Origin of the sequence: Candidatus Uabimicrobium helgolandensis (assembly GCF_041508025.1) — a bacterium.
Lineage (GTDB): Bacteria > Planctomycetota > Uabimicrobiia > Uabimicrobiales > Uabimicrobiaceae > Uabimicrobium > Uabimicrobium helgolandensis.
Window position 1 is genome coordinate 802,230 of sequence record NZ_CP165719.1, and the last position, 115,343, is coordinate 917,572.

A 115,343-nucleotide genomic window follows, 5' to 3' on the forward strand; every position below is an offset into this window, starting at 1 on the left:
AGGTGATTGTATGAAAGAAAAAGGCGTTAATTTTTTATACAACTTAGTTAAAGAATTTTCAGTAATGGGTTTTATTCCGGTTATTCTTGGAATACCGAAAGTAATGCGCTTTCTAGAAATTTCTCTTAATTCTTTTGCAGAAAAGCGTCCTGATCTTATTGTACTGATTGATTATCCTGGTTTTAATATGTATTTGTCAACACACGCCTACAAAAGAAAAATACCATGTATTTATTTCATCACACCGCAAATATGGGCATGGGCACCTTGGCGTATCAAAAAAATAAAAAAATTCATGAGTAAAATGCTTGTTATTTTTCCTTTTGAAGTTCCTTTTTATGAAAAAGCAAATGTCCCGGTCAACTATGTTGGACACCCGATACTGGATAAGCTAGAGAAATTTCACCCAGACAAAGACTTTTTGCAAAACCAAAAAATAGACACACAAGAAAAAATTCTCGCTGTACTTCCTGGAAGCCGCCAAAGAGAAATAGAGGGTAATTTAAGTACAATGTTATGGGTTGCGGAAAGTTTAGAAGGGGTTGATCACGTAATTATTGCCTTAGGTTCAAATAAATACATTGATTTGGTTAATGAAATTGCTGCCAAGTACCCTAGTATTCCACTGCGTATTATTATTAAAGATACTCATAACGTTCTTATCAATGCTCATCTTACTTTAGTAACTTCGGGAACAGCCACTTTGGAAACAGCTCTTTTAAAAGGGCCACTGGTTATTTTTTATAGGTTACCAAAACTTCACTACTTTGTATTCAAGCGCCTCCCTTTTATCACATGTGACTTCATAGGCTTACCTAATATTATTAGTGGTAGAGAGATTGTTCCAGAACATGTTTTTCAAGAAGAAAAGGATGTAAAGATACTTGAAAATGCCAAAAACTTATGGGAAGAAGGAGAAATACGCGAACAATCGATAAAAGATATTGAAGAAATGCGAACTAAAATGGGTTCTCCTGGTGCTAGTAAAAGAGCTGCAAAAGAAATTATGGACTTTTTGGCGATGGAATCATAAAACCATTTAAGACTGAATTGTTGTAGTCTTTTATAGATATCCACGAAAAGAAGAATCTGTTTATTTTGAGTCATCGATTGCACTTACATCTTTATAGGTTGCAACAACTCATTTTAGACGCACCCAAATCAACGATATCGAGTCGCGTGCTTAGGCACGCGAAGAGATCTTACTTTATTAACCACTATAACTATATGGAACTCTAATGAGCGAAATAATAGAAGACAAAATTCCTATTGATAAACAAGAATTAATAGAAAATTTAGCAAACTCTCTACCTGCAAACCAACAACAAGATTTTCGATATTTTGCAAAATTATTAAATACATTTTGTAAAGATAAATTTTCTATTAGTTTAGAAAAACTAAAAACTCATTATCGTCCTTTCAACCCAGATACAGAGTCACCTGTATATTTAAATGATACAGAAGAACAGTATTATGCGAAAGACCTTGCGGAAAAATTTCACGTTTTTCTACAACAACAAAACTATCAAAAAATAAATGATCATGATATCTTGGATATTCTTGAACAATATAGACTACGAGGAGTAAAAATAGCTATCCCTCGTAACCAATATCGCGATTTAGTTGTTTATTTTAGAGATGAATCAACCGAGTACCGTAGTTATAGAAAGTGGTATACGTTATGGCTACGCAAATACCATAGTAAAAATTCTTCTTATAAGAAATTAGCTGTTCTCTTTCGCCCATATCATGAGAATTTCACTAGTTCTTTTGCGTTTCGTTTGCGTAAGAAATTAAAAAAAATAGAAAGCCCACGTAGTTTTATTTTGCCACAACCAATTACTTTAAAACTTTTTAAAAACATTAGTGAAGAAAGTTTACCAGTATTATTTCCTGGAATATCCGTAGAGATGGGTATTTTTAGTAGAGTGTGGGTGTCACTACTGAGTTGTGCGGTTGCGGTTAGTCTAGCTCTTATGTTTTTTTATACCTGGACATGCCTCATTATTATTTTTGCGTCGGGATGTTTTATTACGCGCGAATTGTTTGTATTTCTTAGTAAGAGCACCAAGTACAACTCAAAATTACTGGATAACTTTTATCATAATAGTCTCAATAATAACTCCGGTGTGATTAGTCATTTAATTCAACACGCTGAAGAAGATGTATACAAGCAAATACTTCTCATTACTTATGCTTTCTGGGTTAAAGAACGTTGGGCATTTTATCCAATACATACCAATTCTATAAAAAATTACGTTGAGGATTTAGCGCTACAACGTTTTGGGGTCAAAATAGAAGTTGATGTTGAACGTATTGCTTATCAGTTACTTAGCAATTCTGGTGGAGATAAATGGCTCGAGATGCCTAAACTCATAGACGCCATTTATCCGAATAAAGCTTACATCAAAAACGATTGTAGCGAAAACGACGATTATATAAAAATAGATGAAGCAGAAGAACCACTACCACATTCAGGTAAAATTATTGTGTCACCTGGTACTGAAAATGAAGAATACGCTGCTTTTTCGCGAAAAGAATTTCGGTTGTATATTGATAAAGAAAAAAGTAATCATAAAACAACTCAATATTCGCATGCTCCTGGTGCTTCTGTACGTTGGATACCAGAACAACCAATTATCACAAAGCTAGCAAGTGTATGTAAAGAGGGTAGCGATACTCTAAATATATTTTCGGGTGACTTAGACAATATACCTCTTCGAGGTATTGGCAAAATTGGTAACAATGGAGATGTTTGTGAATTTCGCTATGTGCGAATAAAAAACAAGAGTGAGTTATATTTGACAACAGCTCTTCGATATAGACATGCGCCTCACACTAATGCTCCGGTAATGGTAAGACTTGTTCCTCCTAGTTTTAAAACAGAAACTGTTATTAGCGAAGGTACCCGAGAAATAGCTCTACCTGAAAAAATAAGTTTTCCTGAAACCGGCTTTGTGCTTGTGTCCACCTCAGAAAAATCTAAATATATTGAGTATCAACTTCATAAAAACAACTTACTTTTGGAAGAGCCTGTACAAATAGATATTGCTATTGGTACAGAAATACGTCTTGTTCAGCCACAAGCAGTTACCAAGCAAAAATTAAAAAGAGGGAATTATTTGATACCAGTTCCCAATAGCAAATTGTTTCGAATACGCGGTGTTTTGATTATTGGCGCAAATACCAAAAATGAAGAACGAGTTCCTTACCAAAGACCTGTCATCAAACTTGAATTGGAAAAACCTCTACAATTTAGACACTCTAAGGGGGCGATGATTCAAATTGAAAGCCATAAACTAAGATTATTGCGCGATTTTTCAGCAGGAGCCAAGTATATATTGGCGCATGGTTCTATTGAAAGCATAAAAAAAGGACAAGCTATTATTAGCCCGGGGGAAAACAATCGCGAGACTTTTCATTTTGAATTGAGCCAACAATATTTACATTTACTCAAACCATTAAGTGGCGCGCATGAACCAGAAACAACAGTAGAAGAAAATATTTTTGAGAGTACCTTGAAGTACGAGGCGACGCAAGGAAGTTACTTTATTACTTTAGAAGATGCTTCTTCATTTTCTTTATCTGGATCAGCGGAAATCAATTTTACAGGCAAATTTGGCATAAAAGAAAAATGGCCTTTCCGCAGAGAAAAAGGCAGCAATACTCTCATATTAACAAAGAAAATGGATAAGAGTTTTGCTTCGGGAACATCTATCAGTATTATCGGAGTTGAAGCAACAACCACAACTAAAATTCCATATCATCATTCATTTTTAGATATTGATTTCTCTTCTGTTCCTCGTTTTCCACAACAAGGTAAAATTATCATTGAACCAGGAAGTCAATCTAAAGAAGAAATTGAATTTAACCGTTATCCAAATAGATTAAACCTTGCAGATCCACTGCGTCATTCTCATAAAAAAGGTGCCGTAATTGAATTTTGCCGTGCGCCAGAGTTTGTTACCTCAGAACCGATAACATCGCAGAATAAAAAAATTCTAGTTGAAAATGCACATCTATTGCCTGATAGAGGCAAAATAGTTGTCCAAGACGAAGTAGTCAAATACTATAAAACACCTGCTCGCGTGCTTTTGATGCAACCATGTCGTTACTATCATGTTCGAGGAAGTCTTGTTCAGTTGCCTGAGATATCGCAGAATATTAAATTAGCGGAGTATGCAGAAAAAGGGAGCAAGGAAATAAAAGTCGTCAATGCTCAAGAACTACCGAAAAAAGGAACAATAGAAATACATGGTTTTTTTGCACATGCAGTTTGCACTTTCTCGCGAGAAGGTGATACACTTTACTTAAACGAACCACTCACTAAAAGCTTCTCTACGCGAGCAAAACTAAAATTACCTGATTTATACTTGAGAACACATCTTTCGCCAGGAATGGAATATTTGGAAATAAGTGACCCATCTTGCCTACCAGGCTCAGGCATATTTTTAATCACAACTTCTCACACTGGTAGACGTAAAAAACGCAAAGATGAAGTGCTTCACTTCAGATACTGCCCAGAAACATTGTGGCTTGATACGCCATTAAAGAAAAGTTATTCCGCAAATATCACTGTCGAGACGTATGATTACAACATTGGCGAATGCGGCTCGTTGCAAGCTAACAATATGAAAACGGCAACTGAAAAGCTCAAATCATTCTTACATTCAAAATTGTTGGAGTAATTTTGTGAATTACATGCAATTTGAAAGAGAAGTTAAAAAAAAGATAGCTAATTTTTATATTTTTTATGGTAAAGAGAAATTTTTAAAAGAAGAAGGCATTGCTATGGTTAAAGAGAAATTAGCTGATGCTTTTTATACAGAGTACGATGTTGATAATCAATTTAGTGTCCAAGAGCTAATTTCTAATTTGAGTTCGGATGTACTTTTTAATGACACAAATCTCATTATATTAAAAAACGCTGATATAATGACAGCTGAATTGTTAGAGCCGTTAAAAACTTACCACAAAGCACCAAACCCTAACTCGGTGCTGATAATGGAACTGACAAAACTAGATAATCGTTCCAAATTTGCAAAAGCAGTAAAAAATTTAGCAACTTGTGTTGAATGTTCACCTTTGTATGATAGACCAAAGCCTTGGTTGCGGTTACCTCCTTGGGAAAGTGATTTGGCAAAATGGGTATGTTCAAGAGTAAGAAAATACAAAAAGACATTAGCACCAGAAGCAGCATTTTTTCTAACCGAGTATGTTGGAAATGATCTCAAAAGTTTAGACTCACAATTGCAAAAAATTGCTTTATTTTTACAGGACAAGAAAGATATAACTTTAGAGGATATTGAAAAACTTGTTGGTAAAAGTAAAAAAATAAATATATTTGATTTGCTAGATGCTATATCTCATAAAAAACTAGACACCTCTTTAAACTTAATGCGCCAGGTTTTTGCGAATGGTTTACAAGAACAAGATGGTAGTAGCACTCATGATCCAATGCATATTGGTTTGAAAATTTTGCGATTACTTCATTATAGATTTAAACAGATTTGGCAACTTGGAATTAGTGGAGACTCTTCTAGTATTGGAGAGTATGCCAAGCGTCAAGTGTCCGGTTTTACAAAAAACTTTACTAAAAAACAACTTATATCGATTTGGCAATTTCTTCTCGAAACAGAACTACGTATGAAAACTTCTCGGGTAAGCCCCATTGTATCTATCGAACAAGTTATTATTCATATAACCAGTGGTCAATTATAACTATAGGATCGTAGACATGATACTCAAAGATACATATAAAATCGTAAAAAAAATAGGTGAAGGAGCGATGGCAAAGGTTTATCTTGCCCAAGATTTAAAATACAATCGCGCTGTTGCTGTGAAACAAATTAGCCCTCCTCCAGAAATGTTTGATATTCATACAGCAATAAAAAGGTTTGAACGCGAATATCAATTTTTATCTGCCATTAATCATCCAAACATAATACGTGCGTATGATTTTTTTGAGCACGAAACTATTAACTTCATGGTTTTGGAATATGTACAAGGAATTACGCTTGAAGATGTTTTAAATAAATACCCTCGGCCAGATTTAAAAAGACTTGTCAATTTAGCTTTGCATATCGCTTACGGCGTCGAAGTAATCAACTTGGCGGGAATCTTACACCGCGATTTAAAACCTAGTAATATTATGATCAACAAACGCGGAATTAAAATACTCGATCTTGGTATCGGTAAGCATATGAATATTGATGTTACACAACTAAGTGAACATGGGTCTTTTATTGGAACAATAGAATACGCAAGTCCTGATCAATTTAGCGGAGAAGTTAATGCAAATAGTGATGTATTTTCTTTGGGAGTAATTTTATACCAGTTATTCACATGGCAACAACGCTCCCCTTTTTTAGAACATGATATTCCAAGTACTTTAACTAAGATTGTAAGTGAAAATATACCGAACTTAGTCAAAGTAATTCCTCAAAATATTTACCAAGAAAACGTTCCTTTTTTTAATGATTTTTCGCAGCTCATAGATCACGCACTCCAAAAACACACAGATGATCGCATTGCAAGTGCAATGGAGTTTGTTGCTAAGTTAGAAACAATCACCAAAGGCCACATATATCACCAAATTCCGCCACAAGAAGTTTATCAAACCTTATCTGCTCAAGCCAGAGATGAATTAAAGCAAATAGGTGATCGTCACGGACGAACGCTTCCAGAGGAAAGGCCAAAAACTACATCTAGAGCTAAAAGTTCTGTTAGAAAAAGACGTATCGCAAAAAAGAAAAGCAGTAAACTAAAATGGTTTGCGGTAGCGTTGACTTTGGTAGCGGTAATCACTGGTATTTTGTATTCTTTTAGATAAATTTGTAATTATGAATAAAACTATGAAACTTTACGGTACACCACTTTCGCATTTTTCTAGAAAAATACGTATTTTATTGCAGGAATTATCTGTCCCCTTTGAGTTTTGTGATATCGGGAATGTGGGAGAAAATTCTGATATTTTTTGTAATAATCCGCTAATGAAAGTCCCAGTGTTAAAGGACAGTGAGCACACAGTCTTTGACTCTGACAACATTGCTCGTTACATAGTGAATAAATATAACAGTAGAGATCGTTTCGCTGTAAATTGCAAAACACCTAGTTATACAAACGCACTTGTTATTACCTCTGGAGTAATGGAAGCAGAAGTTAAAATTATTTTAGCGCAGCGCGCAGGAATGGAAGATATATATCGCTATTTGGTTTTTCAAAAAGCGCGAAAAACTATTGAGAATGGCTTGAAGTGGCTTAATGGGCAAGAACAATTATTTGATAGCAAAGACTTTACTTATTTAGATATAAGTGTTGTTTGTATGTGGGATCATTTACAACATTATAAATTATTCGATCTAGACTATCCTATGTTGAAAACTCTTTCATTAAATTTAAATCGAATGCAGAGTTTTTCTCGCTCGAAACCGACTTGATATAAAACGATATTCCCAACAACCACCGCGCACTATATCTAATTCAATATCTTCTGGTTTTTCGGCAGCATCAGCGGCTATGTACTCTCCATAAAAATTTAGAATCCATTCGAGTACATTACCTGCCGCATTAGTTATTCCATTACTAAAGATTTGCAACTTGTATTCCAGGTTTTATTTTCTTACAAAGACATCGTTTTGATATACGGTGATAAATTTGTGAATGATTTCTAAAAATTTCTCGGTTTGCCAGATATTTTCGATATTGGATATTTGTAATATCTCGTCTAGCATTTTTTTCTGCTTTTTACCTACTGATAAAGCTTCTTTGTAAGGTAAATGAGAAAAAGTTACCATTGAATAAAGAGGAATGTATTTTCCTGGATATAAATTTTGAATACGCGCTTCTATTCTTTTGCGAAGTAAAAAGCTTGGGTCGCCTACTAAATCACGCATTTCAATAAAATTCTGCAGTGCTAGTGCAGCGATCGCATCACCGTTTTCTTGGCGCGCGTTTGTGTATTTTTGAAGAATAGATTGATTGGGAAATTCATCGAGTAGGTCATTTAAAATACGCACATCTTCAAAGCCTGACACCATTCCTTGCCCGTAGAATGGAACAATTGCATGAGCAGCGTCGCCAATAAGAGCTATTTTTTCTTGGTATTGCCACGGCGAACAAGAGATAGTAACTAATCCAGAAGTTGGATTTGCAAAGAACTCATCTAAAAGGTTGGGAGCTAAAGGTATAATATCAGGAAAAGATTCTTCGAAGAATTTAGATACTTGCTGCGGTGTTTGCAAGTTTTCAAATGATTTTTCTCCGCGAAATGCTAAGAATAATGTACAAGTAAAACTACCATCTGTGTTTGGTAAAGCAATAAGCATGTATTGTTTGCGTGGCCAAATGTGCAAAAAGTTTTTTTCTAATGCCCATTCTCCATCAGTAGTTGGTGGAATAGTTAGTTCCTTGTAACCGTGTTCGATATATTGTTGTTGGTAATTAAAGCGAAGTTTCTTACGCATTGTTTCTCGTACAGCAGAAAAAGCGCCATCGGCTCCGAAAATGATATCTGATGTACAGGATGTTTGCTGCTTTGTTTGTTCGTTTTGAAAAGTTACTGTTGCATTTTCGAGGTCGAGGTCTATGCATTTATGATCGAAATGTATTTTGGAATTTTTTTCTACTTCATCTAATAAAATCTTATTTAGGTGTGCACGAGAAATAGAGTAAATAGCTTCGCCTTCTTTGCCATAAGGCTGAAATGTTAAATCTCCTGATATAGAGTGCATCATACGTCCGTGCATTGCAATCGCCGCTTCTTTAACTTCTTCTTCTAACCCTACACCATTAAGAGCTTTCCACCCGCGAGTAGAACATGCTAAATTGATAGAACGTCCAGCATCAACTTGCTCTTTACGCATATCTCCGCGACGTTCATATAGATCAACTTTTATACCTCGTTTTCCAAGATAAGTTGCCAATAACGAACCAACTAGTCCAGCACCAATAATCGTAACTTTTCTCATGCTTTTTTATCCTTCAATAAAGTTTCTAAAGTTTCGACAAATAACCACACATCAAGAAAATTGTTATATAATGGCACGGGGGCAACGCGAATACTATTTGGTTCACGCCAATCACAGATTACACCGTTTTCTAATAATGCTTTGTGTATTTCTTTACCACCTTTTTTGAGGTGTAGTGATAACTGCGCTCCGCGTTTATTTGTATCTTTTGGAGTAATAACCTCTACTTCGTTGCTTAATTTTTCCTGTAATAAAAATTCGAAGTAGCTTGTTAGCTTCAAGCTCTTGGTACGTAGTTTATCCATTCCTACTTCTGCGAATATTTCGAGTGAAGGAATGAGTGCTGCCATAGAAAGAACAGGCGCATTACTGAGCTGCCACCCTTCTGCCCCAGACATAACTTCAAAATTATCTGGCATAGCAAAGCGCGTAGATTTTTCGTGTCCCCACCATCCGCAAAATCTTGGAAGTGAGCTATCTTCAGCGTAGCGCTCGTGCACAAAACTTCCACCAACACCACCGGGCCCGCCATTTAGGTATTTATAAGTACACCATACTGCAAAATCAACTTGCCACTTGTGGAGTTCTAGTGGAATGTTGCCAATAGCATGAGCTAAATCAAAGCCAACAACGCAATTTTGTTCGTGTCCCCACTTGGTAATTTTTTCCATAGGAAACAATTGTCCAGTGTAGTAATTGACTCCTCCTAACAAAATGAGAGCAATATTTTTTCCTTCGCGTGCGATACATTCTGCGAAAGCTTCATCACTAATTTCGTATTCTCCTTGTGGAGGAGAGATTTCAATAAGGCACTCTTTTGGGTCATAGCCATGAAAGCGAATTTGAGATTCTACAGCATAGCGATCTGACGGAAATGCACTTTTTTCGATAAGAATTTTATTTTTTTGTGGCGTCGGCCTGTAAAAAGAAACCATGAGTAGATGTAAGTTTGTGGTTAGTGAATTCATTGCCACAACTTCAATTGGTTTTCCGCCAACTAAATTTGCCATATTTGTGGTTAAGAATTCATGATAATCCATCCACGGACGTTCACCTGTAAAATGCCCCTCAACAGCAGCTTGCTGCCATTTTTTTATTTCGCATTGTACATACTCTTCAGTTTTTTGTGGTTGTAAACCAAGGGAGTTACCACAAAAGTATAGATACGGTTTTCCATTTGTTTCAGGAAAATAAAACTGACGGCGGTATTTTTGTAATTCGTCGGCGCGGTCAAAATCTTCGGCGCATTTTCTTTCAACTGTATAGCACATAACATCCTGTCCTATTTTTTTTAGGGCGTGTCGATATTTATCTTTCCAACAAATTCGGTAATTTTAAAAAGCCTAAATGTCGACACGTCCTAGATCTTATCATTACATCTCTAGGGACACGTCCTAAAATCATTCTTGCTTTTTACACTGTAATTTTATACCATACACCATAGTAAGTAACCAGTCAAAATTATTTAAATATGCCAGTCCTTTTTATAATGATAAAAGTAAAAACTTATGTTGAAAATAGATATTCATGCCCACATATTACCTGAGTATATGCCGAACGAGGCTAAAAAATTTGACTATGGTAATTTCATTGAGTTGATCCATGAAAACTCGCGTTGTGCAAACATGATGATGGGAGATAAGTTTTTAGGAAAGTAGATGTAAATTGCTGGTCATCAGAAAAACGAATCGCTGAATGCGATGAACGTAAATTACCAAGTTCTTTCTACAATTTATAGGACGTATAGAACACGGCTTTGATGTAAGACCAGATTTATGTGCTGTTAAAAATCAAGTAAATCCAAGAGAATATCTAGGTAAATTTTATGTCGATTCTTTAGTTCACGATGCAAACACTTTAAAATATTTAGTCGATCTTATAGGGGCAGATAAAGTTGCTCAAGGATCAGATCATCCCTTTCCTCTAGGAGAACACGTTCCAGGAAATCTAATCATCAACAGTGATTTTTCCGAAAAAGTGAAAAAACAATTGTTAGCTGGCACTGCCATCGAATTTCTTGGATTGCAAAATATTTCTTTCTAAGGGAAGTGGCCGAAAATAATTTATTATCTTACATTCTTTTTTATCCATCGATATTGTTATTTTTCACTATAGAACTACGGCTATACGTGTTCAAAATGCCTAATTGATGAATAAAATTTCTATGTAAAATTTGGTATATTATTTTCAACTACCTCTCTAAAATCCATAAACGGAGGATCACGTGAAACATATTATCATAGTTTTATGCGCCCTGCTTTGTAGTTGTCAAATGATACAACGTCCTACTAAAGCAAAGATCCGCGCAATTCCGACCGATCCATTACAAAAAAGTATTTATTACATTGAAAACAACGAAGCAGAAAAAGCTTTGCAAGAACTCGAGCCACTGCTTGTTAATAATGAAAACCCTGAAATATATTACTTAACAGCACGATCATATGCTGCAATTGCAGAACTTGATAATGCGATTATTTACTATCAAAAATGCTTGCAACTACAAAGCGATTATCATCCTGCATACAACTTACTTAAAGAAATTCACCGTTATAGACAAATTACTTTACAAAGGCAAATTGATAATTTAAAAGAACAGCAAGTTACTTTTAGTAGCAGTGGCCGCGGTGATATTAATGCTGTTATGCGCGAGTTAAATCAATCATATAATCGCCAAACTCAAATATATCTTGCACAAGGTACAGCTTTTTTATTGTATAACAACCCACCTAGTAATATTGCTGATTTTGCAGAGTTAGAAGCACAGTTGCGCGATGTCCAAGATTTTATACGTGAACGTAAGCAAGGTTATGTTAGTAGTCTTAAAAAACAATCGTTTACTGATCCGTTATATTTAAAAGTTCTCAATATGCGAAGTGATGTAACGAAAAAGCACATTCAAAATCTTGTTACTCAGAGCCGCTTAGAACTAGAACAAAACAATATAGCAAATGCAATTGATCTTCTAAGAGAAGCAAATACTCAAACAAGTAGATTTTATGAAGATAAAGACAGTAATATACAGTCGCTTGTAAAAGATGATCAAATTGAAAGTTTATCCCGAGATATTGCCAAACAGTTAATAAACACTTATAACAAAAGTATTGATGTTTATGTCGCAAATCGCAGTAAATATGAGGCATTGCAACAGTGGCAAGATATTGCTGATCAAAATCGTAAAATTGAAGAAAATATGGAGAATTTAATCCAAACGCAAGTTGTGCAACTTATGCGTTTTGAAAAAGTGTCTCCAGAAAAAGTACAAAGGCATCCATCTTTAATTCCGCTATATCAAAAATTGCTAAAAGCTCTCCCAGACTCAGATAAAAAAGGTGAATATCACTTACAATTGGCAAAATGTTTTGCCGAACAAAAGAATTATGAGATAGCTTTAAAACATGCTGCAATAGCGAAAAAAGATTTAGGTAGTTACCGTGTTGACGATTTAATAGAGAAACTCGTCGAGCAAATCAAGCGATCTGGAAAGTAGTAAAAAATGGCCATTACATTAAAAGCAAAAGATTTGACAACCGAAGAAGTTGTTAAAGTTGCCCGTCATAACGAACCACTAGAAGTTCATTCTGAATGTTGGCAAGAAATAAAAAAATGTCGTGCAATGTTGGAAGAAAAAATCCAAGCCAAAGAAATTATGTACGGCGTAAATACAGGGATAGGTGAGTTTTCTGAAATAGTTCTTGATGATGAACAAATAAAAAAGTTTCAGAAATATCTCATTTACAATCATTCTGCTGGAATAGGTGAACCATTTCCAATTGAATTTGTTCGCGCAGCAATGACGACGCGCATCAATGTTCATGCTCATGGACACTCAGGTTGTCGTCCGCAAATTACTGAAACGCTAATAGCTCTTCTTAACAAGGGAGTCACTCCTGTTGTTTGTGAAAAAGGAAGTGTTGCAGCTTGCGGTGATCTCGCTCCAATGAGTCAAGTGGCGATGCTTTTAATGGGAGAAGGTGAAGCTTTTTATCAAGGGAAAAGACTCCCGGCGCGAGAAGCGATGGAGCACGCAAAAATTCCTATTCCTGGACTAGAAGCGCGCGATGGACTTTCGACAATCAATGGTTCGAATTTTGTAGCAGGAATTAGTTGTATACTCCTACACGATATCGAAAGACTGATGAAACACATCGATATCGCTGCGGCAATGTCGCTTGAAGCACTGATGGCAAATATGAAGCCGTATGATAATCGTTTACATGAGTTGCGTGGTTTTAACGGAGCTGTTACTTGCGCTGAAAATTTACGGCAAGTGATAAAGGGTTCTGATCTTCTAACAGGAAATCATAAAACACGCGTACAAGATGCCTATTCTATGCGCTCAACTCCGCAAGTTGTCGGTGCTGCACGCGATGCCATTCGTTACCTCCACAGCCAAGTATCTATTGAAATTAACGGCGTAGGGGATAACCCCATTTTCTTGCCAGATAGCAATACTGTTTTAACTGGAGCAAATTTTCAAGGAACGCCAATCGCCTTACCTCTAGACATGGTTGCTGTTGCGGTGAACATGGTGTGCATTTTGGCTGAAAGACGTATGAATCGCCTTTTAAATCCAGCACTAAGTACAGGTTTACCTGCCTTCTTGACAAAAGGTGCTGGTATGTTCTCTGGTATGATGTTATCCCAATACACTTCTGATATGCTAATTGTAGAACAAAGAATACTTTCTCATCCTGCAAGTAACCAATCTATTCCCGCTGCTGCAGACCAAGAAGATTTTGTTAGTATGGGAATGAATGGTATTATTAAAATGCGCCAGATACTCGATAATGCTTATGGTATTGTAGGTATTGAAATGATGGCTGCTGCGCAAGCACTTGACTTTAGAGATTTTAAACCGGGAATAGGAACTTCAGCAGCGCACAAAGCTATTCGTGAAGTGGTTGATCATTTAGGTGAAGATAGACCTCTCTATCCAGATCACAACAATATGAAATCATTGGTTCAAAGTAATAAAATTGTGGAAGCAGTAGAGAGTGCAACTGGAAATTTACGCGGCTCTTTCGATGTGTAAGTAAAGTTCAATCGAAAACTTTATTTGTATTAGCAATGATAATGCTCTGGAACAATCAATGTTCTGGAGCATTTTTTTTTACAAACTACGATCTATGCCTATTTAACGTGAGGATGCCGTGAATATTCAAAACAAATACAAACTTATCAAAGAGCTAGGGCGCGGTGGCATGGGCGTTGTCTATCATGTTTTGGATATACAACTAAATAGGGAATGTGCATTAAAAATATTACATAATGCCACTGAAAAATCTTGGCAACGATTTACTACTGAAGCTCGGTCTATTGCAAAACTAAATCATGATAACATTATAAAGATGTATGAAATTGATACTTTTACCGATAACAAGGGCAATAAACAGCCGTATTTTACCATGGAGTATATTCCGGGTATTTCTTTAGAAGAGTGGATCAATAAAGAGCACGGAAATTTAAAGCTGTGTTTAACTATGTTTCATAAAATTTGCAGTGCAATTGCATATGCGCATAACTTTAAAATAATACATCGTGATTTAAAGCCTCATAATATCTTGGTTACAAGTGATAATACGCCAATAGTTTTAGATTTTGGTCTTGCAAAAAATATCGATGATGAAGTCGGAGTAACAAAAACAGGTGAAATCTTTGGAACACCAAAATATTTAGCGCCGGAAATTCCAGAAGGAGTACTTCGCTCAAATCTAGGTTTTTCACGGACGATAAAATAAAAAAAATGATTTTTTCGCCAAAAGCCAAACAGCTTGCTGTAATAACAAAACGCTCTTTATATTTTATTGACCTGCAAAATAAAATCTCTAAACCACAAGTTTTTGAAAATCGTTTTTTTAATGGCAATGTCGGCGCTACTTTTTTCGATAACGATGAGCATTTGTTTTTCTATTTGCGTAACTCAATTTCGCAAATTTATGTTTACAAATTAAGCAATAACAAATGGGAACAACGTTTGCATGCTGACGCTCTTTCTCCAAAAACAGAATCTTATGCGAAACGCAATTCAATTAAGACAATGAATAATAATTGGGTAGTATTTGCACAGAGTAAAAACCTTCTTTTTTCAGATGTGAAAGAAATCACAAATGCAAAAGAAATCACAGATACTTCTACTAGAACTAAGTCTGCGGAACCTGCATTTGTCAGACCAACAGAATACTATGTGACAAGACATCCTAGCCCTATCAAAAAAATAAAAGTTCTAAATCAGTTTTTAATTAGTGATAGCAAAAATATCGTTAAAATCTCTAAAATGTTTTCAGATAAGACCATTTCATTAGCTCAATTTGGGCATTTTCACAGTTTTGAAGGCAATAATGTAAATTTACTTTCCATCAAACAACATAAAAAAAAATATACCTACACACTACGTACAATAGAATTAGATTCTTTCGTTGAAACAAAACTTAGATCAGGAAATAAACAAATAAAAATGTTAGAGAACATTGGCAGTATTTTGAAGAGTTTCGATAACCACTCGCTCAGAGCATTTGCCACTATAAATCTTGACCATCTTTTTTTTATATCTCCTTGGGGAATCGCCATTTGGAAGAAGAAACAAAAAGGTTACAATGATAGGATAGACATAGTTGCACCATTTTTTTCCATTAGAAATCATGCCTTCAGTGAAGATGAAAAATGGTTGGGAGTAATTTTGAAAGATAACGTTTCTAGTCAGTTCTCAAAACTGAGATTATATGCAATAAATGACTCTATTTTGGGAGAAAATTTCAAAGAGATAAATATTATTTCAAACAAAACGCTTTTTGCTCGCGCTATGAACTTTTCATCAAACAGTAAGTATAGTAAGGTTTAACATAAATCAATATCAAATATTATCAAAAAATATCAAATTGTTCTTGTCGAAAAGAAAAACTAAAGTATAATAAAGTAATGAAACTATCAGAATATGCAAAAAAGAATTCAATAACTTATTTAACAGCTTATCGTCATTGGCAAAAAGGCTATATAAAAGGAAAACAACTCCCGTCAGGAACAATAGTTGTTTTCGACGAAAAGGAAAAAAAAGCTAAGGAAGAAAAGCCAAGCGTGATCATTTATGCACGAGTATCATCATCAGAAAATAAAAAAAATCTAGAGTCTCAGTGCAACCGCCTAAGAGATTATGCAAGTGCTAGAGGCTATCAAATAGCAAAAGAAGTCAAAGAAATAGGATCTGGATTAAATGATAAGAGAGCAAAATTAAAGAAAATTTTAGAATCAGATGATTGGGAAATTTTAATAGTAGAGCACAAAGATCGTTTGGCAAGATTTGGATTAAATTACATTGAAATATTATTAGCAAAAGAAAATAAAAAAATAGAAGTAATAAACAAAACAAGTGGTGATAAAGAGGACTTGATGCAAGATTTCGTAAATATAATTACTTCTTTTTGTGCTAGATTATATGGGTTGAGAAGAAACAAGAGGCGAACAGAGAAAATTATAAAAGAGTTAGAAGAAGAAATGAGTAAAACTGAAAAATAAGTGAGTTTAAGCAAAATTATGAAGCTCGTAGAAAAACATAATATAACAAAAAATAATAAAAAATACTCTGAACTGGACGACTTAAGTTTCCGTTCAAAAAATCTATATAATGCTGGATTGTATGTAGTGCGTCAAAATTTTTTCGCAGGAAAAGGTTTTATAGGTTACGAAAATCTTCAAAAAGAGCTACAACAAAGTAAGCAGCCAGACTATTACGCACTACCAACAAAAGTAAGTCAGCAGATATTAAGAGTATTGTGCAAAAACTTCGAATCATTTTTTAGAGGGTTAGAAGGATACAAGATCAATCCAAATAAATTCAAGGCAAAACCAAAATTGCCAAAGTATAAACATAAGAGTAACGGGCGGAATATAGTTTTATACCCAATAGATGCAATAAACAAAAAAGAATTAACAAAGAACAAAATCAAGCTATCAATGTGTAACATAACATTGTCATGTCAACAAAAACACATCAAACAGGTAAGAATAGTTCCTCGATATGGAATGTACAAAATAGAGATTGTTTATGAGAAATCAGTGTATCTACTCAAAGAAAAAGATATCACGTCGGAATTTCTCTTAGAACTACAAAAAGACACACCAATATCATTGTATTTGAGAAAAAAGTGTTCAAAAATATTGCAAGAAAAAATAGAAAACTACAAATGCGATAAACCAGCAAAGTTATTAAAAAAAGCAATAGCAGATAAATTGAATTCTTTGATTAAAACAAAAATTTATAACAAAGATATTTTTGATTCTGTAACACTATCAAAAGTAACAAAACAAATATTAAGTCAAAAGCCAAAAGAAGAAAAGTTACTTGAGTTCAATAGATTATTATTAGAAGATTGTTACAAACAATTAGGAAAACATAAAGTTCTTAATCCTAACCTTGATAAAAACAAAATCGCTGGAATAGACATTGGGTTAAACAACTTAGCGGCTATAACTTCAAATCAAAAAGACTTCACTCCTGTCTTGATTAACGGTAGACCTCTAAAATCGATTAACCAATTTTTTAACAAAAAGCGTTCTTGTTTAATGTCTTATATCGGTAACAAAGGAACTAGTAGAAGAATTGAAAAACTTACATACAAAAGAAATTGCGTTGTTAGCAACTACCTTCATCAATCTAGTCGCTATATCATTAAATTGCTAGTTGAGAAAAGTATTGGAACATTAGTTATTGGCAAAAACGATGATTGGAAGCAACAGATTAACATTGGCAAAAGGAATAATCAAAATTTTGTTTCTATTCCCCATTCTCAGTTTGTTAACCAACTTACCTACAAAGCCCAACTTGCTGGTATTGAAGTTCTTATTCAAGAAGAAAGTTACACTTCTAAATGTTCTTTCTTAGACAGTGAACCGATTAAGAAACATCAAAATTATTTGGGACGCCGTGTTAAACGAGGTCTATTTAGGTCTAAACAAAATATTTTGCTTAATGCTGATATCAACGGGGCAGCAAACATTATTCGAAAAGCAATCCCGAATGCTTTTGCTAACGGGATAGAGGGCATAGTAGTATTCCCCAAAAGGATCACTCCTTTTTAAATGAAAATTCATTAAATGTAATATTTGATAATGTTTTCGTGAACTATGTGTACATTGCTGATAATCATAATATTTGGAAGAGTTTTTTAGCAGAGTTAAAAAATAGAAAACAAATTAAATTAGAAAACTTAGAGTTAATTGCCGAGCTAGATAACCGTATATATGGTTTTGAGGTAAAGCGCGATCTAATTGCTGTGGGACAAGTATTTAATAAAATATCTTTACTCGAAAACAAACAATTATTATATAGCTCAAAAAACGAGAAAGAAGGCGAAATTAAAGTTTTAGCTTGGGCTAACTTACAGAATCTACTAGTTTTCGTTCGCGATAATCAATTGATCACCTTACAAAAGAACGAAGGAAAATGGCAAGAAAAGCCATTACTCAAAAAAAGCTATGAATTTGGAGTTATCACTGATATTCAGTTCCATCCACAAGACAAATATCTTGCTATATTTAATGAAGAAGAGTTCTTTATTTACGATTTTCAAACAAAATATCTTTGTCCTTCTAGTATTGGATTTTTGAATAGTGTTGGAGCTTATTACACAAAGGATTGGTCGAAACTAGTGTGCCCAGCAAATACAGAATTAGTGATTTTTGATATGTCGCGACAAAAGTTTTCTTATTTCCCTGAATACTTTCAAGATGACAAAAGGCCTGGTCAGTATTGGCCTATACAAACGAAAAAAAATTAAAGGCACTTATTAAAAAATAGACAATAACTTGTGCAAGTTACAACTTGTACTAACAAAGCTAATTTCTAACATCCAAGATAAATGTTCAATTATCTTGGTTAAATTCACACTACGCCTACTTGTTTCGTTAATGGAATTTCCAGAAACGGGATCGTATTTTTATTTCAATTAGCAAACAAGTCGTACGGTAAAACTAGTAGTCCATATGATGTAGTGATATTTTCTGATAACTTCTTTTTTGATACAACTTGGGACAAAAAAAGTAGTTATCAGAAAAGGAAATAGGAGTGAAATGTCCGAAATGTGGCTTTTTGTTCCATCAAAAAATAAAGAATCGCTTCTCTTAGTTTTGTTCTGTAAGCAGAAGTTTTCATATAACCTCCGTTGAATTCAACAAGATAAGTTTTTTTATAAATGGTAGGTTCTTACTTAAGAGATTCGTTACATAGTTCACGAAAACATTATCAAATATTACATTTAATGAATTTTCATTTAAAAAGGAGTGATCCTTTTGGGGAATACTACTATGCCCTCTATCCCGTTAGCAAAAGCATTCGGAATTGCTTTTCGAATAATGTTTGCTGCCCCGTTGATATCAGCATTAAGCAAAATATTTTGTTTAGACCTAAATAGACCTCGTTTAACACGGCGTCCTAAATAATTTTGATGTTTCTTGATCGGTTCACTGTCTAAGAAAGAACATTTAGAAGTGTAACTTTCTTCTTGAATAAGATCTAGATGAAAATCACTTGCAGTCCGTCAAATCACCATCTACTTTTTTTAGGGAAAAGCATTTTTGATCGTCGGCAATTGACAGAATAAACTTTTTTCGTTGGGATGATTGTAGGTGTAATTTTTGCGCGAGATGTTCTGCTTTTTTTAAGGCTAAAGGTTGTTTACGCAGTAATATTTTTGATAGAAAACTAGCATCAATTTCCAAAGATTTAGCAAAGGCTCTTAATGAGTAATTACAGTTGTTGTCAATGCGTCTTTGTAGCTCATTTTCCAAATATAGAATATAAAAAGGTTTTTGCTTTCCCATTGTTTTCCTCTGAGGATTTATTTTTCCACGCTTTTTGATAAACATTTTGCAATTTCCACGCTCGCTAATATATATTAAGACACGTTTACATTCAATGTTTATTTGCAACAGATACCGCTACGGAAGGATATATCTATGAAAAAGCTCGTTGTTATTACAGGTGCTAGCTCTGGTATTGGAGCAGCGACAGCAAGACTATTTTCGGAAAAAGGGCACCCTTTACTACTTATTGCACGAAGAATAGAAAAACTAAATGCATTGCAATTGCCACAAACTATTTGTAAACAAGTTGATGTTACTAATCGCGAACAAGTACAACAAGCAATAAATGAAGCACAAGAAAAATATGGATCTACAGATTGCCTAGTTAATAATGCCGGAGTTATGTTGCTTGGTCTTGTAAATAACCAAGACGCAAAAGAATGGCAAAAAATGTTTGATGTGAATGTCGTTGGAGTATTAAACGGAATTCAATCTGTATTGCAAAAAATGATCGATGCAAACAATGGAACGATAGTTAATGTTAGTTCTATCGCTGGCCGAAAAACATTTCCTACTCATGCTGCTTACTGCGGAACTAAATTTGCGGTGCATGCTATATCTGAAAATATTCGCGAGGAAGTAGCAGCTCACAACGTTCGAGTAACAACGATTGCGCCAGGAGCAGTAGAGACAGAACTACTTGGACATACCACATCAAATGAAATAAAAGATGGTTATGAAGATTGGAAAAAATCTATGGGAGGAGCAATTTCGAGTGAAGATGTGGCCAATGCAATTTATTACGCTTATTGCCAGCCGCAAAATGTTTGCATTCGCGAAATAGTATTAGCTGCAACGAAACAACAGCCCTAGAGTAACTTACTTTTAGTTAGGTAAAATATGTGGCACTATTAAAGTGCCACATACTAGAAATTACTAAAACCTACGTATCGTCCATATCGACGAAATGAGTGATCAAACGCGACTCTAATTTAGAAAAATTAACTCCAGAAAAAACAGCCTCAAAAGCCTCTTTCTCACTCTTTTTGTTTTTTAGTTCTGCTAGATATTTAGCAATTAGGTTACGATTCTTTCCATTATCTCCATGAATAAGAAAGTGAATCATTGCCCAAGATTGGTTATAATGCATATTCGCTTTTCCTGCAGCCATAAACTGTTTCGAAGTATGCTTCATTAGTTGCTTATATGGTGTATATCTCGATCGCAACATCGCACGTAGCCTTAGAACATAAAAAGGTTCTACAACACCTATTCGCAGCCTACCCTTTACCACTTTGCTTTTACCAAAGTAAGTTGCCATTCCTTCATTAAACCAAATAGGAGTGTCATCAATGATTAAATCCAAGAACTGGTGAAATCCTTCGTGATATAATGTGTCTATTGTTTCTTTTTTACTATAATCATCAAAAAGAACTAATTCTTTGGTAATAGGAGAAAAATAACCAGCAGCACTTTCCATTGTATCAGAAATAGTGATATAAGAATATTCATTAAATTCTGTTCTTGAGTCAAAAATTAACACACGTGATTTTTTCTTAGCGGTCAAGTTTTTTTCACCAAACAAACGTGAATATTCTTTAAAAGCCAGTTCTAAACGAGCTGCCATTTCATTACAATATTTCTGACTAATATCTGTCATAACGTGGTAATGTATAGTTTTCTTTTCATATTTTCTCACCCAATTTGGGCCATTTAAAGCTATCTTCAACGATTTTACAAGGCGTTTGGCCTCGCCTTTCTGAGGTTTAATACTGCTTACACGTTGGATAATTTCGCGAACTTTTGTGGTATCATTATTACCAATATGCAAGCGCGCTAAAGATTGGTACGCTCGAAAATACTGCGAGTTAATACTTATTGCTTTTTCAAAATCTTTAATTGCTTTAGAAAAATCATTATTTCTTTGATGGAGACTTCCTCTGGTAACATAAGCCTCAGCATAAGTAGGCTTCAAAGAAATGGCTTTATTCGTGTCTATAAATGCCTTATCAAAGTTGCTAATCATTGTATACACATAGCCACGTTCGAGATAACTCAGCGCAAAGTTTCGATCTAAGGCTATAGCTCGATTAAAGCCTTGAATTGCAAGTTCATATTGCTTGTTATTAGCTTGTCTGATAGCAGCATTGATATACTGAAGCATTTTAGAATTAGGATGCGCCATGAGCATTTTTGTTCTTTCAATACTTTGCTGTGAAACGCTACTGCCCATCGCTTGATTACTTATTAACGCTTTTGCACGCATATTCGCTTCAATACTTTTTACCATCTTGCTGTGCCATCTAGATTCTGGTGCGCCAGTAATTTTTATTTTCTTAAATTGAACTCGCGAGTTAAGTGCCCCAAATCCAAGAAGTCCAGAACGAAACTTGCTATGCTTTTTATGTAAGGCTCTCTTACCATTGATATATGCAGACAAATACGAACCAGAAACGCGAATAATAAACTTATACCACTGTCCAGGCGCAATTTTTGGCTTTGTTTTTCGTTGTATTAAACGATCGTTTTTTCCGTCAACAACATGAATAACATTAAAAACAGCAGGAGAATCATCATATTCAGGTATAGAAAAAACAAAACTATAGCCATCTTCTCCTAAATTTTCTTCGTTGTTATAAAGGCGTATCCATATATTTTTTCTAAAACTAGGATGTATTCGCGCTTCAAATTCAATATGGAGATTACCTCTAAGTACAGGAGGAAAATATAGCATTTGATCGGGAACGTCTAGAATACTATCACGAATATCTATAGTTCCACCATTAACATCAGATAAACCTTTTTTCATCATTTGAATATATTTGCGATCACTAAAATCATAAGTGATTTCAACTTTATTACCTGATAGTTGTTTCGCGTTTCCTCTATATGTTTTGTCTAAAAACCCTTTAGAATTTCTTTGCTCTTCAATTTTTTCTACAGCAAGAGCATCTTGCTTCGTCCATTTTCCTTCGTGATAAACATAACCATTTGTTCTGGCCTGTTCTTTTGATATCCATCGCCCATCAAGATAGACCATATCAGAATGTTTTTTTATTTGTTCCTCTGTTAGCCACTCGTTTTTGTATCTTGTATAGCCTAATTTTTCACGCGCTTGCTCATGATTTGGATCGTAAAATATAGTTCTCAATAACTGCTTATCAGTAAAATACGATAGTGAATTTTCTTCACACCGCAGGCTAAGTTCATAATGTTCACGAGCATTTTCCCGTGTGCGCTCAAGTTGCTCAAAATAAGATGCGATAGGTGATATGATTTTTTTTTGGTATTCTACATTGTCTAAAGCAAATTTTCTTTTTTGACCATTGATATCTAGAAAATGATAATATTTCTTTTGTTTCTTTAGATATCCTTCGTAATTTTTCCCTTTTGCAACAATTACGTGCCACTGGCCAATGTCTTGCTCTTCATGCCACACGCCGCCTAGTAGTACGTCACCTTTTTTCCAGCGTGCGGTAATCGATTTATGATAATCTAAAGCTTTCTTTTCAATCCAAATACCATCATAAGCAACAAAACCTTTGTTTTCCATATTTACGATATAGTCTTTTTTTTCGTCGCTGTCTTCTTCTTCGATAGTATCATCAATATCTTCTAAAACGATATCAGCATCGGTGTCGGGATCGGCATCGGCATTATTTTTTATTTCACCACCAGCAACTTCTTTTTTGAGATTCTCGTTACTTTTTTGTTCTTCATATTCAACCTTCTTTGGAAAAGGTTGTCTCTGGTAATTTCTTTTACTATTGTTAACATTACCTTCGTTATGTGGAACATCATAAAATGATCTCTTCGCTAGCGTTTTTTTATCTGATTTTTCTTCGCTTTTGGTCTGTCCTTGCGCAACGTTATTCTTTTCAGTATCATCAACATTTTGCTGGTTATTTGAATTGCGAACAGATTGATTTCTCAATCTAATCACATTACCATTGGAAGAAAAAAGAAAATTGAGGCCAATAGCAACAATGACAGTTACAACAACCGAACCGACGATAATTGCAATGGTATTGTTATCAGATTTTTTAGTATACCCACCTTCAGTAACGCGCCTTTTGGTTTTTATCTCCGCCCGGGATTTTCGCCGTTCTGTTTTTAAAGCATTTCTGGATGCTCGTTTATTAGAGTCTAGTTTTTCTTTTGGTCTTCGAGAAGAAGTTTCTTTTGAGGTACGAGAACTTTTTTTGGGGGCTTCTTTTGAAAGGCGAGAATTTTTTCTAGAAGAAGTTTCTTTTGTATTTTGCCTTCGAGTGCGTAGTTTTTTTCGATCGCGTTTCATGCTAAATCCTTCCTATTTATTGATTTGTGTAAGTGGATTTACAGTTTAGAAGTATCTAAAACAAGACCAATTTTTTTTAGCTTTAGTGGCTCAACAAATTCCATTTGTATTTTGATCGTTAAATCAATAATAACACATATAACGACAAAACATAATCTTAGACAATAATCTATACGCGAATATTCATCTCACCGGCATAAAAATCTTATTTATTTATATAATTTATATGCTTTTTGAAAATTTTTATACTCTAAGTTGGAGGTATCGACATTTCAAAGAATGATTTAGAGATAAAATATAGACTATCATCCCAACTCTGATCTCGAAAAGTTTTAAGTGAGTCGCAAAAAGTTTCTGAGCACGTTTCAAGTCAGCGTAGAATTTGAGTATCAGAGCAAGGAAAGCCTGAGAGGCACATAACTGTATCTATGTAACCGAAGGCTCAACGCCGCTATGATACTCAAAGGCTAGCTGCGTGCTCTTAAAAACTTTTTGCGACTTGCTTAAATCATTTTGATAATTACAGAACTAAAAAAGAGTTATCATGAAAAAGAGAGCGTTGGTTTTGAAGAGTGGACAAATATTAAAATCAAAAATGTTGGCGCGCTCTAACTAAATTTAATTATTACAAACCTAAGAAATTTTGTAAAATAATATTGAACTATTCTTGTAAGTAATTTAAAAATGTGACTTAGACAAATTTACAATTTTTGGGAAAAAAATGGCAAAACAATATAGATCATTAAAATCAGAAGAAATACTAAAAACAGTTGCTCAACTTTACCAAAGAGTTGAGGAACGTTTTCCAAATTCGGGATTAGTAAATGTTACTAATGAAGTGAAGAATATTGCATCAGAAGCAAAAGATTTATCAATAAAAATAAACCGTCCCCATAAATTATATAGAACGCTATCGATAGTACTTATTTGTGGTATCGTAGTTCTTTTTCTATGGATTCTAACACAGTTAGGCGAGGTAAAAAAACTTCCAAGTACATTGGAGTTTTTGAGTTTTTTAGAAGCGGGAATCAGTTCGATAGTGTTTATAGGGGCTGCTATTTTTTTCTTAGGGTCCTTGGAAACTCGCTACAAACGACATCTAATTATTAAGGCCATTCACGAGTTACGATCATTAGCGCATGTTGTTGACATGCATCAACTAACCAAAGATCCAGAGTCGTTGTTGCTACAAAAGAACAAGACTAAATCTTCTCCTGAAAGAAAACTAACACCTTATCAAATTCATCGCTATCTTGATTATTGTACAGAACTACTTTCTATCGTTAGTAAAATCGCTTCACTTTATGTTGATGAATTTACAGATCAGGCTTCGTTAAATGCAGTAGACGGTTTGCAAACATTAACGAATGGACTCTCTCGAAAAATCTGGCAAAAGCTAAATATTTTAACCCAAAGTTTTTTACACCAAAAGCAGTTTACAATCCAAAATCCATCGACAGAAAATCCACCGCAAAATAATAGTACAGACACTGATCATTCGTAAGAGTAAAGAGTTAGCCATTTGTTTGGCTAACTTTACTTATATTATCGCCAAAAGTAGAAAATGCATAGTATCATAAGCAAATACACAGCTGCTACAACATACCACTGCAAATACTCTACGTCTGGTTTTTTTTCTATATTTATAGTCACATTATCATCTACAAACGATTTAAGAGTAACTTGTGTAGTGGGAAATTTAGTATAGAGTTGCTGTTTTGGAGTAGCCCATTTTATAAGATTTTTTATAAAAATAGGAAAGGATGGAAGAAAGTGAATGTTGGAATGATGAAGAGAAAAACCAATATAAACAAATGGAATATTTTGGTATTTACTCTGCCATATAGCAGCACCACTAGGATGCATGAGCAAGTTTTTTTTGTTATGAGTATAAAGATCAATATACTCAGTAGTTAATAGTGAAAAGTCGACATTATGCATTAGTTTTTCATTTAATGCGCCGCGAAAGTTGTTGTTTTCTTTTACTTGAATAGAACGATAAGGTAAAAAATTCCCCTTTGTATTCCATAGCACTAACTTTTTAAAATTAGGGTTTTTTGGTATTTGCCATTTGTCTAAATGTACAAAAGCAATATCAAAAAATTTATTGTCAGTCGTTTGGTTTTGAAAAGAACTGTTTGTAAGATCTATAAAATCTTGGTATACACCTAAAGCAGCTACAAGCTTCGGAACATCTTTATCTGATAATACTAATACTTTACATTTTTTTTGTTCGTGAATGTATTGAAAAATGCGGTTATCTTCTTCGAGAGCTTCAACAATTTCTAAACGAAAGTCCCACTTTCCAGAAGTTACACTTAACTCTACATCAAGACCTTTGTTGGGTATCAACGACACTTTCTTCTGATAATATTTTGTCTGTAGTTCTTCTGAATCAACCTTTCCCCACAATAAGCGTATTTGTTGCTTTTTAGAATAATCGTGGTATATATGCACAATAGCTTTATTGTTATCTATCTTCTTTAAATAAAGGCCTGCATTTTCTTGATAATTGCCGATAGTCTTCACAATTAGATTTTTGTTGTATTTGGTACGTAGATATTTTAAAACGCGTGGCCAATCTTTATTTGCGCCATCTGTAAAAACGATAAAATAACCTTTATTATAGAAGTTTTCAACAAACGATACTGATTTCTGCAAGTTAGACTCTTCAACTTCTAAAAAACCTATCTCTTCTGTGGTTATAACTTTTGGCACTTTGTGAGTTGTAAAAATCACTTTATTTTTTAATGGCATTTTAGATAACAAAGACTGTACTTGTTGTAATCGACTTTGAAACTTTTCTTGCGTTTTCATGCTAACAGAAGTATCAACAAGAACAATATGTTCAGGATTTTTGTTGTTTAGCTCTCCATAATAAGGTTCTGTTAGAGACAGATTTGCAGCAATAAATAACAACAACATTGGCAATATGTATAATAACTCTCGAACACTGAATTTCCACGTTGAGTGTTTAATGACTTCGTTTTCTTGTAACCAGAACTGCAAATGAGGTACGGCAAGATTCTCATATTTTTTTTTGCGCAGTTTTAAAATAATAGGAAGAACGAGAATAGCTGAAAACCATAAGTAGTGAGTATAAAGAAAATTCATCGAATAAATCCTGCTAGTTGTAAAATATTTAATACGAGTGTTAGGTCATAGTTTTTTGTGAGTAGGTAATTAATTTTATGTTGTAAACAATGACTTTTTACTTGCGACAAATGATTATTGAGGTTTTTTTGATAGATTTCTAATCTCTTTTTATCAACGAACAAAGAATGTTGAATTTTATTTTCAACATCTTTTAAACAGACACTCCCATTCATTTGTGGATAGAATTCCTCTTTACTCACTATTTGTACTGCTGTACAAACGCCGCGAAATAAACGCAAAGACCTAAAATATTCTTTGGTATAAAAATCACTAATCACAACTGTATTTATATTTGCAGAGTTAAGTAATCTCAACTGACTAAAACATTCTTCAAACGACACTAAAGTTTCCTTGGAAGAAATATTTTGTAAACGATGAAAAAATTGTAATATGTTATGGTTTGTGGAAAATGATTGTAAAGGTGTGTTTTTTTCATAAGGAAAGCAAAAAAAGCTTACTTTGTCTATTAGAGCTGTTCCTATGTAAGTAAGTGCTGCAACGACGGCTTTTGCAAATGCAAGTTTATTAAAGCTATCCATAGATGCAGAAACATCAAGAGCGATGACTAGATGTTTTGGAGGATCTATTTCATATTCCTTGACAACAATTTCTTGTAGACGTTGGAAAATATTCCAATCTACCCGTCTCAAATCATCGCCAGGGTTATACTTCCTATACTCTTCGAATTCAAACGTTTCTTTTCCTTGCCAATTAATTGGCAATTTTTGTTGTTTTTTGCGTTTTTTTGCTTTCAAACACAAAATATTCAGTTGCTTTGCAAATTCAGGAGAATCTAGCTGATAAGGTTTAGGGTTAACCATCTTGCTACCATAAAAAGAATGCATGTAAAGACAATAATAATCACAATTACAGAAGAACGATCGAGAGACTCTAGCTTTTTATTGATACTTATAGTTTTTGGTACTTCTTTGTGAGCCGGTTTCTTTTTTACTGCGGCAGAAGCCTCTCTAATTCCTTTTTGTAAAACTGATTCGGAAGAACGACGAGGTTCTATTTCTTTGTGAGAGACTGCCTTAGAAATTTTTTTCGGTGGTGAGGAAGCCAACGATGATTTTACGCTAGCAAGGTCTTTTGTCACATCGGGATCATCTTCCTCTGAAAAAACAAAAACAGTGTTCCCTATTTTTATGCGGTCACCAGAAAGTAGTTGCTGCGTTTTTTGTAATTTTTCCCCGTTAACAACTGTACCATTACGACTTTTTAAATCTCTAATATAATAGAGACCTTCTTTTACAAAAACTAAACTATTCTGACGAGAAGATTTTGTATCATTGATAGCAATTGTATTATTAGCAAGACGCCCAATGACTGTTTTTGGTTTGACTTCATAACTTTTATTCTGATCATTTCCAGAAATAATATCTAGTTTTGCCATTATTATCGTCCGTGAAGTGTTGTTGTGGATAAGAGATGAAGTATAGAAAATACAATGGTTTGTGATCCCCTCACATCGGCTTAGCCATGAGGGGATCAAACTGAAGACGAAATTTTATATTTTAGTTCTTCATTAACTGACGTTTCAAGAGCTAATCTTTAATCGAGAACCTATAGCGTGACGTACATAGTATTATTAAGTAACTCACCAAAGTATTTACCCATTGGTATTTTGCTCTTTTAATTTCTAGCTTTGTTGCACCTTAGTTACGCAGCTACAGCTGCACGCCCTCGTCGCGCCGCACTAGAAAATAAAAGCCCTGTATTCAACGGGTAACTACTTTTATCAGGTCACTTAGTTACTAACGTCTTCTTTAGCAACAGAAATACCAAGTATTACATCGACATTTGTTAGAGAATCAACAATAGCCATATCTTCTTCGGAAATAACTCCAAGTATTGTACAGCGTTGTAAACCGCGAAAATATGGATATTTTTTCACAATAGACAAGCGGCTACAAACCTCTCCAAAATTATCACCTATCTGCTCTAGAATAACTAGGCCTCTCTGAACATACGCATCTTGATATTCAGCTTGTACTTTCCCTACTTCGCTAAGGCCATTACTTAAAGAACATCCTCCAGAGATTGTTTCTGGGGAATTTTTATAAAAAGACAAGCCGCTATAGAAATCACTGTTTACAAGTGACAGAAAATTCTTTATTGCTTTCTCATTTTTATCAAATAAGCTAATAGTAAATTTTCCTTTACTAGAAACAACTTCTACTTTTTCTTTGCTATGTGAACTAAAATCTTCAAGGTTTTCGATTGTAGAACTAGCTTGTTCTTTAAGCCAAAGATTATCTTTATCTGCAGCTAACATATCTCTTTCAGCTTCTGCACTTAAAAAATGATTAGGGTAGCGATCTATCACTTTTTGGTACCACTTAGCAGCCTCAGCAAGACTACCTTCTTGGAAAGATACATTTCCTAACCAGTAGTATAAAAATGGAGCAGCAGACGTATTTTTTGATTTTTTGATTTCGTCTTGTAATGCAACCTTATAATGTAGAATAAGTACTGTGCGTCTTAAATCTTCTGGTAATTTACGCACATGAAGATCGTCAATACTTGTAGCATCATTACGAAAAAATTCAGGAATAGATTCTAAACTTCCTAATTTTTGTTGCACTAGTTTGTGTGCGTCAATGCTCAAATCTTCTACTTTTAAATTTGTATCTGAAACTTGTGCATTACTCATTGCAGAAGAAACAGAACCAACTAGCGCCCACGCTCGTTGCGATTTTTGTTTAAGGTTATTTGTGTACCAAAAAGAAATAAGTACAACTGCAATAATTACTCCACCGAGTACCATGTATGTAGAGCGATTTTCGTTAATTTTTTGTGCCCAACTCTGAGTGTTTTCTGGGGCATCCTGGGTCTCTGTTACATCTTTTTTTGCCATAAGACTTTTATTCCGATCTATAAATTTAATTTGTACGAGAGTATGCTACAAATTGCTTTGTAGTCGCAAGGAATAACATACCCAACTTAGGAATATCGCAAAAAACAATAAACTATTTTTTGTCGCATTCCTTAATAGTGCTTCACCCCTTGTTGTTCTTCAAGATCTTTCAACAACTCAAGTAGCTGATCTGAGTTTAGCATTCCTTGTTCTAACATAATAATTCCAAGTAGCTTATGTTCTTCGCCATCTTCATCCATTTTTCTCTGAATGGTCAAAGCTTTCTCAACATCTTCAAGCGTCGCAAAATTTTTGCTGCGTACAATGTCTCCGAATAATACGCGTTTACCTTCTTGTTCATGAACTACTGTGTGTATTTGTTTTGCAATAGTTAACACACTTTCAAGTTGAGAAATTGGTAATATACTTGCGCTATCACTTGGCGAGCTAGATGGATCAGGATGTACTTCTAAAAAGAGTCCATGACAGCCAGCGGCAACTGCAGCGCGAACAAGAGGTAAAATCATATGTCTTTGCCCACTTGTTTGTCCATTTCCTCCGCCAGGTAATTGCACACTGTGAGTACCGTCAAAAACAACGGGACAGCCAAATTCTTTCATTACTGGAAATGTTCTCATATCAACAACTAAGTTATTATAACCAAAACATGCACCTCTTTCTGTCACCATAACTTTATTGCTTGTAGAAGAAACTTTACTCACAGCGTGTTTCATATCCCAGGGAGACATAAACTGTCCTTTTTTTATGTTAACAGCACAACCACTACTAGCTGCTCCTTCCAAAAGGGAGGTTTGCCGACATAAAAATGCTGGTATCTGTAAAATATCTAGCACTTCACTTGCTTGTTTAATTTCTTCTACCTCATGAATATCTGAGAGTACGGGAACTCCAAACTCTTTTTTTACTCTAAGTAGTCTTTTGAGACCTTTTTCTATGCCAACGCCTCGATAAGAATTTGCAGATGTTCTGTTAGCTTTTGTATAAGAAGCTTTAAATATAAACGGAATATCTAAACGTTCGCTAATTTTTTGCACTTGCTCAACTATTTTCAGCTCAACTTCGCAATTTTCTTCTAAAACGCAAGGTCCGGCGATTAGAAATAATTTATCTTTACTAAGATTTATTTTATCAATTTCGAAAAATTTTGACATATCCGAATCTCTTTTACTGTTGTTAGAGCGCGTAACGCCCTATTGCAATTTATTTATTTTAATATGCCCAGACATTTTATATTTAAAAAATTGTTGTAGTATTGCTTGGGCTGTATCTTTTGATACTTTTTTCGCGACAGTTACCGCAGAATGTTTTTGAGTAATAGCAGCAACCTTCTCCACCTTCATTTGTAATAACTTAGAAATGGTCTTATTAGCAAGAGTGACATTACCACGAGGATTAATATTGATAATCACATCATACACTCCTGGTTGAATTACTAAAGACGAAGGTTGCGGTGGACGCTCTTTCTTTTTTTCATTACTCATAAAAAGCTGAGTAAAACTTTCTTCACTTTTCAAAGGTTCTGGTTCGTTTGACATCACAGGCTCAGCTATTTTTTCTAGTTCTGCTGATATTGATTCTATATCATCATCAAGAGCTGATTCAGCAAAATTACCAAAATCAGAATGATCTAACTTTTCAATATTATCTTCTGATATCTTTTCAAATTCTGCCGAAATCCCCTCTATTTCCTCAAGCTCTGCTGATAAACTACCGATATCTTCCATGTCTTCCATGCAAATTCGTTCAAACTCTGCTGAAACACCTTCTATTTCTTCAAACTCTGCTGAAATTCCTTCTATCTCTTCGATGCGCGATGCATGGTGTGGAGATAATTTTTCATTATTGCTTAATTCTTCTAATTCCTCAGCTAAGTCGCCAATTTTTTCCAATTCTTCGGAAAAGCTCCCCATTTCTTCTAATTCTTGTGATACACTTCCAATTTCTTCTATTTCCTCGATTTCTTCTATTGCGGAATCATCATCCATTTGAACGATGCTTTCTAATTCTGCAGACAAGCCTTCAATTTCTTCGAATTCTGCCGAAATAGCGCCTTCGATAGGAGCTGGTGGTTTACTATGAATAGGTTTTTCCTGTGATACACTGTGTGGTAAAAATGTGTTGCTGTTTAGTAAAATAAACGTATCACCACACGACGGACAAGCAGCAATAGGAGGTGTATGAGTTAACTTCCAGTTTGTAGTACTTAATCGTGAGCATTTTTCAGGTGTTATTGTTATTTCAATGCCTATTTTAGTTAGAAAAATAACTGCATTTTGCATACGACTTACATCTCTCACTGACAAGCCTTCAAACAAAACAATTGGGCTTTGATTCACAACCTTTAAAACTTCTTCAAGTTTTATATTAAAAGTACTAGATATAATGTGTGCAACATCCTGAGGTTTATTTTTCAAGCTTTTTCCTACAGATGCAAAAACTATTTTATAATTTGCGAGATCACTCATAAAGATCACTTCCTAAAATTCGGGGATACGCCCTATATACCGACACAATTTGTTAAAAATATCATATCATTTATTAATTGTCAAGCGAACTTTAACCATAACAGTATCAAGCGTTTCCGCTACTTACAATAGATGTGCCATAATAAATTCTTTTAGCTCTAGTCACTATTGTAACCGTAACTTTTGCCATATTTTTCGATTGTAATTAGGATACGCCCTATAGTTATAACCTCGAAAATAATCAGATTTTTATTACAACAAAATTACTTAATTCCTGGTAATACGGGTGGTTCATTCCAATTATCTGACATTGCTTCTAAGTTCGACTTTATTTTGTCTTCACTCACCCATCCCAAACCAGCATTTTTTAGTTGTCGCAATAAATCATCAAAATCTTCCTGTTGCCAAACAGGTTTACCTTTTCTTACAAGAAACAAAGGATTATTCGGATCTTCGGATTCTAAAGGCGTATGAAGGGAAAGAAAAGACTGCAACCACATTCGTACACTATCATCCCACTTACTTTTCGATTTCGCTGTAAGTTCCCAATCAAGATTCCACACAATAACCGATTTTCCCCAACCGCCAGCTAAAGCAAATTGAGCATTTGTTGATAAAGCCACACATCTGAGTTTACTCATGTGACCTTCAAGAACGCACAAACATTTCCCTGTAAGAATGTCCCACATACGTAAAGTTTTATCCCAACTTACGGAAACTAATATTTGACCATCTTGAGACATGGCAATATCTTCAACTCTGTCTTTATGGCCCTTAAAAGTATTTAAGCAATTTCCCGTTGAAATATCCCACAATTTTATTGTGTTATCGTAACTACCAGATATTGCCATGCGTCCATCTGTTGTTACAACGACACTGCGAACACTATCTTCATGGCCTCGTAAAATTTTAATGCATTTTGCTGAGTGAATATCCCACACGCGTATTGTTTTATCATATCCACCAGACACGGCCATACGTCCATCATTAGTAATAGCAACGCATTCAACCCAATGCTCATGGCCTATTAAATCAAATAAAAACTTACCTTCCTTGATATTCCACACCGATAAATTTTTGTAACTGGCAGTTATACCTAAATAACCGTTTGTCATAACAGCAAAATCGCGAACACTATATTTGTGATGTTCTAAGCGATGGCGGCACTCTCCCGTACTCAAATCCCAAATACGCAAAGTTTTGTCATCTCCGCATGAGATTAATATATTCTTACTTTCAACAAAAACTATTTTTTTAACTTTGGTAGAATGTCCTTCTAATTCCATTGAACATTCGTTATTCTTCAAATCCCACATGTGTATTTTGTTGTAATTAGTGGAGAAACATTTACTGCCATCACTACTTATAGCTAACGATTCTATACAATAACGATGCTGTTTGAGATTGTTCTCTTGCCATGCTCCTTTTAAACCACCGCGAATTGTATAATAAGAAAGCTTTTTCCATAAATCTAAACACTCGGGATAACGCTCATAACCTCGTTTTTGTCTAGCAGTGTTGAGTAAGTTCGTTGCGGCTTCCCACTTTTCGTTATCCAAAGCTTTTTTCGCTTCTACTAAAAGTATGGCCACTAAATTTTGATTAGCGCGATTATCGGCATTTTCTTTTGAACGAACAACAGTAAAAGGTGCTTCTTGAACCTCATTTGCTAGTTTCCACACCTGAAGAGATTGGTCGGCACTTGCTGAAATCATAATTTGTGCAAGGTCTGACATTGTAACACTGTATACCTTATCATCGTGTCCTTCAATTGTTCGTAAGCAACGTCCGTTATATACATCCCAAACTTTGAGGGTTCCGTCCCAACTCGATGTCAAGATCCTTTGTGCATTTTTTGTTAAATATACCCCACTAACTTTATCGGTGTGTCCCCTCATTGTGCGCAAACATTCGCCTGTCCAGATATCCCATATTTTGACAGAGTGATCCCATCCTACAGATACAGCCATATCACCGTCGCTAGTGATGGCCACATCCCATACTTGTCCATCATGACCTTTGAGAACTCTTAAACATTCGCCACTGTTAATGTCCCAAACGCGCACAGTTCCATCACTACTACCTGAAATTACAATATCTACTTCTGATGAGAAACCAACACTATTTACGTTATCACTATGTCCTTTTAGTATCTTTTTACACAAACCTGTCGCAGTTTCCCAAACGCGCAAAGTTTGATCCCAACTAGCAGAAATAGCTATTTTTCCATCGTGAGAAATAGCCACATCATTCACATAATGTTCGTGTCCGCGAATTACATTTATACATTCGCGCTTTTCCACATTCCAAATACGTACAGATTTATCCCAACTAGCAGAAACGAGAGTTAAACCATCGGGAGTCAAAGAGACTCCGTTAACATAACCTGTATGACCGCTTAAAACAGATTGACATTCACCTAAACGAACATCCCAAATGCGAATAGTATTATCTGAACCTGATGAAATAGCAATATTGGAATCATCAGAAACACACACACTTCCAACACTGTCTTCATGTCCAATTAAAGTTCGTTGCAATACGTAACTGTCTTTCATTCGATCCATTGTTTGCGAAATAAGATTTTTCGCCACCATATTATTTTCAGCAAGATCTTCAGAAGTGCGTAAACAGGAATATGCTTGCTCCTTGTCTCCCCGTTCTATGTGTACCCATCCTAGTAGATGATATGTTTTCCATTTTTTCTTTTCAACAGGTAAAACAACATTAAGTTTTTGAATAAGTTCTTGGTCAGTTATATTTCCTTGTCGCCACTGGAGAAGACCATAATTGTATACCGCATTTAAATGATAATTGTCTACGACAAGTGCCTTTTCTAATAACTCGTTAGCTATATCAAAACGTTCGATGTCAGTAAAAAAAACAGCGCGATTATTTAGTGCGTCAGCTAAATTTGCTGATGCATCAACGAGTTGCCTTGGATAATCAATTTCGAGGCAAGAATAGTATGTTTTTCGCAATTCCTCAGTAATTTTTTCAAAACTCGGTGGTTCTTCTGAAAAACATTTTTCGAGTAATTGCTTTACTTCATCAGGCATAACAGGTACATGATGAGGAATGTCTTGATCACCATACATTTCTAATACTTTTTTGGCATTATTACCATCATTCCAATAACTCACACCAGCAAACATATGAAGTATGCATAGCCCCCAAGACCAAATGTCGCCGTATTCTCCCTCTTTTGTGGATGAATAAACTTGGGTATAATTATCTAAATTGCACACACTGCGCACACCAAAATCGCTAATTTTTACTGTACCATCGTTAGCAATAATAATGTTATTTGGCTTTACATCTCCGTGAATTACATTTTTTTCATGAGCATAGGAAAATGCCCATGAGGATTGTATACTAACATCCAAAACGCGCTTTAAGCTACTATAACTATCTTCTTTGTAAAGAGAGTCTAGACCAGAATGACCTTCGCGTAGTAAGAAAGACAAATCATTACCGTTAACATACTCCATGAATATTCGCGATATACCTTTTATACTACGTGTGTAATAATAATTTAAAATATTAAGGTGACCGTTTAATTGCCCCCATGAATCAAGTATTTCTTCAAATGTTTCTTTCATATCAAACACAATATCAATATTTTTTACTGCTATATTAATACCTAGTTGTTTGTGATATATTTTGTAAACTTTACCTTTTTCTCCAGTGCCTATTTCTTCTGTGACACTGTATATTCCCATAATGACATCACCAATATTCCAGTCATTTTCTTTTTCTTCAACCCAGTGATCTTCCGTCTCTGTTTCAGCATCAATGATAGCCATAGAAGCTGTTTTTTCTAGTTCTTCATCCATTCCAAAACCACTGTCGAAAGGAAATCGTTGGTGGGTAGGAACAGGAATAGATATTTCACTAGGAGTTAAAATGCTGTCTTCAGGCATCATTATTTCACTGGGAATAAGTTCATCTTGACTATTGATTTGTAAAAAGCTATCTTCTGAATTTAAAGCGGCGTCAGAATCAGCCTCGATAGCTGCCATGTTATGACTACTTTCACTTTCTCTACTAGGTTCTTCGATAATCTCTTCTTCTGCTTGATCTTCTAAACCAATAATACTATCATCTATAATAATTCCCTCTGCTGTGTTACGCAAATCGAGGTTATCGTAATCATAATCATCATAATCTTCCTCTTCTTCCTCTTGTTCCTCTTCATCGAGGAAGTCATCGATAATAATTTCTTCAGCTGTATCGCGAAGATTTACTCCAAGTAAATCTATATCTTCATCTTCGTATTCTTCATCTTCGTATTCTTCATTTTCATTTTCGTGTTCGTGTTCATGTTCATCTTCATCTTCGTGTTCATGTTCTTCCATATTACTGATTTGACGTGCGATTTCTTGTTGTGTATTTTCATTCTGTGGATTGAGTGTCTCTCCTGAGGCAAAATTCATTTCTTCGTCAGATATTTTTTTCGAAGGCATCTTTGTCGTACGAACAGGCTGTTCCATGTTGTTGATTTGACGTGCGATTTCTTCTTGCATGATTTCATTTTGAGGGTCTAACGTTTCCGCAGTTGCGAATTCTAATGCTTTATCTGACATTTCTTTAGGAGGCATCTTTGCTGTATATACAGGGCTTTCCATGTTGTCAATTTGGCGCGATATTTCATCTTGCACTTCTTTATTTTGAGGGTTTAGTGTTTCTGCTGTTGCTCGTTCTAATTCTTTACTAGAAGCTTTTTTCAAAGGCATTTTCGCTGTTTGAACAGGATTTTCCATCTCCTGAATTTGTCGTGCTATTTCTTTTTGCATTACTTCATTTTGCGGATTTAGAGTTTCTGCTGTTGCAAATTCTAATGCTTTGTCGGACATTTTTTTAGGAGCTGTCCTGGATGTGCGTACAGGCTTTCCTGAATCTCTTACTGGAGGCTGAGATCTTGGCTGTTTTTTTCGTTGCTTTGATCGCGCTTTAAGATTTACTTTTCTTACAGGTATTTGCGTGTTTTGCGTATTTTTTGTCGTTAGATTTTGCGCTATTTTATTTGGAAGTATTGGAAAAGTCTGCCCTGCAGGATCAAAACGTCCAACCGTTGGAGATGAATCGACTACATCATAATCCTCTTTCGGTTCCGTCATAGCAACAACATCAAATTGAGTGTGGCAAACTTTACATTGAATTGTTTTACCAAACAACTTTTTATTCACTATGCGATAGCGCTTTTCACATCCGGGACAACGTGCTTTTATTTGCTCTTGGCTATCAAAATTTGTAACTTTGAAATTATGATCACATCTACGGCATGAAAACTTTTTTCCAAGCATATCGTCTGATACTTTGTATAATTTACTGCACTTAGTGCAAATTGTAGAAATCCAAACGTCTTCTTTCTTTTTTGGGGCAACAAAAATATAATCACACGATTGGCAACGAATTTCACTACCGCCCATACGGTCGATGATGCTGTATTTTTTCTTGCATGCAGGGCATGTTACTTTTATCACAGTTTACCTTCTCCTGATTTTCCGCAAAACGACCAAACGACCTAACAAAAGTTTTACCCAATTTTGATACCGCAAATAACGACTTCTGATTTGAGTCAGAAATCTGACAGTCATAAATCTGACAGTCATAAATAAAGTACCAGATGTACGTTTTTAAAGTGACCCTAATCTTGGGCAAGCAAAATATTTTCAAATTCTACAGCGTCTGAATAAAGTACCAGATGTACGTTTTTAAAGTGACCCTAATCTTGGGCAAGCAAAATATTTTCAAATTCTACAGCCTCTGAATAAAGTACCAGATGTACGTTTTTAAAGTGACCCTAATCTTGGGCAAGCAAAATATTTTCAAATTCTACAGCCTCTGAGCTAAATACTTTTATCTTTACACTCTTTCGGGGAACAATATTTTTATGAGTAAAAGAAAATGATTTGTTATTTACTTGCCATTGAATTATTCCATTATTTATGTACATAGAAAACACAAACCACTTATTGATAGGAGCAGAAAAATTGAGTGTCCTTCCTGTTCCATCATCGCGATTCACTATACATTTTATTTTACTACGTCCATCAATCTCTAATTCGTAAGCTCCAAAAGAAACATTTACTTTACTTTCAATATCTTTAAACAAAATAAGTCCACTTACAACTTTCGCATTTTGTAACGGAATAGTAATGTTTCCCCTAGCTTGCAAAAGACCGTTGACTAACTTCGTCTTATTCATTTTCCAGTTTGATATTTGAGATGAAGAATCAAAGTCCAAAAATGTTATATTTTTTGTAGAACTTTTGTATTGCAAGGTACGAGCAAAGATTTTCTCAAGATCGGTATTGTATTTCTGACGTAAGATTTTCGAAATGATAACATTGTTCTTAATAAATAAAAGATTTTTTAAAGCTTTATTTGCTGAATATTTAGGCATTTTTGTTAAGGCTTTTAACTTGCTCACTTCATCAAGGGCTTTACTTTTTAGTTTAATATCTTGCTCTTCTTGATAAAATTCGGCCTCAACATTTACTCCACGCACACTGGCTTCTAGCAAACTATAAAAAAGCAACATATCTTCAACTTCTTTTGCCAAAAAGCTTAAGCTTAGTAAATCTTGTGCTGAAATATTAGGGGCTAAGGACACCTTCTTAATTAGTTTTTGCAGTAAAAAACTTGGTGTATCTTTCCAAAGAATATTTTTATTTCCGTTAAGGACGATAAACTTACTAGAAATTGTTTGTAGTGTATATGATTGTCCTTTATATAAAACCCGCACGTTAGCAGGAGGACTTTTATACTTGGAGATCAAAATATTTTTTGCTTTTGCTAAATGTGTAAGTATTTTTTTCATTTTTTTCAAAATACTTATGTCTACTATAGAAACTGTCTTCTGAGTACTATTACACAATGCAATTGATTTATTAAAATTAAAGTATTTTCGTTCAGTAATGATTTTATTATTGATACGACTAACTTGATTTTCAAGTTCACTATCTGATTTTTGTTTGAGAAAATTTTTGTAGTTTTGGTGCTTTTGACCTACTTCACTTATATCATTATTAAATTTATCAATGATTTTTTGAATATCGTCATGTATTACTTCAATGCCTTCGCTAAACTGACTATTCGTTTTTTTCATTTTTTTCATTACGGCGGTATACTCTTTATCTATAGCAGAAGGATTAAAATCCATAGCTACAGCATTTTTATATTTCTTTAGTAAAGAATCACGGATAACGTTTGTTGCTTTATAAACGTTGTTCGCGTTCTCAACAACCTCTTCACGTAAACCAGCTAATTTTTGTTGTATGTCTATGGCGACTTCATTTTCAACACTATTTACCAATACTTTAGGTATACGATTGATTCGTCCAATACACGCGGCAAATTTGTTTTCTTCTTGTAAAGAATTGATTTCATCGCGAAGAGTGTCTACCTCTTTATAGAGATGTTGCTTCCAATTATATTTTAATTCATTCAGGTGAGAATATACGTTATCAACATAAAAACTTTGCTCTTTGTAACGAGAAGTAAAGTCCAAAAGTTTTTCTTTCATTTGTGGCCAAGAATTAGGATCTTTACCAACTTTATCATACTCTGCTTTTATTATTTTATAAGCATTGATTGCTATTTCTTCCCGTTGATTTTTTTGAACGTAATCATATACAAAATACCCAATAGCAAGGGAAACAATAAGAATGACAATTACGTTGCGCATGCCAGACGGACGTTTTTGGCGGCGACTTGCTAGTCTTTTCTTACGCAAACGCCCTTCTAGCTCTTTACTATCAATAATTTTTTGTTGTTCGCGATCAGCAGCAGCTATAGCTTCTTGCTTTTTTGCATGACTAATCATTTCCGTTGGTTGCTCAAAAATTTCTTCTTCTATTTCTGTCAGAGCAACATTGCGATGTACTCGCTCAGGATTTTGTAAATGCCACAATATTTCTTTATAACTCTGATAACGATTTGTTGGTAGCGGCGCTAATAACTTCGAAAGTATAGCTATAATATCATCACTTATTTCAGGATTTATCTTTTTTAATTCAGAAAAATCGGCACTATTCCCATGCTTGATAATTTCATATGGTGATACACCAAAGAAAAGAGAGTTTTGTGAAAGCAAATTATAAAATACTAGTCCTAAAGCATACATGTCTGTACGAAAATCAAACTTTTTTTGCGGTCCGACATGTTCAGGTGCAATAAAAAAAGCTGCCTCTTGGTGCTGATCTACAAGATACAAGCAATTTTCTAGTACTTTTCTTTGTAAACCAATATTAAGAAGTATAGGTTTATTATTTTTCTTAGATATAACAATATTTGAAGGGCACACATTATAGTGAGTGATTCCTTGCTCACTTGCATATCGCAATATTTTAACAAGTCGCGCAACAATTTTTACCGATTCATCAACCGAAATAGCTTTTTTCTTACTAAGTATCTTGCGTAAACTATCACCTTCAATATATTCCCAAACGATAAAACTAGTGTCTTTATAAAACTCAAGACCTTTGCAAACAGGAGTATTTGGGATATCAGACTTCATATAAATTTCAAGTACTTCGGAAATAGTAGTCATATATTCTTTGTCATTTAGAATATCTTTTTCTAAAACAACAACAATATAATGCTCTCCGTCTTTAGAAGCTTTGTAAGTTTTTCCATAAATATTACTTCCCAGTAGACGTTTAATTTCATAACCAGGAATATCAACAACATTACTCACTTCTACAACATCTGCAGAGTGCTCTTGGCTTTGAACAGGAAAAACCTCTTGAATTTCAGCAGTGTCAAATGTGGTAGGAGCCGCTGTAGACAGAATAGTTCCGCACATTCCACATCGTAAACGTCTTTTTCCAGACTTGATAAGGCCCTCATTAAATGAATGGTTGCAATTTTTGCACTGAATAAAAGAACCTTTAATCAGTATTTTGACAACTTTATCAATCTCTTTTAAAATATCATCCCTTTGAAATCTAGATAGATAACCATTGTCAACTAAAACATCAACTAGTTTACATGAATCAGCTTGTTCTTCGTAAATACTAACACATTCATTTAATTCTTGTTCGGTGACTAATTCTTTTTTTAAAATGGCCTTGGCAACAAGTTCATCTTCACTTTTGAGCATTTCGTTCTCCTGTTCTGAAGCAGATAACGGTATAGAAAAAATAATCTACCAAATGTTATATAATACTCTATACCACTAGTTATGAAATTTACTTGAAAACATAGTTATTACTAGGCGACCATTTTATAAATTTATATATAGGAATAGTCGCTACCAACAATTGCTTCAGTTTTTCTATAAGTAATTGTTCTTCTATACAGCTATCTTCTCGTGACACACGATAATCAAGATGAAGCCAGTGCTCACCTGGAGAATAGTATTTTAAAAACATATTCAATTCATCAAGTGTAATTTTGTTACAGTGATATATTTTTTTAAAGTCATGTATTCTCAGTTCGAAGAGATCTGCCGTGCGCAAAAGATCACGTAACTCTTGACGAAATTGAGATTTCTTACACTTGTTTTTTATATTTTGGCCATCCCACCAAGCTTTTACATGTGTTTTAAGAGAGACATAAAGTCCATCATAGTCCATCCCAATTAATAATACTGTATGGTTATAACCGGACTTAAGTTCATCAAAAAAGTCTTTGCCAAAAATTTCTTTTACATTTTTTAAATCTTCTTTGCACGGAACAAAATACACCCATTGCGATACAACTTTATACTGATTGTATAGAAAAGGATGATGAAGACTTGTTTTTATTTCGAAATAACAGTCGAGATTTTCGAGAAACGGTTTTATCGTTTTTCCAATAGTTTGCAACTTACGTCTTATTTCTAAACGCTTTTTGTTATACAATGCGTTTTTACTTTTACTAGAATGGAAACAGTTAAAATCTTTTTCGCTAAAATACCCCATGATAATCTTTCGTGAAACACAATAAATGAAAATAAAGAGTGCAATAAATTATATATTCTCTTAAGTAAAAATCAAAGAAAACATCTGCGAAATTCACATCATAGAGCAAAACATTTTCATAAACTTACGACTTGTGTGAATACAACCCTCTACCCTTTTACGTTCTCAATCCCAAAATAGAAAGGTCTTCAGTCTTCTTGATAGTAACAATACGATAATAGTACACGCGTCGAGATATTGATCATTAATAGATAAAGCGTTAGAGACATCAAGAACTATTTTTTCTTCAAACTCACCGAGAAATGATTACACAAATTATAAAGAACTACTATAATAGCAGGAATGTGCCACAGCGCGCTCTAGTTAAGGCTGAAATAAAAACAGTGTTTAAATGAACTACAAACAGGACAATCTTCAATATGAAAAACAAAATAAGAGTTTGTTTTATTTCGCACTCTTCACAAAAACTAGGTGCAGAAAGATCTTTACTCGAAACAATCACTCTTTTGCGTAAAAATATTATACCATTTGTTATTTTACCTAAAAAAGGTCCATTGTGTGTAGAACTTGAAAAAAAGAATATTTGTTATGTTATTATTCCCTATAGTTGGTGGGTAACCTCTAAAATAAGTTTGTGGAAAACGGTCATTAAATTCTTTTTAAACATTTCTATGACTTTTTATATTGTTTTTCAAATAAAAAAATGGCGCTGCGATTTAGTATACTCAAACACAATTGCAACATGCGTAGGAGCACTTGCTGCCAAGTTAAGTTCTCGTCCGCATATATGGCATATTCGCGAATATGGATTCGAAGATCACGGGCTCATATTTGAATGGGGAAAACAAAGATCTACAAAACTAATATATCAACTTTCATCTCACTGTATATTTAATTCAAAAGCTGTAAGAAAAAAATATTTAAAATACTTTCCTCAAAATGTATCCAAAAAACATTCAGTGTTTTATCAACCAGTGATGCTACACTTTGGTAAGACAATTTCACTTTCAAAAGTAAGAAAGAACTGCATGATTTTAGGCGCTATTCGGGAAAGCAAAGGTCAAGCAGAAGCTATTGAAGCAATACGAATACTTAAAGAACAATACAATTGTCATATAAATTTATATATCCTAGGTGATGGAATACAAAAATACGTAGATTTGCTAAAAAGTAAAGTTATCCAATATGATTTGGAAGCAAACATATTTTTTATTGGGCATGTTGATTTCCCCGCTTCGTGGCTATCTCAAGCAGATATCACCTTGGTTTGTTCTCATAATGAAGCTTTTGGACGAGTCGCTGTTGAATCCTTTTTATTAAAAAAACCTACTATTGGCACAAGTAGTGGAGGAACTTTAGAACTAATCTCTTCACAGAATGGTTTACTCTATTCTCCAGGAAATACATCTGAACTTGCTGAAAAAATACATACTTTGCTTGTTGACAATCAATTATGTAAAACAATTGCAAATAATGGTCACAACTGGGTCAAACAAAATATTTCTCAAGAAATATATGTGCAAAAGCTGTTAAACATTATGTGTACTAAGAGTTCTTCCAAATCACATTGCAAAATGAAATACAAATATTAAGCGTAAGTGAATTTTGCACTGAAAGAATAAATTTAAACACATTCTAGATTTTTGGTTATAAATATGCTAATTTATTTCTACGCAAACTTATCAGGGTGTGCTAAATGACCTGCAGGTTGTTTAGTTTCGGAATAGTTTTTCGTCTTTTCTACAACACAATAACAAGAAATATTAAGAACACGCCCTAACAAATTATAGGAAAATGCTCTCCAAACTCAAACTACAAATACAGTAGAGAGAGTAATGTGAAAGATTATTTTGTTCTTGGAAAGGAGATACGAGGAGGAGACCAAGATCTCTCGATAATAATTATTTTATCCTCGTAATAGCTTGATGAATAACGTATGCAACATTTTAGATACAATCGGTAACACCCCGATGGTAAAGCTAGAAAAAATCTGTCCGCAACCACATGTAAAGATTTATGCGAAACTAGAGTATTTCAATCCTGGGCTCAGTATAAAAGATCGTATTGTAAAACATATTATCGAAGAAGCAGAAAAAAATGGTGAGCTTAAATCAGGTGGCACAATTATTGAAAATACATCTGGTAACACAGGTGCAGCTGTTGCTATGCTTGCTGCTATAAAAGGCTATAAAGCAATACTTACAATGCCTGACAAGGTAAGTATTGAAAAACAAAATACTTTAAGAGCATTAGGGGCAGAAGTCGTTATTTGTCCAACAGCAGCGCTTCCTGGAGCACCAGATCATTATGTACAAAAAGCACGTGATCTTGCAGCAGGTACTCCTAACAGTTTTATGATAAATCAATATGACAATCTTAAAAATCGTGAAGCACACTACCTAACAACAGGTCCAGAAATTTGGCAACAGTCTTCTGGAAGTGTCGATTATTTTGTAGCTGGCGGGAGTACAGGGGGAACGGTCTCAGGAACAGGAAAGTATTTAAAAGAACAAAATCCAGATGTCAAGGTTGTTGTTCCTGATCCAATAGGATCTATATTTTTCAAATATTTTAACACAAAAGAAATTGATGAAAATGAGATTGGTTCGTATTTTGTAGAAGGTGTTGGCGAAGACCACCTAACAAAATGTATGGATTTCGATATTGTCGATGAGATGATGCAATACAATGACAAAGATGCTTTCGCTGTTTGTAGACAACTAGCAGAAAAAGAAGGTATTCTAGTAGGTGGAAGTGCTGGTGGAAATATGTGGGTGTGTTTAGAACTTGCCAAACGCATTACTTCTCCGTGTACAATAGTTACTGTTTTCCCTGATAGCGGGATTAAATACTTGTCAAAAATATTTGATAACGAGTGGTTAAAGTCAAAGAGTTTATTATAAAGGTCTCTCGAAATGCCAGATAAATTTGGATTCTCAACAAAAGCATTACATATTGGTCAACCAGTAGAAAAAGAATTTAATAGTGTTGTTCCTCCTATTTATATGACAACCACATACAAACAAGATTCCCCTGGAGAACCAAAATCATACGACTACACAAGAGCTGGAAACCCAAACTTTGGTTTTTTAGAAGAGACTCTTGCTAGTTTGGAACAAGCAAATTACGCCACAATTTTTAATTCTGGTCTGTCAGCAGCAACAAGTATTCTTAGTAAATTACAACCTGGTGAACGAGTAATATCAATAGATGATGTTTATGGTGGAACTTTTCGTTTAATGAAGAATACCTTCATTGGACACCACGTTGAATCTGTGTTTGGCGACATAAATAACGAAGAATGGCTGAAAAATGAACTAGAAAAGGGAGCACGACTTGTATGGATTGAGTCTCCTACAAATCCACTTTTAACTCTTGCTGATATACAAAAAATAGCAGAGCTAGCTCATGCACACAACGCAGAATTAGTTGTAGATAACACATTCGCATCTCCGTATTTTCAGAATCCACTACTACTTGGTGCTGATTTGGTTCTACATTCTAGTACCAAATATATTGGTGGACATAGTGATATTGTTGGCGGATGTGCAGCAACCAATAGTAAAGAATGGAAAGAGCATTTAGATTATGCAAGAAAAGCTATTGGTTTTAATCCTTCTCCATTCGATGCTTGGCTTCTAAGTCGCAGTATCAAGACTCTTGCTGTTCGTATGAATAAACACCAAGAAAATGCTCTAGAGTTAGCAAAAAGATTAGATAGTCATCCAAAAGTAAAAACAACCATATACCCTGGTCTCGAATCTCATCCGCAACATCAGTTAGCGCAAAAACAAATGAGTGGATATTCCGGTATTGTTTCTGTTCTTTTTGATCTTGATTTAGAACAAACAAAAAAACTAATTTCTTCTTTTAAATTAATCAAGCTAGCAGAAAGTCTAGGGGCTGTCGAATCACTAGTTTGCCACCCTGCTTCTATGACTCACGCTTCTATACCAAGAGAACTTAGAATAGCTCATGGTCTCGAAGATGGCTTAATTCGAATATCAGTAGGTTTAGAAGATGTCGAAGACCTATGGATCGATATTACTTCGGTTTTAGGGACTGTGGAAAAATAAATTAGATGATTTTAATTTTATTCATTAGCTAGGCATTTTGAATACGCGAGACTAGTATTTTGTAAGCTAACGCTAATGAATAAAAGAATTAGAGTATGTTGGCATTTAGGTTTTATATAATGACTTGTTTTAGAGTAGTGATTAAAAAGTAATGAAACCAATCTCTAAAATTACAAGAAAGATGAATGTCGACGCGCTTAAGTAAAACATATAAATTATTTGTTTACATCCCCTTAGATGAAAAAGGACGCTAATATGCCTTCTCCTCTTATCCTAGTTGTGGATAAGGACAAAACTCTTCATAACTTATTACAAACGCAACTTGCAGAAAAGTATGAAGTTACCTGTACCGATAACTATGACAAAATAATAGAACTAGTACAACAATTTCAACCGCGATACATTATTATCGATGTCGGTCAAGACAATTTATCGCAGATTGATACGATAAAAGAAGTGTACAATAATCCGATTATTGCTATGTCAGAGTGCAATGAAGAAAGTTTTGTTGTAGAACTTATCAAAAGAGATGTGTTCGCATTTGTCCGCAAACCCATATTTGTAGATAGTTTATCTGGTTACTTGAAAGACGGTTTAGATTTCGACAATTTTAAGTGGAGTATTCTTTCAGGTTTCGAGAGATGGTTAGAAATAGAAATTCCTTCTAACTCAAACTATATCAATGCTTATTGTAGCTTCATCGTACATCTAATGCCAGAATTTAAATACAAACAAATGATGATGTACGCTGTAAGAGAACTAATTCAAAACGGAATAGAACACGGAAATAAGTATTGTAAAGACTCATGTGTGAATATTTGCTTTATCAAAACACAAACTCTTATTATGTTTATGATAAAAGACCAAGGAACCGGTTTCAACATGGAATTATTACCTCATGCGGTAATTGGTCCTCAGAAAAAAAATCCCATGGATGTATTACAGTATCGAAAATCCATGGGAATGCGACCTGGTGGTTTAGGTATTCACAGTGTTAGCCGTATCGCTGATGAATTAATCTACAATGAAAAAGGCAATTCTGTAACAATGATAAAAAATATTGCTAATTTGTAAGAGGATCAAACACAAGATTAAAAGCTATTTCGTCTATAAAATTGTTTTGCGTTTCAGCATGAAGGTCTAACATTAAAAAGTTAGTACTATTACCATGGTTGTGTTTATTAGTAATGCTTTCATCCGGTTGATTTATATCATCTGCAACCATTGGAGTTGGAACTATATTATTTGAAAGAGTGAAAAAGCCAGGATATATGTTTTGATTTGTATTTTTACGCCCAGCATAACTACAAGCGTTATCTTCATCTCCAACAACTAATTCATCAATAAGTTCTCCACTGTTCTCATCTGGTGTAGAAGGACACAAAAAAAGATTCGATTCAACAATAAGTCCTTGTTTATACAGAGAAACAACAAACTCGCTTCCGTCGAACTCTGGGTAGAGAACTTGTTTGCCTAAGTCTATTTGGAAAACTTTATATAATCTTCCCATTTGTAATAAATTATTTATACAGCTGCTGCGCATAGCTCTTTCTTTTACTATTGCTAAGTTTGGAATAAGTATTGCTGACAAAATTCCAATAATCGCAATAACTACTAGTAATTCAATTAAAGTAAAACCTTTTTTCATCATATTCCCTTCCAGTTCCCTACCATCTACATAACCAACTTACACTGATCATTTTATTTTGTTGTCGATTGTATTATACAACCGATACTATATGCACTAAAACAGTAAATAATCAAGTAATCAAATATCTCGGAGTAATATCTAAGAAAGTTCTGTTTAAAATGAATCCGTGTATCATTGTTTGTAGAATATCTAAACTACAAAGATAAATTTATTTAGAGATTGTTAATAACAATTTTAAATTGTACGCCCCAGCTAGAGTATGTTAAAGCACTCTATTTAAAATTTGTTTGAACCTTTAATATGTTTTGCAGAGGAGGTTGAACAAGCAATGATCAAAACATTTTGTAGATTATAATCAAGATTCAAAATTTAAAAACTAGTATTAGGCAGTGTTTCACATTCAGTTTTAATATCTAAAATATTGCAAGATACTTTGAAAATGCACGATTGTTTTATAACCAAATCAGAATTTTTTTGAATTATAAAGAAGATGGATGTGAATACACTCTAAAGCCTAACAAAAATAATTATCCAACTAGTAAGTTTTTAGTTAATCACTCTGGATATTACCTTTGAACTATTTAAATTATAACATTATAATAAATTTTTACACAAAAATTTATAGTTAGAGAGATTTTTTTATGTTTCATAAAGAAAAAATTTTATTTTTTTGTTTCTTGGTATACAGCAGTACTTTTTATGCGCAAATATCACGAAGAACTGCAATTGTTGATGTTGCAGAGCAGGTGAGTCCTTGTATTGTCAATATAAGTACGGAAAGAATTGTTCGCCGTACATCACCTTTTGACGATGTCTTTGAAGAATTTTTTGGCCGCTTTGAGCCACGTGTCCAAAAAACAAAAAGTTTAGGATCAGGTGTTCTTGTAGATGAAAGTGGATTTATAGTTACTAACGCTCATGTAATACAACGTGCTTCTCAGATAACTGTTGCGCTCAGCAATAAACAAAATTTCATAGCGACCTTAATTGCTGCTGATGCAAAAAACGATCTTGCTTTACTAAAAATAGATCCGCCTCAAGTTTCAAAATTCATTTCGTGGGCAGACTCCAAAGATGTCATGATCGGAGAAACGGCAATTGCATTAGGAAACCCTTTTGGATTAGAAAGTAGTGTAACTACAGGTGTTGTAAGTGCTAAAAATAGACCTTTAGCTCTTCAAGGCAAAGTTGATTTCAATGACTTTGTTCAAACTGATGCGGCGATTAATCCTGGTAACTCGGGTGGAGCGTTAGTAAATGTTCATGGAGAACTAATTGGAATCAACACTGCTATTTATGCTCAAGGGCAAGGACTTGGTTTTGCAATACCTTCTGATAGAGTTAGAAAAGTAATAAGTAAACTACTCGACTACGAAAAACTGAAACAACAGACGCTTGGTTTAAAGCTGGGACAAAATACTCAAAAAAAATGGTACACTTATGTTAAGTCAGTAATCCCCGGTTCGCCAGCTGCAAAAGCAGGAATCGAAGCGAATAGTCGCATTATTAGTTTAGATGGTAAGAAAATACGCTCAATATTTGACTTCAATAAAATAGTGTATGTGAAAAATATTGGAGAACAAGTTCGTGCTCGTTTTCAAAAAAACGGACAAGTAAGAACAACCTATTTAACAATTTCTCAACGAAAACAACTTGTTTCCAATAATATTCTGTGGAAGCGTTTAGGTCTTGACGCTAAAAAGAGTGGTAATAGAATTATTGTGAAAAAAATACGTCGTAACGGTCCTGCAAACAGAATCAGCGTGTTGCCAGGTGATACGATTGTCAGTTTAGGCCAATTTCGTATTCGTAGTATAGCTGATATCATCGCTTTTTTAAAATATACTGACTATGGAGAAGTGATATCTATTATACTTATTCGTAATAATAACCATTTAGGTGGAAAGTTAGTAGTGGAATAAATACATGGATATTTTTAATGTTATTATTGGTACAGCTGGGCACATAGATCACGGAAAATCGAGTATTGTTAAAAAATTAACTGGTATTAATCCCGATAGACTAAAAGAAGAAAAAGAGCGTGGGCTAACAATCGACTTAGGCTTTGCTCCGTTAACTTTACCAAATCAAAAAAAAGTAGGTCTTGTTGATGTTCCTGGGCACGAAAAATTTATCAAAAACATGGTAGCAGGGGCCACAGGTATAGATTATGTAGTTCTTGTAATAGCAGCTGATGATGGTGTTATGCCTCAAACAGAAGAACATTTAGAAATAATGAAACTACTTGGTATTAAAAAAGGATTAATCGTAATCTCAAAAATTGATTTAGTCGACGAAGAATTACTAATGCTTGTCGAAGAAGATATACGCGAGTTCCTCGAAGGATCGTTTTTAGAAAATGCATCTTTATGTAAAGTTTCGTCAATGACAGGAGAAGGTTGGGAACCTTTTTGCGAAACGTTATTTCGTGAAATACAAGATCTAAAGCCAAGATCTCTAGATGGTATCTTTCGCATGCCAATACAAAGAGTTTTTACTAGTCACGGACATGGAACAATTGCCACTGGAATACCAATAGCAGGAACTATAAAGTTAGGTGATGAAGTAGAAATACTACCTCAAGGGATTTCTGCGAAAATAAAAAAAATCCATGCGTATGGACAAGATATTGAGAGCGCGCGAGCTGGACATAGTACAGCGCTCAATCTAAAAGATGTTAACTATCAACAAATAAAACGTGGAAATGTTATTTCTATACCAGGATATTTAAAATCAGTACCATTCGTCGAAGGTGAGTTTCTATATTTAAAAATTCACAAGCGCAACTTACAACATATGACTCCAATACGTTTTCATTGCGGTACTACAGAAACAATGGGTCATGTCTCTATTCTTGGTAAAGAATATTTATCTCCTGGCGAAACAGGCTTTATTCAGGTACGTTTAGAAGAAGAAATCGTTGTGGCTCCTGGGGATCCTTTTATTATACGTCTATCTTCACCAATGATAACAATCGGTGGCGGAGTTATTCTTGATGCAGGGCACAAAAAGATTAAGCAATTTCGCGCCAGTATTGACAGCCTAAAAAGTAAAAGCTCTTCTATTCAGAACGATCGCACTCTAGTTGAAATGCGTTTCAAAGAAGCGCAAATTTCTCGTATCGACGATGTCCAAAAGAAATGTCTTCTAGATAGTGGAACATTCCAAAATATTATTGACCAACTTCATCAAGAAAAGATATTGGTACAAGTAAGTTCTAATCCTCCGCGATACATCCACGCCGAAATTTTAAACCAAAAATGCGCAATGGTAGAAGACACAATACGTCATTACCTAAAAAATCTAAAATATAAACTCTATATTTCCATTTTAGATTTGCGTAACTTAACTAAAGCTAACGCTTTAGAGCTTGATTTTTATCTTAAACATCTTCCACAAGCCAAAGTAGAAAAAGGTAAAGTGCGCCTAAAAAATCACCAAGTAAAACTAAAGCCAGCAGAAGAAAAATTTTTAAACGACACAGAAGAAAAATTTACGCAAAGCTTATTTTCACCACCATCAAAAAAAGACATACTGCAATCTAACGATCTAAAAAATAAAGAACAAATTCTCAATTTTTTACTAGAAAAAGATATACTTGTTGCGATTAACCAAGATATTTATTTTCACACGTCTGCAATCGCTCAAGCAGAAAAATTTATTCGCGATACGATCACAGAACAAGGAGAGTTAATTTCGGCTGAATTCAGAGACAAAATACAAACTTCGAGAAAATTTGCAATTCCACTATTAGACTATTTTGATAAAATCGGTCTAACAGTACGCAAAGATAATAGCCGCGTGTTGAAAAAATGAATGTACTAGTCATAGGTGGAAGTGGTTTTATTGGTAACGAAGTAACAAAGATATTACAATCGAAATGCAAGCTTACAAATATATATCGCAACAAAAATAATAATTTACAAAACAACATAAATAATATTTTTTTAAACCGCAAGGACATTGCGAATTTTCGCAAACATTTTCAGAAAAAAAGTTTTGATGCAATTATAGATTTTTCTGCATTTACTGCTAAAGATATTGAATTAACATCTAGTATTGTAAGTACCAGTCACTATATATTAATCTCCTCTTCAGCAGTCTATGGGAAAAAAAACAGTTGCTTTGTTAATGAAAAAGCGCAACTATCTCATGCTGAAAATCACAAATACGCCTACAATAAAATACAAACAGAAAATTTCTTACAACAAACACATCTAACTTATTCCATTATAAGGCCTGCGATAGTTTACGGAAAAAACGATTCAAATCCAACACGTGGAAAATATTTTTTTGAGCAAATTCACGCCAACAAAATAATAATACCTGGTATGTTGGATGTTAAAAATAATTATATCCATGTATATGACCTTGCCGACTTAATTGTAAAATGTCTATTTTCAAAACACAAAAACAATATAATTAATGCCGGAGGACCAATTTTTAATTGGCAAACATATCTACAAAATATAGCGGAGATTAATAAAGTATCCTTACCAGAAATAGCTTGTTTAAATTTATCGCTACCTAACTATCGTGTATACGCAAAAAAAAATAAATTCCATTTTCCTCATAATGCTTTTCACAATTTTGTAGTAAATAGTGACTACGCAAAAACACTGTATAACTGGCAACCGCAAATGTCACTCTACAAGGGGTTAAGTAACATAAAAAACTGGGCTATTTCTTAATTTAAATTATTTAGAATATTCTATCAAACGACCAAAATTATAAAAGTGGAAATGACTAACCCAACAGCGAAAACAATTATTTTAGATAAAGAAGATTACAAACAATTTTACATCCATAGTTTAAGGAAAACACAATGCTAAACAAAAAACAATATTTTGTTCGCGAACACATAGGAATGTTTAAGTTATCAGGTGTATATGACATTCTTGATCCAGAAACACAGGAACAATTAGGAGTTGCAAAAGAAGAAATCAGTGGCGGTTTACATTTTTTGCGTTTTCTCATTAATAAACAGTTACTGCCTACCACAGTAAACGTTTACGAGGGAACAGAGTCTAGACCAGACAAATTACAGTTCTCTATCAAAAAAGGAATAATGTTATTTAGATCGCGAGTAGAAGTTGTTGGACGCGATGGTCAAATCTTGGGGTCATTCAAGAGCAAAGTATTTTCATTAGGAGGAGCATTTCGTGTTTTTGATGATATGGGAGAAGAAATAGCTCTGATTAAAGGCGACTGGAAAGGCTGGAACTTTAAATTTTTGTTTGGAGACGAGGAGCTAGGTAGCGTTACTAAAAAATGGACAGGTATTGGAAAAGAACTATTTACTTCTGCTGACAACTACATTATCACGCTCAACGGAGATATTAATGAAGCGCAAGCTATTTTACTTCTAGCTGCCGGTCTTGCAGTTGATATCGTGTATAAAGAGCGCTAAACAAGATAAATCATACATTTTTATAAAATATTTACAAAAAGTTAGAGATAAATTTACTGGTTTGATATTGAAGCCTAGAAATAAATTGTAGTTATTGAAAGGAAAATATTGGAAAAGATAAAAGGCAAAGTGTTGCAAACAGTAAATAGTAATACAATTTACGCAGGTTGCTCTTTTTACTTAAAATGGGCAATGTTTAACACCCAAAATTCAATCTTTGATAACTGCTCTTTTAGAACCAATGTCATATTTGTTAATATTAAAGATTGTAAATTCTATAACTGTGGGTTTTCTGGAAAATTCACTTTAGATTTGAAAGAAATCCCCAGTGATATATCCCAACTACAAAATGTCTCAAACTTAGTACTATCTCACAACGAAATGAAGAGTGTTCCTCCTGAACTATTACAACTTACTTCATTGGAGAGTTTGCGTCTGGATTCAAACCAAATCTGTCAGTTACCACCCGAGATAGGTAACCTCACTTTATTAAAAGAACTTTACTTGGATACAAACGAGCTCAGTCAATTGCCATCTGAAATCAGTAACCTTCTCTCACTAAAAATATTATCTCTGAACGGAAATCAACTCAATCAATTACCACCTGAAATAGGCAACCTCACTTTATTAGAAGAGCTTCAGCTAGGATCCAATCAGCTTAGTGAACTACCAATTGAAATAGGAAAACTCTCTTCATTAAAAACATTATCCTTGGCCCAAAACCAACTTTGCGAGTTACCATCCGAAATAGGAAAGCTCTCTTCATTAAAAACATTATCCTTGGCCCAAAACCAACTCTGCGAGTTACCATCTGAAATAGGCAACATCTCTTCATTAGAAAAGCTTTGCTTAAACATAAACCAACTCAGTAAGTTACCATCCGAAATAGGCAAACTCTTTTCATTAAAAACATTAGATTTGGCACAAAACCAACTCAGTAAGTTACCATCCGAAATAGGCAACCTCTTTTCATTAAAAACATTAGATTTGGCACAAAACCAACTCCGTCAGTTACCATCTGAAATAGGCAACATTTTTTCATTAGAAAAGCTTTACTTAGACATAAACCAACTCAGTAAGTTACCGTCTGAAATAGGAAAACTCTCTGCATTAAAAATATTGTCTTTGAGTGTAAACCAATTTCGCCAATTGCCACCTGAAATAGGTAACTTCTCTTCGTTAGAAGAGTTAAATCTGCATACAAATCAGCTTGATAAATTACCACCTGAAATAGGAAAGATGATCTCCTTACACCTACTATCTTTAAGTAATAATCAGTTAATACAATTACCAAAAGAGATAGGACAACTAACTAAACTTATAGATCTTCATTTAGATGAAAACCAACTAACTTCCATTCCAAAAGAAATGCTAAATCTAAAAAGGTTAGATTTTAATGCTGCCCCCTATTTTTCACTACGGCTCTATGAGAATAACTTTGATGTTCCTGATAAGGAATATATATTTGAAGAAACAAACCCTAAGGAAATAATCAAATACATTATTCATCATCAAAAACAGGCTTAAATTCAATTATTTTTGCATTTAGACTTTATAATCTATAGCTCTTAACAATATTCAACATAGTGATTTCAAATAACATTGGTGTATAACTCAATAACAAAATTGCTTTTCAAATTAACCACAATTTGCTTGACGTAATTTGGCAAGTTTCTGCAATAAATCTTCCATAAAAGAGTCTAATGGTATATCATGCTCTTTCATATAAATTATGGCCTTATAACAACTATGGCAATACTCTAATGATTCACTAAACTCTTTACATATTTCATGCAAATTTCCAATAATATAGTAATTCAGAGCAACATTTGTTGCTGCCTCTATATCTCGAGGGCAGAGTTTGCGTAATATTTTATTCCAATAAAGTTGTTCTTTATAACACTCTATTGCTTTAGAGTGCTCTTGGTGTTTTTCTCGTAGAAGAGCTAATTTGTGATAAACGGTTATAATATCTTTAATATGCTGTGCACTTTCACTATTTTTTTGATGTAAATCTTTACGTAGATTTAGACATTTTTCGTAATAGGCAATCGCGCTATCTATAACTCCTATTTCTTGGTATGAGTCACCTAAATTACAATAGCATACAGATAAATCCCTACTATAATATGTATTTTCTGGAGCTATTTGCGTTAATTTTTTTCCGTACTCCAAAGCTTTTTCATAATAAACGAATGCTTGTGAAACAGCCGTCGCTTTAATACTTAGATCTCCTAAATTATTGTAAGTTACAAATATGTCGCGCTTGTATTCTATGTTGTCAGGAAATTCTTGCTCTATTTTCAATGCGTATTCTAAATTTTTTTTGTATAGCTCACTTGCTTGCTCTAACTTTCCCTGTTTTTGATACACGGCTGCTATTTTACTGTAATTAACACATGTATCTCGTAAAACGGTAGGTGACTGATTTTCTACGCGTATTTTAAGGGCTTCGTTATAGAAATTAAGAGCGTCCTCAAGTTTACCTTGACTTAATTGAAAATCTCCCAGGCGATTGTAATTAACAGATATATCACGCGCATAGTCAACATTGTCTGGATATTGCACCTGCAAATTTTGACTCAAATACAATGAATTCAAATAGCATTCTTGAGCATCCTCTAAGCGACCAGCTTCATTATAGAGATCAGCAAGTTTGTAAAGCACAACTCCTAAGTCTCTAGCGTACTGCGCTTGAGAATCTTTTTCCCATAACTCTTGGCGTATATCAAGAGCATTTCGATAATAACGACGAGCACGGCGCATATCACCCATGGTAAAAAATACGCCTGCTAAATTTTCAAAATTAACAGCTAAATCGCGCGAAATGGTATCTAAGTCAGGATATTGTTGGTATAAGTGTTGAGCTACGTTAAGTGCCGCTAAAAAATAGTCACATGCTTGTTGCAATTCTCCTCGCGATCTAAGTATAACCGCTTGCTTCTCTAAGGACATAGCGACACTTCGTCCGCGTTCAATACATTGTGGCCGCTCCTCATACAAACGTTGCAATATATTATGCGTATCTTTTAAGACATTAAATTGAACAGTTGTCGACGAAATTTCAGTGAGTATATTAAAAACACTATCCTGAAAACGCTCGCATAAAATTTGTAATTCAACATCACTCAATTCTTGGCGTAAAATATCATTCATTATCTTGTCATTCTCTGACAATAGCTCTGCTATGATAGCGCTTGCGCTTTGTAATTCCTCCGATTTTTTTATATGAATAAAATACAAGATCGCTTGGCGATATTTTTGCTGTTGAAGATTAAATACAAATTGTTCCCTAGTCACAATTATTACCTCACAAATTAGATTTGTAGCTTAGTATTCCTAGTCGATAATTTCGCGCGGATTATAACTAATTTTGTAAAATATTACAATAGCACCAATATGTATTCACGATCATCGCCTTAACATTGTTGGGATTCAGCATATCCAAACAACTGTGGTTGAAGTCTAAAGGTTATAGATGTGTCTGTTAAACATTTTTTTGAATGTTTCGCGTTTTAATCCTCGTCCAATAAATACTAGTTTACCTTCTCTATGATCCAATGATTCCCAAGGTGTACCATCAGTAACTATAAAGATACTTCTGGCAGATTGCAAGATCACACGATTGGGATAATTCGGTATTGCAATAAATCCTTTAACGCGATAAACCTGATTTCTGTAGAGGCGTACAATCCGGTTAAGATCAATTTGTAGGTGATTTAAATCAAGAGGGTGTGGAAAAGAAATCGCGAAACTTGTGATTTTGTGGTTGTTGCTTTCTCCTTTTGTATCTTTAGAAAAATTCTTATGTGTATGAGTAATTTTTTCTACTGAAATTGGCTTTGTTGTACCTGTTTTAAGAATATCATCAATAGGGAATATTCCTTGTTTTCCGCTATATATTACAGCGTGCGGATTCACTCCTTCCAACATATATTTTACTCTTTTGAGATCACTTGGAGAGATAGTATCTATTTTATTTATTAATAACACATCTGTAAGTGCAATCTGCCTTAGTGCCTCTTCTGTCTCCTTTAGCCAACTTTCTATTTGTTGAGCATCAACAAGACAAATAACTTGCTCCAATTTAAAAAATTTTTCTACAGTTGTATTATCAAGAAAGGCCTGAATTATTGAGCTTGGGTCAGCTATTCCTGTTGTTTCTATTACCATTCGATCATACTCATCAATTCTTTTGCTAACTTCTTTTAATATGCTAAACAGATCGTCGGCTAATGAGCAGCAAAGGCATCCTGCAGTTAGTTCTACAACTTTTTCGACACTGTCTACAATTAATGCTCCATCAACATTAATTGTGCCACATTCATTTTCTATAACAAAAATGCGTTCTGGTAATCTTTCTCTAATAAAGTGATTTAGGAAGGTTGTTTTTCCACTACCTAAAAAACCTGTTATAATATGAACAGGAATTCGTTTCACGTATCGATCCTCACATAGCTAGAGTTTTAGTAGTTGTCGATATATATTTTGATTAGAGCGTGTCATCATTTAGAGAATAACAAATGTCGTTAAAATCGTTATCTTATACTGCGAGAATCGAGGCCGTTTTCGAAACTTTCTAGTTGTAACAAATGCTTCTTTATTTGGGGACTGTCATCAATTAAAACATTATAACTGTGGCTATGATTGCGATAGTTATTAATATCTAATTAATGACGCGCCCTGATCAAAAGTTTTAAAATCGGGCTCGGGATCGAAAAAAAAATTGAATGATGGCAGGCTTTAAGCATGTGTAATTTCTATCAATATGCTACGAGGAGTTTCTAATTGAGATGAATCTCTGCGAAATAGAAAATAATAATATTAGGGCGTGTCATCATTCAAAATATTGTGTGTTTTTTCGAGCCCGAGCCCGTTTCCAAAACTTTCACTAACAATTTATCAAAGAAGCAAAGTTTCTTTTTCCATCGCAAAAAACTAGTATTGAACCAATAAATCACTTTCTGTCGCTCTCAAAAAGTTTTCGGGCGCGGGCTCAATACTACTGGCGTATCATTAAATGAATCCGTTATATTTTTATCTGTATTGATGATGACACGCCCTAATTTGTATTGCTAATAGATCTTACAAAGCTAATCATATAACTATACGGATAAAAAAATTATTGATAAAAAATTATTGGTAATTTTTTTGTATAATTTTTACATCGAAAATATATAGGTTATTATTTTGAATAAAGTAGATATGCAGAAAAAATGGAAACATGAACAGCGGTTAGCTAAACCGATTGAAGAACTTGGTGGAATTGTTCATTTTTGTTTTGAAGGAAAAATTAAGGGCGTTAGTTTCCGTCCAGGAGCAATAAAGACAAGTTTAGCGGCGGCAGGGAATACTCACACTCCGGCCCTCAGGGTTTTGCATAAAAAAGGTTATACTATAACAGAAGAGGAGTTCTCTCCGTGTATTCTGCACTATATCGCATGCAAAGATAAGCGGATTTTTCATGCGAGTTCTCCAGTTGAATTGTTAGGGATAGTTTCTTTATGGGAATACACTCAAGATAGTTGGCAAGAAGCTTTTAGTGATTTGGCATATGAAGATATTGTGTGTGAGGTGGGGGATAAGAGGCGTTCTGTTGAAGAAGATTTACTTCACCGAAAGCAAGATGAAATTTTTAACGATGAGAAATTAATAAGTGTGATTTCTCATTTAAAAACGTTTCCTGAGTTGACTGTTTTAGATTTTGCGGATTCGAATATCACTGATAAAGGTGTTGAGCTACTTTCTTCTTTTGTGAAACTTGAAGAACTTTGTCTTAGTTCTACTAGGATAACCGATAAGTCGTTAAAAACGTTAGGCCAATTTACTAATTTGCGCGAGCTCTACCTTGATAACGTCGGTATTTCAGGTGCTGGTTTGAAATTTTTGCGGAATTGTTTGCAGTTGCGTTATCTTTCTTTGAATAAAAATGGTATGTCTTTTTTTGATTTGATGGAATTAAAAGAGATTGAACATTTATTTCAAATTTCGGTTGTTGGTAGTAAAATTTGTGAGAAACAAATAGAAGAATTAAAGAAAGAATTTTTAAATTTGAAATACGTTGAATTAGAATATGAAAGTTATGATTAGTTGTTGTTGGTAAAGATGTAGGAAACACCTTATAAAGGTGTAGAGACGCTCTTTGTGGTGTCCGTGGTAATCAATATAACCTAAAACAAACGCTTTGCTTGTTTTTTTACGAACCCGTAAGAATGTCTCTATAATCTTTATCGTTTTATTACAAATTGTTCAATATTATTAGCTCTTTTAGTTTCCTATGTGTTTTCAGTGGTTAAATAGGAAAATAATTTAACTAGGGCGTGTCATCATTCAATACAGATAAAAATATAACGGATTGATTTAATGATACGCCAGTAGTATTGAGCCCGAGCCCGTTTGCGAGCCCGCGCCCGAAAACTTTTTGAGAGCGACAGAAAGTGATTTATTGGTTCAATACTAGTTTTTTGCGATGGAAAAAGAAACTTTGCTTCTTTGATAAATTGTTAGTGAAAGTTTCGGAAACGGGCTCGAAAAAACACAATATTTTGAATGATGACACGCCCTACTTATTTGCTGCTAGTTCTTTGTTTAGAGTAAGCATTTTTGTGACGTTGTCTTTTAGTTTGCGCGATAAGTGGTGTAGGTTTTCTGCTAATTGTGCATTTTCTTCCGAGAATTCTTCGTTCTTTTTCATGGAAGTTGCAATGAGTCCTACGGTATTACCAAACATTTCAAAACTATTCTTTTGTTTTTTGAAATAGTCATCCATTTTATCTATTTTTTGTTCGAGGTTTTGAATTTTAAAATTCATGTCACTTAGGTATAGCAAAATATTTTCGGTTAAATTTGTTCCTTGACGGCTTCTTTCTTGTGAGTTTAAGATCTGGCTGCTCGTTTCTTCAAGAGCTTCTGCACTACGAATTGCTAGACTACTAACTTCTTGAGCAACTAGACCAAATACTTCATTGTCTGATTTTGCTGCTTCTATTGTTGCATTTAGGCCGACTATTTTACTTTGTTTTGCAATTTCTTGGATATTTTGCAAGATGGTTGAAGCTTCATAACTCGCCGCTTCCATTTCTTTAATCGCCAAAATCATCTTGTGTGAGTGATTAACACTGTCGCGAATAGCAGCATTTGTCGTTTCTGTAATTTCTTTTGCTTTATTACACTCTAACCAGTGTGTTTGCGCGGTTTGTGTCATTTCGTGAAGTAAAATATTAGTGTTTTGTATGGCTGAGTTTTGTTGTTTACCATTGTTTGTTAACCATTCACTTGTTTTTTTGATTTTGTTAGATGCGTCGCTTAAATTTGCCACTGCATGGTATAAATCAAGAGAAATTTTATTTAGAGGTTCTACTACACGTGTTTTTGCGAGCCAATTATATAGCAAAAGTGACAAAGTTATAAGAAGAAGAATAACAATTATGGTAAGTACTCGTTTGTAGTAAGAAAATAAATTTAGCTGTTCTTTATGATATTTTTTATACAGTTCAAAAAAGTAGTCTATGTTCTTGGTTATAGGTATTTGTAAAATCTTTGCAATCATTTTGTCGAGTTCTAGTCTTTGCTGGTTTAATTTCTTTAGAATTATTGCAATTGACTGATTTTGATTTTGATTTTGATTTATGTAAGCAGTGATTTTCTCTATATGAGCTTTTGTGCTTTCACTATTTGTAAAACCGTGAACAAAAGATTGTAAAAGCAAAAAATATAGCTCATTGCTTTTATCTGGTGAGGTATTTTTTTGTAATTGTTTGTGCACTTTTTCAGGAAATGTTTCGAGCGAGTGGTATAAACCAGCATGAGCACTCTTAAAATTTTCTATTGATTGCACTTTGCTTTGAATAATGTTTTCTAGCTGAATAAAATTTTGTTGAAAAGTAATTTTACTTTGTAAAAATCTCTGAATATTACTTCTTTTCATTCTATTTGGTAGCTCAGATATATCAGAAGCAATCTTTGTCAAATGATTATAGTTGTCACGTCTAAAATAGCGCGTTTCTAACATTTCTTCATTGAGCATGTTATTTGTTCTTTGTAGATCGCTTACTAATTCAATTACTGCTCCGCTACTAAGTAAATCTATTTTTTGTATTTGCCAAAAAACATAAACAGAAAATAGCGAAAGGGTGAAGATCGCTAAATGATATCTAATATTCCATATACTACTCATACATTTTTACCTTTTTGCTTACAGTTATCTCATACGCTGTGGCTTAGGACGTGTTGACATTTAGGCTTTTACTATAATGTAAGCTATTTTAGGAGCAGAGAGAAGTACTTTGAAAGCGCAAAGCAATGCTTTGCAATTGAAAGTAACGGAGTTAACCTCTAAAATAACCAAATTATAAGGAAGATAAATGTCGATGTGCCCTAAACGACTGCCACCTCTTTACCATAATTTTTTGTTGCTTTGTGGTGATATATCATTTAATCTAGGAAACTGTTATAAAATTGTGCGAAAGTTTGCAACATGTGACTAAAATGACACAGCAAACATATTAATTATTGAACACATTTCTTGGAATTTTGTTATGAAAAGTACTAGCGTTTCCATTTCACGCTCCGATAATCACAAAAAAAATCTGGTAATTATTCCGGGAATATCAACCCTTTTATATCCTACTATTTGGAAACTACTTTCTCCATCATATTTTTCTTATTATGCAAAGTACTTTACTGTAAACATAGTTACGTTCAACAATCTACCGCAGAATTGCGATATGCAATTTATTGTTGATCAGTATAACAAACGTTTAGAACAATTGGCTCCTTATGCTGTTATTGCGATAGAAGAGGGTGCTTTTATTGCTCAACATGTTGCTATTCAAAATCCACAACTATTTAAGAAACTTGTTTTGGTATCGACAACTGCTAAACTGTGCAAAAAAACAAAAGAAATTTTTGACCACTGGATTCTTTGCGCTCAACAAGATCGTTGGCAATCTTTACATAAAAGTATGTCTATGTTGTTTAGTAATAAAAAATCGCCGATTAAATATACATTCTTTAAAACTCCTCCTAATCCCCAAAAACTTATTTTACTATTACAAGTTTTTAAAGATCATGATAGTCGGAGTTTATTAAAAAATATAAACTCTGAAACTTTAGTTATTGGTGGTGATCAAAATTCTCTTATCTCTCAAATAGAATACTTGGAACTGATGAAGCTTATTCCCAGAGCAGAGATATTAAATGTAGATGATGGATGCCATCACGTATATCACCAAAAAAAACATACACTAGAGAACAATATACTCCATTTCATACTTCGTTAGCAAATCACCTTTACACTCCTGCTTTTCTTACCGTTGCGAAATAAATTGCGAAATAACCAACATCTACTTGCAAAAAATAACAGTATTCATATATAATTACTAGGCGAGGGTATTCCCTTAGGGCGTATTGGCATTTAGATTCCGCATAGTGCTAGTTATTTTAGGAATGGCAAGGTGCTTTGAAGCTGTGCTTTGCAAAAGAAAAGTAAGGATGGAAATCTCTAAAAGAGCCACTATAAGAAAGGTAAATGTTGACGCACTAATAATATTTAGAAAGAAGGATCCACCAATGGAACAAACTACACTACAACAAATGGAAGCCCGATTTAGTGAGCTAGAAGACTTAATTCAAAAACCAGAAATAATGAAGAATGGCCAACTATACACTAAATATTTAAAAGAACATGGTGCTTTATCCAAAATTGTTAATAAATACCGAGAACTTCAAACAATAAAAAAAGAACGAGAAGAAGCCAAGCAAATACTTTCAGAAGAAAAAGACTCTGATATGCGTGCGATGGTCACAGAAGAAATTGAAGAACTTGAAGAACGAGAAATTAAAGTTGGCAAAGAAATCGAAAATTATCTCATTACTGATGAAGAACAAGATAATCGTAATGTTATCGTTGAAATTCGTGCTGGTACAGGTGGTGATGAAGCATGTCTTTTTGCCCAAGAACTATTTGCTTTGTATGTGAAATACGCGGAACGTCAATACCTACGACTAGAAGTTCTTGATAATACATCTACAGAGTTAGGTGGTATAAAGGAAGTTTCTTTTTCACTAAAAGGTAAAGAAGCATATAAAAAAATGAAATATGAAGGTGGTGGGCACCGCGTCCAAAGAATTCCAAGTACTGAAAGCGGTGGAAGAATTCATACCTCGGCTTGTACTATAGCGGTTCTTCCTGAAGTTGATGATGTTGAAGTTGAAATTAATGACACAGATCTAAGAATTGATTATATGCGCGCTTCTGGACCTGGAGGGCAAAATGTAAACAAGACTAGTTCGGCAGTTCGTATTACTCATATCCCAAGTGGAATAGTCGTTTCGTGTCAAGAAACACCAGAGCAACATAAAAATAGAATGAAAGCAATGAAAGTTTTGCGCGCGCGTTTGTATAGTCATATGGTAGAAGAACAACAAAAAGAAAGAAATGCCCTTCGCAAAGATCAAAGTGGTTCTGGAGATCGCAACGAAAGAATTCGTACATATAATTTTCCGCAGAACCGAGTTACCGATCATCGTATAAATCATAGTATTTACAATTTGGAAAGTATTTTGCAAGGTAACATTGATGAATTTGTTGAGATGCTACAAGTTCAAGAAAGAGAAGATAAACTCAAAAAACTAGGTTCCATTATTCAATAAGGTGACCAAATATGGATAAGCTAGAAAAACTGCTGCAGTACTATATAAAAGAAGAATTGTATGAGAAAGCCTTAGAAATTCAAGAACTAATTACCCAACAAAATTTGACTAAACCCACCGAACAATGCGAAGTCAAATAATGATAGAGACAGTTTGTTGTAGTTTTTTCAACTGCAATGAACTGTCGTATATAAAGACTTCGTCCTAAGAACAACTTAGTACATCAACTACAAACAGACTGGAGAATTTTAATGAAAATATTTTTAAGTCTCTGTATCTTTTTTGCGCTCTGTTTTGTTCATGCCCAAGATCTCGAAATTGATATATTTAGTGGCTATGGCAATACATTACCTCATGATGCGAGTTTAGAACCTGTATTGGTTGTTTTAAATAATAAGGGAAAGGGACTCATCAAAGGTAAACTAGTAATAACCCAGGTCGACTATTTACCCACTTCGAATGGACGTTTTTATACTCAAGAAGTTATCCTACCAGGTAATTCAAATAAAATTGTAAAGTACTATGTACTTTTAAGTAATTCGCACGCTAGCATCTCCGTTTCTCTCAAAACAGAAAATAAAACGTTTAAGAAAAAAAAAGATTTTAAAGTAAGGCCGAATGATAAGCCTATTTGGATTAACTGGCAAAAAGGTATTAAAAAAAATAAAAATTACAAAGAAAAATATTATAATATTGCTAGCACACCTATCCAAGCTTTTCCAAAAATTCTTTTAGCGCTAAATCATGTGTCTGTTATGTTTGTTGATAACCCACAGAATTTTGTTATAGACGAAGAACAAACTGAAGTTTTACGACTGTGGCTTGCTCGCGGAGGCAGTCTCATATTTGCATCTACCTTAGGACTAGAAACTGTTGTTTCGCGAAAAATTTCTTTTTGCAAAGTCGGTTTTCCAACCAAAAAAACTTCGTTTGCAACTACTAATTTTAACCTAGGGCGCATTATCTGTTTTCGCCAAGATAAAGAACATCCCTTTTTCAAAAATATGTATACAAATCACAATTTTGTTAATAAAACTTTACGATATAGTCACTCTGTGTACAAAGAGTATTATACTTCTTCTTTACAAAAATCTATGAGCGAGAGTTTAAGTGGTGAAGTGAAGTTTACATGGATGATTTTATTGTTAATTGCTTATCTTGCTTTTATTGGACCTATAGATTACTGGTTGACAAAAAAATTCAAAAATCGCATGTTGACTTGGTGGATTTATATTGCTTCTATTATTATTTTCTCCTTTCTTGCATATTTAAAAGGTTATATTCTTAAATCAGGCCCAATGAAAATGAATTGTTTGAATTACATTGATATGTATGATGACGGACAGATTTTCGGTAAAACAGTTTTTGGTATATATTCTACACGTAATAGTAATTATACAATGACAAATACAACTCAAAATGGCTTACTTTTACCGCTTAACAGCGATGTTGCTTTAGATAATGAATTTTTTGACACTAGTAGCTTATTTACTCGTATTCCTATTTATTCTTCAAAAAACTATTTAAGTACGTGGAATAGTAATATCCCTATCCAAAAGCAAAGTATTCGTATAAAAAAAGATAAAAAAATAACGATTAGTGTTCCAAAAAATATCGAAATAACAGATGGATATCTTATTGCAAAGAAGAAATTAAATAGAATAATTGTCCTTGGAGAAACTTGGTATTTAGATTCACTTGACTATCGTTTCCCTGGTAAAGAAAAAAAACTGCTTTTGAGTTATTCCTCCTCACACAACAATTATTCTTGGGAACAAACAACTGTTAAAGATGTAGAGAAACTTCTTGATGCAACTCGAAATTTGGCCCACGCCCAAATAATTATTTTATTCTGTGATCTGAAAAATTATGTGCAAGTTGTAGGCGAAAATCCTATTCGTAAGGAAACTAGTGTATTACGGTACGTTGTACCTGTAGATTGAGGTGAAAAATGTCTGATAATGAAAAGCCAATGGCAATTGAAGTCAAGAATTTACGAAAAGCGTTTGGTAGTAAAATAGCGGTCAATAACCTTAGTTTTCAAGTGCCTGAAGGATCAATCACTGGATTTATTGGTCCAAATGGAGCAGGAAAAACAACAACCTTACGTATGTTGTGTACTCTTTTAAAACCCGATGCAGGTACTGTAAAAGTTTTTGGTCTTGATACTCGGGACTCTGCAGAAAAAATTCGTCATCAATTAGGATTTATGCCTGATTACTTTGGTCTTTACGATGATATGGAAGTGTATGAGTATCTCAATTTTTTTGCAGCAGCGTATCATATAGGAGCACATCGTAGAAAGAATTTAGTTGAAGATATATTACAGTTACTTGATCTAACTGCGAAAAAACACTCACTAATAAACGAGCTCTCTCGCGGGATGCAACAACGACTTTCCTTGGGGCGAGCACTTGTACATGATCCCAAACTACTTTTGTTAGATGAACCAGCTTCTGGTTTAGACCCGCGTGCTCGAATGGAGCTCATGGAGCTTTTGCGCGAACTTAGACGTATGGGAAAAACGGTTTTTATCTCTTCTCATATTTTAGCGGAGCTAAAAAATCTATGTGATTTTGTTGTTATCATTGAAAATGGGAGAAAAGTTTATAATGGAACTGTTGCTGATGCCGCAACTACGGTAGAAGGAGATCTTAGTCGTTTACAAATCACTTCTAGCGAAGATGCTCAAGTTATTGTAGATACAATCGCAAGCTGGAAAAGCGATCTAAAAACGACAATTAAAGAGGAGAAAGTAACTGTTGTTGAATATCATAGCGAAGAACTAAAAAGCAGCGAAATCATATCTCATTTAATTAAAAATGATCTACATATAGAAGAAGCCAAAAAGCTATTGGCAAATCTCGAAGATGTTTTTATGAGTCTTACCAAAGGAGGGATTTCTTAGTGCCTGCAATATTTGTGATTTTTCAACGTGATCTAAGAAGAATTACTTTTGAAAAAAAGTTCTATTTACATAGAGTTTTTTTTGTAGGTAGTATCTTTATTCTTTTCCTCTTATTTGCGCTTAATAGCCAAAATACAGGTTCAAATACAGCAATAGGATATTATCTGCTAAGTTTTGTTTCTTGGACAACTGGTGCACTACTTGTGCTTACAGCATCAGGGACAGCGGCTAGAGGGATAAGCCAAGAAATAGAAAACAAAACTTTGGAACTTTTGGTGATTACACGATTATCCTACCGCTATGTCGTCTTTGGAAAATTTATACAACAATTGTTTATTACTTGCCTTAATGCTATTGCTCCCTTACCTATTTTTTTATTTTGTGTGAGCTTGGGTGGTGTTTCTGCAACTCAAGTACTTTTTATTTTACTTAGCCTTTTTAGTTTACTTCTTATTACGACATCTATTGGTATTTTTTGTTCTGTCTGTTTTACAAGTAAACAGTGCGAATCTATGGCGAGTTTTTTCGTGATTATTTACTGCATTGTGACTCTATTTGCTCCTATTTCGATGTCTTGTGGCTATTCTCTATACTACGTATTACAGGGATTTAGTTTTAACTACTGTATCGAAAATTTTTTGTGGCAATGCTTGTTCTCTATGTTGCTACTTTTTCTCTCTATATATATCCTACCTTATATGTATTTAGCCCGCAATAAAGTAGGTCTTGGCGCGAAAGTAAACAAAGTTGTTGATAAGGTAACAATGATCCCAAGGAAAAAAGTTAAAGGCAAGGTTGTAGGTAAAGAGATTACTGGTAATCCAGTTGCGTGGCGTGATTATTACATGATGTACAGAGGAAGAGGTGCATTTCAAACTATTTTTACTCTTGTTATTGGAGGGTTTGTTGCATTTAACGTTGTAGTAGAAAGGCACAATCACTCATCGGAAGTACTCGTATCATTATCAGCGATATGTTTACTACTGTTTGCATTGTCACTTATTAACAACTCAACAGCTACATTTGCAAAAGCAATGGAGCATAAAAGTTGGCGTATACTTTTAATGACAAAATTATCGAATAAAGAAATTGTTGTTGGTAAAGCCCAAGCAGCTATTCGACATTCGGCTCTTTTCTTTATTCTATCTGCGGTAAGTTTTGGATTTTTTCTTATCATGAATAAGAAATCAGGGGATATGAAAGATCTATTGGTACTTCTTTCTTTTGCGTTTTGGTTTACAGCCTATGTTACTAATTTGTTTTGTTGTGGTTTGTTTTGCTCTTTTTACTATAAGAAATATCGCCGTGCAAGCAATTATTTTGTTCTTTATGTTCTACTTTGGCATATATTAAGTGGGTTTATTTTTACATCAGGACAAAGTGGTATGTTGTGGAAAGGTGCTACTGGTTTTACTGTGAATTGTATTTTTGCAATTCTTCATTTTGCGATCGCCAAGGCTTTTTTTGACTATATTGTTCGCAATTTACGTCTGCGAATTGACTTTGCTGATTAAAGAAAATAAGATCCAATCCTAAATTTATCGGTAGCTTTTGCCAGATGAAAGAATGTATATGCGAGAAACAGATAGATTTTATTTTTTGGGAAACATTTAGATGCGATTTTGGATCCAGAGAATTGGCAAGGTTTAAATTTACTTGGAGAAGTTTTAATGTCTGTTAGGTCTGCACTTCTGCTTACAGCGAATACAAATACAACAAGCTGTTGAGAAGGTATCTTATGATTATTTTAAGAAAAGATTTACGCTTTTTTAGTCATGATCGTTATTTTTATTTTAAAAGAACTTTTTTTGTCGTTGTTATTTCTTTGCTCTTCATCTTTTATGGATTTTCTACTGAGCATTATCATAAATTATCAAATAATATATTGAACCAATTTTCTCTGTTTAGCTTTGTTTGTTTTTTAGTAAGTATTCCAACCATTGCTACAGACAGTATTCTAAAAGAACAGCAGCAGCAAACGTTGGCTCTTCTTAACCTTTCGAATATAAGTTATCACCAAATTATCTATGAAAAATTTTATGCTTTACTAGTAACATTTTTTTCATATTATCTGGGGATCGTTCCTGTTTTGTTTATTTGCTATTCTTTTGGTGGTATTTCTGCTGCGCAAGTTATACAGCTTGTTGTTGTGCAACTTAGCTTTATTTCTGTTGTAGCCGCTTTGGGTCTCTTAGTTGCTTCATTTCATTTCTCTTCTCAAACACAAGTGTTGGCATTTTTAGCTACTCTATTATGGCTAGCACTGTCTATGTTTATAGCTATTATTCCTAATATTATATCACTTTCGTCTCTTGCAAGTATGGTTTGTCAGGCTTTTTCACCTTTTTTAGTTGCAGAAAAAATTCTCACCGAAATATCATGGTTTCTGACTTTGGGTAACCTTAGTATTGGAGTTATTGTTACACTGTTATCTTTATATTTTGCAACTAAGTTACTGAACAATCACGCTTTAACATTTGGCGAAGTCACAATGACAAAGAATAAAAATACTCACAAAATTAATGATAATCCAATATTTTGGCGCGACTACTATAAAATTTATGGAGGATATCGTTCATTTTGTTTTAAATTTGTTGTTACTCTTTTGGTAATACCAATTTGTACTTATGTTGCTCATTATTTATTTATGTATTTGTACGCACGTCCTGTTCCATTTAATTTATTATCTGTTACAGTAACTGGTCTTATTATTGCGATTCCTTGCGCTATTTTTACTTTTTTCTCAGGTTGTACGCGATCATTTGTGCGAGAAACAAAACGCGGTAGTTTTGATTTTTTGTTGTTAACATCTCTGTCTAGTCGCGAAATTATTAATGGTAAAAGCCGGGCTATTTTGTACTATAGTGCGCCATTTATCATCATTACTATTTTGTTTACGATTATACTTGTTGCTTTTTTTCCAAAGTATACTGCGGGGAAGTGGCTGTATATATCAATGTCGATTGCCAATTTACTTGCTATTTTTAGCTGTGCTTTTTTTCTTTCCTTACAAGTAAAAACATCTGGCACCGCAGCTATTTATACTTATGTGTTATTTACAATTCTTCATGGGGCAACATCTTTAGTTTCTAATTTAATTGCAAATTCGCGTGTTGCTAATGTAAAAATAATGTCTACGTACTATACATTAGTTACAATTGGTTATATAATAATAGCAATTATATTTTTCATATGGACAAATAAAAAACTACGCACATAATTAATACAGGACCGTGAAACCTATAAAAATCTATAAAGAGATAAAGTAACACCCATCAGAGGGGGGAAGTTCTTGAAGATTTACGTATTTTTAATGTTATTTTCTATGCTATTTTTATTATCGCAAACAAATGATACGTCTGTCACTATTGCAGAAAAAATAGCGCGTAGAGATGCAATCGACAAATTAGATTTACAAATAGTAAATCTACCTTTGTCTTCCCATAATAGCATTAAAACATTTCTTTATCAGTATAGATTACAAAAGGATTTTCGAATTATATACGAAAAAAAAATTGAGCAAATAGGGGTTTATGTTGATGCACGCCAAAAAGCTTACAAAATAACAATTGCTATCACTTTAAAAAGTATTATTGACTGTCTAGAAAAATTAACAAAAGAAAATGATATCAAAAATTATAATAGCGCGAATCTTCGTCAATATTCGCAAAAGATTTTCTATGCAACAGGTACAATTCCGATTGGTAGTTACATCCAAGAAGCATCACCAGCAAGCCAAAAAGCAAGAGAGTTTGCTATTCACTGTGCGAAAATAAATGCATACAAACATCTCAGTGATATCATTAAAAATATGCGGATTTCAAATGATTTGAAAGTAAGCGATTTTATTGCCGAAAATCACAGTGTACAAAATGAATTTACTTTATTTATTCGCAAAACAGAAACACAAACGCGTCTGCAACACCAAAATTTGGGGGTAGTCGAAGTTGCTATTGAAGTAAAAGTACGCGATATTGAAGAAGTTTTATCACACATTTGTACAACATCTTACAAGGGAGAGTTGTGGTTGCCTAAAGACTTTAAAAACTTACATTTACATGTAAGATCTCAAAGTATCATTGCTAAGGGCAAAGGAATGATTCCTTCGCAAAAGGGCCACCAGCGATTACGTAAAACGATATATATTCCGCAGTGGGCAAACAAAACGTTAGTTGTCACAGGTGAAAGTTTTGTACCACAGACAGTAAACACATCGAAAGCAAAAAAAATTGGTTTAGAAAGGGCTCGCGCTGATGGCTATCATAAGCTCATACTCTATATTATGGATTTGCCACTACATGACAATGTTGGCCTTAAAAAGCTAATGGAAAAAAATTACACTATTCGCAATAATATAAGCTCTGCATTAAAAAGAGCAACTGTTGTTGATATTGTTTATGGTGAAAAAATTATTAGGATAAAACTAGAGCTATATCTTGCAGAAATTTGGCGAGTAGTTGCACATCTATATCGCCGATAAAAATGAGAAAGTTAACACGCCGACTTAATTTATAACAAGTTAAAATTTCTATCTCTTATCAATTCCCAAAGTATGAATAATCTTTTTGCGTAAGCGGTGCGCTAATTTGCGTGCATAGTCTTCTTTTATTCCTATCTTACGAGCGCTCTCTGCTAAACTTTCGTTGCTATTTTTTGTTCTATGTACTAGTAAATTGTATTCATTTGCATTCAATTTGCAGCACAAACTAGAAAGAAATTCTAATTCGCGAGATGTTAGGTTACATTTTATATTTTCCATAATACTCTGGCCTCTAACAAAATAAATAGGTTACAAGGATATCAGGACTCGAACCTGAAACCGTCAAGATCAAAACTTGATGCTCTGCCAATTGAGCTATATCCCTATTTGGTGGGAAGTGGTGGAATTGAACCACCGCACCGAGATTTTCAGTCTCATACTCTACCACTGAGTTAACCTCCCAAAGTTTAGTTATTGTAAAACGAGCTACAAGGATATCAGGACTCGAACCTGAAACCGTCAAGATCAAAACTTGATGCTCTGCCAATTGAGCTATATCCCTATTTGGTGGGAAGTGGTGGAATTGAACCACCGCATCGAGATTTTCAGTCTCATACTCTACCACTGAGTTAACCTCCCAAAGTTTAGTTATTGTAAAACGAGCTACAAGGATATCAGGACTCGAACCTGAAACCGTCAAGATCAAAACTTGATGCTCTGCCAATTGAGCTATATCCCTATTTGGTGGGAAGTGGTGGAATTGAACCACCGCACCGAGATTTTCAGTCTCATACTCTACCACTGAGTTAACCTCCCAAAGTTTAGGGCGTGTCATCATTCAAAATATTGTGTGTTTTTTTGAGCCCGAGCCCGTTTGCGAGCCCGTTTCCGAAACTTTCACTAACAATTTATCAAAGAAGCAAAGTTTCTTTTTCCATCGCAAAAAACTAGTATTGAACCAATAAATCACTTTCTGTCGCTCTCAAAAAGTTTTCGGGCGCGGGCTCGCAAACGGGCTCGGGCTCAATACTACTGGCGTATCATTAAATGAATCTGTTATATTTTTATCTGTATTGAATGATGACACGCCCTAGTTATATGTCCATAAAAAAAGGCCCCATAAGGGGCCAAGTATTACTGATTTTCAAACACAACATACATTGACCACTTTCACCCAAAAAAGGTAAATTGAAAGAAAAACTGCTGTTGTATTTGGAAATTAGTAATAGTCATTTTTTCGCTCCGTAAAATTTAGTGATAGTTGTTTTGTAACTACAAAAATAATACGTGTACTTGTAAGATATTACAAGGGAAAAACTCACAAAAAAAAAGCTGTGAATTGAGACTTGTCACGATTATTAATCGAAGTGCTGTTTCTTGTGAAGTTTTTCAATAATAATTGTCACGGTGGCAAGTACCTGTGACAAAAAAAAATTAAACTGTGACCTGCTTATCGTATTATTTTTTCCCATATACCCCTTTTTGGCCTTCAACAAGATTGGCGACAAGGTAAGGAGTTAGTGTTTCGTATTGTTTTCATGCTTTCGAAAATGATTCTCTAATCTATTTGCTTCTTGTTCATGTTAATCGACAACGATTACGGTCGCGGTGTCAAGGTTACGGTCACGTCTTTTTATTTGAATGAGGACACGCCCCAAATAAATTAAAGTTGAAAGAAAAAATTAAAGAAAATCCCTATAAATAATACCATAAACAAAATCATACATATAAATGCAATAATGATAATTTCTGGTCGCCGATCTTGTTCCCATTTATCATAGTGGTGTTGCACTGTTTGCGTTTGTTTTTGTGTTGTTTTCTCTAAGTTGATTGTTTTTAGTGAAATCTCTTGTGTACCACCAATACTTGAAATGGCTTCTTCATCGAAAAATATGAATTGGTACTCTCCTATTTGTATTTTGTCTTTGTGGCGGAGAGGAGAGGTGCTCTGGTGTACTAATTTTTCATTTACTTTCGAACCGTGGGTACTTTCATCGCATAGAACCCAGTTTCCTTTACGGCAACGAATAATTGCGTGGTTACTTGAAACGCTTTCGTTTACTAGGTTAATCGTTATATTTTTGGCTTTGGGAGAGGTTCCTCTACCAATTTTGTTATCGGAAGTGAATTCCAACTCAAATTTCAAACCTTTTTTTTCATCGTAAAGACATGGTTTTATTCTATCCACTTACCGCACCTTTCTCTGTATGAGAATAACCAAAACATTGTGAAGTTTTACATTGCAACATTTGACAATTGCATAAATGTTCCCGTTGAGTGCCCAACAAGATTGTCGTTACCATCAAACAGGGACATTTCAGCGATACTTTGCCGTTTTCCTAATTTTATTATTTTTCCAATAGCCACAAGTTCGGTTTGCTTCGCAGGTAGTAAAAAATGAATCGACATTTCTGTTGTAGCGATCCAAAAGTTATTATTCTCATTGTGTCCAGCGACTGTAAACCATCCAGCATTATCTAACATCGTGGCGTATATACCACCATGAACCAGCCCTAGGGCGTGGTCGAGATTGGGATTATATGGTAAATGAATACGCGCGTTTTTTTGGTCATCGAAAGATAATTTCATTCCAAATAATTGAGCGATCGGAGCCTTTTCATTAAATAATTCTAGTAATTTTTTTGTATCACCCATCATTATTCTCTTTCATACGAAACCACTTCATCCAGTCTTCAACTGATTCTTCATCCAAAAGAGTTTCTTCTTCAGGACAAGATTCTTCTTCGTGGAAATCAGGAATTTGTGGTAATTCTTCATCTAGTTTTTTAGGTATTTCAATTTCATCAGCCATTCCAAATTCTTGTAACCACTCATCAACGTTATTGGATGGCATTGCAATTTGTTTTTGCGATTCTTTTCTATTGGCTTTAAGTAATTTTTGCGTAAATTGTTGGGGAGTAATTATGTCGCTACGGTTTCTTTTTGAGTATTTTACGACGCGTCTATCAGCAGTAACAACAACAACATTATTTAGCTCTCCGCTTAACGCAATTATTTTTTCGTCGGCTTTCCCTTGGCAAATAGCATAGATAATTTCGACACCGTTTTGTTGAGTTTGTTTTTTATATGGACCAATGCCAGCGCAGCCATCAAAAACAATGATTATTCTTCGTACGCGCATTTTTTTCTTAAAAGAAATAACAAAAGAAATCAATTTTTGGCGACTATTCTCTAGTACTTCATCATGATAAGGCCAACAATCATGAAATAGTAAATTATAACCATCAATAATAATAATCATGATTCTTGCACCTGTATCTTTAAACCATCATAAGCTAGATACATGTTTGGCGGAAGGTTTTCTTCTACTTCTTTGTGTAGTCCCATTTGATGACTCATATGTATAAAATATGCCTTTTCGGGTTGGTATTTCTCAATAACTTTTATAGAGTCTTGTAAATGTAAATGCGTCGGATGAGGAGTTTGACGTAGAGCATCAAGAACAATTACTTTAGATCCGTATATTTTTTCATCTTCGCTTTCGGGGATAGAACTTGTATCTGTTAGATAGGTAAAATCACCTATGCGAAAGCCAAGAATGGGAAGCTGACCATGATGTACGTTAATTGGTGTTATTTTAAGACCTTTGACCTGGAATATTTGGTTTTTGATTCTTGTCATATGTACTTGGGGTGCTCCAGGATATTTTAAAGACGCAAAAATATATGAAAATACCTGACGAAGTCTTTTTTCTACACTTTTACTTGCGTATATTGCCATTGATCTTTTATATTTAAAGTTGAAGCAACGTACATCATCAAGTCCTGAAATATGATCGTGATGGCCATGAGTAAACAGGATACCATCTATTTGGGTAATCTTTTCCCGTAGTAATTGCTGTCTAAAATCAGGACCAGTATCAATAACTATATTTACATTTTTGTGCTCAACATAAACAGAAGTACGCAGTCTTTGATCGCGAAAATCGTTTGATGTACAAACCTTGCAGTCGCACATCGGAACAGGTACTCCTTGAGATGTACCTGTTCCTAAAAAAGTAACGTTCAAAATTTTCCCCTATCTCACAGGCTGCAATATCTTTGTTAACATGTCGGCAGAATTTGGTACGCGTTCTAAACGTAAATATTTTGCCCCACCATCATACTTCAGGCTTAATATTTTGTATGTATAACGTTGAAAAACAAGAAGCTCTATTTTGTTGGTGACAATGCTGTTAGCAATAGCACTTTCGAGGTTCGATACTGTAAATTTTTGTCCGTTAATCCCTGTTACTTGCATGCCTGGTGCGATTCCTGATAAATCCCCAACCATACCAGGGATTATTTTTCGTATTTGTCCATCGTAGCCAAATAAAATGCCTAGTGAATCTGAAGCATCAATGTACTTACGTCTGCTTTGAAGTTCTTGTAAATATTTGGAAGCTTTATTGGTATAAATCATTCGATAACCGCACAAATTAACGAGGTTTAAAGGGAGTTGTTCTTTTGGTTCTTTTATACGGCCTTCAATAAAATTTTTCCAATCGTACTGAACAATATCGTCTAAGATTTGATAAACCTCAAGTAGGTCAAATGCGAGTATTTGTTGAGAGTTACTTTTTCCAAAAAATTTGATGCAAAAATCATTTAGCGATTTTTCACCAAAAGTACGATGACGAATCATAGTGTCTATCTCTAACCATAAGAGAAGACCCTCGTCATAATAGTCTTGGCCACGGCGCCACACACCCCAGCTTTTACTTCGTTGTCTTAGCGTATATGAGCATATACATGTGTCTTCTAGTGGGCGCCAACTACGTCCAACTTGTTTGGTTAGGTAGTTGAGTTTACGTGTGAAACGTGGAATGTATTCTTCTGGTGTTAAAAAACCACTACGTACAGCAAGCACTTCTCCTAGATATGTGGTTAAACCTTCATAGATCCATAAAAGCCGGGTATCTTTGTTGCTATGGTAGTCAGGGGTATGCATACCGACAGGACGACGATACTTTCCACACCACGAGTGGACATATTCATGAGGAAGAAGACTACCAACCCAACCTTTTAGATTCCAGCTATTAAAAAAATCTTTTTCTCCTATACCGTTTAAACTGGAGGAGAGATGTTCTAATCCTGTAGAAGGGAGACGATTACTCATAAAAACTAAAAAATGATATTCGCGGAAGTGTGCTTTTGCGAATATTTTTTGAGCTTGCTGTATGCATTTACGGTATTTTTGTACAAGCCCTTCTGGAATATTTAAGTCGCGACTTGATTCTGCTACAAGGTGTAAGTAATGTGGAGGAAAATTATCAACTTTTAAATCGATGGTACGCAAGTGCTGTCCACAGATGAGAGGACTATCGATTAATTCTTGCAGTGTTGTTTCTGCAAAAGTAATTTCTTGTTTTTCTTGGCCTTTAGTTTGTAGAGCACTAGCATGTTTCCAGCCAGCAGGAAGTGTTAATTTTGTGCGTACTTTAAGTTGGTTGTTTTTCCAGGCGGGATACAGCAAAACGGTATTCCAATTGATTACTCCCATTTGCGAATTACCGTAGCTATCTATTCCAGTGGAGTTACCGTTAGGCTGATTGCATATATACCGCAATTTAATTCGTACTTTTTTTGTATCCTGATCTAACTTGCAAACAAAACGAAATGGTTCATGAGAATTTCGTTGCCACTTCAATTCTTTGCCTTTTTCAGAGTAAAAGTACACTCCTCCTATATTTTCAACAGGGTTTCGTGGACCATGAATTCCAGGAATCCACTTTGGATACCACATTACAATTTCTGTATCACTAGTATATATTTCCATTTCAGCTGTTAAAAGACCTCTCGTTAGATCTGTGGCATCAACATGGAGAGTCATATAGTCTTCTGCTTGAGATAGAGAGCACAAGAAACAAAAGAAAAGAGTGATTATTATTTTCATTGTGTGTCCTTTATAATTTAAATGTTTTTGAGTGTTTCTCTACGAGGCTTTCAACATAAGCAGAAGGTTTAACTTGAGGAATGCGGGGCCAATTTTCAGTTGTGATTGTTTCAAGTAAAAGTGTGGTACTTGAACTTAAACCTTCCAAAGAATAACCACCTTCCAAAGTATAAAAAAAAGGAATTTTTTGCTCTAGTACGTAGTGCATAATGACAGTGTACATTTGACAAAAACCTAAGCTTGTTACTTCCATATTTGCTAAAGGATCTAGTTTGTGAGAGTCGAAACCTGCGGAAAAAATTATAAGCTGTGGTTGAAAGTTTTTTATTATACCAAGAATTGCATTTTGTGCCAAATATATATATGTATCATCGCCTTCTCCACTGCGAAGGGGGAAATTTAAGTTGTAACCTAAACCAGCGCCTTCTCCCGTTTCACTCACAGCACCTGTTCCTGGATAATGAGGGTATTGGTGTATCGAAGTATAAAAAACATCACGACGTTTATAAAAAATTTCTTGTGAACCATTTCCATGGTGAACATCTGGATCAAAAATGAGTACTCTCTGCAAGTTCTTATGTTTAATCGCATAAGCAGCAGCGACTGCAGCACTATTGAATAAACAAAATCCCATAGCGCGATTACTCTCTGCGTGGTGTCCAGGAGGACGAACAGCGCAAAAAGTGGTAGTTGCGGGATTTTGTAAAACTAAATCTACTGATTCAATACATGCACCAGCGGCATACAAAGCTGCGTCAACGCTACTCTCATTGGTTTTAGTGTCGGCATCAAAACTAGTACTTTTTCCACTAGTATCGAGCACTCTTTTTACGTGCTCATCACTATGAGCCAGAGTAAGGTGTTCACTACAAGCTTTATAAGGAACTCGCTTTTCAAGGGAAATATTTTGTTGACGAATGCTATCATATATAGATTGTAAACGCTGCGGACGTTCTGGATGTTGCAAACCAGCATTGTGCTTTAAGCAACTATCGTGAGTAAAAAAATAAGTTTTCATTTTCTTTTAGCCTTTAGATGATAACGTAAACCTTTTTCGTATGAAAATAGATTAAAGTATACATAGCGTGCAACCATAATCGATACTAACAGAGAAATAAAACTTGAGTAGTAAGATAGAGGAGTCGGTTGTTCTTTATTTTTTCCAAAAATAGTGTCTATCATAATTTTCAAATAAAAATCAGTTATACATACTGGTAACAAGCACAAGATACGACGGCCTAGTTCGACAATAGAATCATAGAAGTTATTTGGATTACCAAAAACTTTGTCCCTGATATTACTTTTTTGCAATAGTTTTTGTGCAAGTGTGTCGTGGTTTTCATTGGCAAAATTGTGTACATGCCCATGAGTAAGAAAAGCGTCTTGGGAGATTTTCTTTTTTCTCTGTTTTTCAATCAGCGCACGCAGTTGATCATACCCAAAAACATAGTCGTAGATTTTTATCACTTCATTGTTTTTTAATTCAATATTTAAATAACGAGATTCTTTACCAAAAAATTCTCCGCGGCTTTCTCGTATTTTTTGAATTTCATCAAAGCCAACAAAGGGAGCACTGTACCAAGAACCTTTGCGCTCAAATCCTTTACTATCTAAAACAAAATATGAATATTTACGACGAAAATATATCGAAATAAATACAGCAAATATAACAAGGAGTGTATAGAGTACAATAGAAGGTGTTTTGTGAATACTACTTGCTTGGTTTACTGTTGAAGAAAACCAAAAACCCGTGATTAGAGTCACAATAATTGAGATGATGACTGTGGAAAAAAATTCGGGTATAAATACGCGATTATAACTAAAATTGTTTCTCATAAAAATCCTTAGTGTACGGCATAGATTGTGCCATCGAAACTACCAAAAAACAGAGTTCCTTGTTCAATAACGGGACTAGAAAATTTACAACTAAGTTGTTGTTGCCACTGTGTTTTTCCATTGTAAGAATTAGCACTATACAACATTCCTGATAAAGAGCTATAGTAAATTGCATCGCCGAAAATACAAGGAGACATAACAACAGGAGCCTTTACAAAGGTTTTCCATTTTAACGTACCTTTATTTTTACCTAAAGCATAAAAGTAACCATCGTTACTTCCAATATAAACAAAGTCTTTGATCGCTGCAGAACAGTGAATTTCTGCACCTGTTTTGAATTTCCATATCTCTTGCCCTTTGACACTTAGAGCATATACAAAGCCATCAAAACTACCAAAGTAAATAGTATTGTTACTTATTGCTGGCGTTGATTTAATTACGCCGCGCGTTGCAAATTTCCATGACAATTGCCCTGAGTTAGTATTGATGGCATATAAAAACCCATCATTACTTCCTACATATAGTTTTTCATGTAAAATAGCAGGTGAAGATAGAATCTTGTCTCCGGTTTTGTAATACCAGATTTGTTTTCCTGTGGTAGCATTTACAGCATAAATCTTTCCATCGTGACAACCAAAATACACAACATTGTTTTTCACAATAGGTGATGACAAAATACTATCAGGTGTACGGAATTTCCAGATTTGTTTTCCACTGCGTTTATCTAAAGCGTACATATTTCCATCGTGGCTGCCAATATAAACAATATTGCCATCTATTGTAGGGCTTGAGTAAATATAACCTTGTGTAGTAAATTGCCAAATAATTTTACCGTTTTTTGTATCAAAAGCGTAAAAATTACGATTGTAACTTCCAAAATAAAGTATACCATTATCAACAAGAGGAGAACTTTTTATACGCTCTCTTGTAGGAAACGACCACTTAATGTTCGAAATTTTTGCCAAAGGTTTCATTTCGTAAAAACCTGAGCGAGACAAATCCCCGCGATACACTAAGGAGATATCTTTACTTGATACAGGTGTTTTTTCTTCGATACGCACCACATTTTTTGGCTTTTTCTCAGCGCCTACAGATTTTGAGAAAAGAAGAAACAAGGAGATTATGGCAACAATAGATATTAATCCGTAAAGCGTTTTGGACGATTTAGCTGTAGCATGAACATTTTTTTTCTTATCGACAAAATTTTGCAAATCCTGAATAAACATTTCTGTTGTTTGATAACGTTTGGGTAATTTTTTCTCTAAAGATTTCATGCAAATATCGCTAAGCTGTTTGGGAATTTTAGTTTTTATAGTGTGTGGCGCTGCAAAAGAAGAATTCATTTTCTTAACTGCTTCAACAAAGGATTTTGCTACAAATGGTGTACGATTTACGAGAAGTTCATATAGCGTGACTCCTGTTGAGTATATGTCTGTTGTAAAACTAATTTTTTTAGTTTCTGCAAGCATTTGCTCTGGTGACATGTAGTGAACAGTTCCTATAGCATTACCCGTTTTTGATATTTTTATTTTTTCTTCTACTATTTTCGCAAGGCCAAAATCCATAACCTTTACATGTTTCCCTGCAATCATTATATTATCAGGCTTAATATCACGATGGATAATTCCTTTACTATGAGCATGCTGCAGAGCTTTTAGTACCTGTATTACAATTCGAACAGCTTGTCGTAAACCGATATTTTGCGACATTAAATGACGTAGATCACGACCTTTTACATATTCCATAGTAAAATAATGAAAATCTTTTTCCATTCCAATATCAAATATTTCGACAATGTTAGGATGTTTGAGTTTGCCCATCGCCTTTGCTTCGCGCATGAAACGCGCGGACATTTTATGGTTACCGTCAAAGTTACGAAGAATTTTAATCGCAATGTTGCGTTCAAAAACTTCATCCCACGCATGATAAACTATTCCCATACCACCACGTCCTAATTCTTTGATAACTTGATAACGATTAGCTATTTTCAAAGGAACATTGGTATTCACTGTTTGAGTATTGTGCTCTTCTCCAGTTGTTGTTTTTTGTAATACGTGGATTTGCGATTCTGAAATAAAATTTTTGTGACGTAAAATGTCTAAAAGAGAATAATATTTACCATTATTACTAAAGTGTGCCTGAATTTTTAGGCAAGAAGATAGCTGCTGAGAACTTATCATTCCAATAGACACGGCAAATTGCCCGATATAAATATCATGTTCTTTAGACATTGCTTCTCCTGTATTTTCGATGGTAAGAGGCATTCATGTAGCGTATTCTTTCATTGTAATTTTATACAAGTTGTATGCAAGAAAATTTTGCAATGAAATAAGCTTTAAATTGTTTATTCATTTATTGTATAATGTAAATCTTAATATTAGGGCGTGTCGAGATGCTCTAGTAAGGATTGATTTTGTTAGAGTTCTCTAATTCCAAAACTTTAATTATTAGCTCGCTTGGTTTTAGTTTTGGAGAACGAACACTTGCAATTGTTTTATTACAGGATTATCAAAAGGCTTTAGGAGGTAGAACGTGGGGCAAACTACGACATCTTTGAAGTATGCAAGTTCGGATTTTAGATTACGCCGTGCTTTAATAAATACTAAATTTATGAATATGAATGAGATCGACGATTTTCTTAGTAAAGCAAAGGAAAATAAAGTTACTCTTGCTGAACTTTTAATAGAAGAAGATGTTTTATCAGAAGATCGTCTTATCAACTTAATCGCTATTGATGGACACATGACTCCTGTTGACTTAACTAAAGTTAAACACATCGATGAACCTGTGTTAAACCTCCTATCTGCTAAGGATGCTCGAAAATATCAAGCAATTCCTTTATCCCTCCTAGGTGATAATCTAACAGTGGCTGTTAACGATCCATTCAGCAGCGAGATAAAAGAAACACTTGAGATTTGCACGAAAAAAAAGATCACTTTTGTGCTCGCGAAACTGCAAGATATTCACGACAAGATGAAAGAGGTTTACAAGACAGCACCAAAAACAGAAACTTCTGATACCAAGCGCAATACGCTAGAAAAAATGAATGTTCTTTCTGGCGAAGATTTTGATTTTATGGTACGCGAAGCGTCCGTAAAAGCGAAAGACAAAGAAGAAGAAAAAGAAGGTGATGTTCAAGAGACAGTTGACGGAGGAATCATTCGCTTAACAAACCGCATTATTGTCGACGCTTTTAATGAAGGTGCTTCTGATATTCACATTGAACCATATCGGGGTAAAGAAGAAACACTAATTCGCTTTCGCGTTGATGGACAGTGCCGCGAATACAGACGTATTCCCAACGAGCTTAAAAGAGCCCTTGTCACGCGTATCAAAATCATGTGCGATTTAGATATCGCTGAACGTCGTTTGCCCCAAGATGGCAAAATCCCATTTCGAAATTTTGGTCCGCTTGATATAGAACTTCGTGTAGCAACAATTCCAACCGTAAATGGTAACGAAGATGCGGTAATGCGTATTCTTGCTGCAAGTAAACCAATACCAATTGAAAACATGGGTTTTCAGACGCGAAATTTAGATGAGTTTAAAAAATTAGTGCAAATACCATATGGTTTAGTTCTTGTTGTAGGACCAACAGGTTCTGGTAAAACAACAACCTTACACTCTGCTCTTGGATTTATTAATAAACCAGATCGCAAGATTTGGACAGCAGAAGATCCTGTCGAGATCACTCAAAAAGGACTACGCCAAGTACAAGTACTTCCTAAAATTGGTTTTACTTTTGCTGCTGCGATGCGCTCGTTTCTTCGTGCTGACCCCGATGTTATTATGATTGGAGAGATGCGTGACCATGAAACTGCATCAATGGGGATTGAAGCTTCGCTTACAGGACACTTAGTGTTTAGTACACTGCACACCAACAGTGCGCCGGAAACAATTACCCGCCTTATTGATATGGGGCTTGACCCCTTCAACTTTGCCGACGCTCTTTTGGGTGTTATGGCACAACGCTTAACACGTCGTGTGTGTGAGAAGTGCCTGAGTAGTACGCCGATGGAAGAAGATATGTACCAATCGATACGCAAAGAATTTGGCGAAAAGCAATTTGATCAACTTTTGGAATCGGGAAGTGGTTTAATTCCAGCCCAAGAAGAAGCAATATATCATATAGGTGAGGGCTGTTCAAAGTGTCACAATACAGGATGTCGTGGCCGTATTGGTATTCATGAGCTTTTGACAGGTACAGATGAAGTTAAACAACTTATTCAAGAAAAAAGCAAAGCAGCTGTAATACGAGAAAAAGCGATTGAACAAGGAATGACGACTTTGAAACAGGATGGTTTTATCAAAGCATTTGCCGGGTTTACAAGCTTTCCTCAAGTACGATCTGTATGTATTAAATAAGGATTTTTTCGTATGAATAAAAATAATAAATGTGGTTTTACGCTAATTGAAATTATGGTAGTTGTGGTAATAATGGGTTTGATGATGGGACTGGTGACAATGAATCTCGATTCGATGACTCCCTCATCGCGACTAGAAGCATCAACGCGTAGCATTTCTTCTATTGTGAATTTGGGTATGAGCCATGCTGTTATGAGCGGGAAACCTACCAAATTGCGTTACAATATAAGTAAAGGTTATTATGAATTATATATCACTAACGAAAAAGACAAGTTTGAATCAATGGAGAAAAAATTTGTCTCTCGCGGTGTTTCCTATAAAGATGTTGATGTTGCTGGAGATCGTAAGTATCGAGAAGGATGGGTAGAGATCGAGATATCCCCTTTGGGAATTTTAGCTGGACATGTAATTCATCTTAACAATGATCAAAATGAAGAAACGACTATAGAAGTAAATCCGTTGTCTGGAGTTGTTACCATAAAACAAGGCTATTATAAAATGGATTTTGTCGAGAAATTGTAGGCTAACTTTATTACTTTGAAGACACATGACGTTGTGGTCTTCAAAGTACTGCACTATACCCAAAATAATTCGAATTTTATAAAAATCCAAATAGGGATACACCCTAAACCCCTACAATATTGATGGTTAAACCTTTTATGCAAGCGTATTTATCTGTAAAAAAAGATAGTGGGAATGTCAAATTTTCTTTAGATGCGAAAACTAAAACATCTATGGGCCGTTTGAATGATTGTACGATACAACTACAAGATAGTAAAATTTCTTCTCATCATTGTTGTATTGAAGTATTCGGTAACTATTTTTATATCATTGATTTAAATAGCACTAATGGAACATATGTTAATAACACAAGAGTGCGAAGTCGGCAATTGTATAACGGAGATGAGATACAGGTTGGCGATGTAAAATTATTTTTCGAATACGAAATAGAAGAAGACTCAGAGCAAGACATTACTTGGGCAGAGATGGAAGCAATCCATGAGGAACCTAAAAAAGAAGAGCATACTGATAAGGATATTATTGGAAACTATCGCATCATTGAAAAAATAGGGCAAGGAGGTATTGGAGAAGTGTATAAAGCAGCTCCTCTCCATAAACCTCATGAAATTGTTGCTATCAAGATCCTCAATCAAAAATCGAATCTGCGCGAAACTTTAGTTGAACGATTTCTACGAGAAGCACGGGCACTAATTGCTCTTGATCACCCTCGTATAATCAAAGTTTTTGAACTAGGAGAACATAAAGGGCGTCATTATTTCTCTATGGAATGTATTGAGGGACATGCTCTTAATAAGTGGGTTTCCAAAAATGGTAAAGTTCATTATAAAAATGCACTTAAAATAGCAGGACATATCGCTCATGGTTTGGCGTATGCACACAAAAACAACATTATACATCGCGATTTGAAGCCAGCAAATGTTATAGTAGAAGAAGGAACGCACCAAGTGAAGTTAATCGATCTTGGTTTAGCAAAAATGTTAGAAGAAACAGATCTAACAATGGAACGCAATGTTATTGGGACACCGCGTTATATGGCCCCAGAACAAATTCGCGATTCTAAAGGTGTGGATGTTCGCGCAGATGTATATTCCCTAGGTGCGACACTGTATCACATGTTGACTGGAATACCACCATATGCAGAAGTGGCCACCACTAAAAAAAGTGTTTTACTTAAACACATATATAAAAATCCTCCTGTTCCGATCACAAGTATAGTTACTGATATTCCTCCTGTTGTAATCAAAGTTGTACGTAAAGCTATGGCTAAAAATAAAGAAAATAGGTTTCGCTCTGCGCAACATATGTACAAAGCGATCTACCAAGTATTATCTCGTTTAAAGAAAGAATAGCCCATGCAGGGAAAACTCATCTTAAAAAACAACGATCAAGAAATGGTGTTGACGTTTAAAGAAAACGAAAAGATTATTGTAGGGCGAAATAAGCGTTGCAATTTAATTGTGAATGACAGCAAAATTTCTAGCATGCATTGCCAAATCGATGTTTCTGCAGAAGGTTGTCGCTTTGTTGATTTAGGTAGTACCAATGGCAGCCATGTAAATGGTTCAAAAATAAGTGCGACCGATTTAAATAGTGGTGATGTAATTCGCTTAGGTAATGCTGAAATAGTTATCGAGTTTTCAATAGATAAAAGCAAGGCTTCTCCTAAAAAAAAGCAAAACTACGAAATTACAGAAACCTGGAGTGAAAATGATCTTCCTGTGGAAGAAGTTGAGTATATTCAGGAATATCGTTTGTTAAAAAAAATCGACGACTTTGGAGCTGGTGAAAACTATCAGGCAGAACACAAAACAAAACATGATATTGTCGCGCTGCGGAAATTACCTGTTAACAGTTCTACAAGCGCTTTAGATAAGTTCGTCGAACAAGTTAGTTTTTACAAAACACTCGAAAGTGCAAGAATCATCAATTTTTTTGACATTATCGAAGACAATGGAGTGCCAATTTTTGTAACAGAATATATTCAAGGGTGCACTCTTGAAATGTGGCTGATAAAAAAGGACCGTTTATCGTTATCGCGGTCTTTAAAGATCGCTGCATACATCGCTAGCGGTATTGAGTATTTACATCGTTTAAATATTCATGGTATTTGTTTATGCCCTCATCATATTGTTGTAGAAGAGTTGACAAAAAGAACAAAAATATTTGATATATCCTCTGCTTACTTCTTACAACAAAGTGGTTATGATACCCATGTCGTCGATCCTGAAATAAAAAAATATTACAACCGACCAATAAAAGAAAAAAGTGATGATATGTATGTTTTAGGAACATTACTTTTTTTTCTTTTAACAGGAAAATCACCGCTTAAATATCTTTCCGCGCAAGAATATTTAGAAGAAAATCGCAAAGTTCCTCCCGAAATTATGAAACTAATTGTTGATTACTTAGAGTATCCTGAAGACCAACAAGTTAAACGTTTTTATCAAACAGTTACTCAGACATTTCATAATCTAAAAAGAAAAGATCGTCAATGATTGCCAAGATTTTCATCACCGCAGGTTCTATGGCAGGAATCAGTATCGCACTACCTAACAGCCTTACTATCGGTAAAGGAAAAGGGTGTAATTTACAATTAGATGACGATGGAATTGCTGAACTTCACTGCCAAATATACAAAAATGACCAAGGATTTTTTGTAAAAAATCTTACCAATGAAAATCAAACATTTGTCAACGACTCTATAGTAGAAAAATATTTTCTTAAGGCAAAAGATCGTATTCGCATTGGATCTGTTTACTTAGAGTTTTGTCCAGAGAAAGAGCAGGATGAGTCACCTATAAAAACGCAGTTCGAAGATAGAGAGGATGATTTCGATGTTCCAGAAGTTTTCGAAGATGATCCGCGCAAAATAGGAGATTATATTATTGTAGAGCATATCGGTTCTGGGGCAACAGGAGATGTGTTTAAAGCGGAAAATTTTATAACTCACGAACCCGTGGCGCTTAAAATTCTTCATGCGCAAGATATAGACAAACACATTTTAGAGCGTTTTGTTCAAGAGGTACAAACATGCAGTAAATTTGATCACCCAAAAATTGTCAAAGTACATGAATTTGGGATGTTTAAGGGACGACCACTTATTGCAATGGAGTATATAAAAGGTATATCTTTAGAAGAGTATATAAAAAAATATGGACCTCTTACTGCCGCAGAAACGTTAAGAACAGCAGGACAAATTGCACAAGCTTTACATTATACACATCAGCAAGGTGTTATTCATCGCGATTTAAAACCAAGTAACATCTTACTTGAGAATGAAGAAAATATAAAAATTATAGACTTTGGTGTAGTAAAAGTTTGCGGTAATAGTATTACTTTTGCAAACCAGATGATTGGAACTGTGCGTTATATCCCTCCAGAACAAATTGATGATGCTGCTTCCGTTGATGAGCGTGCTGATATATATTCATTAGGAGCAGTAATGTATTTTTTAGTAAGTGGCAAAACTCCTTATTTTGAAATAGAGGGATTAGAATCACTTATTCTCAATATTAATACGCGTAAATTAACTTCTATCAAAAAATTAGTATCAGATATTCCACCAGTATTTGAAGCTATCGTTCGCAAAGCAATGCATCAAAACATTGAAAAACGTTATCCAAATATAACCGCGATGTTTCGCGATATTATAGATGCTTTACAAATTTTATGATAGGGTCTGTCATCATTCAGCATGAAATACTTTGAGCCGTTTGCGAGTCCCAGCTCTGCAAAAATTTTGCGCTAAAAATCAAAATCTCTACGTTATAAGACTAATTTTATGAATTGATGTATTTAGGGAGTTGTAATTTTCTATGAAAATTAATACACAAGAAATAGAACACAATGTGAAATTAATTACCCTAAAAGGTATTATTAATGAAGATTCCATAGATTTAGTACAGGGAACTTTTAGTAGTGTATTTAATTTGGGTAGTTACAAAATTGTTTGCGATATGGAAAATGTCGAACATATATCAGCCCCTGTTATTAAATCTTTTCTAGAAAATATTGCCACTACTCAATACCACGGAGGAGACCTTAAATTACTCAATGTTCATTCTTCTATTCAGGCAATATTTCGTTATGCTGGCTTCACAAATGAAGAGGTCTTTTCTTCTGATCTTCGAGTTTCTTTGCAACATTTTGAACATATTTCTACGCCATCGCAATTGAGTAATGGAGAAAGAGTTGATCCTTTTGCCGAAACGATAATGCCGATCAACAAATTATCTCGGCCTTTACAAGATCACATCCAAAGTCTTGATTCTTCTCATATAGAAAAGCTAACAAGCAACGAACAATCTTTAGCCAAACATTCTTCCGATTACGATTCTTATGGCGAGACGTTATTAAATATTCAAGATTATATGAAAGACCAAGCAGTATCAGATAAAACAACAGAGCAAACTTTGCGTATGATAGATCCACCATCGAAAAACAATGAATTCAACGCTCATGGTGAAACATTAACCAATGAATTTGACGTACGCGACTATGTATCTCCTAAGAGTGTTGCTCGACCAATAAAAAGGAATACCTTTCAAGAAAAAATTAGCAAAACACATGTAGTGCAAAAAAAAACAATTAAAAAAGAAGAGTCTACTGATAAGATTAGACCAAAAAGCAAAAAACCTGTAGCACACAAACCTTTGTTATCAAAAAAGCAAGAGTCTGTGATTGATAAAGCTATACCAAAAAAGCAAGAACTTGTGATTGAGAAAGCTACACCAAAAAAGCAAGAACCTGTGATTGAGAAAGCTATACCAAAAAAGCAAGAACTTGTGATTGAGAAAGCTACACCAAAAAAGCAAGAACCTGTGACTGAGAAAGCTATACCAAAAAAGCAAGAATCTGCGGTTCAAAAAACTACACCAAAAAAGCAAGAATCTGTGGTTCAAAAAACTACGCCGAAAAAACGAAAAGCTGTGGCTCAAAAAACTACGCCAAAAAAACGAGAAATCGCAGTTCAAAAAATTGCATCGAAAAAGCAACCCACTCTTCGTAAGTCTACTACGAATCAAAAAGAGGGCAAGAGTGTTGCTAAGCCAATCCAGAAACAAGTAACAAAAAAAGATAACACATCTAAAAAAAATAATGCGCAAAAACCAATGAAAAATGCAGTTCCCAAAGCAACGAAGAATAAAATAATACGCACATCAGCAATTCCAAATAAAAAAACATCTCACAAATCAAAGTTCATAAACGCTATTAATGAATGGAATAATTGCGTTCCAGCTTGGCATAAGATTCCAATTAATTTTGATATTTCCGATCCTAAACAAGTGGTTACTTTTATAAAAAACGCTTCTGCTGTGCGCAGTAATGTTGTATCAAGTGTTGGTTGTGGAAAAGGAGATAAGTCTCATGTTCTATTATTTAGTAATTGCTGGGTAAAATGGAAAGCATGCTTGGAAGGTGAGGGGTTCACTATTTATCCCGATATAGGTGGCTATTTACGAAAAGCAGTTGGAAAAGTAATCTACTGTCATTCGCAACGTGCAAAAGTACAAAAAGTAATCTTAGTTGTACCAGGAGTAAAAAAAGACGATAAAGAGTATATATCTCCAGTATCAACAGTAATTCTGCCGACAACCGTTTCTTTTCCTAACAATCATCCAGCGCGATCTCTTCCTCTTCACTGGCGTAGCATTCTCGGAGAACTTGAACTCTTATCTATACATGCGCGCATCCAACCTAAAGCAAAGTGTACTATCGAAAATTTAACGCAAAAATCTCCGATGCTTCTGCATAGCAATCGCAATGTAGTAGTGAGTGAGATAAAAAAACGTAAACAAACATTTGAACGTTTACTCTTATCAAAAACAAGTGATTATAAAATAGCCACTTATTACTCACCGCTAGAAGAATGTTTTTGGAGTTTATACCACGATGATCGGCCTATTGGACATTCTTTTCTCGACAAAATACGTAAGCGTGTACAAGAGTGGCATAGTTTTATAAAACGTAAGCATAGAATTACGGTAAAACACTTTGTTGCGAAAAAAGATTTAGCAAAGAGTATTGAACCATACGTTGAAAAAACAATAATACAAAAACATCCTGATGTCGCTAAAGGTAAAGTGGTAAGACAACTTTGTCCAGCTCTTATTGTCAAAGTTAATAACAGTAATCGCATTTTAAAGGGTCGAATTATTTCGACATAATAATTTGCAAAATTAGAGACTGGCGAATGTTTTTGATGTTTGTTCGCCAAACCCCTATTCTTATCTCTGTGACAGAGAAAGTATGCCTTTTAAAAAAATTTCCAAATAATTTTGACGAACCACAAAGGAAAACAAAATGATTACATCCGTTGAAAAAATTATAGAGAAATATTCGGTACTGCTACTTGACGCTTACGGAGTAATTGTCGATCAAACTTCTGCTTTGCCTGGCGCAAAAGAATTTATTTCTCGTTTGAATAGACTACAAAAACCTTATTTTATTGTGACTAACGATTCTTCAAAACAACCACAAACACTAAAAGACAAATATAAAAATGTAGAACTTGATATTCCCTCAGAACGAATTATTACTTCTGGAAGCCTTATTAAGCGATATTTTAAAGATCATAATCTCAGTGGATCAAGATGCTTATTTCTGGGGAGTGACGATGCTCGCGGTTACGTAGAAGAGTGCGGTGGAAATATCGTGCCGTTACAAAGTAAAGATACCATCGTTGATGTTGCCATTATTTGCGATGGTGGAAATTATTCGGTAATCGATACACTTGATCTATTATTATCAGTGTTGTTTCACCACTTCGATTGTGGTAAGTCTCTGCATTTAGTTCTTGCAAATCCTGACTTTATCTATCCTAAAACACAGGGGTATTTTGGGATTACCAGTGGTAGTCTTGCCCTTATTTTAGAAAATGCTTTAAAGTTGCGTTACCCTAAAGAAAATATAACTTTCGCGCGCCTAGGTAAGCCTCATCGCTATATTTTCGAAGAAGCTTTTGCTCGTTGTGGAACAAAAGATGCTGTGATGGTAGGAGATCAATTGGTTACAGATATTAAAGGTGCTGTTGATTTTGGAATTGATTCGGTTCTTATTGGGACTGGGGTTACAAATCTCAACCAAGAATTTGATTTTTTAGATTACAAACCGACCTATATTCTACATAACCTAAAAACGGAATAAAATGTGAGGTTTACGACTTGCGCTAGTAGAAAGTTCGCGTACAGAACAGGAATATCATGATAGGTCATAAGTCAAAAGAAATGCTTGTTTTTTATAACAAAAGGCAACAAGTGGAGGAAAATGTAGGTTATTCTCCGAGCGCTAGAAAATCGAAATTGGTTGTGCATGGGTGGAAACAACTAGGGTATCCAGTTATTATTAAGAAGATACGTGCTCTGTCTCAAGAAGAAATCGCAGTTGCCCACGATCGAGATTATGTAAGAGGAATTTTAAGTGGTAAGATAAAAAATGGTTTTGGTAACAAGTCATTAAACGTTGCTAAAAGTCTGCAATGGACGACAGGTAGTTTTGTGTGTGCAGCAATACATGCTCACTTACACAAAAACAATACTTTTTCTCCAACCTCTGGTTTTCATCATGCTGGCTACAATTATGCGAATGGATTTTGTACCTTTTGTGGTTTAACAATAGCAGCCATTCTTTTGCATAAACAACACAAAGCACAACAGGTTGGAATCCTTGATTTAGATTCTCACGTGGGGGATGGCACTGCAAATACTGTTCGTAAAACAAAGAGTCAAAACTTTATCAATCATTACTCCTTAGGTTATTATGACATACAAAAACACAATAACTCTCAATGGTTAGAAGATTTACCTAGCCTTATAAAACAAAATTTTTCTCATTGTGATATTCTGTTTTATCAAGCAGGTGTAGATTGCCATGAAGATGATCCAGAAGTAAGCTCAGGGCACTTTAATTCTGAACAGATCTATTTACGTGATAAAATTGTTTATTCTGTTTGTCGCGAATTAAGAATTCCCGTAGTTACAAATCTTGCTGGAGGTTATCAAAAACCGATACAGAAAGTTATAGATTTGCATAACTTAACAGCCAAAGCTTTTCAAGATGCTTACGAATAAAATATATATGAGAATCCGTTTAAATTCTAATTTTTAGAGAGCTTGTTATAAAATTGTTTTAAGGAGTGTTTATTGAGTGAGGAAAATCAAAAATTTTATAAACTATCCAATAAAATAGGTTTTTCGTGGATTCTAGCGATGATTGTTGGGCTTGTAATTTCGATATTTATGAGTTTGGTTTATGGCTATGTAAGGTTTGAAATACAGTATGTTTACTACTAACAAAAAAAGACAGAGATGAAATCCATAATTATCTTATCGATTTGCTAGAAGAGGATAAAGGCAAAATTGCGAATTAGAATATTGGCCTTTGCGAATTACTTTTAAGAGAGGTGGTTGAATAGAAGTTTTATTGATCAACTAGGCATTTTGAGCGCGCATAGCCGTAGCTCTGTAAATGAAAAATAACGACGTTGATGGATAAAAGAGCATGTGAAATGGTAAATTGTTTTCCGCCACTTCTCTAAGAGAATTGAAAAATTCTATTTGATGCGAAGTTTATCGCTGCCATTATCATTTTACAATATCTATTATTTTAACCCAAGTTGCGACCTATAAAAGTTATCGTACAGTCTGGTATAATTACTCTTACAAATTCGATGTGCGCGGTTCGAATCTCGTGAGACGCAATCGTGGCACATGGCACGAAGTAAGGGTAATGCAATGAATTTTAATCATGAAAAATTAGATGTATATCAAGTATCACTAAAATATACAAAAGAAACATTTAATGTGATGGAGAAAATGCCATCAGGTTACAGCTAATATAGCAGAAGGCAATGCCAAATTTAGCAAAAAAGAGAAAGCACGGTTTTTCTCTATAGCAAGAGCATCAGCAAATGAATGTAGTGCAGTATTCGATGTTGCTAAGATAGCCCAAATAATAGACTCAAAAGAAAAAGAGAAAATCAAAAAACTACTCTATAGAATAATTTGTATGCTTTCAAAGTTAATAGTCTAATTTTCGCACATGGAATATCGATCCACGACCACGAACCTCAAAAATCGAATTGCACACATCGTTTTTTATACTGTTATAACGACTCTTCTCTTAAAGTAGGAAAAACAAGAAGGAGAAAGTCATGGAAAAAGAAATTATAATTGTTTTCTGTATATGTGATGAGATAACACAAGTACTCAAGATTGTAGAAGATCCTCAAGTTAAAATGACTAGGGCGTGTCATCATTCAATACAGATAAAAATATAACGGATTCATTTAATGATACGCCAGTAGTATTGAGCCCGAGCCCGTTTGCGAGCCGCGCCCGAAAACTTTTTGAGAGCGACAGAAAGTGATTTATTGGTTCAATACTAGTTTTTTGCGATGGAAAAAGAAACTTTGCTTCTTTGATAAATTGTTAGTGAAAGTTTCGGAAACGGGCTCGCAAACGGGCTCGGGCTCGAAAAAACACACAATATTTTGAATGATGACACGTCCTAACTAATTCAGAAATTATGACAACAGCATTAGTTTCTATGCTCTACTTTTCTGGCAACTTTGAAAAAGGACGAAACTTTTTAGCTGAACATGGCTACATCAAAAAAATGCTAAGTAAAAGTCGTTTCAATCGCCGCATACGTGCTATTGGTGAAAGTGTATGGCTTTCTCTTTTTCATTTGTTTGCTGAAATTAGTAAGCGAAACAATCTGCGAGATTATATCATAGATAGTTTCCCTATTCCGGTCTGTGACAATATTCGCATTAGTCGTTGCAAAATATACACAAGATCATCGGAGTTGTGTTGCAAGCAAACGTTGTTATTTTTTCGGTTTGCGGGTTCATATGCTCGTCACCAAAACTGGTTTACCAGTTGAGTTTTTGCTTGCTCCTGGTGGCTGCAATGATTGTCGTGTTCTCAAACAATTTCAATTAGATATCCCTGAAAACTCTTTTGTTTTTGCTGATCAATCTTACAATGATTACTCTTTCGAAGATATTGTTTCTGATGCTCTTAATGTCTCTATCTTACCTCAGAGAAAGAAAAATTCTAAAAGGGCTTTTTCCGGAGCTACTGAGTTTATTCAAAAGGTTACCCGTAAAAGGATTGAAATTACTTTTAGTCAGATCACTTCTTTTTTTCCAAAGAAAATTCATGCTGTTACCTCTTATGGATTCGAGTTAAAAGTTGTCCTTTTTGTTCTCGCTTTCACTTTTTCTTGTTATTTTTAGGTCGCAACTTAAGTTATTTTATTATAATAGAGCGATAAAGCCGCCAAACGAATTCCAACCAAAGCTCTTCGTTTTGATAAAGGAAAACGAAATGTCAGATAATTCGCAAAATCCTAAAAAACCCCAACCTAAAAAACCCCAACCTAAAAAACCCCAACCTAAAAAAGTTATCCCCGTTGACTCGAATGATGTAACAGACAAGACCGTTGTTTATCAACAACCTCCAACTCAGCCTTCCGACGAGACCGTTGTGTATGAAATGAATCAGAGAGAAGTGAATTCGGACACAAATATAATGGTAAATACTGAGCATTTAAGCCGTTCATTTGATGCTTCGACAAATCAGCTTTTTGGGCATTATCGCATTATTGAAAAACTTGGACAAGGAGGCATGGGAGTTGTATACAAAGTTGAAGATACGCGTTTAAAAAGAATTGTGGCTTTAAAACTGATTTCTAAAGGTATTCTGGAAGAAAAAGAGGTTCAGCGTTTTATTACAGAAGCGCAGGCCAATGCGCAGTTGCAACATCCTGGTATTGTTCGTTTGTTAGATGTTGGGCAAAACCCCCAAAATTATTTAACTATGGAGTATGTTCCAGGCTATACACTAAAGCAGATCATACACTATCGCAAAATAAATTTATCACAGAGCATTCAAGTTCTTATTTCCTGCGCTGAAGCGTTGCAGTACGCACATGATATGGGGATAATTCACCGCGATATCAAACCAGAAAATATTATGGTAACCGGACAAGCGCAGCCGAAAATTATGGACTTTGGTTTGGCAAAAATAGTGGATGGTAATGCGCAACTTTCGCAAACAGGTGACATTATGGGAACCCCTGCATATATGTCTCCTGAGCAAGTGAATGGCAATAATGTCACGGAAAAAACAGATATTTATTCTCTTGGAGCGACATTATATGAGATTCTAACATCACGTCCTCCTTTTGAGGGCAAAAACCGCGTTAACCTATGGTACAACATTTTAAAAGAAGATCCTATTTGGCCGCGACAACTCAATCCCGATATCCCTTCTGATATAGAAGCTATATGCATTAAGTGTTTACAGAAATCTCCTGAAAAACGTTATAAATCAATGAGTGAATTTGCAAATGATTTACGCAACTTCCAAGAGAACAAACCGATACTAGCCAAACCACCAAGTGTTTTAACCTATGCACACAAGTTTATTGTGCGGCACCTAGCAGCTAGTTTAGCGGTAATTATTATTCTTTTGAGTATAGTTGTGGGAGGAGTTTTCTCGTACTATCAATGGCAAGTAGCTAAAGAACAAAGAGAAATTGCCGAACAAGGGAAAAAGCAAAATGCTAAAGAGGTACGAAAATCTAAAACGCGTTTAGCCAAAATTGCTTTAACTAAATGTGTTGAGGCTTACAAGAATGGAGAATGGGCTCAAAGTGGAGCATTTGCGGGAGCATCTTTAGATTTTATCAAGAATTTTACAGGTAAAGATGTTGATCTTATTCGCGAACAGGCTCGGGCATGGTTAAAGCAGTCTATTGAAAAAAATAGTGTTTTATGGATGAATTTCAAAAACGCAAAATCAATACTCAGTTGTCGTTACAGTGGAGATGGACGTTATATTATTACTTGCTCGGCTGATCATTATGTACGTATTTGGAATAGTTACTCAGGAGCTATGGTAAGCGAGCACAATACCGAAACTCAAGTATTCAGTGCCTGTTTTAATAGTAATTATAAGAAAATTGCATGGTGCTCTAAAAATAAAGTTGTTGTTATGGATTTCAAGTTAAAAGTAAAGCTTTACGAACGAAAACAAAAGAATCTAAAATTTTTGCATTTTCATCCAACGAGTAATAAAATTATCGTTGCCACAAATCGCCGCGTTATTTTAGTAACACTAAATAACAAAAAAAACACTGTTATTGCCGAAGGCTATGAGTGGGTCAATGCCGTAGAATTTAGCCGTAGTGGTAAACTTTTAGCTATTGCTTCTAACCAAGGTATTTTCGTATTTGGATTGATGGAAGGTATACAACAAAAATTTTCTTTACTTCGAAATAATATTACGAATTTTTCTTTTAGTCATGATGAGAAGAGTGTTTTTGTTATTTACAATCAGAATCTAGTAAAACGATGGGATATGAAGAACGATTTACATCAAAAGTTATTTTCAATAGAAGAAGCGGCTAAAGTTATAGCAAGACAAAATAATACGTCGATTATTGTTGCGTACCAAAATAAACTTGCTGTATGGAGTGATATCACTAAAACATTTATACGAACGCTTGCTAGTCACACTGATAACATAAATGATTTTGCGATGCATCCACAAGGGCACAGTATTGTTTCTGTTGGACAGGATGGTTTTATTTGTAATTGGCAGTTGTCGCGCGAGAAATATATGCATCAAGCGAGTCACATAGCATTTGCCTATTTAAAGTTTAACAGTGTGGGAGATAAAATGGCCGCGCACATACCTGAAAATGGAGTAATTAGTGTGTGGAATGTGCGAAATCGCAAACTTTTACACTCGTGGAAAACAAAAGATGTAAAGGCTATGTGGGAATTTATTTCACCATTAAAAATAGCAATTGTTTATGGACAAAAAATTCATATTTATAATATAAAAAACGGTAAAAAAATACGCGAAGGATTTTCAAATAAACTTGGGCATGCGATACAACATATGTTGTTCCACAGAAAAAAACAGCAGTTAATGACTGTTACTCAGCAGCGTTATGTCCACGTGTGGGATTTTAAAACCGGGGCGAAACTTAATGAGTATAAATTAAAAAATTCGATGATCAGTTGTTCTTTAAGTGACGATGGTAACCTTTTGGCTTACTCATTGGTAGAAGATGTTGAAATTCTAAATTTGCATACTCGCGAAAAGAAAGTTTTTCGAGGACATAAAAGTTGGGCACAAGCGATTGCTATTAGTGAAGATAATAAACTCCTTGCTTCAGGTTCTATTGATAAAACGGTAAAAATTTGGAGTATTGAGAATCAAAAATGCATAGCAACTATTCCTCAAGAGGTGTTTAGTTATCAATTACGGTTTTTAGAAAGAAACAGACTTTTGTCAACAGGCATTAAAGGGAAATTGACCATTTGGAATTTAAAGTTTATGACACCAATATTATTGATTCCTGCTGCAAGTTCCTGTTTAAGTTTAGACGAACGTCGTGTCGCTTTGATACAGAATAATAATCTACTGGTAGTTGATCTTAAAAGTAATCAAAAAACTCATGGTCGACATTTTCCTAAATGGAGTAAAGCTTTTGCGAAAAAAAATAACTATGTTGTAAAAGAGAAAAAAAGTTTTTTTGATTTTCGTCGCGATTTGCCAGGCAGTATTGTTGAGCAAGGGTTGGCTAATCAACCTCTTGTGATATGCAAATTTCTTTTTAGACAACAAGTTACAGAAGAACTTTCTACAGCATTTTGGAATAAAAACTATGAGTAAAAACTTGGCGATAATTGTAGTACTTGTACTATGTTGTTCTTGTAGTGATCGTGCGCTAGTAGAGAACAGTAATGATAGATTAGAGAATATGCGCACGACATTTCGTACCCTGGTGTTGAGTAATATTGATTTTTATCAAAAAATGAGTTTGTGGAATAACTTTCTCATTGCTTTTAAAGATGATATCGATGGTGAAGAAGATGATCAAATACGGCAAAGAGTATTACAGCGAATTAAAGTTATGCGTAATAAGTTACGGCGCAAACGAGAAAGTAGTAAAATTGTAATACAGTCGGACTTAAAAAAGAGCAATTCATTGCAAAATGGGCAGAAAGTTTGGGTCAAAAAACATGACGAAAAATATAAGGCTAACTATCAAGTAAAAAGTAATTGGCAACTACAACATTTTTCCAATACCAATGATGAGCAAGCGTATCGCTATATACTCAATAGCCACCAGTATATAGTTTTTAATTTTTATGATTATGGGCCTACTCTTGGATTAAATCAGATTATTCTCCAAGCACAAGATCGTATTTTTTCAAATGGATATAGCGATTATACAATTACAAGAACGCAAAACATGGATTTAAATGGTATTTTAGGACGATATATTGCATACCGCTTGGTTGATAAGAAAGGAAATAATTATTTAGCAAAGGTTTTCTATCGTTTTTACCAAGGAAAAGTATATTTATGCTACTCTGTGAGTCCTTATTCCTCGAAAAGGCATCTTGCAGAGATAAATAAATCAACTACATCCTTAACTATACAAAAAGACCTAGTTATACCACATGGTAAAAAGTGGAAATATATTCACTTTCCTCTTTTAAGATATGCTTACAAAATTCCAAATAGTTGGAAATCGCTGTCGGTTATGAGCGATAGTAATGCAAATATTAGCATGTATTATCCGGGAAAAATGGGAATTATTTATGTTAGTTTACTAAAGCGTAAAATTAGTAATTGGCAAAAAGTTTTGAAGCCTTCTTTGAAGTGGATTGAACCTTACGAACTCATTTCTCAACAACGAAAAAATATTAATGGTATACCTGCGAGGAAAAATATATATAAAACGCGTATACCATCGTTACCATTTGCACCTCATTTAATGGAGGCGCTTTATGGAAGTAAAGGTAACCATAGCTTTTTAATCTATGTAGGTTACCCATCTATGCAGGATAAAAAAGAAACAACCTACTTACACTCTACAATGGCCAGTATAAATATTTTACCGCCGCGCACAGCTATAAAAAAATTTAAAACAATATATGAAGAAAAATTTCCTATTAGTTATAGTATTCCCGATAGATTTAAAAAGCATAGCGAAGAGGATTCCTTGGATGTAGTTCACAACATTTATGAAAGTGATGATATCCAAATGTCATTCTATTTTTCTCGTATACATAAAAATCTATCTTTAGAGAGTATTATTGGTTCAGTAGAAAAATCTTTGAGTTTATTACCTAATTTGACGAAAAAACACGAAAAAAAAGTTATGAGAGGCAAAAAGAAGTTTTATTCTTGTTTTACAAAAGAAGAGGGCAAATACAAGGCTAAATATCTGTTTGTAACGAACAAAAATTTTAGTTGTGTGATTGGTTATTGGACGCGTTTAAATAGATTTCCTGGTCTTTTCAAGAAAATTTGTGATTCAATTGAATTTAAATTAGGTGATAAAGAAAAGCAAAAACATTATGCTGAAGTATTGAAAAATAATAAAAGCTCTGTTGCTTTTTATAACATGTCTTCTATCCCTGGCAATAAAACTCTGAAACTTTTATCTAAGGCGATTAAAAGAAATTTTATATTTCCTGAAGCATTTCTTGCCAAAGCAAATGTTCTACGAAGTCATAAAAAACATAAAAGAGCTGCGCAAGATTATCAGATTTTTCTTCTACAAAAACGTTATACTTCGCAAAATGTAGTCATACCAAAAGATATAAATTTGTATGTAAAAGAACATTTACCGCAAATACCAAATACAACTCCTCTTTTTGAAGTTTACGATGCTATTTCTAAGAACCAGTGGCGTTTTAATATTTGCAAATTAAAAAAACTTCGCCAAAAATTTATAACGACAAAAAAATGGAAAATGCTAGATGTTACATACCAATATATATCTAAAGATAATCAAGAGAATGGTCAAGATCGTCGTATTTTTTTTGCAGATAATAGTAATAAGGTGCATGAGATAGAATCATCTGGTTTATCGCTAGAAAATAAAATTGATATGACTAACACGAATAAATTTTATTTAAAAAAAGCGATTCGCAATTATTACAACAACATAGGACCATACTCTGAATCCTACACAATGAACAAAATAGATAAAATACGTATGAAAGAATTGACTGTTCAAGAGTTAGATATTAAATGGACATATATCCCAGCGAAAAGCAATCACTTTGATGATGTGCAAGCGTTAGATAGGTTTGTTGTTGTTCCTCTTTTAAAAAAATGTTATGTCTTTAAAATAAAAAGAAACTATTAGCGCCACGATAAATACGAAGTTAGGGAAAAGGTTATAAAATGTTAAAAAATTCTGATCACTATTTTTTTGTAAAAAAAAAATTAAACTAGGACCTTTTACTATAAAACAACTCCGCTTTCTCATCCGTCTAGGTGTAGTAAACGAAGAAGATTTAATATGGTCAAGAGAGAACAAAAAATTTGTTGCGGCTAAAACAATACCTTATCTTGGGTTTACAGAACCTTCTATAGTTCCATTGTTTTTGAGAAAAAAAATCTTTGATAACTTGGAAGAGGTGAATGATCTTTTGGCATTAGAACGTAATGGATTGAATATTTTAGAACAATGGATTACACTTTTTTATTCTCCAAACATCCTGAAAAAATTAGAAAATAATCCTTTTAATATCATTGAATTGCTTCCTCTTTGGAAAAAGAAAATTCAGTTCTTAGAAATGCTTTCGCATGATTCCGCTCTCGAAACTCCGACTATAAAAATTGTTTATTGGGGATTTCCATTTTGTGGGAAATTGACAAATGTGGAGGTGATTTATAATATCTTACAAAAAGCACAAATAGAAACGGGGGAGATAAGTGTTGTTAAGTTAAAAGGAGATCTTTTTTTATATTTAAATTTTTCCCTAAAGCCCAAAGATATAAAGAATGAAATGAAAAAATATTTAGAAGCTCCTCTTATACGTGTGCATCTTGCTTTGGAGCGCGGACCCTCTTATTACGAATCTGTTCGTCATTACACTTTACAAGATGCAAACGGCGTTGTTTTTGTTGTTGATTCTTTAGATTCTAGATTGGAATCGAATCAAGAATATTTTCAGCTCCTAGATAAAACTTTTTTAGAATGCGGTATGGATCCTACAAGTGTTCCTGTCGTTCTTCAGTATAACAAGCGCGATTTTCCCAATGCGATGCCTGTAGAGTTAATGAACAACGAGTTCAATAAACAAGGTTTACCATTTTTTGAATCTATTGCTGCTACAGGAGAAGGAGTTGTTCCAACTCTAAAAAAAATAATACAGTTGGTTCTCCAAAAGCAACAAATTAGAGAAATATTTCGCCTTGCCAACAACTAAAATGTACAAAATTTTTGATTGGTGGTGTTCAGTTTATGGTTGTTTAACTATTTTGCGGTAGTTGACTCTTTTCATAGTCACCTCTTTTAATATTGTCGCTATCTCAGCTGGATTAACCTTTACTTTTTTTATATTATTTACCTTTTCGTTTACGCATGATGTCAAATATCGAGAATTTTTTCTATGCCTCTTTGTGCTGCCCCACATTTAGAGTCCATTTCTAAAGCAATTTTATAATCGCTTAGTGCTTTATTACTATGGCCCATTAAATGATAAATGCTTGCGCGACCACAATATCTTTTGGGACTAATTTCTTCTTCTATTAAACGATCGCATAGATCGAGAAGCGTTTTCCAGTCTTTTTGAGATATTAATCTTCTTCTTTTTTTTTGGTATTCTTCTTCCAATTTAGTCCGTTTCATTTTGTGTCCTTTAAGGTGATTCATCGTTTACTATCATAAAAAACCACAGAACTAATTTTATTGTTCTGTGATTTTGTGAAGAATAACTTACTTTAAATGTACAGTGGAAACTGAGTATTGATATTTCGATCATTCTTTAGGAACATTTATATTTATAATACTCTAGATGAATGAATTTGGTTGCCTTGTGTAAAACAATGCGAAACCCATAAGCTCTTAGATAGAATAACTTCAAATTCGTTTAAGTAGTCGGAATAATTTGTGCCTTTTGCGCGCTGTTTCTTCGCGCTTTACGAATACTCTATAAAAATAATTAAACCAGACAACAGTGTAATTACATACATCATTGGGTGAAGTTCATCGCTCTTACCCAGTGTTATTTTAAGTGTTGTGTAGGAAATAAAACTCCACACAATTCCTTGAGTAATAGAATAAGTAAGTGGAATAAGGATAATGGCTAGAAAAGCAGGAATTGCGTCTTCATAATTTTCAAAATCAATATATCTTAGTTGTCCGCACATAAAAATTCCAACAATAACTAAAGCGGGGGCTGTTGCATAGCTAGGAACTACAGTTGCAAGGTTTCCCAAAAACAAAAACGGTAAAAACAGAATTCCAGTGACAACAGCAGTCAGCCCTGTTCGTCCTCCTGATTCGATACCAGAAACACTTTCTATGTAGGTAGTTCCAGCGCTACTGCCAAATATCCCTGCGCCAGTGGTGGCAATTGCATCTACAAATAGAGCCTTACTTATATTTTTGGGTTGTTCTTCGTCATCTAGTAAATTTGCAGCTTGCGCGACACCTAAAAAAGTGGCAATAGAGTCAAATAAATCGGTCATTAACATTGAAAATATCGGAGCCACCATTGATAAAGTGAGCGCTTCTTTAATGGCAAATTGTCCAAAAAGACTAAAATCTGGGGCAACAATTATTGTTTCTGGTAAAGATATATTACCACTAACAATTCCAAGTAGTGTACCGACTAGAATACCAACAAGTAAAGCTATTTTGAATTTATGAACCACAAGAAAGATAGTAATTGCTAAACTAATAAAAAATATAATTACCGAGGGGGACCACTTACCATGAGTAACTAGCGTTGCAGGATGTGAAACAATAACACCCGCATTCTTTAGGCCTATAAAGGCAATAAATAAACCTATGCCTGCAGCAATGGAAAAGCGTAAAACTTTGGGGATGGCAATCACGATCAAGGTACGTACATTGAGTATCGTTAATAAAATAAAGATAATACCAGAAATAAACGTAGCGCCTAAGGCTACTTGCCAAGATATTCCTTGGGTAATTACTAAAGTGTATGTAAAAAAGGCATTGATTCCCATACCGGGCGCAAGCGCGTAAGGAAGATTTGCGATAACCCCCATGAGGACGGAACTAAGTGCTGCTACGAGAACAGTCGCAACAAGAGCAGCATTCGCGGGCATTCCGGTTTCTTTTAAAATACTTGGATTTACAAATATAATGTAACTCATTGTTAAAAAAGTTGTTAATCCAGCAAGCGCTTCGGTTTTCAAAGTAGTTTCGTTTTCTGATAATTTAAAATATCGCATTTAAAATTCCTTAATGACTTCTGCTGCTAGATAATCTATTTCTTTTACATTCATCATTGTTGCTACTCTTTGCAAAGTAGAAAGAATTAAATTTTGTTCCCAAACTTGAAGTTTTCGAAATTTGTGAACAAATTGTTCTTCTAGTAGTGAGGGAGCTCCGCTTAATATATCGCGGCCTAAATCTGTTAACCGTACAAATGTTTTACGTCGATCTTGTTGACTTCTCTCTTTTAATAACATTTGTTTGTGTTGTAGTCTATCTAAAATACCTGTTACTGTTGCATTACTCAAATTTAGAATCTTTGCTAAATTCCCAACAAGTATTTCATCGTGTTTTGCCAGTTCTTTTAATACAGACAATTGTGGTCCTGTTAGTCCACATTTTTGGACTAGGTTTTTCGATCGCAAATCCACTGCTCTAATCATTTGACGAATTGCAATTAAAACGTTGTCTTCTATGCTATTATGGTTTTCCATAGACTCATCCTCTCTTTCACCAAACGACCCTAACTTTAAGTTAGCTAATCAAAATGTATCACAGCAAGGTAAGTGCTGTCAATAGCTTGCTCAGAATGGAATTTATTTTTTTGAATTTTCTAACAATTCCCCCTATTTTTTATAAATCACACAAATTGTTATATGACTAGCTATGAAATTACGCTATATATATTTTGTGCACGAAATATATTTTTGCTAAGACCTTTGGTCAACTAGATCGCGAGCGCATATTACCATGACCCAAGTTACAATTGTGTTTAAAGAAAAAATTTGTAATTTCTTTTAAAGATAACCGAAAACGATCATCGTGACGATGACAATTAGAGAATATTATATTGTATTACAAAATGCAGAAATAGGATATGTGCTTTTGTTTTAGGGGGGGGGAGCTCGGTTTCTTTTTGGAAGGCATGGCGATTTTGAGTTAGGAAAATATTAATTTAAATGAATTGATTAAAAGCAAACTTTGTTGTTTTTGAATCAATGTTGGTTTTTCATTAAAAATGATATAAGCCGTTTTAAAAACAATTTTTTGGGATATAATATTTTCTATACGAATTAATTTATGATAAGATGAGTTGCTATATTTAAAATTAACGCATCAAACTATACAAAAAATATTCTTCAAAAATAGAGGTTTCTATGAGTAACAAAGACGGAAAAAAATCCACCACGAACACAAACCCCCCCTCAGATAAAAACCCTAAAAAACAACTAGAAGGAGAGTCATATATTGGTGATTTTCCTATTGTTTTTCTGGTTTCTTTGGTTTTCTGTAGTGTTATTGCTATTTGGGGAGCGATTCGCCCGCATCAAATGACAAGCGTTGCATTGTCTGCTACCAGTTTTATGCTGCAAAATTTAGACTGGTTTTTTCTATCAATGAGTACGTTTCTCGTGGCTCTTTGTTTGTATCTCGCTTTTGGGAAATATGCGCATATTAAGCTTGGCGGACCAGATGAAAAACCAGAGTTTTCGACTATTTCATGGTTGTCAATGCTCTTTTCGGCAGGTATGGGATGCGGTCTTTTGTTTTGGGGAGTGGCGGAACCAATGTTTCATTTTATGTCACCCCCAACTATAGCAGCTAAAACATCTGAAGCTGCGCGAGCAGCGATGGTTATTACCAATTTTCATTGGGGACTTCATGCATGGGGAATTTATGCAATTAGTGCTTTAATACTTGCTTATTTTGGTTTTCGTAAGAAAAAACCTTATCTTTGTTCCACTCCTATTAAAGAAGCTTTTTCTGGAAAGTATGTTGAGCACGTTTGTCATACTACTGATGTTATTGCGGTGTTGTCTGTTGTTTTTGGTGTTGCCGGGTCATTGGCAATGGGTGTGTTGCAGCTTTCCTCTGGGTTAAATACTTCGTTTCATATAGCGACAGATTCCACGTTTTTTTATCTGGGAATTCTTGTATTTATTACTATTTGCTTTATGATTTCAGCAAGTACTAGTCTAGACAAGGGAATAAAGATACTTAGTAATTTAAACATGTCTGTAGCCGGATTTGTATTGCTATTTGTTATTTTTGCTGGACCTGCGCGATTTATACTTGAAATATTTGTGAATACTCTCGGTGATTACGCAACGAACATTGTGCGTATGTCATTTCACTTATATCCGTATGAAGGATTGCAGGACTGGAGTTCTTCTTGGACATTGACGTATTTAATTTGGTGGATTGCATGGGGTCCTTTTGTTGGGATTTTTATTGCTCGAATCAGTAAAGGAAGAACCATCCGCCAGTTTATTATTGGCGTTCTTTTCCTACCAACATTATTCTCTATTCTATGGTTTTCTGCTTTTGGCGGTGCAGGTTTTTTCATTGAAATTTTTGGATCTGGAGGATTAGGAGAACTTGTTCAAGAAGATGTAACGAAGGCTCTTTTTGCTCTTTTTGATTATTATCCTCTTACTTTAACTTTGAAGATATTAGCGCTGTTTTCGATATTTGTTTTCTTGGTTACTAGTGCTGATTCAGCTACTTTTGTAATAGGAATGATGACCAGTCATGGAAATTTGAATCCATCTACAAAGCATAAATTAACGTGGGGTTTAGTTATTGCTGTGCTCTCTGCTTCTAGTTTACTTGTTGGAGGAATTGAGGTTTCGAAAGCAATTGCAATTAGTGGAGCTATTCCATTTAGTATGATCTTGTTATTACAAATAGTCGCGTTTTTTCGAATTCTTAGAACCGAGAAGGAGAGTTCATAATGCAAAAGTTGTGGATATCTTTTATTATCTTTTTTGTCATAGGTTGTCAAGAGCCTTTAAAAATAGGATCAAAACCGTTTAGCGAGCAATTAATTTTAGGTGAAGTTATCGCGCAGTTGGCGGAGCATGAAGGTGTCGCTGTTAAACGAATGATTCCTTACGGAGAAACACGTGATTGTATTCAAGGCCTTACTTCTGGGCAATTAGATGTATATGTTGAGTACACAGGAACTGGTTTGATGATTCTTGGGCAACCATCACTTCACGACAAAGAAAAAGCGTTTACTATTGTTCAAAAACAATTCGCAGAAATAGACGTTCATTGGCAAAAAAGACTTGGTTTTGCAAATAATTATGTGCTTGTTATTAGACGTAGCCAAGCGGTTTCTGATGGAATTGAAAATATTGCAAATCTTGCCAATTTATCAAGCTTACGAATTTCTTGCGACCTTGACTTTACTAAGCGTCCACTCGATGGTTTAGCAGCGATGTTACGCCGTTATGGTCTGAAAACAGACAATGTGATAATCGAAGATGATAAGTCAGCAATGTATCGCGCACTGCTAAACGGTGAAGTAGATGTTGCTATTGGTTATTCGACTGATGGACAAATCGATGCTTTTGATTTTAAAGTTGTTGAGGATAATTTGCATTTTTTCCCTGTATATGAAGCGGTACCTGTCGTGAATAAATCAGCCTTGACAAAGTACCCAAAATTGCAAAGTACTCTTGAAAAACTAGAGAACTTGATAGATGAAAAAACAATGCGTTCAATGAATCGTCAAGTGGAATTAGAAGGTGTTCATTATCGGGATGTAGCAAGACAGTTTTTGCGCGAAAACAAGCTTATTCCGAATGACAAAAAAGGTGCTAAAAATAAATACAAAAACTTAGTGTTTGCCGTCGAGAATTTAGATGAATTAAGCGGAGCTGCTGGAAAAGCACAACAAGTTATTCATAAAGTATTCCGTGGACGGCACTTAAAATTAGAACGTTGCGCTTCACCAAGAAAAGCGCTTATTGATGGCAAGGCTCGTATTGCTTTGATGGGAGCGGAAAGTTTTTTTGACATAAATAAGGTAGTTCAAAATCGAAAAAAAGGGATCGAGGCTGTCGCTGCTGTGGGATATAAGATGTGCCATGTCGTCATGCGTAAAGATCACTCATTCCAAAGTTTTTCTGATATTAAGTCTATTGCAACGGACGAAAAAGGAACTGGTTCATATACAATGGCCCAAGTTTTATTAAAGGCTTTTCAATTAGAAGACAAAGTAAAAATTACAACAGGCGAACTTGATGAATCGTTTCAGAAACTACAACAGAAAGAAATTGATTGTGTTGTGTTGTTGTTACCACAAAAACATGCACGTCTTACAAAGCTATTAGAAAAAGACCTTTATAAGCTTTTTTCCTTGGATGAGTGGAAGAAACTAAATTTTCAGTTTCGATTTCCGTTTTTGAGATTATCGCGTATACCAAAAGATACATATTTAGGTCAAAATATACCAATAGAAACTTTGAGCAGTCAAATTGTTTTGGCTGGTCCTGCAAAGAAAAAAGAGTTTCTTGGAGATGCTGGCCCTGCAACTGCTATATACAATAAAGCGCAGCCACTTTCAAACCTTAGTATTCTTACGTTGAATAAGCAGTTACAAAATGAAGAACTCGATCCTATTTTACCAGTAGCTAAAATACTACAATCGCAAACCAAAAAACGAGTGACTTCTATTAGTTCCTACGAAAGTTCTTTGGCGAATATGTTGGTAATTATAGCGATTATCTATTTGATTTTCTTGTTTTTGAAAGAAGAGTCTATCGACGAAGCTAATGAAGCTAGCTAATCTATTGACTCGTAGCCATCTTGTTTTTACAAAAAAGATGTATGAATCCTATAACATTGTCAGACACCCAAAAAATAGATTTTCTTTATGACAGCGGTTAAGGGCGGTCTTGTGCCGCCCGGCCTTCGCAAACAAATGTAAAAGCTTATTTAAGGTGGTTCTATAAATATGACAATGGCAAACATTATCTCTCCGCACTTGTAATACGAGACCACCTCTACATTACACTTTATTTAAATATTTTCTTAATTTAATGACGTTTAAAAAGTTTAACAACTATGGTTTTGACGACATTTCTTAAAACAAAGAGAAAGTAATTATGAGATTAAAGAATAGAGCACAAAGTAGTTTTTTTACTTTGGCTATATTGACGAGTATTTTGCATCTTATTGTTATTGTATATGATTTTAGAAATGGTATTTATATAACAAAACCGCTTGTTTTAGTTTTGTTAATTCAGGTGTGGAATTATGAAAAAGATAGTACTGCAAATTACGGAGTAAAACATTGGTTTGTTTTGGGGCTGTTGTTTTCGCTAGTTGGTGATATAGTACTTATGACGCCGAAGATGTTTGTTTATGGTATTTTATTTTTTTTAGGTGCACAATGTAGTTATATTATTGCGTTTTTGCAGCTTTCATTTTGGAAAAGAAAAGATCTGTTATACTTAGTTCCAGCCGTGATTTATATGTTAATTTTGCTTTCGTTTTTATTACCGCACGTTGGAACTATTCTTCTTCCGATAATTATATATGCTTTTATTATTTCGTTAATGTTATGGAGAGCACTATGTCTACTTACAATAAAAAGTACTCATTCATATCTTCTTGTTGTAGGAAGTGTATTGTTTGTGCTTTCTGATTCGTGTATTGCGATTAACAAATTTGTTACTGAAATTCCACAAGCGCGGTTTATTATCATGAGCACTTATTTTGCGGCGCAAATACTTTTGTGCTATTCGACTATTTGTTTAACGCGTATTCATAAACGATAACCTTAGACATTTAAAATTATTACAAATTGTTTTTATAAGTGTATAATCGATCCCAAATCGTGCATTTATTAACAAAGTGAGTTTTGTAAAAGAAAAATCTATGTCGCGGCGAGTTTTTTAATAACGCGCCAAGTGGTGTTTCTTTTAATCAATAGCTCATGCACATCAGAAATATCTCTTGTGGCTTCCAAGTTAGAAATATCACCATGTTGTATATTTATACGACTAATTGTTTCGTCTTCTTGTATTTCTAGTTCGAAGCTCCAAGATTTTTCCTTAGCAAGTTTTATAATTACTGAAAGATCTATTTCTTCAATTTTAGGTAAATTTTTGCTTTGCCCTGCTCGCAAAATCAAATTGTTGTAAGTACAAAAGTATTTTTGCTTTTCTTCGTCGACATTTATTTTTTCGTCTGTTGCTAGAAGGACACTTGTCTGCCCGAATTTTTCTCGTAGTTTGGTAAAAACATCTATCGATTTCTCTGCTAAATAATCGAGATCTATAACCACTACGTTTATCTGGTCTTTATAGGTCTGGATAAAAAACTCTAGCTCAGTAAAGCTCTCGATAAAATGGGCAGTACGATCATGAAGGTTTTCTTCGCGCAATTCATTATTCCACATTCCAATAATGGCAATATTGTCTACCGCTCCAGTAGTATAAGCTATTTTCATAAGTCTTTTGGTAATAGAAAGTCTTTTAGTTTTGCTAGAAAAAAGGCGTATCTGTTCTTTGTGGTATATTCTTTCAGCATCTTTCAATGATGCAAAAGTAGGCTTTTTCTTATGTAGAATATTGTCTATATCGACTACTAGATCACCATAACTATCATAGCGGTTTTCGACTTTTTTTTGCAACATTTTTGCAATAATTAAATTAGCGTCAGGATTTAATAACGAGTTATGAACAACAGGAGCGTTAACTTTCTCGTTAACATGATTGTAGAGAATTTGTAATATATTCCCACCTTCAAAAATTACTTTTTTTGTTAAACAGTAATATATTGTTACTCCTAAAGAATATATGTCTGATTTAAAATTATTCACTCCTAACTGTGCTGTTTCAGGACTAATAAAGCTAGGTGTTCCAAGTATTGTTCCTTCTTTGGTAATACTTGTTGTTGACTCAGCCATTTTAGAAATTCCAAAATCTCCAACCTTAGCACACTTATGACCACTTTGCCTGGAAAGTAAAATATTTGCCGGTTTGATATCGCGGTGAATAATTCCTTCAGATAAAGCCGCTTGAAGTCCATGGCAGACTTGTCGAGCAATTCTCCAAACGTCTTGTTCCCGTACTTTTTTACTTTTGATGATCTCTTCTTCTAATGAGCCATGATCAACATACTCAATTACCATATAAAAAAACGTTTCTTCTTCACCTACATCATAAATAGAAACTATATTTGGATGATGAAGTTTAGCAAGTATACGTGCTTCCATTAAACCTCGTTGAACAAGATCTTTGCTAAACTCTCGCGATTTCTTAATCACTTTGATGGCCACTAGACGGTTAAGGTTGACTTGTTTGGCTAAGTAAACGCTACCTGCACCTCCTGCACCAATTAGCTTTATAATCTCGAAATTTTGTAACTCAATATCTGGTAAAGACTCAGTCATATATACCTCCTATACTTAGAGCAAACATAGTCAATTGTTGATACAATACTGAATGTGATAATTCATTATACAATATTATTTGTTGATTTTTATATATAAAATAAATAATTTAAATAATTTATATTTGTTAAGTTTGCCAAATGGAATCTTGTAGCATAATGAATTTGACGCGCTCTTTAATTGAAGACATTTTGATTTTATAGATATAACTAAGACCTATCGTTATTTAACATGTTTTTCAAGCCTGATAGTTCACGAAAACATTATCAAATATTACATTTAATGAATTTTCATTTAAAAAGGAGTGATCCTTTTGGGGAATACTACTATGCCCTCTATCCCGTTAGCAAAAGCATTCGGGATTGCTTTTCGAATAATGTTTGCTGCCCCGTTGATATCAGCATTAAGCAAAATATTTTGTTTAGACCTAAATAGACCTCGTTTAACACGGCGTCCCAAATAATTTTGATGTTTCTTAATCGGTTCACTGTCTAAGAAAGAACATTTAGAAGTGTAACTTTCTTCTTGAATAAGAACTTCAATACCAGCAAGTTGGGCTTTGTAGGTAAGTTGGTTAACAAACTGAGAATGGGGAATAGAAACAAAATTTTGATTATTCCTTTTGCCAATGTTAATCTGTTGCTTCCAATCATCGTTTTTGCCAATAACTAATGTTCCAATACTTTTCTCAACTAGCAATTTAATGATATAGCGACTAGATTGATGAAGGTAGTTGCTAACAACGCAATTTCTTTTGTATGTAAGTTTTTCAATTCTTCTACTAGTTCCTTTGTTACTGATATAAGACATTAAACAAGAACGCTTTTTGTTAAAAAATTGGTTAATCGATTTTAGAGGTCTACCGTTAATCAAGACAGGAGTGAAGTCTTTTTGATTTGAAGTTATAGCCGCTAAGTTGTTTAACCCAATGTCTATTCCAGCGATTTTGTTTTTATCAAGGTTAGGATTAAGAACTTTATGTTTTCCTAATTGTTTGTAACAATCTTCTAATAATAATCTATTGAACTCAAGTAACTTTTCTTCTTTTGGCTTTTGACTTAATATTTGTTTTGTTACTTTTGATAGTGTTACAGAATCAAAAATATCTTTGTTATAAATTTTTGTTTTGATCAAAGAATTCAATTTATCTGCTATTGCTTTTTTTAATAACTTTGCTGGTTTATCGCATTTGTAGTTTTCTATTTTTTCTTGCAATATTTTTGAACACTTTTTTCTCAAATACAATGATATTGGTGTATCTTTTTGTAGTTCTAAGAGAAATTCCGACGTGATATCTTTTTCTTTGAGTAGATACACTGATTTCTCGTAAACAATCTCTATTTTGTACATTCCATATCGAGGAACTATTCTTACCTGTTTGATGTGTTTTTGTTGACATGACAATGTTATGTTACACATTGATAGCTTGATTTTGTTCTTTGTTAATTCTTTTTTGTTTATTGCATCTATTGGGTATAAAACTATATTCCGTCCGTTACTCTTATGTTTATACTTTGGCAATTTTGGTTTTGCCTTGAATTTATTTGGATTGATCTTGTATCCTTCTAACCCTCTAAAAAATGATTCGAAGTTTTTGCACAATACTCTTAATATCTGCTGACTTACTTTTGTTGGTAGTGCGTAATAGTCTGGCTGCTTACTTTGTTGTAGCTCTTTTTGAAGATTTTCGTAACCTATAAAACCTTTTCCTGCGAAAAAATTTTGACGCACTACATACAATCCAGCATTATATAGATTTTTTGAACGGAAACTTAAGTCGTCCAGTTCAGAGTATTTTTTATTATTTTTTGTTATATTATGTTTTTCTACGAGCTTCATAATTTTGCTTAAACTCACTTATTTTTCAGTTTTACTCATTTCTTCTTCTAACTCTTTTATAATTTTCTCTGTTCGCCTCTTGTTTCTTCTCAACCCATATAATCTAGCACAAAAAGAAGTAATTATACTTACGAAATCTTGCATCAAGTCCTCTTTATCACCACTTGTTTTGTTTATTACTTCTATTTTTTTATTTTCTTTTGCTAATAATATTTCAATGTAATTTAATCCAAATCTTGCCAAACGATCTTTGTGCTCTACTATTAAAATTTCCCAATCATCTGATTCTAAAATTTTCTTTAATTTTGCTCTCTTATCATTTAATCCAGATCCTATTTCTTTGACTTCTTTTGCTATTTGATAGCCTCTAGCACTTGCATAATCTCTTAGGCGGTTGCACTGAGACTCTAGATTTTTTTTATTTTCTGATGATGATACTCGTGCATAAATGATCACGCTTGGCTTTTCTTTTAGCTTTTTTTTCCTTTTCGTCGAAAACAACTATCGTTCCTGACGGGAGTTGTTTTCCTTTTATATAGCCTTTTTGCCAATGACGATAAGCTGTTAAATAAGTTATTGAATTCTTTTTTGCATATTCTGATAGTTTCATTACTTTATTATACTTTAGTTTTTCTTTTCGACAAGAACAATTTGATGTTTTTTGATAATATTTGATATTGATTTATGTTAAGCTTTACTGTACTTTTTATCTGACCTTGTCCATGAAACACACAATCTACAAAAATACATTCCCTTAGAAAAATTTTGTTTTGTAATTGAAAACTACAATTTTGGTATTCTGTATTTTGTTTTATGTTTTTGAGTAGTTTGTTTGCGATTTTTTCGTTTGGTTTAGGTATATGTGGAAGTTCGCCACCAATACGTTCTCTTACTGGCAATGTAGCAATTTGTAATGTGGGCCATATGCCTTCTTCAGAACCAAGAGTAGAAATACTTAGACAGGTAGGAATACCAAAGTATGTAAGAGCTTGTTGCGAATGTTGAAAGGATTTTGTTAAGTCACATTTATTTATTTGAATGGCAGTAACAACATCAAACATGTCTATTCCCATGCTGTTTAGATTTTGTCCTAACCGCTCTAGGTATATTATATTTTCACCTATCCTGTTTTTATCGCTATCAACTACAACAACAATACCGTCTGCGTCTTGCAAAAGAAATTCTCGCACTCGACGACAATCATTGCTTGGCATTGCCCAAAATTCTATTCGTTGATTTAATCCCGCAATATAGGGCAATTCAGGAGGATAACTATAAAAAAACATGATAGATTTTTGGTTTATGTGCAAAAATTCTATTTCGCTACTCCAGCGATACATATTTTTCTGTAAAAAGCGTAAATTTGTTTTTTTTCCAGAGAATGGCGGACCGCAATACACCATTTTTATAGTGAGTTCATTTTGTAAGTAATTAACTTTCATAATTGATGCTCAAGATTGCTCTGGAAAATATGATGTTTTTGTTATTTGTTTAAAATTGTTACAGCAGCGATTAAATCTTTTGTCATTTCTTGTACGTCTTGGTATTTTGCAGACATTGATTTTTTTATAATATTTAAAATTGCGGAAAGTAATTTATCATCTTCTAATTCGATAGAGGAAAAATCATATTCTTTGGTGTTTATTATTTTTCCGCCGCAACCGAGAAATAAAAATGTGGCGATTATACAAATCTCTGCTTTAGCAGAACAAGGGTCTTCCTGTTGTAGAGCTTTTAGACAACTAAAATAAGAAATTTGATAAGGAATATGAGATGAAGGGTACATTCTATCGTATTTAGCACCAAAAAAATTTTCTCGGTGATCAATCCAACAGCTTGCTAGCCCGAAATTTTTAATAAAGGCAGAACCATCTTTTTTTATGTATGTGTTGTGGAGAACCCAGTGGGTAAAATACCAAAAATGATTGTTTTGATTTGTTAAAAATATTTTTCCTATATTTGATTTTAAAAGAAACGCCAAAAATTTACTAAATTGTATTGCTATCACCAGCAATTGCCTAATTTTTTGTATTTTATTGTTGGGAAAAATATTTTGAAGTGGTTGTTTTTCTGTTGTGTTTGGTTTTACAATCCATAACGTACTCGAATCATTGCTTGAATAGCCTACTCCTTGTATGGACTTGTGTGGAAAGGACTCACTCCAATAATCAATAACTACTTCACTTATGTCTAATTTATTTAAAAAAGGAATTAACTTTACGCATTTCTTCATGTCGAAAGTTGTGTTACTCCAACCGATTTTAAGAATAAATTGTGCACCACTATCAACTTTTTCAATTAAGCAGTGATCTCTTGTGTCATCAAGAGATTGTAGCTTTTTTACTAATTTGTAGCCTTCTAGTTTTTTCTTGGTGGCATATGATATTTGTATAGGTAGAGTTTGTAAAATACTTTCCACTATTTTCCTTTTACTAAATTACCTAGTTTATTTAAAGTTTGTGCGAAACCAATCTAACGCCCACGCTAGTACTAAAAAAGCTCCCATAAGACTTATTATCATCTGTCCCGGAGGATAATTGTAGTAATTTGCAATAATAAGACCACTGACAACACTGATGATTGCAACAAGTGGAGAAACAATAAACATGAGTGAAACGCGTTTGCATAGTGTTTTTGCGATTTGCGCTGGGAGAACTAAACAACCAAAAGTGTAAATCATTCCTGAGGAACACATGGCCATTCCAATAGATAAACCAAGGAAAACTGAAATATACCAGTTCCATAATATAATTGGTATACCAATTGCTGCTGCCATAATTGGGTCGATAATGAATAAGCGCAGTTTATCA

Annotated in this window: 85 protein-coding genes, 6 tRNA genes and 1 pseudogene (2 of these 92 cut by a window edge); 50 read left to right on the forward strand and 42 right to left on the reverse strand. The window is 34.3% G+C overall.

The window, feature by feature from the left end; translation table 11 throughout:
• The 5 genes from lpxB to UABHE_RS02990 form a co-directional block, all read left to right on the forward strand.
• Positions 1–1,033 carry the 3' portion of a lipid-A-disaccharide synthase gene (gene lpxB, locus UABHE_RS02970; protein WP_372368730.1) on the forward strand. Its footprint begins 113 nt before the window's first position, so the window shows 1,033 of its 1,146 coding nt (coding positions 114–1,146); its start codon lies beyond the left edge, outside the window; the stop codon is at positions 1,031–1,033.
• A gap of 205 nt (positions 1,034–1,238) precedes the next feature.
• A complete protein-coding gene (locus tag UABHE_RS02975; protein WP_372368732.1) occupies positions 1,239–4,688 on the forward strand; it encodes a DUF3754 domain-containing protein in 3,450 nt (1,149 codons plus the stop codon).
• A gap of 13 nt (positions 4,689–4,701) precedes the next feature.
• The gene (gene holA, locus UABHE_RS02980; RefSeq protein WP_372371556.1) at positions 4,702–5,721 is read left to right on the forward strand and encodes a DNA polymerase III subunit delta; all 1,020 of its coding nucleotides are present in this window, start codon (positions 4,702–4,704) and stop codon (positions 5,719–5,721) included.
• A 16-nt stretch (positions 5,722–5,737) separates the two neighbouring features.
• Positions 5,738–6,832 (forward strand): serine/threonine protein kinase, encoded by a 1,095-nt coding sequence (locus tag UABHE_RS02985; protein ID WP_372368734.1) that lies wholly within the window; start codon positions 5,738–5,740, stop codon positions 6,830–6,832.
• Between the two features lie 22 nt (positions 6,833–6,854).
• Complete coding sequence (locus UABHE_RS02990; protein WP_372368736.1) at positions 6,855–7,439, forward strand: glutathione S-transferase family protein; 585 nt, start codon at positions 6,855–6,857, stop codon at positions 7,437–7,439.
• Here the strand turns inward: UABHE_RS02990 and UABHE_RS02995 are convergent.
• Genes UABHE_RS02995 through kynU form a run of 3 tightly spaced genes read right to left on the reverse strand, consistent with a single transcriptional unit; the run spans position 7,398 to position 10,240 of the window.
• Complete coding sequence (locus UABHE_RS02995) at positions 7,398–7,598, reverse strand: SUMF1/EgtB/PvdO family nonheme iron enzyme (RefSeq protein WP_372368738.1); 201 nt, start codon at positions 7,596–7,598, stop codon at positions 7,398–7,400. The genes UABHE_RS02990 and UABHE_RS02995 overlap by 42 nt on opposite strands.
• A gap of 15 nt (positions 7,599–7,613) precedes the next feature.
• Positions 7,614–8,969: an FAD-dependent oxidoreductase gene (locus UABHE_RS03000; protein WP_372368739.1), complete on the reverse strand. Its 1,356-nt coding sequence runs from the start codon at positions 8,967–8,969 to the stop codon at positions 7,614–7,616.
• Positions 8,966–10,240 carry a kynureninase gene (kynU, locus tag UABHE_RS03005; protein WP_372368740.1) on the reverse strand — a complete coding sequence of 425 codons (1,275 nt, stop codon included), beginning with the start codon at positions 10,238–10,240 and terminating at the stop codon, positions 8,966–8,968. The genes UABHE_RS03000 and kynU overlap by 4 nt, the downstream gene beginning before the upstream one ends.
• 953 nt (positions 10,241–11,193) lie before the next feature.
• Between kynU and UABHE_RS03010 the strand changes: the two genes are divergently transcribed.
• The 7 genes from UABHE_RS03010 (at position 11,194) to UABHE_RS03040 (ending at position 18,739) form a co-directional block, all read left to right on the forward strand.
• Positions 11,194–12,456, forward strand: coding sequence for a tetratricopeptide repeat protein (locus tag UABHE_RS03010; RefSeq protein WP_372368742.1), 1,263 nt, complete (start codon positions 11,194–11,196; stop codon positions 12,454–12,456).
• A 6-nt stretch (positions 12,457–12,462) separates the two neighbouring features.
• Positions 12,463–14,001 (forward strand): histidine ammonia-lyase, encoded by a 1,539-nt coding sequence (gene hutH / locus UABHE_RS03015; protein WP_372368743.1) that lies wholly within the window; start codon positions 12,463–12,465, stop codon positions 13,999–14,001.
• Positions 14,002–14,119: 118 nt separating this feature from the next.
• The gene (locus tag UABHE_RS03020; protein ID WP_372368744.1) at positions 14,120–14,707 is read left to right on the forward strand and encodes a serine/threonine-protein kinase; all 588 of its coding nucleotides are present in this window, start codon (positions 14,120–14,122) and stop codon (positions 14,705–14,707) included.
• A 5-nt stretch (positions 14,708–14,712) separates the two neighbouring features.
• Positions 14,713–15,807, forward strand: a complete 1,095-nt coding sequence (locus tag UABHE_RS03025) for a hypothetical protein (RefSeq protein WP_372368746.1) — start codon at positions 14,713–14,715, stop codon at positions 15,805–15,807.
• A gap of 77 nt (positions 15,808–15,884) precedes the next feature.
• A complete protein-coding gene (locus tag UABHE_RS03030) occupies positions 15,885–16,478 on the forward strand; it encodes an IS607 family transposase (RefSeq protein WP_372365194.1) in 594 nt (197 codons plus the stop codon).
• An 18-nt stretch (positions 16,479–16,496) separates the two neighbouring features.
• Entirely contained in the window at positions 16,497–18,041 is a 1,545-nt protein-coding gene (locus tag UABHE_RS03035; RefSeq protein ID WP_372365609.1) for an RNA-guided endonuclease InsQ/TnpB family protein, read from the forward strand.
• A 38-nt stretch (positions 18,042–18,079) separates the two neighbouring features.
• Positions 18,080–18,739: a hypothetical protein gene (locus UABHE_RS03040; protein WP_372368748.1), complete on the forward strand. Its 660-nt coding sequence runs from the start codon at positions 18,080–18,082 to the stop codon at positions 18,737–18,739.
• Between the two features lie 745 nt (positions 18,740–19,484).
• Here UABHE_RS03040 and UABHE_RS03045 read toward each other — a convergent pair.
• On the reverse strand, positions 19,485–19,826 hold the full coding sequence (locus UABHE_RS03045; RefSeq protein ID WP_372368749.1) for a hypothetical protein: 342 nt from the start codon (positions 19,824–19,826) through the stop codon (positions 19,485–19,487).
• 90 nt (positions 19,827–19,916) lie between these two features.
• Here UABHE_RS03045 and UABHE_RS03050 point away from each other — a divergent pair, with 90 nt between their 5' ends.
• Entirely contained in the window at positions 19,917–20,636 is a 720-nt protein-coding gene (locus UABHE_RS03050) for an SDR family oxidoreductase (RefSeq protein WP_372368751.1), read from the forward strand.
• 70 nt (positions 20,637–20,706) lie between these two features.
• Here UABHE_RS03050 and UABHE_RS03055 read toward each other — a convergent pair whose 3' ends face one another.
• Entirely contained in the window at positions 20,707–24,060 is a 3,354-nt protein-coding gene (locus UABHE_RS03055; RefSeq protein WP_372368752.1) for a tetratricopeptide repeat protein, read from the reverse strand.
• 721 nt (positions 24,061–24,781) lie between these two features.
• Between UABHE_RS03055 and UABHE_RS03060 the strand changes: the two genes are divergently transcribed.
• Positions 24,782–25,564 carry a hypothetical protein gene (locus UABHE_RS03060; RefSeq protein WP_372368753.1) on the forward strand — a complete coding sequence of 261 codons (783 nt, stop codon included), beginning with the start codon at positions 24,782–24,784 and terminating at the stop codon, positions 25,562–25,564.
• 41 nt (positions 25,565–25,605) lie between these two features.
• On the opposite strand, the gene UABHE_RS03065 is transcribed toward UABHE_RS03060, so the two are convergent.
• The 9 genes from UABHE_RS03065 to UABHE_RS03105 all read right to left on the reverse strand — a co-directional run bounded on the left by UABHE_RS03065 (position 25,606) and on the right by UABHE_RS03105 (position 42,473).
• Entirely contained in the window at positions 25,606–27,174 is a 1,569-nt protein-coding gene (locus UABHE_RS03065; protein ID WP_372368755.1) for a BatA domain-containing protein, read from the reverse strand.
• Entirely contained in the window at positions 27,171–28,037 is an 867-nt protein-coding gene (locus UABHE_RS03070) for a DUF58 domain-containing protein (protein ID WP_372368757.1), read from the reverse strand. The genes UABHE_RS03065 and UABHE_RS03070 overlap by 4 nt, the downstream gene beginning before the upstream one ends.
• A complete protein-coding gene (locus tag UABHE_RS03075; protein ID WP_372368759.1) occupies positions 28,010–28,612 on the reverse strand; it encodes an FHA domain-containing protein in 603 nt (200 codons plus the stop codon). Before UABHE_RS03075 ends, UABHE_RS03070 begins: the two co-directional genes overlap by 28 nt.
• Before the next feature lie 354 nt (positions 28,613–28,966).
• Positions 28,967–30,076, reverse strand: a complete 1,110-nt coding sequence (locus UABHE_RS03080; protein ID WP_372368760.1) for a peptidylprolyl isomerase — start codon at positions 30,074–30,076, stop codon at positions 28,967–28,969.
• A 131-nt stretch (positions 30,077–30,207) separates the two neighbouring features.
• Positions 30,208–31,248, reverse strand: coding sequence for a 3-deoxy-8-phosphooctulonate synthase (gene kdsA / locus UABHE_RS03085; protein ID WP_372368761.1), 1,041 nt, complete (start codon positions 31,246–31,248; stop codon positions 30,208–30,210).
• Between the two features lie 39 nt (positions 31,249–31,287).
• Positions 31,288–32,562, reverse strand: a complete 1,275-nt coding sequence (locus UABHE_RS03090; protein WP_372368763.1) for a hypothetical protein — start codon at positions 32,560–32,562, stop codon at positions 31,288–31,290.
• Between the two features lie 263 nt (positions 32,563–32,825).
• Positions 32,826–38,048: a protein kinase gene (locus UABHE_RS03095; protein ID WP_372368764.1), complete on the reverse strand. Its 5,223-nt coding sequence runs from the start codon at positions 38,046–38,048 to the stop codon at positions 32,826–32,828.
• A gap of 320 nt (positions 38,049–38,368) precedes the next feature.
• The gene (locus UABHE_RS03100; RefSeq protein ID WP_372368765.1) at positions 38,369–41,671 is read right to left on the reverse strand and encodes a protein kinase; all 3,303 of its coding nucleotides are present in this window, start codon (positions 41,669–41,671) and stop codon (positions 38,369–38,371) included.
• 88 nt (positions 41,672–41,759) lie between these two features.
• A complete protein-coding gene (locus tag UABHE_RS03105; RefSeq protein ID WP_372368766.1) occupies positions 41,760–42,473 on the reverse strand; it encodes a hypothetical protein in 714 nt (237 codons plus the stop codon).
• A 419-nt stretch (positions 42,474–42,892) separates the two neighbouring features.
• On the opposite strand from UABHE_RS03105, the gene UABHE_RS03110 reads away from it, so the two are divergent.
• The 4 genes from UABHE_RS03110 to UABHE_RS03125 all read left to right on the forward strand — a co-directional run bounded on the left by UABHE_RS03110 (position 42,893) and on the right by UABHE_RS03125 (position 47,623).
• Positions 42,893–44,065: a glycosyltransferase family 4 protein gene (locus UABHE_RS03110; RefSeq protein ID WP_372368767.1), complete on the forward strand. Its 1,173-nt coding sequence runs from the start codon at positions 42,893–42,895 to the stop codon at positions 44,063–44,065.
• Between the two features lie 333 nt (positions 44,066–44,398).
• Positions 44,399–45,376, forward strand: coding sequence for a PLP-dependent cysteine synthase family protein (locus UABHE_RS03115; protein WP_372368768.1), 978 nt, complete (start codon positions 44,399–44,401; stop codon positions 45,374–45,376).
• A 12-nt stretch (positions 45,377–45,388) separates the two neighbouring features.
• Positions 45,389–46,549: a PLP-dependent aspartate aminotransferase family protein gene (locus UABHE_RS03120; protein ID WP_372368769.1), complete on the forward strand. Its 1,161-nt coding sequence runs from the start codon at positions 45,389–45,391 to the stop codon at positions 46,547–46,549.
• 255 nt (positions 46,550–46,804) lie between these two features.
• Positions 46,805–47,623 (forward strand): ATP-binding protein, encoded by an 819-nt coding sequence (locus tag UABHE_RS03125; protein WP_372368770.1) that lies wholly within the window; start codon positions 46,805–46,807, stop codon positions 47,621–47,623.
• On the opposite strand, the gene UABHE_RS03130 is transcribed toward UABHE_RS03125, so the two are convergent.
• Positions 47,613–48,200 (reverse strand): type II secretion system protein, encoded by a 588-nt coding sequence (locus UABHE_RS03130; protein ID WP_372368771.1) that lies wholly within the window; start codon positions 48,198–48,200, stop codon positions 47,613–47,615. The two genes, UABHE_RS03125 and UABHE_RS03130, sit on opposite strands and share 11 nt — an antisense overlap.
• Positions 48,201–48,841: 641 nt before the next feature.
• Between UABHE_RS03130 and UABHE_RS03135 the strand changes: the two genes are divergently transcribed.
• The 5 genes from UABHE_RS03135 (at position 48,842) to UABHE_RS03155 (ending at position 55,137) form a co-directional block, all read left to right on the forward strand.
• Positions 48,842–50,122: a trypsin-like peptidase domain-containing protein gene (locus UABHE_RS03135; protein ID WP_372368772.1), complete on the forward strand. Its 1,281-nt coding sequence runs from the start codon at positions 48,842–48,844 to the stop codon at positions 50,120–50,122.
• 4 nt (positions 50,123–50,126) lie between these two features.
• A complete protein-coding gene (gene selB, locus UABHE_RS03140; RefSeq protein ID WP_372368773.1) occupies positions 50,127–52,016 on the forward strand; it encodes a selenocysteine-specific translation elongation factor in 1,890 nt (629 codons plus the stop codon).
• Positions 52,013–52,891 (forward strand): NAD-dependent epimerase/dehydratase family protein, encoded by an 879-nt coding sequence (locus UABHE_RS03145; RefSeq protein ID WP_372368774.1) that lies wholly within the window; start codon positions 52,013–52,015, stop codon positions 52,889–52,891. Before selB ends, UABHE_RS03145 begins: the two co-directional genes overlap by 4 nt.
• Before the next feature lie 134 nt (positions 52,892–53,025).
• Entirely contained in the window at positions 53,026–53,610 is a 585-nt protein-coding gene (locus tag UABHE_RS03150) for a phospholipid scramblase-related protein (RefSeq protein ID WP_372368775.1), read from the forward strand.
• Between the two features lie 108 nt (positions 53,611–53,718).
• Positions 53,719–55,137, forward strand: coding sequence for a leucine-rich repeat domain-containing protein (locus tag UABHE_RS03155; protein WP_372368776.1), 1,419 nt, complete (start codon positions 53,719–53,721; stop codon positions 55,135–55,137).
• 111 nt (positions 55,138–55,248) lie between these two features.
• On the opposite strand, the gene UABHE_RS03160 is transcribed toward UABHE_RS03155, so the two are convergent.
• Positions 55,249–56,910: a tetratricopeptide repeat protein gene (locus UABHE_RS03160; protein ID WP_372368777.1), complete on the reverse strand. Its 1,662-nt coding sequence runs from the start codon at positions 56,908–56,910 to the stop codon at positions 55,249–55,251.
• Between the two features lie 165 nt (positions 56,911–57,075).
• A complete protein-coding gene (locus UABHE_RS03165; RefSeq protein ID WP_372368778.1) occupies positions 57,076–58,050 on the reverse strand; it encodes a GTP-binding protein in 975 nt (324 codons plus the stop codon).
• Between the two features lie 750 nt (positions 58,051–58,800).
• Here UABHE_RS03165 and UABHE_RS03170 point away from each other — a divergent pair.
• The gene (locus tag UABHE_RS03170) at positions 58,801–59,700 is read left to right on the forward strand and encodes a hypothetical protein (RefSeq protein ID WP_372368779.1); all 900 of its coding nucleotides are present in this window, start codon (positions 58,801–58,803) and stop codon (positions 59,698–59,700) included.
• Positions 59,701–60,172: 472 nt separating this feature from the next.
• Here the strand turns inward: UABHE_RS03170 and UABHE_RS03175 are convergent, their stop codons facing one another.
• Positions 60,173–61,786 carry a DAHL domain-containing protein gene (locus UABHE_RS03175; RefSeq protein WP_372368780.1) on the reverse strand — a complete coding sequence of 538 codons (1,614 nt, stop codon included), beginning with the start codon at positions 61,784–61,786 and terminating at the stop codon, positions 60,173–60,175.
• 361 nt (positions 61,787–62,147) lie between these two features.
• On the opposite strand from UABHE_RS03175, the gene UABHE_RS03180 reads away from it, so the two are divergent.
• The 8 genes from UABHE_RS03180 (at position 62,148) to UABHE_RS03215 (ending at position 71,651) form a co-directional block, all read left to right on the forward strand.
• Positions 62,148–62,891: an alpha/beta fold hydrolase gene (locus UABHE_RS03180; RefSeq protein ID WP_372368781.1), complete on the forward strand. Its 744-nt coding sequence runs from the start codon at positions 62,148–62,150 to the stop codon at positions 62,889–62,891.
• A 289-nt stretch (positions 62,892–63,180) separates the two neighbouring features.
• Positions 63,181–64,263 carry a peptide chain release factor 1 gene (prfA, locus tag UABHE_RS03185; RefSeq protein WP_372368782.1) on the forward strand — a complete coding sequence of 361 codons (1,083 nt, stop codon included), beginning with the start codon at positions 63,181–63,183 and terminating at the stop codon, positions 64,261–64,263.
• A gap of 11 nt (positions 64,264–64,274) precedes the next feature.
• A complete protein-coding gene (locus UABHE_RS03190; protein ID WP_372368783.1) occupies positions 64,275–64,403 on the forward strand; it encodes a hypothetical protein in 129 nt (42 codons plus the stop codon).
• A gap of 111 nt (positions 64,404–64,514) precedes the next feature.
• Complete coding sequence (locus UABHE_RS03195) at positions 64,515–66,206, forward strand: hypothetical protein (RefSeq protein WP_372368784.1); 1,692 nt, start codon at positions 64,515–64,517, stop codon at positions 66,204–66,206.
• 8 nt (positions 66,207–66,214) lie between these two features.
• On the forward strand, positions 66,215–67,171 hold the full coding sequence (locus UABHE_RS03200; RefSeq protein ID WP_372368785.1) for an ABC transporter ATP-binding protein: 957 nt from the start codon (positions 66,215–66,217) through the stop codon (positions 67,169–67,171).
• Positions 67,171–68,685 (forward strand): ABC transporter permease subunit, encoded by a 1,515-nt coding sequence (locus tag UABHE_RS03205; protein WP_372368786.1) that lies wholly within the window; start codon positions 67,171–67,173, stop codon positions 68,683–68,685. The genes UABHE_RS03200 and UABHE_RS03205 overlap by 1 nt, the downstream gene beginning before the upstream one ends.
• A 224-nt stretch (positions 68,686–68,909) precedes the next feature.
• A complete protein-coding gene (locus tag UABHE_RS03210; protein WP_372368787.1) occupies positions 68,910–70,391 on the forward strand; it encodes a hypothetical protein in 1,482 nt (493 codons plus the stop codon).
• Positions 70,392–70,463: 72 nt separating this feature from the next.
• The gene (locus UABHE_RS03215; protein ID WP_372368788.1) at positions 70,464–71,651 is read left to right on the forward strand and encodes a hypothetical protein; all 1,188 of its coding nucleotides are present in this window, start codon (positions 70,464–70,466) and stop codon (positions 71,649–71,651) included.
• Between the two features lie 48 nt (positions 71,652–71,699).
• Here the strand turns inward: UABHE_RS03215 and UABHE_RS03220 are convergent, their stop codons facing one another.
• The 15 genes from UABHE_RS03220 to UABHE_RS03290 all read right to left on the reverse strand — a co-directional run bounded on the left by UABHE_RS03220 (position 71,700) and on the right by UABHE_RS03290 (position 81,613).
• Positions 71,700–71,930 (reverse strand): hypothetical protein, encoded by a 231-nt coding sequence (locus UABHE_RS03220; RefSeq protein ID WP_372368789.1) that lies wholly within the window; start codon positions 71,928–71,930, stop codon positions 71,700–71,702.
• Between the two features lie 33 nt (positions 71,931–71,963).
• Positions 71,964–72,036, reverse strand: a tRNA-Gln gene (locus UABHE_RS03225).
• Positions 72,037–72,039: 3 nt separating this feature from the next.
• Positions 72,040–72,113: transfer RNA gene (locus UABHE_RS03230), tRNA-Phe, on the reverse strand.
• A gap of 27 nt (positions 72,114–72,140) precedes the next feature.
• Positions 72,141–72,213, reverse strand: a tRNA-Gln gene (locus UABHE_RS03235).
• 3 nt (positions 72,214–72,216) lie between these two features.
• Positions 72,217–72,290 (reverse strand) — tRNA-Phe (locus UABHE_RS03240).
• 27 nt (positions 72,291–72,317) lie between these two features.
• Positions 72,318–72,390 (reverse strand) — tRNA-Gln (locus UABHE_RS03245).
• A 3-nt stretch (positions 72,391–72,393) separates the two neighbouring features.
• A tRNA-Phe gene (locus tag UABHE_RS03250) sits at positions 72,394–72,467 on the reverse strand.
• A gap of 847 nt (positions 72,468–73,314) precedes the next feature.
• Positions 73,315–73,839: an FHA domain-containing protein gene (locus tag UABHE_RS03255; protein ID WP_372368790.1), complete on the reverse strand. Its 525-nt coding sequence runs from the start codon at positions 73,837–73,839 to the stop codon at positions 73,315–73,317.
• 47 nt (positions 73,840–73,886) lie between these two features.
• A complete protein-coding gene (locus UABHE_RS03260; RefSeq protein ID WP_372368791.1) occupies positions 73,887–74,309 on the reverse strand; it encodes a PaaI family thioesterase in 423 nt (140 codons plus the stop codon).
• Positions 74,299–74,913 carry an NYN domain-containing protein gene (locus UABHE_RS03265; protein ID WP_372368792.1) on the reverse strand — a complete coding sequence of 205 codons (615 nt, stop codon included), beginning with the start codon at positions 74,911–74,913 and terminating at the stop codon, positions 74,299–74,301. Before UABHE_RS03265 ends, UABHE_RS03260 begins: the two co-directional genes overlap by 11 nt.
• The gene (locus UABHE_RS03270) at positions 74,910–75,680 is read right to left on the reverse strand and encodes an MBL fold metallo-hydrolase (protein ID WP_372368793.1); all 771 of its coding nucleotides are present in this window, start codon (positions 75,678–75,680) and stop codon (positions 74,910–74,912) included. Before UABHE_RS03270 ends, UABHE_RS03265 begins: the two co-directional genes overlap by 4 nt.
• Positions 75,681–75,689: 9 nt before the next feature.
• Positions 75,690–77,546, reverse strand: coding sequence for a hypothetical protein (locus tag UABHE_RS03275; protein WP_372368794.1), 1,857 nt, complete (start codon positions 77,544–77,546; stop codon positions 75,690–75,692).
• Between the two features lie 10 nt (positions 77,547–77,556).
• Positions 77,557–78,564, reverse strand: a complete 1,008-nt coding sequence (locus UABHE_RS03280) for a histone deacetylase (RefSeq protein ID WP_372368795.1) — start codon at positions 78,562–78,564, stop codon at positions 77,557–77,559.
• Complete coding sequence (locus UABHE_RS03285; RefSeq protein ID WP_372368796.1) at positions 78,561–79,382, reverse strand: hypothetical protein; 822 nt, start codon at positions 79,380–79,382, stop codon at positions 78,561–78,563. Before UABHE_RS03285 ends, UABHE_RS03280 begins: the two co-directional genes overlap by 4 nt.
• Before the next feature lie 8 nt (positions 79,383–79,390).
• Positions 79,391–81,613 (reverse strand): PQQ-binding-like beta-propeller repeat protein, encoded by a 2,223-nt coding sequence (locus UABHE_RS03290; RefSeq protein ID WP_372368797.1) that lies wholly within the window; start codon positions 81,611–81,613, stop codon positions 79,391–79,393.
• A gap of 301 nt (positions 81,614–81,914) precedes the next feature.
• Between UABHE_RS03290 and UABHE_RS03295 the strand changes: the two genes are divergently transcribed.
• From UABHE_RS03295 to UABHE_RS03365, 15 genes are all read left to right on the forward strand, one after another.
• Positions 81,915–83,747, forward strand: coding sequence for a GspE/PulE family protein (locus tag UABHE_RS03295; protein WP_372368798.1), 1,833 nt, complete (start codon positions 81,915–81,917; stop codon positions 83,745–83,747).
• Between the two features lie 12 nt (positions 83,748–83,759).
• A complete protein-coding gene (locus UABHE_RS03300; RefSeq protein WP_372368799.1) occupies positions 83,760–84,269 on the forward strand; it encodes a Tfp pilus assembly protein FimT/FimU in 510 nt (169 codons plus the stop codon).
• Between the two features lie 137 nt (positions 84,270–84,406).
• Positions 84,407–85,618: a protein kinase gene (locus UABHE_RS03305; RefSeq protein WP_372368800.1), complete on the forward strand. Its 1,212-nt coding sequence runs from the start codon at positions 84,407–84,409 to the stop codon at positions 85,616–85,618.
• A gap of 3 nt (positions 85,619–85,621) precedes the next feature.
• Positions 85,622–86,764, forward strand: coding sequence for an FHA domain-containing protein (locus UABHE_RS03310; RefSeq protein ID WP_372368801.1), 1,143 nt, complete (start codon positions 85,622–85,624; stop codon positions 86,762–86,764).
• Positions 86,761–87,942 (forward strand): protein kinase, encoded by a 1,182-nt coding sequence (locus UABHE_RS03315; RefSeq protein ID WP_372368802.1) that lies wholly within the window; start codon positions 86,761–86,763, stop codon positions 87,940–87,942. The genes UABHE_RS03310 and UABHE_RS03315 overlap by 4 nt, the downstream gene beginning before the upstream one ends.
• A gap of 142 nt (positions 87,943–88,084) precedes the next feature.
• The gene (locus UABHE_RS03320) at positions 88,085–90,436 is read left to right on the forward strand and encodes an STAS domain-containing protein (RefSeq protein WP_372368803.1); all 2,352 of its coding nucleotides are present in this window, start codon (positions 88,085–88,087) and stop codon (positions 90,434–90,436) included.
• Between the two features lie 136 nt (positions 90,437–90,572).
• Entirely contained in the window at positions 90,573–91,415 is an 843-nt protein-coding gene (locus UABHE_RS03325) for an HAD-IIA family hydrolase (RefSeq protein WP_372368804.1), read from the forward strand.
• Between the two features lie 56 nt (positions 91,416–91,471).
• Positions 91,472–92,338 (forward strand): histone deacetylase, encoded by an 867-nt coding sequence (locus UABHE_RS03330; RefSeq protein ID WP_372368805.1) that lies wholly within the window; start codon positions 91,472–91,474, stop codon positions 92,336–92,338.
• A 72-nt stretch (positions 92,339–92,410) separates the two neighbouring features.
• Positions 92,411–92,560 carry a hypothetical protein gene (locus UABHE_RS03335; protein WP_372368806.1) on the forward strand — a complete coding sequence of 50 codons (150 nt, stop codon included), beginning with the start codon at positions 92,411–92,413 and terminating at the stop codon, positions 92,558–92,560.
• A 544-nt stretch (positions 92,561–93,104) separates the two neighbouring features.
• Entirely contained in the window at positions 93,105–93,299 is a 195-nt protein-coding gene (locus UABHE_RS03340) for a four helix bundle protein (RefSeq protein ID WP_372371558.1), read from the forward strand.
• Positions 93,300–93,794: 495 nt separating this feature from the next.
• Complete coding sequence (locus tag UABHE_RS03345) at positions 93,795–94,154, forward strand: hypothetical protein (RefSeq protein WP_372368807.1); 360 nt, start codon at positions 93,795–93,797, stop codon at positions 94,152–94,154.
• A complete protein-coding gene (locus tag UABHE_RS03350) occupies positions 94,123–94,509 on the forward strand; it encodes a hypothetical protein (RefSeq protein WP_372368808.1) in 387 nt (128 codons plus the stop codon). The genes UABHE_RS03345 and UABHE_RS03350 overlap by 32 nt, the downstream gene beginning before the upstream one ends.
• 91 nt (positions 94,510–94,600) lie before the next feature.
• Complete coding sequence (locus UABHE_RS03355; protein ID WP_372368809.1) at positions 94,601–97,963, forward strand: protein kinase; 3,363 nt, start codon at positions 94,601–94,603, stop codon at positions 97,961–97,963.
• Positions 97,956–100,457 carry a hypothetical protein gene (locus UABHE_RS03360; RefSeq protein ID WP_372368810.1) on the forward strand — a complete coding sequence of 834 codons (2,502 nt, stop codon included), beginning with the start codon at positions 97,956–97,958 and terminating at the stop codon, positions 100,455–100,457. The genes UABHE_RS03355 and UABHE_RS03360 overlap by 8 nt, the downstream gene beginning before the upstream one ends.
• 274 nt (positions 100,458–100,731) lie before the next feature.
• On the forward strand, positions 100,732–101,526 hold the full coding sequence (locus UABHE_RS03365; protein WP_372368811.1) for an ADP-ribosylation factor-like protein: 795 nt from the start codon (positions 100,732–100,734) through the stop codon (positions 101,524–101,526).
• 161 nt (positions 101,527–101,687) lie between these two features.
• On the opposite strand, the gene UABHE_RS03370 is transcribed toward UABHE_RS03365, so the two are convergent.
• From UABHE_RS03370 to UABHE_RS03380, 3 genes are all read right to left on the reverse strand, one after another.
• Positions 101,688–101,948 carry a hypothetical protein gene (locus UABHE_RS03370; RefSeq protein ID WP_372368812.1) on the reverse strand — a complete coding sequence of 87 codons (261 nt, stop codon included), beginning with the start codon at positions 101,946–101,948 and terminating at the stop codon, positions 101,688–101,690.
• A gap of 290 nt (positions 101,949–102,238) precedes the next feature.
• Positions 102,239–103,522, reverse strand: coding sequence for an NCS2 family permease (locus UABHE_RS03375; RefSeq protein ID WP_372368813.1), 1,284 nt, complete (start codon positions 103,520–103,522; stop codon positions 102,239–102,241).
• Positions 103,523–103,999: a MarR family winged helix-turn-helix transcriptional regulator gene (locus UABHE_RS03380; RefSeq protein ID WP_372368814.1), complete on the reverse strand. Its 477-nt coding sequence runs from the start codon at positions 103,997–103,999 to the stop codon at positions 103,523–103,525.
• Between the two features lie 663 nt (positions 104,000–104,662).
• Here UABHE_RS03380 and UABHE_RS03385 point away from each other — a divergent pair.
• The 3 genes from UABHE_RS03385 to UABHE_RS03395 all read left to right on the forward strand — a co-directional run bounded on the left by UABHE_RS03385 (position 104,663) and on the right by UABHE_RS03395 (position 109,075).
• A complete protein-coding gene (locus UABHE_RS03385) occupies positions 104,663–106,240 on the forward strand; it encodes a BCCT family transporter (protein WP_372368815.1) in 1,578 nt (525 codons plus the stop codon).
• Complete coding sequence (locus tag UABHE_RS03390) at positions 106,240–108,081, forward strand: glycine betaine ABC transporter substrate-binding protein (protein ID WP_372368816.1); 1,842 nt, start codon at positions 106,240–106,242, stop codon at positions 108,079–108,081. Before UABHE_RS03385 ends, UABHE_RS03390 begins: the two co-directional genes overlap by 1 nt.
• A 319-nt stretch (positions 108,082–108,400) precedes the next feature.
• The gene (locus UABHE_RS03395) at positions 108,401–109,075 is read left to right on the forward strand and encodes a lysoplasmalogenase (RefSeq protein ID WP_372368817.1); all 675 of its coding nucleotides are present in this window, start codon (positions 108,401–108,403) and stop codon (positions 109,073–109,075) included.
• Between the two features lie 98 nt (positions 109,076–109,173).
• On the opposite strand, the gene UABHE_RS03400 is transcribed toward UABHE_RS03395, so the two are convergent.
• The 6 genes and pseudogenes from UABHE_RS03400 to UABHE_RS03425 all read right to left on the reverse strand — a co-directional run.
• The gene (locus UABHE_RS03400) at positions 109,174–110,694 is read right to left on the reverse strand and encodes a serine/threonine-protein kinase (protein ID WP_372368818.1); all 1,521 of its coding nucleotides are present in this window, start codon (positions 110,692–110,694) and stop codon (positions 109,174–109,176) included.
• Positions 110,695–110,988: 294 nt separating this feature from the next.
• Positions 110,989–112,533, reverse strand: coding sequence for an RNA-guided endonuclease InsQ/TnpB family protein (locus UABHE_RS03405; RefSeq protein ID WP_372368819.1), 1,545 nt, complete (start codon positions 112,531–112,533; stop codon positions 110,989–110,991).
• A gap of 18 nt (positions 112,534–112,551) precedes the next feature.
• Positions 112,552–113,143, reverse strand: a pseudogene (locus UABHE_RS03410) (IS607 family transposase).
• Positions 113,144–113,150: 7 nt separating this feature from the next.
• Entirely contained in the window at positions 113,151–113,975 is an 825-nt protein-coding gene (locus UABHE_RS03415) for a hypothetical protein (protein WP_372368820.1), read from the reverse strand.
• Between the two features lie 41 nt (positions 113,976–114,016).
• Positions 114,017–114,952, reverse strand: a complete 936-nt coding sequence (locus UABHE_RS03420) for a hypothetical protein (protein ID WP_372368821.1) — start codon at positions 114,950–114,952, stop codon at positions 114,017–114,019.
• A gap of 27 nt (positions 114,953–114,979) precedes the next feature.
• Positions 114,980–115,343, reverse strand: partial view of a metal ABC transporter permease gene (locus UABHE_RS03425; protein ID WP_372368822.1) — the end only. Its footprint extends 458 nt past the window's final position; the window shows 364 of its 822 coding nt (coding positions 459–822); its start codon lies beyond the right edge, outside the window — the gene reads right to left on this strand; its stop codon occupies positions 114,980–114,982.

Bases quoted from the DNA above. Each gene is read 5' to 3' on its own strand.
- UABHE_RS03370 (WP_372368812.1), bottom strand. From the start codon at position 101,948: ATGAAACGGACTAAATTGGAAGAAGAATACCAAAAAAAAAGAAGAAGA.
- UABHE_RS03145 (WP_372368774.1), top strand. From the start codon at position 52,013: ATGAATGTACTAGTCATAGGTGGAAGTGGTTTTATTGGTAACGAAGTA.
- UABHE_RS03375 (WP_372368813.1), bottom strand. From the start codon at position 103,522: ATGCGATATTTTAAATTATCAGAAAACGAAACTACTTTGAAAACCGAA.
- UABHE_RS03000 (WP_372368739.1), bottom strand. From the start codon at position 8,969: ATGAGAAAAGTTACGATTATTGGTGCTGGACTAGTTGGTTCGTTATTG.
- UABHE_RS03130 (WP_372368771.1), bottom strand. From the start codon at position 48,200: ATGATGAAAAAAGGTTTTACTTTAATTGAATTACTAGTAGTTATTGCG.
- UABHE_RS03120 (WP_372368769.1), top strand. From the start codon at position 45,389: ATGCCAGATAAATTTGGATTCTCAACAAAAGCATTACATATTGGTCAA.
- UABHE_RS03075 (WP_372368759.1), bottom strand. From the start codon at position 28,612: ATGGCAAAACTAGATATTATTTCTGGAAATGATCAGAATAAAAGTTAT.
- UABHE_RS03060 (WP_372368753.1), top strand. From the start codon at position 24,782: ATGGCAAAACAATATAGATCATTAAAATCAGAAGAAATACTAAAAACA.
- UABHE_RS02975 (WP_372368732.1), top strand. From the start codon at position 1,239: ATGAGCGAAATAATAGAAGACAAAATTCCTATTGATAAACAAGAATTA.
- UABHE_RS03055 (WP_372368752.1), bottom strand. From the start codon at position 24,060: ATGAAACGCGATCGAAAAAAACTACGCACTCGAAGGCAAAATACAAAA.
- UABHE_RS03260 (WP_372368791.1), bottom strand. From the start codon at position 74,309: ATGATGGGTGATACAAAAAAATTACTAGAATTATTTAATGAAAAGGCT.
- UABHE_RS03090 (WP_372368763.1), bottom strand. From the start codon at position 32,562: ATGAGTGATCTCGCAAATTATAAAATAGTTTTTGCATCTGTAGGAAAA.
- UABHE_RS03025 (WP_372368746.1), top strand. From the start codon at position 14,713: ATGATTTTTTCGCCAAAAGCCAAACAGCTTGCTGTAATAACAAAACGC.
- UABHE_RS03105 (WP_372368766.1), bottom strand. From the start codon at position 42,473: ATGGGGTATTTTAGCGAAAAAGATTTTAACTGTTTCCATTCTAGTAAA.
- UABHE_RS03150 (WP_372368775.1), top strand. From the start codon at position 53,026: ATGCTAAACAAAAAACAATATTTTGTTCGCGAACACATAGGAATGTTT.
- UABHE_RS03200 (WP_372368785.1), top strand. From the start codon at position 66,215: ATGTCTGATAATGAAAAGCCAATGGCAATTGAAGTCAAGAATTTACGA.
- UABHE_RS03195 (WP_372368784.1), top strand. From the start codon at position 64,515: ATGAAAATATTTTTAAGTCTCTGTATCTTTTTTGCGCTCTGTTTTGTT.
- UABHE_RS03050 (WP_372368751.1), top strand. From the start codon at position 19,917: ATGAAAAAGCTCGTTGTTATTACAGGTGCTAGCTCTGGTATTGGAGCA.
- UABHE_RS03400 (WP_372368818.1), bottom strand. From the start codon at position 110,694: ATGACTGAGTCTTTACCAGATATTGAGTTACAAAATTTCGAGATTATA.
- UABHE_RS03320 (WP_372368803.1), top strand. From the start codon at position 88,085: ATGAAAATTAATACACAAGAAATAGAACACAATGTGAAATTAATTACC.
- UABHE_RS03390 (WP_372368816.1), top strand. From the start codon at position 106,240: ATGCAAAAGTTGTGGATATCTTTTATTATCTTTTTTGTCATAGGTTGT.
- UABHE_RS03190 (WP_372368783.1), top strand. From the start codon at position 64,275: ATGGATAAGCTAGAAAAACTGCTGCAGTACTATATAAAAGAAGAATTG.
- UABHE_RS02985 (WP_372368734.1), top strand. From the start codon at position 5,738: ATGATACTCAAAGATACATATAAAATCGTAAAAAAAATAGGTGAAGGA.
- UABHE_RS03280 (WP_372368795.1), bottom strand. From the start codon at position 78,564: ATGAAAACTTATTTTTTTACTCACGATAGTTGCTTAAAGCACAATGCT.
- UABHE_RS03220 (WP_372368789.1), bottom strand. From the start codon at position 71,930: ATGGAAAATATAAAATGTAACCTAACATCTCGCGAATTAGAATTTCTT.
- UABHE_RS03350 (WP_372368808.1), top strand. From the start codon at position 94,123: ATGCTCGTCACCAAAACTGGTTTACCAGTTGAGTTTTTGCTTGCTCCT.
- UABHE_RS03385 (WP_372368815.1), top strand. From the start codon at position 104,663: ATGAGTAACAAAGACGGAAAAAAATCCACCACGAACACAAACCCCCCC.
- UABHE_RS03110 (WP_372368767.1), top strand. From the start codon at position 42,893: ATGAAAAACAAAATAAGAGTTTGTTTTATTTCGCACTCTTCACAAAAA.
- UABHE_RS03065 (WP_372368755.1), bottom strand. From the start codon at position 27,174: ATGAATTTTCTTTATACTCACTACTTATGGTTTTCAGCTATTCTCGTT.
- UABHE_RS03305 (WP_372368800.1), top strand. From the start codon at position 84,407: ATGCAAGCGTATTTATCTGTAAAAAAAGATAGTGGGAATGTCAAATTT.
- UABHE_RS03380 (WP_372368814.1), bottom strand. From the start codon at position 103,999: ATGGAAAACCATAATAGCATAGAAGACAACGTTTTAATTGCAATTCGT.
- UABHE_RS03290 (WP_372368797.1), bottom strand. From the start codon at position 81,613: ATGTCTAAAGAACATGATATTTATATCGGGCAATTTGCCGTGTCTATT.
- UABHE_RS02990 (WP_372368736.1), top strand. From the start codon at position 6,855: ATGAAACTTTACGGTACACCACTTTCGCATTTTTCTAGAAAAATACGT.
- kynU (WP_372368740.1), bottom strand. From the start codon at position 10,240: ATGTGCTATACAGTTGAAAGAAAATGCGCCGAAGATTTTGACCGCGCC.
- hutH (WP_372368743.1), top strand. From the start codon at position 12,463: ATGGCCATTACATTAAAAGCAAAAGATTTGACAACCGAAGAAGTTGTT.
- holA (WP_372371556.1), top strand. From the start codon at position 4,702: ATGCAATTTGAAAGAGAAGTTAAAAAAAAGATAGCTAATTTTTATATT.
- UABHE_RS03275 (WP_372368794.1), bottom strand. From the start codon at position 77,546: ATGAAAATAATAATCACTCTTTTCTTTTGTTTCTTGTGCTCTCTATCT.
- UABHE_RS03345 (WP_372368807.1), top strand. From the start codon at position 93,795: ATGACAACAGCATTAGTTTCTATGCTCTACTTTTCTGGCAACTTTGAA.
- UABHE_RS03395 (WP_372368817.1), top strand. From the start codon at position 108,401: ATGAGATTAAAGAATAGAGCACAAAGTAGTTTTTTTACTTTGGCTATA.
- UABHE_RS03415 (WP_372368820.1), bottom strand. From the start codon at position 113,975: ATGAAAGTTAATTACTTACAAAATGAACTCACTATAAAAATGGTGTAT.
- UABHE_RS03030 (WP_372365194.1), top strand. From the start codon at position 15,885: ATGAAACTATCAGAATATGCAAAAAAGAATTCAATAACTTATTTAACA.
- UABHE_RS03360 (WP_372368810.1), top strand. From the start codon at position 97,956: ATGAGTAAAAACTTGGCGATAATTGTAGTACTTGTACTATGTTGTTCT.
- UABHE_RS03135 (WP_372368772.1), top strand. From the start codon at position 48,842: ATGTTTCATAAAGAAAAAATTTTATTTTTTTGTTTCTTGGTATACAGC.
- UABHE_RS03080 (WP_372368760.1), bottom strand. From the start codon at position 30,076: ATGGCAAAAAAAGATGTAACAGAGACCCAGGATGCCCCAGAAAACACT.
- UABHE_RS03265 (WP_372368792.1), bottom strand. From the start codon at position 74,913: ATGATTATTATTATTGATGGTTATAATTTACTATTTCATGATTGTTGG.
- selB (WP_372368773.1), top strand. From the start codon at position 50,127: ATGGATATTTTTAATGTTATTATTGGTACAGCTGGGCACATAGATCAC.
- UABHE_RS03125 (WP_372368770.1), top strand. From the start codon at position 46,805: ATGCCTTCTCCTCTTATCCTAGTTGTGGATAAGGACAAAACTCTTCAT.
- UABHE_RS03330 (WP_372368805.1), top strand. From the start codon at position 91,472: ATGATAGGTCATAAGTCAAAAGAAATGCTTGTTTTTTATAACAAAAGG.
- UABHE_RS03035 (WP_372365609.1), top strand. From the start codon at position 16,497: ATGAAGCTCGTAGAAAAACATAATATAACAAAAAATAATAAAAAATAC.
- UABHE_RS03175 (WP_372368780.1), bottom strand. From the start codon at position 61,786: ATGAGTAGTATATGGAATATTAGATATCATTTAGCGATCTTCACCCTT.
- UABHE_RS03045 (WP_372368749.1), bottom strand. From the start codon at position 19,826: ATGTTTATCAAAAAGCGTGGAAAAATAAATCCTCAGAGGAAAACAATG.
- UABHE_RS03315 (WP_372368802.1), top strand. From the start codon at position 86,761: ATGATTGCCAAGATTTTCATCACCGCAGGTTCTATGGCAGGAATCAGT.
- UABHE_RS03070 (WP_372368757.1), bottom strand. From the start codon at position 28,037: ATGGTTAACCCTAAACCTTATCAGCTAGATTCTCCTGAATTTGCAAAG.
- UABHE_RS03310 (WP_372368801.1), top strand. From the start codon at position 85,622: ATGCAGGGAAAACTCATCTTAAAAAACAACGATCAAGAAATGGTGTTG.
- UABHE_RS03210 (WP_372368787.1), top strand. From the start codon at position 68,910: ATGATTATTTTAAGAAAAGATTTACGCTTTTTTAGTCATGATCGTTAT.
- UABHE_RS03325 (WP_372368804.1), top strand. From the start codon at position 90,573: ATGATTACATCCGTTGAAAAAATTATAGAGAAATATTCGGTACTGCTA.
- UABHE_RS03285 (WP_372368796.1), bottom strand. From the start codon at position 79,382: ATGAGAAACAATTTTAGTTATAATCGCGTATTTATACCCGAATTTTTT.
- UABHE_RS03180 (WP_372368781.1), top strand. From the start codon at position 62,148: ATGAAAAGTACTAGCGTTTCCATTTCACGCTCCGATAATCACAAAAAA.
- UABHE_RS03405 (WP_372368819.1), bottom strand. From the start codon at position 112,533: ATGAAGCTCGTAGAAAAACATAATATAACAAAAAATAATAAAAAATAC.
- UABHE_RS03115 (WP_372368768.1), top strand. From the start codon at position 44,399: ATGAATAACGTATGCAACATTTTAGATACAATCGGTAACACCCCGATG.
- kdsA (WP_372368761.1), bottom strand. From the start codon at position 31,248: ATGTCAAAATTTTTCGAAATTGATAAAATAAATCTTAGTAAAGATAAA.
- UABHE_RS03300 (WP_372368799.1), top strand. From the start codon at position 83,760: ATGAATAAAAATAATAAATGTGGTTTTACGCTAATTGAAATTATGGTA.
- prfA (WP_372368782.1), top strand. From the start codon at position 63,181: ATGGAACAAACTACACTACAACAAATGGAAGCCCGATTTAGTGAGCTA.
- UABHE_RS03355 (WP_372368809.1), top strand. From the start codon at position 94,601: ATGTCAGATAATTCGCAAAATCCTAAAAAACCCCAACCTAAAAAACCC.
- UABHE_RS03100 (WP_372368765.1), bottom strand. From the start codon at position 41,671: ATGCTCAAAAGTGAAGATGAACTTGTTGCCAAGGCCATTTTAAAAAAA.